Genomic DNA, 112,335 nt, shown 5'->3' on the forward strand with positions numbered 1-112,335 from the left:
GGACGCGGCTTCTTCTTCCCCATGCTCTCCATCATGGACATCCTTCCGGGGACGAGCCCCTGATCTCGGATGTCCGTCAAACCGGATCAAGCCCACTGGTCGAAGTTGAGACCCCTCGCAGGGGCGATGAGCACTTGCCGTCAATGAGCGGGGCAAGGTCGAAGAACGTCTGTTGAGACCCCTCGCAGGGGCGATGAGCACCCGGCTCGCTCTCACTGAGATGAGTTTGGAGGTCTCCACCAGCACCGTTTGTAGGTCAGTGCTGACACCACCCGGACCAGGATGGCAGCTTAGTGTTGGTGGGAGTTGACACCACCTGGCGGGCGCGCAAGCGGAGCTCGTAGTGCAAGGTCAAGTGGCGGGAGCACCCCAATCGGGACACCCCCGAGCACGTCCGCGATCAGGCCGAACTGTGGGCGGGACACGCACGCACCGAACTGGAGTGGGCGAAGAGCCTGAGCAAACGACTGTCTGAGGGCGCCTACATCATGGCCGATGATCCGGGTTCGTGGCGAACGGTGTCCGATCACCTCAAGATGCGCTTCTAATCAACCTTGACTAGATGTTTCCTCCGCGTGTACTCTGGCCAAGTAGTCAAACTTGACTAGCCTCAACCAATCCGTTCGCAACACCGAGAGAAGGAATCGAACCCATGGGTAAGCTCGCGATCGAGACGAGAGGGTTGAGCGGAGGTGGGCGCGTGTCGGCGACGAAGCTCCTGGTGCTCGGTATCGTGCACCTCTCCGGCGGCGCGCATGGCTACCAGGTGCGGTCCGAACTGCAGAGCTGGGGTGCGGAGAGTTGGGCCAAGATCAAGCCCGGCTCGATTTATCACGCGCTGAAGAAGGCGGCGGCTGATGGCCTCCTCACCGAACACGCCGAGCCGGGCAACTCCGGGCCGGAGCGCGTTCTGTACCGCGCGACAGCTCGGGGACGTGACGAGATGGTCGAACTGGTCCGCGACGGTCTGCGGCGCACCCACGACCCGGACATGCTCAACGCGTCCATCGCCATGTTGCCCATGCTGACCAGGACAGATGCCATCGCGCAGGTTAACGAGCGGGTCGCGCGCCTGGAAGCGGAGCTCGTAGAGCAGGCCAAGTGGCGGGAGCACCCCAATAGGGACGCCCCCGAGCACGTCCGCGATCAGGCCGAACTGTGGGCGGGACACGCACGCACCGAACTGGAGTGGGCGAAGAGCCTGAGCAAACGACTGTCTGAGGGCGCCTACATCATGGCCGATGATCCGGGTTCGTGGCGAACGGTGTCCGATCACCTCAAGATGCGCTTCTAATCAACCTTGACTAGATGTTTCCTCCGCGTGCACTCTGGCCAAGTAGTCAAACTTGACTAGCCTTAACCAATCCGTTCGCAACACCGAGAGAAGGAATCGAACCCATGGGAAAGTTCGCGATCGAGACGAGAGGGTTGAAGAAGAGCTTCGGCACGACCCACGCGGTCGCCGGTGTGGACCTGGCCGTGAGTGCCGGGGGCGTGTACGGCGTGCTCGGTCCGAACGGGGCGGGCAAGACCACCACGATCCGCATGCTGGCCACGCTCCTGCGCCCCGACGCCGGAGAGGCGCAAGTGCTCGGCTACGACGTCGTGCGTGACGCCCAGGCGGTGCGGAGCAGGGTGGGCCTCACCGGGCAGTTCGCGTCGGTCGACGAAGACCTCACCGGGGTGGAGAACCTGTTGCTGCTCGCCAGGCTGCTCGGCTACTCACGCCGCCGAGGCAGGGAGCGGGCGACCAACCTGCTCGACGCGTTCGGTCTTGCCGAGGCGGCCGGCCGGCAGGTGAAGAAGTACTCCGGCGGGATGCGCCGGCGCATCGACATCGCGGCGAGCCTGGTCGTCCCCCCGGAACTGATCTTCCTCGACGAGCCGACCACCGGGCTCGACCCGCGCAGCAGGAACCAGGTGTGGGAGATCGTCAGGGGCATGGTCGCCGAGGGCACCACCGTGCTGCTCACCACGCAGTACCTCGACGAAGCCGACCAGCTGGCCGACCGCATCGCCGTGATCGACCACGGAAAGGTCATCGCCGAGGGTTCGAGCGGCGAGCTCAAGGCATCGGTCGGTGCCGGCTCGCTGCATGTACGCCTACGTGCGCCCGAGCAGCGGGCCGAGGCCGAACGGGTCCTCGCCGGCGTCCTCGACGTGCCGATCGAGCTCTCCGCCGACCCGGTCGCGCTGTCCGCGGGGATCTCCGACCCCGAGCGGGTCGCCCGCGCCCTGGCCGAGCTGTCCCGCAGCGGCATCGACGTCACCGAGTTCGCGCTCGGTCAGCCGAGCCTGGACGAGGTGTTCCTCACCCTGACCGGACACGCCGCCGAGGAGACACCCGAGGAGGATGCCGCATGACCGCCACGACCGCGGAGCAGGCGTCGGCGCCGGTCACCGAGGACGCGCTGCGCAGTGTGCTGTTGGCCGGCGAGCGGCCGTCTCGGCCTGGCCCGGTGCTCACCTCGTTGACATTCGGCTGGCGCGCTCTGCTGAAGATCAAACACGTCCCGGAGCAGCTCGTCGACGTGACCATGTTCCCGATCATGTTCACGCTGATGTTCACCTACCTGTTCGGTGGCGCGCTCGCCGGGTCGACGCAGGAGTACCTGCAGTTCCTGCTGCCCGGCATCCTGGTGCAGGCGAACGTCATGATCACCATGAACACTGGCATAACGCTGAACACCGACATCCAGAAGGGGGTGTTCGACAGGTTCAGGTCACTTCCGGTGTGGCGACCGTCGCCGCTGGTCGGCGCCCTGCTCGGCGATGTGATGCGCTACTCGATCGGGTCGGCGATCGTGATCACGCTCGGATTGGTCCTAGGGTTCCGGCCGGAGGGTGGCGCCGTCGGGGTGGTGCTCTCGGTGGTGCTGTTGCTGGTGTTCTCGTTCTGCCTGTCGTGGCTGTGGACGATGCTCAGCCTGATCCTGCGCACGCCGAACTCGGTGGCTGGGGTCAGCATGATGCTGATGTTCCCGCTGACGTTCGTGAGCAACATCTTCGTGGACCCGAAGACGATGCCCGGGTGGTTGCAGGCGGTCGTCGAGGTCAACCCGATCACCCACCTGGCGACCGTGGTACGCGGCCTGATGCACGGCTCGGTGCCAGCCGGGGAAATCGGCTGGGTGCTCGTCTCGTCCGTACTTCTCGTCGCGGTCTTCGGTCCCATCACCATGGTCCTCTACCGCAACAAGAAGTAGATGCCGCTACCGCGAGCACTTGGTCGAAATCAACTCCGACAACCCGGCCAACTCGGCCAACGCCATCACCGGTACCAGGCCCGGACACGACAAGGAGAGCCGAATGAGCACCATCCCCAAGAACAACTCGGAAACCGTTGCGCACACGCCCGGGCGGGCGAGCAGCATCGGGGTCTGGATTCTGCAAGTCGTGCTGGCGGCGATAATCGCCGGCGGCGGAATCTCGAAGCTCGCCGGCGACCCGGTCATGGTGGACATGTTCGCCGACATCGGGGCTGGCCAGTGGCTCCGGTACCTGGTCGGAGCGCTGGAGGTCGCGGGAGGGGTTGGACTTCTGATCCCGGCTCTGGCGGGCCTGGCCAGTCTCGGGTTGGCGGCATTGCTGACCGGTGCTGTCATCACCGATCAGTTCGTGCTCGAGCAGAGCCCTTGGCTGCCGCTCGCCTTTCTCGTCGTGGCGGCCGTGATCGCAAGGGCGCGGTGGTCGCGCACCGAGGCCGTCGTCGGCACGCTGCTCAGGCGCTGAGACAAACCTCTCGAACGGAGATGTGAGATGAACGAGATGGCCTTTCGCGTGACATCAAACGATGGCACCACCATCGCTTACGACAGGGAAGGAAGCGGTCCGGCCGTCATTCTGGTGGGCGGAGCACTCGACGACGGGGTGGAGAACGCTCCCTTGGCGCCAGCTCTCGCCGAGCACTTCACGGTCTACAACTATGCCCGTCGGGGACGCGGCGCGAGCGGCTTCACCGAGCCGTACGCCGTGGAAAGGGAGATCGAGGACCTGGATGCGTTGATCGCGGAGGCGGGCGGCTCAGCACACCTGTTCGGAGCGTCCTCAGGCGGCGCGCTGGCGCTGGAAGCCGCCGCGGCCGGGTCAGCCATCGACACGATCGCCGTCTGGGAGGTGCCCTACGCGGTCGGGGACGACATACGCCCGCGATTCGAGGAGTACATCGCAGACACCCGACGCGCCTTCGACGCCGGGCGAGACGAGGAGGTTCTCGAACTGTTCATGCGCATGACCGGCGCCTCCGACGACAACATCGCGGCCAGGAAAGCGGCAGGCAAGCAGACGGCGCATTGGGCGCATTCGGTCGCCCTCGCGCCCACGCTGGTCCACGACAGCGTCTTCCTCAATCGCTACCAATTGCCGGCCGATCGACTGGCAACGGTCACCCAACCGGTCCTTGTCACCACCGGAGGGCCGATCACGGTCCCTTATATGGCAGGCCTGCCCTCGGACTTCTTCGACCGCGCAGCCGACGAGCTTGCAGACCTACTACCCCACGCTCAACGGGAGACCCTCGAGGGGCCGGATCACGTCGTCGACCCACAGACCGTCGGCCCGCTGTTGCTACGGTTCTTCAGCACCGAACACTGAGGGGCCCGCGAGGTGTTGCGGGAATACCGATTAGGCACCGCGCAAGCAGATCTTCGTCGCGCCAGGGACACGGGGCGGACAGGTAGTGTCGAGGTTGATGTCGTCGGCGGCATCACAGGCCTAATCCTGGGCGTGCTCGTCACCAACGTCTTCGTCACCACGCAAGGCCGGGCCGTCGTACTGACCTGGGCCTCAGTGGGACTCGACCTGGCCTACTCGCTGCTCATCGGCTCCGTCGTCGGTCGTACCCCGCACTCCGGGCCGACTCAGCCTCAGTACCGCCCACCGAAGCCCTGCGCAGCACATGACCAGGCACCTCGGTAGGGCCAGTCATTCCGGGCTCTGGTCGCATGCGGTCACCGTTCCCAGGCGGTGGCCCGGTGCCGAAAGTCGTGCCCACGGCGTGCTCACGTCAGGAGTGCCACCGATGACGCAGCCGCGTTCCCGGGTCGACCTGTACGCGGCGATCCGACGGGATGCCCGATCTGGGATGTCCAACCGCGCGCTGCAGCGCAAGCACGGCGTCGGCTTCCGAACCGTGACAGCGGCGCTGGAATCTGCATGGCCGAAGGAGAGAAAGCAACCGCCCAAACGCGGCTCACGGCTTGACGCGTACCGAGTGGTGATCGACGACTGGCTGCGCTCGGACCTCGACGCGCCGCGGAAGCAGCGACACACGGCGAAGCGGATCTTCGATCGACTGCTTGACGAACATGACGGGGGCCGGGGTGGTGTCGTACTGGATGGTCCGCGAGTACGTCGCCACCCGACGCCGTGAGATTCGCGTCGAGGTCGGACGGGAACCTGCCAACGCGTTCATCCCGCAAGAGCACCTCCCGGGCCGCGAGGCCGAGGTTGACTTCGGCGACGTCGCCATCCGCCTGCGCGGCGAGCTCGTAACCTGCGCGCTGTTCAGCCTTCGGCTCTCCTACTCGGGCAAGGCCGTGCACAGGGTCAGTGCCTCGGCTGGGCAGGAAGCCTTCTTCGAAGGGTCACGTCCACGCCTTCAACGTGCTCGGCGGGGTGCCGACCGGGAAGATCCGCTACGACAACCTCAAGGCCGCCGTCGCGAGCGTGATCGGGTTCTCCCGCCAGCGGGTCGAGGCCGACAGGTGGACCGCCGTCCGTTCCCACTACGGCATCGAAGCCTTCTACTGCCAGCCCGGAATCCAAGGTGCGCACGAGAAGGGCGGCGTCGAGGGGCAGATCGGCTGGTTCCGACGCAACCACCTCGTCCCCATCCCAGAAGTCGACTCCCTCGCCGAGCTCAACGCTATGGTCGACGCCTGGGACGAAGCCGACGACGCCCGGCGGATCGGGTCCCGCGCCCGCACGGTCGGGGAACACTTCGCCACCGAGCAGCCACTCCTCGCGCCCCTTCCGACCGAGCCGTTCGAGACCGGCCGCTGGTTCACCCCGCGCGTGGACCGGTACGCCCAGGTCACGGTCCGGATGAACAAGTACTCCGTGCCCGCGCGCATGGTCGGCCGTCAAGCCCGGGTGCTCCTGAACGCCAGCGACCTGGTCGTGTTCGACGGCAGGACCGAGATCGCCCGCCACGAACGGCTCATGACCAAGGGCTCGACCCGGGTCGACCTGGACCACTATCTCGAGGTCCTCCTCCGCAAACCGGGCGCGCTACCCGGTGCGAAAGCGCTGGAGCAGGCCAGGGCATCCGGGCGGTTCACGCCCGTTCACGACGCCTGGTGGGCCGCGGCCTGCAAGGCCCACGGTGACGCTGACGGCACCCGTGCCCTCATTGAGGTCCTGATGATGCACCGGCACCTTCCACACGACCACGTCGTCGCCGGACTCGCGACGGCGCTGCGTGCAGGCGCGCTCACCGCGGACGCTGTCGCGTTGGAAGCGCGCAAGTACAACGACACAGCAGATGGCGGAGCCGACGACACGACAGCGGACCACCAGTCCCTGATGAGCGGCGACAGGGCACGCGGAGAAGGCGAGATCCCTGCCGTGCGATCGCTGACCGAGCGCCGGCTCCGCGCCCACATCCCGGCCGACACTCGGCCGCTGCCGAGCGTGGAGAAGTACGACCAGCTGTTGGCCAGCCGACGTGACACCCCGAACGAAGGAGCCGCACCGTGACCACCAAGCGCCGTGGAATGACCGAAGAAGCAGCCGACGCCGCGATCGACCAAGCGTGCCGGATGCTGCGAATGCCCACCATCCGCAACTCCTTCACCGACTACGCCGACCGGGCAGGGCGTGAGCAGATGTCTTACCGCGGGTTCCTCGCCGAACTATTGCTTGCCGAGTGCGACGATCGCGCCCGACGCCGGTCCGAACGCCGGATCAAGGCCGCCAAGTTCCCCCGCGAGAAGTCCCTGCGGGCCTTCGACTTCGACGCCAACCCCAACATCGATCCCGCCGTGATCCACACCCTCGCCAAGTGCGAATGGGTCCAGAAGGGACAGCCGCTGTGTCTGATCGGGGACTCCGGCACCGGCAAGTCCCATCTGCTGATCGCACTCGGCACCGAGGCCGCCATGGCCGGCTACCGGGTCAAGTACACCCTGGCGACCCAGCTTGCCAACGAGCTCGTCGAGGCCGCCGACGAGATGACGCTGGCGAAAACCATCGCCCGCTACGGCCGCGTCGACCTGCTCTGCATCGACGAACTCGGCTACATGCAACTCGACCGCCGCGGCGCGGAACTCCTCTTCCAGGTCCTCACCGAGCGTGAGGAGAAGGCCTCGGTCGCGATCGCGTCCAATGAGTCCTTCGGCGGCTGGACCAAGACCTTCACCGACCCCCGGCTATGCGCAGCCATCGTCGACCGACTCACCTTCGGCGGCACCATCCTCGAGACCGGCACCGACTCCTACCGTCTGGCCCAAGCCACAAAGCAGCGGACAACCTGACACCCGTCGGGCGCGGAAGCGGTGTCGACGCAAACCAACATCCGCGGCACCGACACGTGCCCGGCGGTGTCAGAACTCGCCAACAAGCGGTGTCGGACGAAACCTCCGCAGCCACACTGAGGACGCCCACGGCCCCGTTGAGACCCCTCGCAGGGGCGATGAGCACCGCTCCGGACACGCCATGGTCCGGCGAGCACTACATGACGTTGAGACCCCTCGCAGGGGCGATGAGCACGCAGGGTTACGAGCTGTACCGGTGGACTGATCGCGTTGAGACCCCTCGCAGGGGCGATGAGGACGCCGAGCTGGTGGACGTCCCCCTCGCGGGCTACACATTGAGACCCCTCGCAGGGGCGATGAGGACCCCAAGGTAAAGCCGCAGCTCAAACTGCGCAAGAGAGGCAGCTACTGGGGTCGGTTTGCAGCAAGCCTCCGGTCGTGCAGGGAACGCGGGAGGTTCGCTGCAAAACCAAGATCACATACAGTGGTCGGCCCTCCGGATGGCTTGCCTTGAAGGCCACAGAACATCTCTTCGCGCCCTGTCGCCATCGTACGAGCACAACCCAACACCGTCGAAGGCCCGGAGAACTTACTTGAACACGGTGCCATACGGTCGCGAGGTCTGGCGCGACGGTCAAATGACGGTCAAATGATCAATAGGCCAGATCCACGATCTTGGGATCTAGCCTCTGAGCTGGTGAAACTCTGTGGGGCTACCAGGACTTGAACCTGGGACCTCTTCCTTATCAGCACGATCACCGGGGCCGTTGTACGTCCCTTGCCTCGCTCAGGACTGTGATCGGCGGCTGAGATCATCCGAAGATGTTCGGTGGTGTTGCCGTCAACGTTGCCGTCATAGTTCCAACGGCGGCAAGCGGCGCAACTCACGATAGATGCGTCTGGCCTCGGTCAAGCTTAGAGAGCCATTGGGACCGCCGCGCACTACGTCCGCATCATGGTCGTCTTGGCCATCATCTTCCCAGTCGCACTCTTCACAGAACCCAAAGTAGCCACGCATACGCAAGGTCGGGTGAAAGCAGCATGGGCACGTGTACTCGCCTTGCGGCAGAGAGAACAGAGCCTCGCGTCCGCCAGCCTCCACCAATGCCAAGATCCAGTCTCTCCTCTTCCTGATCTCATCGAGAGTGGGGTGATCGGCGGCAGTCATTGGCCCATTATGGCCCCCGCAAACCGATCTTCCCGTCTGCCTCGTCCACCTGCACAGGCAGCGGGCCAAGGGCCTGGGGTCAAGGTGGAGCGCCCTACTGGACGAACGACCTTGGCCCCAGGCCCTTGGTCTGCTGGGCTCTGCCTGGACGTGGCAGGCGGGAAGATCGGGCACCCTCGCCACCGACTACCAGATGGCTGGTCATCGCGATCATCCCGGAGCCGAGTCCCCGCCGGAGGCATGTCCTGACCTGTCCCGGCTCCGGTGCCTACTTCGGGTGGCTATCTGCGTGTGTGATCGGCTTGGCCGACTGTGATCCCGTCAGCCCGCGCGGCTCCCCGCGCGAGACCGGCCCCCAGGCCGCATGCTCGCGCGGGGAGAGGGCCGCGCGGGCGTGCGGCGGCGCAGCCGCCGCCTTGATCTCTATAAGAACAATTCAGCAAGGTCATTCGAGTTGTGCGCTGCCCTCGCAGAGATGAACCCCGTCATGGTGGCGGATAGCTGGCACGGGGTTGTGCTGCATGGCGTCCAGGACGCGAACGCCGAATGCCTCGTTGGCCAACGAGCGCACTTCGTCGGCGGTGGCCCAACGGAAAGCGCGGGTCTCGCTGGTCTCGGAGAGTTGCCCACCGATGACCTTGCAGCGGAAGACGAGGGCGATGATGTGCCGGGTCATGTTCTTGTAGACGCCAGTGAGGGTGACGGGCTCGACGTCCAGGCCGGTCTCTTCCCGGATCTCTCGGAGGAGACCGGTGGTGATGTCCTCGCCGCGTTCGAGGATGCCGCCCGGCGCCTCCCAATGGCCATTGTCCCTGCGCTGGGTCAACAGCGCGCGTCCCTGATCGTCGATGATGACACCTGCCACGCTGACGGAGTGCGTGTTCGGGTGATCCATCGATTCCCTCCGGCGTTCCTGGTCGCTATCCTCAGCCCACATAGTCGTATGTACGAGTTGAGGAGTGGTCGTGGCCGAGCTGCCGTTGCCGGACCTGGACCCGATCAGCGACCGTGCAGTGTTCCGCCAGATCGCCGATCACATCCGTGACGCGATCGAGCGGGGGACACTCGCTGAAGGCGAGCGCCTGCCCTCGGAAGCTCAACTCATCCAACACTACGGGGTTGCGCGGATGACCATTCGCAACGCTCTCCAGGTGCTCCAAGGTGAGGGCTTGACGGTCGCGGAGCATGGGCGCGGTGTGTTCGTACGTGCGCGTCCACCGGTACGCCGGTTGGGCTCTGATCGCTTCGCTCGGCGCCATCGCGAGCAGGGGCGGGCCGCCTTCATCGCCGAGACGGAAGGGGCCGGCGCCAAACCGTCCGTCGACTCGATCAAGATCGAGGAAGGGCAGGCTTCCGCCTCCGTGGCCGAGCGGTTGGGGATCTCCAGGACGGACCTCGTGATCTCTCGTTCTCGGCGCTATCTGATCAACGGTCAGCCGGTCGAAACGGCTGTCTCCTACATCCCGGCCGACATCGCGCGAGGTACGCAGATCGCGGAGCCGAACAGTGGACCGGGCGGAATCTACGCTCGGCTGGAGGAACTGGGACACCGGTTGGATCACTTCGTGGAGGACGTCAAAGCGAGGATGCCGCTCCGCGATGAGGCACGGGCGTTGAAGCTGGCTCCTGGAGTCCCGGTCTTTCAGTTGATCCGCACGGCGTACACCGTGGAGGGTCGGGCGGTGGAGGTATGCGACACGGTGATGTCGAGCGATGCCTATGTGCTCTCGTACGAGCTTCCTGCTAGGTAAGGCTTGACGACTCCTCTAGACGAGTTGACAATGCTGTACAGCTACTCCTCTAGGCGAGTAGAGGTGTCGCTTCACGGGCAGCTTCGGCCGACCAGAGGTGGAACCCATGACCGATCACAGCGCATGCGATTCATGCGACGGGCGCGGCTGGAAGTACGTCAGTCCTCGGCGCGGTTTAGTCGCGTCGTCGGCGGATGATCAGCCTGCCGGTGTGAGAACGCGCGGAGATTGCTTGCGCTGTGATGGCACGGGCGAGGGCGGCGAGTCGACGTGAGCGGGCGGTCGCCTGGGGAGTTGACGGGGATGCCGTTGTGGCACATCCAGTACGCCCGCTTGGTGCCGTTGGCATGGAATCTGCACACTGTCGGACTGGCGGTCGCTCTCCAGCTGCCGGCCAAGGACGAGCCGGTGTTGGTGATCGCTCGGGCGTCGGGGCTACTAAAGGTGCGAGTTGCCGCGTGCGGCGCGGGCTGGGTGTTCACCTGGGGACGCGGGCTGGATCATTGCGTGGATACCGATGCCCTGGAGCGCGCGACACAGATTTTGGCGGGGCTGGCGGCGTGATGGGGTGCTATACGGAGCTGCCGGTGCACCCGCTCGCCGCGTCGGTCGCACGTAGCCATGTACGAAACGCTCTGACCAAATGGGGGCATCACGGCTTGAGCGAGAACGCTGAGCTGCTGGTCAGCGAACTGAGCTCCAACGCGATCAAGGCTATGAGCGGCGCAGCCGAGTCGGGTCCTTTCTGGGTCGGGGTCTATGAAACGTGCTTGCCGGACTGCCTGGTGGTGGTCGAGGTGTGGGACTCGCTTCGCACTCCCCCGAAGCTGTCCCGGACTGGCATTGACGAGGTGGGCGGGCGCGGACTGTGGCTGGTGGAGTGCCTAACGGCGGACTGGGGCTATCGCTGGCCGGCGACTGGGGGAAAGGTCGTCTGGGCCGCACTAGAGGCGGGAAGCGACGATGGGCGTTAGCAAGCCTGGCCCGTCGGTGACGCGTGGCTACGCGCTGGCCATCAATGGGATGAAACCGTTCTGCCTGGTGGCGATCACGCCAGAGCTGCGAGTGTCCACAGACGCGACCTCAATGTGTGGGCTGACCGTGTTGGTGTGCAATCGCTTCGGCGGGCTGTTCTTGTGGGAGCCAATGGATCCGGTGTGCCCGAACTGTCTGAAGGCGGTGCGGACTGGTCGACCGATCCGTCCGCAGGGTGCTACCTAGCACCATCCAACGATCACCTGATACCTTGACGACAAGTCGAGTTGTTAGGTGGTCGCTATGGCGTCAACAGATGAGTTTGAGCTTCCGAAGTACGCGCAGATCGTTCGGGCGATCCGCGACAAGATCGCCGATGGCACCTACCCTCCCGGCTCGCTGCTGCCGTCCGAGACTCAGCTTGTGAAGGAGTTCGGCGTGTCCCGGCCGACTGTGGTCCGGGCGCTGCAACTGCTCCAAGAGCGCAACGTGATCTCCCGCGAGCATGGCAAGGGCTCGTACGTGAAGGCCCTGCTTCCCGCTGCGGAGCAGACCGGCAAACCAGGTCGGGCGGTGCTGGATCGCGCCGAGAGCGAGGCGGGCGGCACACCGGTCGAGACTGGTTGGCAATCCGCTTCCCGCAGTGTCGCTCGACTGCTGGAACTGGACGACAACGCACCGGTGATGATGCGCCGCGTGCTGTTCCACGACGGCGAACGCCCGACCGACCTAGTGACCTTCTGGGCCTCGCACGAGATCGCCAACGGGGTAGACCTGGACCGTAAGACGGTTCTTGAGGTCGGCGTCCGGCAACACATTCAGGCGGCCAAGCGTCTGCGACTGGAGCATGTGAAAGAGCGGCTGAGCGCTCGCCACCCGTCCGCCGATGAGGCCAAGCTACTGGAGATCGGCAAGTCCGCTGCGGTGCTCGCCGTACTGGCAACGGTGTTCGATGGCTCCGGACGCCCCGTTCTGGTCCTGGAGCAGGTACTTCCCGGGACGTTGCACGAGCTAGAGGACGCCTACACCTTGTAGTCACGATGATGTGATGCAAGTCACACATCCAGTCGCCGTACTTGTATTGTCGAGTAGTCATCTGCAAGTTATTTTGGAACTACTCGATAAGACGAGTTGTCAACGATACGACTGGAGATCAAGGTATGGCATTGCAAGGCCCCATCCCGATCAGCTTCGACCAAATGTTCCCCGCTGGCTGCTACGCCGTGGGCGAGGTCGAGCCGGTACGCGACTTCGACGCCTCCACCAAGGCGCGCGAGGTCCAAGCACGCGACAAGCACACCAATGAGCCGGTCTGGCAGATCGCGGTCATGGACGCCGACCCGACCGTCAAGGCGTCCCAGAAAACCGTCTCCGTCAAGATCCTCTCCCCCGTGCAGCCGGTTCCCCCGGCTCCCATGGCGGGCCTGCCGTTCACGCCGGTCGAGTTCGACGGCATGACCGTCACCCCGTACGTCAACCAGCAGGGCCGATTGGCCTACTCGATCAAGGCACGCGAGATGCGTGCTCCCCGGACCGCAAGCAAGCACAGCTCGATCAACAAGGAGGCGGCAGTCTGATGGGTACCCGACACAAGCGCCCGACCAGCGTGATCAATCTCAACACCTCGGCCGGTGCCCGCGCCGAGAACCGTCCCTACCGGCTGCGTACCCCGGTACTCATGATGGACTTCGGCGCAACGTCGGTGCTGGTCACCACTTCCACGCCGAACCGGATCACGGCGGCCGATGTGGAGTTCGCCCGTCAGCTCGCCGAACAGTCCGCGAACTTCGCGCTGTCGGTCGAGCGGATGTTCCGGGGCCTCCCGGCGCGGCAGGCGGTGACCGGTCAATGAGCCGAGAGCCCTACACCTATGTGTCGATGTCCCTGCACGGACGCGACAGAGCCCAGCTCAACGTCTCCTTCCACACGCCCCGCATCCGGCTGGAAAACCTGGTCATCCAGGGCACCCGTCCCCTGCTGTCCATGTCCACCCCTGAGGCGGACGTGTCGATCTCGACCACGGGCGGCGGGCCGGTTACCGACCAGGACCTGGCCGTGGCGCGCGCGCTGCTCGATGCGGCTACCTGCTACCTGGCCGACTGCGAGCGTCTACACGCCATCGAGTCCTCCGACCAGGCAGCGGCCTGATCACACATAGCGGGGCCACCAGAAGCGGCAACTTCCGGTGGCCCCAGTTCTCCCAAGTTCCCAGCAACGGTTCAAGGAAGGAACCCAGTCTATGTTCCGCCGTACCTCCGGTGAGGTAACCGGAGACCTGGTCACCACGACTCCGGGTGCACCGCTGATGTTCCGCCCGACCGTCGTGCAGACTCCGGCCTTCATCACGCTCATGATCCTCGGATGGCGGTTCTCCTGCGGGCTGGTCCGCACGGTCTACCGGCATCCGGTCGCCGTTACGATCACCGTGGGCCTGGTCGCGCTGGCCATCACCTACGGCTGGCAGAACACTGCCTGGCTGCTCGGCTTCACCCTCCTAGCGCTTGGCTCGTGGGCGCTATTAGACCGTCCGTCGTTCTGCTGGTGGGTCGGCTGGCGGCTGCTGGCCTTCTGGCGACTCGCCTGGATCTACCGGCCGCACTGGTCGTTCGCCATGTCCGGCGCGGGCCTGTCCAAGCTCGCCAGAGGGCTGGAGTACCGGCCACGCCTGGTACGGGTGAAGTCCGGGCCGGTGGCCGACACGGTCACGATCAAGATGCTCAAAGGACAATCGTTCGAGGAGTGGACCAGCAAGGCCGACAACCTGGCCCATGCCTTCGGTGCGCTGGGCTGCCGTACCTCCATCGTCCGGGCTGGCCTGCTGCGACTGTCCCTGCCTCGCCGCGATCCACTACGCCACCCCATCAATGCCCTGCCCATCCCTGACACGGTAGACCTGCACGCGGTCCCGATCGGACTGTGCGAGGACGGTACGCCGTGGCGGCTGCGAGTGCACGGCACACACATCCTCGGCGCGGGTGCGACCGGTGCCGGCAAGGGCTCGATCATCTGGTCTACCGTGCGCGGGCTCCTGCCTGCCGTCAATGCGGGGCTGGTCACGCTGTTCGGGCTGGACCCCAAACTGATGGAGCTCTCCTACGGCCGCGACCTGTTCCACCGATACGCGGCCACGCCCGAAGAGTGCGCCGACCTGCTGGAAGAGGCGGTCGCGCTCATGCAGGACCGCGCCGCCCTATACGGCGGACATCAGCGCTCGCACACCGCCACGATCGAGTACCCGTTCGTGCTGGTGATCGTCGATGAAGTCGCCTTCCTGACGGCGTACCAGACCGACAAGGACCTCAAGCGGCGCATCACCGCTGCCCTGGCCACGCTCACCACCCAAGGGCGCGCGGTCGGCGTCGGCGTCATGGCGCTGCTCCAGGACCCCCGCAAGGAGGTCATGAACATCCGCAACCTGTTCCCCGACAAGATCGCGCTACGGCTGGATGAGTCGGAACAGGTGGACATGGTCCTCGGAGAGGGAGCACGCGAACGTGGCGCACTGGCCGACCTGATCTCTCCTATCCCCGACATCGGCGCGGGCGTCGCCTACGTCCGGCTGGAGACCTCCCCCGAACCGGTACGGGTCCGCGCCGCCTACGTCTCCGACTCCGACATCCGCGACATGGTCGCCTGGCTCAAGGCCGACCACGACACGCTCCCCCTACCCGAGGTGGTGTGATCATGACCGGAACCGAAGTCCTGCCCAAGCACAAGTGCCCCACCTGCAAGACCAAGGGCCGGTGCACCCTCGACCAGGCCACGCAGCAAGTCACCTGCGGCGAGTGCGGCCAGTCCTCTCTGGTCCTGATCGCCCCCGAGCCGCAGCCGGTCAAGCGAGCTCGCCGCCCCCGCGCCTCCTCCCGGAGGAAGGCCCAGTGAGCGGCATGGACCGTTCGACTCCCCGCGCGGTGCGCCTGGCTCAGCCGCTCGCGCGGGAGGTCGTTGACCAGCTCGCGATCAGCTACGGCGTGTGCATCCGGCCGGTCCCCATGATCCGGCTCGACCACGTCACCGGACAGACCGAACGCCTCGACATCCCATGCGGCGCGACCTTGGAGAGCAAGTGTCCGCCGTGCGCCAAGCGCAACCTCCAGCTCCGCAAGGCCCAGTGCCGGGAAGGCTGGCACCTCGACCACGAACCGGACATCACCCCCAACGAGCCCACCGACGAACAGCGCTACCTGATCGAACTACGCGCCCAACTCCAGGCACACCGCGACCAGGCCGAACACGACGGCCAAGACCTCGCCCCCTGGGACGATGCGATCACCCAGGTAGAGGCCGAAATGCGCGCCTCCGGCCTGCGCGGCAGCGTCCTGGGCCGCTCCTCCACAGGCCGCAAACGCTCCACCAAGCGGCGACAGGACGCGCCAGACCTGCCCAAGCGCAAGAAGGTCTCCGGCACGCTGGGCCGCTTCTACGAGTCCCCGGACGGCAAGCGGTTCCGGCCCTCGATGTTCATCACGCTCACGCTGCCGTCCTATGGCCGGATCCTCGACGGCGCACCCGTCGATCCGCACAGCTACGACTACGCGCGGGCCGCTCGCGATGCGATCCACTTCGCCAAGCTCGTTGATCGCTTCATTCAGAATCTGCGTCGTGTGGCGGGCTGGGACGTGCAGTACTTCGCCACCGTCGAACCGCAGAAACGGCTGGCCCCACACCTCCACCTGGCTATGCGCGGCACCCTGTCGCGCAAGGAGATCAAGCAGATCGCCGCCGCCACCTATGCGCAAGTGTGGTGGCCGGCCACCGACCGGATCGTCTTCGACGGCGACAACATGCCGGTCTGGGAGGACGGCGTTGGCTACCTCGATCCCCGTACCGGCGAGGTGCTGCCCACCTGGGACGAAGCGCTAGACGCCATCGGCGAGGATGACGAACCGCTGCATGTGCTGTCTTTCGGCAGTCAGGTGGACGCCAAGGGCGTGCTCGGCGGCACCGACCGCGCCGACCACTTGATCAAGCACTACCTGACCAAGTACCTCACCAAGTCGATCGCCGAGACCTGCGAGCCGAGCAACCAACGTCAACGTGACCATGCCGACCGGATGCAAGAGGCACTGCACTACGAACCGTGCTCGCCCACCTGCCCGAACTGGCTGCGCTACGGAGTACAGCCCCAGCACGCCCGACCGGGGCAGGCTCCCGGCCGATGCCGGGGCAAAGCACACAAGGCTGAACACCTCGGCTATCCCGGCCGCCGCGTCCTGGTCTCCCGCAAGTGGTCCAACAAGACCCTCACCGAACACCGCGCCGACCGCCGCGCCTGGGCCATGGAAGCGCTCAGCCTTTCGGCAACTGAGGACCAGGACCCCGGCCGCTACACCTGGCGACCCGTCCCACCTGGAGACCCGGACCTTCCGCCCCTCGGCCAACGGCTCCTCCTAGAGATCGCCAACCGCCAACGCTGGCGATCCCTGATCACACAGCACCAACAAGATCCTTCGGCAACCCGAGAGGAGGTGACGGCGGCATGAGCTTGGCTCCCCTGGAACAACGGCTGCTCAAGGTGCCTCAAGTGATGGAAGTACTCGGGCTCAGCCGATGGCAGATCTACAACCTGATCAGGTCCGGCGACCTGGAGTCGGTCAAGGTCGGCCGGAGCCGGCGCGTACCCCTGGCAGCCATTGATCAGTTCATATCCCAGCTCAGAGAGGCCGCATGATGTCCAAGAAGGGCAAGCGAGCGAACGGCGAAGGAACCATTTACCAGCGGAAAGACGGCCGATGGGAAGGCGCCGCCTTCGTCCTGGCGTCGGACGGCACAGAGAAGCGAGTCCGCAAGTATGGCAAGACACGAGAGGAGGTGCACGCCAAGCTCATTGAAGTGCTCGACCGGTCGCGTCGTGGCGTCCCGGTAGCCGATCGGCCGTGGAAGCTGGGGGAGTACCTGGACTATTGGCTGGAGCATGTGGCGCCCCTCCGACTGCGGGCTACGACATACGCCAAGTACGAGACGATGGCGCGTCTCTACCTCAAGCCGGGTCTCGGTAAGCAACGCCTCGACCGGTTACGCGTCGCGACCATCCAGACTTTCCTCAATCGCCAGATCAACGCCGGTCATTCGGTCGGGACGGTCTACGCCATGAAGGTCACGCTCAGCGCTGCCCTTACTCGGGCCATGAGAGAAGAGTTGATCTCCAGCAACCCCGCACGGCTGACCACGCTCCCCTCACCCAATCCATCCACAGTTCGGCCGTGGACTGTGGACGAAGCTCGGCGATTCCTCAAGGCGGCCAAACCTCTGCCCTACTACCTGCCCTTGCTGCTCCTCCTGGTGTACGGCCTTCGACGAGGCGAAGTGCTCGGGATCGGGTGGGAGGACGTAGACCTCGACAGGAACACGATCCGCATCGAGTGGCAGATCCAGCGGATCAAGGGCAAGCTCGTCCGGGTGCCGGTGAAGACGAACGCCGGCAAGCGCACGCTCCCGCTGATCCCCTTCGTCCGAGACGCGATCATCGAACAAGCGGGGGTGCAGGCGAATGCCAAACGCAAGGCGGGCAAGGAGTGGCAGGACTCCGGGCTTGTCTTCACCTCACGCACGGGTGGCCCCATCGAGCCGACGAACCTTGGTCGCGCGTTCGAACGGGTGATCAAGGACAACGCGCTACGCCGAATCAGACTGCACGACCTGAGGCACACCACGGGCACGATGCTCAAGGACCTGAAGGTGGCCCCCCGAGACGCCAAGGAGATCCTTGGGCACGCACGCATCTCCGTCACGATGGAGATCTACACACACGGCGACCAGGAAGCACACAGGGAGGCGATCGAAAGGATCTCAGGGAAGCTGTTCGACTGACGTTGCCGTCACCGTAGCCGTCAAAGGCCCCGTTCCTTGATCGGAATGGGGCCTTGAGCGGGTGGGGCTACCAGGACTTGAACCTGGGACCTCTTCCTTATCAGGGAAGCGCTCTAACCGTCTGAGCTATAGCCCCGCGCACACCGAACGTTATCGCATCCGCAGGACGGAGGCGAACCGGTTGTTCGGATGAGGAAAAGCTTACCGCCTCCGGCGTGCTGCTCGCGCCGTCCCCGCCCACGGGGCCGGCGCGAGCGCCACGTCTACTCGGCCTCGCTGAAGGTCACCTCGACGCCTCCGACCAGGTCAGAGGCGATGTTGTAGATGACCGCCCCCAACGTGGACAGCGCGGTGATCAGTACGACGTTCACGGCGCCGATCAGTGCCGTGTAGCCGAGGATGCGCACCGGCTCGAACCAGGAGGCGATGTTGATGGGGATGGAGCTCTGCCCCTGCTCCCCCTGGCCGAGCTGGTTGACCAGGTCGACCAGCGAGTCGAACACGCCCAGGGCCGACAGCACGCCGTACAGGACGGCCACCGCCACGAACAGCACCACGAAGCAGACCAGGGACACCACGAAGCTGAACTTCATGGCGGACCACGGCTCGACACGGCGCAGGACCAGGTGGGCCTTGCGGGGGAGCCGGGACCCCGAGGAGTTCGACGACTTCTTCTTGTTGGGCAGCTCGAGAGCGGGCGGGGCCTCGGTGGCGAGCGACGGACGGACGCGGACCGTGTCGTTGCCCTCCGGAGGCTGCGGGCCGGAACCAGGACCGGAACCCGGACCGGGGCCAGGACCAGGACCACCGGGGCCAGGGCCGGGGACGGGGCCAGGGCCGGGGGCGGACGGCGTGGGCATGGGTGACGGCGCGGGAGCCGTTGACCGCGACTCCTCCTTGGGCGGACCTGGCTTGCCCTGCGCGGGCGACGTGTCCTTGCCGTCGTCGATCGCGCCGAAGATCTCGGTTTCGTTGGGCTTCTTCGGCTGTTGTCCGTTACCCGAAGCCGCCTTTGTCCTGGCGGAGCCACCCTGGGCGCTCATGAACTACTCTCCTCCCCCGTCTTCCTCAGTTTCCACCGAAGTCTCCATCGACTCCGCGTTCCGGGCGAGGGCCACCACGCTGTCTCCTTCGGCGAGATTCATCAATCGCACTCCCATGGTCTGGCGGCCGGACTGCTTGATCTCACCGGCACTCGTCCGGATCACCCCGCCGGCGAACGTGATCGCGAAGACCTCGTCCTCTGGGTTGACCATGACGGCACCGACCAGCTTGCCACGGGAAGACACGATTTTCGCAGTAAGCACGCCCCTACCGCCACGTCCTTGAACTGGATACTGCTCCACTGGCGTCCGTTTTGCGTACCCACCCTCCGTGGCGATAAGCACATCTTGACCGTCGGCGAGTCGATTCATGGCGAGAAGTTCGTCACCGTCGAGGAACCTCATGCCGATCACACCGCTGGTCGCGCGGCCCATGGGCCGCAGCGCCTCGTCGGAAGCGGTGAACCTGATCGACTGGGCTCCCTTGGAGACCAGCAGCAGGTCGTCCTGCTCGGAGACCAGGCGGGCTCCGATGACCTCGTCGTCATCCCGTAGGTTGATCGCGATGAGGCCACCGGACCTGGGGGAGTCGTACTCGGACAGGCGGGTCTTCTTGACCAGCCCGCTGCGGGTGGCGAGCACGAGGTAGGGGGCGACGTCGTAGTCGCGTAGGTCGAGAACCTCCATAACTGTTTCGTCGGGCTGCATCGCCAAAAGGTTCGCGAGATGCATGCCACGCGCGTCACGTCCGGCGTCGGGCAGCTCGTACGCCTTGACCCGGTACACCCGGCCCTTGTTCGTGAAGAACAGCAGCCAGTGATGCGTCGTGGTGACGAAGAAGTGGTCGACGATGTCGTCCTGGCGCAGCTGGGCGCCGCGCACGCCCTTGCCGCCGCGCTTCTGCGCCCGGTAGAGGTCGGTACGCGTGCGCTTGGCGTAGCCGCCCCGGGTGATCGTGACGACGATCTCGTCCTCGGCGATGAGGTCCTCGATCGACATGTCGCCGTCGTAGGCGATGATCTCGGTCTGCCGCTCGTCGCCGTAGCGGCCGACGATCTCGGCGAGCTCCTCGTTGACGATCTCCCGCTGGCGGGCCTCGCTGGCCAGGATCGCGTTGTACTCGGCGATCTGCGTCATCAGGGAGTCGTACTCGTCCTGGATGGCCTGCCGCTCCAGGGCGGCCAGCTTGCGCAGCTGCATGTCGAGGATGGCCTGAGCCTGCACCTCGTCGATCTCCAGCAGCGCCATGAGGCCCTGCTGGGCGTGCGAGGCGGACTCCGAGGCCCGGATGAGGGCGATGACGTCGTCGAGCCGCTCAAGGGCCTTCAGGAGGCCGCGCAGGATGTGGGCGCGCTCCTCGGCCTTGCGCAGGAGGTAGCGCGTCCGGCGGACGATGACCTCGATCTGGTGCGCGACGTAGTGCCGGATGAACTGGTCGAGCCGCAGCGTGCGCGGCACGCCGTCGACCAGGGCCAGCATGTTGGCGCCGAAGGTGTCCTGGAGCTGGGTGTGCTTGTACAGGTTGTTGAGCACGACCTTGGCGACCGCGTCGCGCTTGAGCACGATCACCAGGCGCTGCCCGACCCGCGAGGAGCTCTCGTCGCGTACGTCGGCGATGCCGGTCAGCTTGCCCTCGCGCACCAGCTCGGCGATCTTGAGGGCGAGGTTGTCGGGGTTGACCTGGTACGGCAGCTCCGTGACGACGAGCGCCTGCCGCCCCTTGTCCTCCTCGACCTCGACCACGGCCCGCATGGTGATCGAGCCGCGCCCGGTGCGGTAGGCGTCCTCGATGCCCCGCCGCCCGACGATCAGCGCCTTGGTGGGGAAGTCGGGCCCCTTGACCAGCCTGATCGACGCTTCGAGCAGCTCCTCGTCGCCGGCCTCGGGGTTCTCCAGGGCCCACTTGACCGCCGAGGCGACCTCGCGCAGGTTGTGCGGCGGGATGTTGGTGGCCATGCCGACGGCGATGCCGCCCGAGCCGTTGACCAGCAGCTGCGGGAAGCGCGCCGGCAGGACGTCGGGCTCCTGCGACTTGCCGTCGTAGTTGGGGCGGAAGTCGACGGTGTCCTTGTCGATGTCGCGCAGCATCTCCATGGCGACGGGCGCGAGCTTGCACTCGGTGTAGCGCATCGCCGCCGCCGGGTCGTTGCCCGGCGAGCCGAAGTTGCCCTGCCCGTCGACCAGCGGATAGCGCAGCGACCACGGCTGCGCCAGTCGTACCAGCGCGTCGTAGATCGAGGTGTCGCCGTGGGGATGGTAGGTGCCCATCACGTCACCGACGACGCGGGCGCACTTGAAGTAGCCGCGGTCGGGACGGTAGCCACCGTCGTACATCGCGTAGAGCACTCGCCGGTGCACCGGCTTGAGACCGTCGCGGACGTCCGGCAGCGCCCTGGACACGATGACCGACATCGCGTAGTCCATGTAACTGCGCTGCATCTCGGACTGGATGTCCACAGGCTCGATGCGCTCAGCCGGGGGAGTAGTGTTCACGTCCGTCACAGGTGATGATCCCTTTTCTAACTAAACGTCGAGGAAGCGGACGTCGCGCGCGTTACGGATGATGAAGTCGCGCCGGGCTTCCACGTCCTCGCCCATGAGCACGCTGAACAGGTCGTCGGCCTGCGCCGCGTCGTCGAGCGTGACCAGGCGCAGCAGCCGGGTCTCCGGGTTCATCGTGGTCTCCCAGAGCTGGCCCGCGTTCATCTCGCCGAGACCCTTGAAGCGCTGTACGTTGTCCCGCGGCCGCGGGTCGGCCTTGCCGTTGGCGATCCCTTCGGCGATGACCGCGTCGCGCTCGGCGTCGGAGTACGCGTAGGAGGCGTCCTCACCCTTGCGGTCCCACTTGATCTTGTAGAGCGGCGGGCACGACAGGTAGACGTGACCGGCCTCGATCAGCGGCCTCATGAACCGGAACAGCAGCGTCAGCAGCAGCGTGTTGATGTGCTGGCCGTCGACGTCGGCGTCGGCCATGAGGATGACCTTGTGGTAGCGCAGCTTGGCGATGTCGAACTCGTCGTGCACACCGGTGCCCAGGGCGGTGATCAGCGCCTGGACCTCGTTGTTCTTCAGGACCTTGTCGATCCGCGCCTTCTCGACGTTGAGGATCTTGCCGCGGATGGGCAGGATCGCCTGGAAGCGCGAGTCGCGGCCACCCTTGGCCGAGCCGCCGGCCGAGTCGCCCTCGACGATGAACAGCTCGCACTTCTCCGGGTCGTTCCACTGGCAGTCGGCCAGCTTGCCCGGCAGGCCGCTGCCCGACTCGAGCAGCGACTTGCGCCTGGTCAGGTCGCGGGCCTGGCGGGCGGCCATGCGGGCGCGCGAGGCCTGCAGCGACTTGTTGATGATGTCCTTGGCCTCGCCGGGGTTGCGCTCGAACCAGTCGCGCAGGTGGTCGTTGCAGGCCTTCTGCACGAACGACTTGGCCTCGGTGTTGCCCAGCTTGGCCTTGGTCTGGCCCTCGAACTGCGGCTCGGCCAGCTTGACCGAGATGATCGCGGTCAGGCCCTCGCGGACGTCCTCGCCGGAGAGGTTGTCGTCCTTGCCCTCCTTGAGGAACTTCTGCTCGCGCGCGTAGCGGTTGACGATCGTCGTCAGCGCCGCGCGGAAGCCCTCCTCGTGGGTGCCGCCCTCCGCGGTGTTGATCATGTTGGCGAAGGTGTAGACCGACTCGGAGTAGGAGTTGTTCCACTGCATGGCGATCTCGACCGCGATGCCGTCGCCCTCCTCCTCGAAGGAGATGATCGACGCGTGCGCCGCCTCCTTCTTGGCGTTGAGGTGCTGGACGAAGTCGGTCAGACCGCCCTCGTAGCAGTAGGTGACGGTGTGCACTTCGCCGTTGATGTGGTCGGGGCGCTCGTCGGTGAGCGTGATCGTCAGGCCCTTGTTGAGGAAGGCCGTCTCCTGGAACCGGCGCGAGAACGTCTCGTAGTTCCAGGCGGTGGTCTCGAAGATGTCGGGGTCGGGCCAGAACGTGATCGTGGTGCCGGTCTCGTCGGTGCCCTCGCCCTTGGCCAGCGGCGCGAGGGGCTTGGACATCTCGTAGCGCTGGCGCCAGTAGTGGCCGTTCTGCTTGACCTCGACGTCCATGGCGGTCGACAGCGCGTTGACGACGGCCGAGCCGACGCCGTGGAGGCCGCCGGAGACCGCGTAGGACTGGCTGTCGAACTTGCCGCCCGCGTGGAGCGTGGTCAGCACGACCTCGACCGCCGAGCGGTTCTCCTTCTCCATGAAGCCTGTGGGGATGCCACGGCCGTTGTCGACCACGCGTACGCCGTTGTCGGCCAAGAGCGTGACGTCGATCCGGGAGCAGTAACCGGCGAGGGCCTCGTCCACCGAGTTGTCCACAATCTCGTAGACGAGGTGGTGCAGGCCGCGCTCCCCGGTGGAGCCGATATACATACCCGGGCGCTTGCGAACCGCCTCAAGCCCCTCGAGTACGGTGATAGAGCTAGCGTCGTAGGACAACTGCGAAATCCTCCTGCCGCGGACACGCGGCAGGGGAGGCCATCGACCTGCGAAAGCTGCCCCTACCGTGCCCGTCACCGTCGTGAGTGCCCCGATGCGCGGTCACCCAAGGGAAGTCGGCTTACCGCCGGGGTGACACGCAAGCGGACGTGTCCGGAATCCGTCTTCAGTCTACCGGGTCCGGCGGCCGAAGGTGGCAAGGAACGCGCCTGTGATGGCTCCTAGCTCGTTTTGCCCCCTGGTAAGCATCCCCCCTTCGGAAAGGGGGCTTATCGCGTCTGTGGCTTTCTGATCGCCCCTGGGGCCCAACCGGAGCAGCAAAAGTGCCTGCTGCGGAAAACCGCTGATCGAGGCTATCCGTAGGTGTCGCCCGGGCCCCGGCTTCCGGTGACCCGCAACCCTCCGGACGGCCGGGGACCGTTCTGCGGGCCTCTGACCTTGACCTTTGTGACGGTGCCGTCGCCGAGCTCCTCGTTGAGCCTGCGGACGAGGGTGCGCGCGAGCAGCCTCACCTGCGTCGCCCAAGCCGTGGAGTCGGCCGCGATCAGCACCTCGCCGTCCTCGAACGACTCGGGCTTGGTGTGGGCGGCCAGGTCAGGACCCACGATGTCGATCCAGCGCCCGAACACCCCGCCGACCGCCGCCGAGCGCTCCCAGCCGCGGTCGGCCAGGAGGTCGGCAATGGCACGTCCGAAAAGCTGTGGATCGCCGCCCTCCCTGCGCGGCCCCGCCGCCTTGCGCCTGGGTTCGCGCCGGGGGAGCTGGCCGCGCTTGGCCGCGTCGGCCTTGGCCTGGGCCAGCTTCTCCCTGGCCATCGCGGCTCCCCTGGCCGCGGGGTTGTCGTCAGCGGACACGGGTCACGCTCCCTTCTGCGACGTCGAACCGGCCTCCCACCAGCTCCGCGGGCACGTCGTCCGGCACGGCGGCGGTGATGAGCACCTGCTCGGCCGGTGCGACGATCTCGGCCAGCCGCCGCCTGCGCTGGCTGTCGAGCTCGGCGAACACGTCGTCGAGGATCAGCACGGGATCGCCGCCGTCGGCCCGCAGCAGGTCGTACGCCGCCAGCCGCAGCGCCAGCGCGAACGACCAGGACTCGCCATGACTGGCGTAGCCCCGGGCGGGCAGGTCGCCCAGGCCGAGGATCAGGTCGTCGCGGTGGGGGCCGACGAGCGTGACGCCGCGCTCGAGCTCCGCTGAGCGGACCTCCAATAGCCGCTCCCGCAGCCGTTCTTCAAGGGTTTTCCCCAAGTCTGTGGATAACGTCTGTGTATCGAAAGATCCCCGCTCACCGGCGGCTTCGTCCTCCGAGACACCCTCATCCGTATCCCCACCTGTGGACAACGTGCTGCGGTAGGCCAGCGTCGCGGGGTCGCTCCCGGGAGCGAGCGCGGAGTAGGCGCCGGCCACCAGCGGGCGCAGCGCCTCGACGAGCTCCAGCCGGGCCCGAAGGAGCTCCGCGCCGTGCCTGGCGAGGTGGGCGTCCCACACCTCCAGGGTGCTCAGCACGTCGCCCGCGCCGGCCGCGGTGAACCCGCTGTCACTCTCGGCCCGTCTGGCGCTCCTGCTGCCCCTGCGGGCCTGCGCGGCCGTACGCAGGAGCGCGCCGCGCTGCTTGAGCACCCGGTCGTAGTCGGCCCGGACGCCGGCGAACCTGGGCGTCCTGGCCACCAGGAGGTCGTCGAGGAATCGGCGCCGCTCGGCCGGGTCGCCCTTGGACAGCGACAGGTCCTCGGGGGCGAACAGCACCGTACGCAGCAGGCCGACGACGTCGCGGGCCCTGGACACGGGGGAGCGGTTGAGCCTGGCGCGGTTGGCCCGCCCCGGGTTGAGCTCCAGCTCGACCAGCGCCCGGCGGTCATCCCTGTGGACGGCGCAGCGCACGATCGCCCGCGTGGCACCCTTGCGCACCAGCGGCGCGTCGCTCGACACCCGGTGACTCGAGTGCGTCGCGACGTAGCCGAGGGCCTCGACCAGGTTGGTCTTGCCCTGGCCGTTGGGCCCCACGAACGCCGTGACGCCCGGCTCCAGGCCGAGCTCCACGGACGCGTACGACCTGAAGTCGGTCAGCGAGAGGTGGGCGACATGCACCCCACGAGGTTAGTGCGCCTCGGGGATGCCTGTGGTCACCGACGCTCGGTCTCGCGCGGCGGGATCACGTCGGCACCGGGGGAGTCGGCCCCCTTTTCGGTGCTGCCCTCCGCGGAGGTGGTCGCGTGGCCGCCGAACTGGTTGCGCAGCGCCGCGACCACCTTCATCGCCGGCGAATCGTCCTGCCGAGAGGCGAACCTGGCGTACAGCGAGGCGGTGATGACCGGCAGCGGAACCGCGTGGTCCACAGCCGCCTGCACCGTCCACCGGCCCTCCCCGGAGTCCTGTGCGTAACCTCGGAGCTGCTCGAGGTGCTCGTCGTCGTCCAGCGCCCGGACCATCAGGTCGAGCAGCCAGGAGCGGATCACGGTGCCGGTGCGCCAGCTCTTGAACGAGCCCTTGACGTCCTTGACGACGTCGGAGGCCTCGAGCAGCTCCCAGCCCTCCGCGAACGCCTGCATCATGCCGTACTCGATGCCGTTGTGGACCATCTTCGCGAAGTGCCCGGCGCCGACCTCGCCCGCGTGCACGAAGCCGTCCTCGCCCTCGGGCTTGAGCGTCTCGAAGATCGGCATGAGCCGGTCGACGTTGGCCTGATCGCCGCCGCACATGAGCGCGTAGCCGTTCTCGAGGCCCCAGACGCCGCCGCTCACGCCGCAGTCGACGAAGCCGATGCCCTTCTCGGCCAGCTCGGCGGCGTGCTTCTGGTCGTCCACATAGTGGGAGTTTCCGCCGTCGACGACGATGTCACCGGGATCGAGCAGCTCGCCGAGATCGTCGATCGTCGCCTGGGTGGGCTTGCCGGCGGGCACCATGACCCAGATCGCCCGCGGCTTCTGCAGGCGCTCGACCAGCTCCTTAAGGCTGCCCACGTCGCTGATCGCGGGATCGCGGTCGTAGCCGACGACGTCGTGACCTCCGCGACGCAGGCGTTCGGCCATGTTGCCGCCCATTTTGCCCAGTCCGACCATGCCGATCTGCATGTTGTCCTACCCCCTTGTCAGACTTCCATCATCCCCGATGACAGGATCAGCCTGACAGGCGGATGGGCATGATCAGGTAACGGTAGTCCGTAGCGGCTCCGTCATCCACAGGCTTGCCACCGGTGAGGATAGCGGGCTTCGTCGACGTGGTCATCTGAAGTCGCGCAACATCCGAGTCGATGGCCCCCAGTCCTTCGAGCAGGAACTGGTGGTTGAAGGCGATGTTCATCTCCTCGCCCTCGTAATCCACAGGCAGGGCCTCGACGGCCTGCGCCTCGTCGCCGCTGCCCGCCTCGAGCACGACCTCGCCGCTCTTGAACGCCAGCCGCACCGGGGTGTTGCGCTCGGCGACCAGGGCGACGCGCTTGACCGCCTCCACGAACGGCCCTGTGGACAAGTCCGCGCGGGCGGAGAACTCCGTGGGCAGCAGCGACCGGTACTTGGGGAACTCGGGGTCGAGCAGCCGCGTGGTGGTCCGCCGTCCGGCGCTGGAGAAGCCGATCATGCCTTCGCCGGTGCCGCCGGCGGAGCTGAGCGCGATCTCCACCTCCGCGCCGGTCGTGCCGAGCGCCTTGGCCGTGTCGGCGAGGGTCTTGCCGGGGATCATGGCGATGGCGGCGAAGTCGGGCTGGCCCGGCTGCCACTTCAGCTCGCGTACGGCGAGCCGGTAGCGGTCGGTCGCGGCGAGGGTCACGGTGTCGCCCTCGATCTCCATCCGCACGCCGGTGAGCATCGGCAGGGTGTCGTCCCGGCCGGCGGCGACGGCGACCTGGCCGACGGCGGAGGCGAACACGTCGCTGCCCACCCGGCCGGCGGCCGGCGGCATGGCCGGGAGGGACGGGTAGTCCTCCACAGGCATGGTCAGCAGTGTGAATCGAGCGCTGCCGCAGGTGACGACCGCCTTGGCGCCGTCCACCACGAAGTCCACAGGCTGTGCAGGAAGTGCGCGGGTGATCTCGGCGAGCAGCTTGCCCGAGACCAGCACGACGCCGGCCTCACCGGTCTGGAGTTCGAGCGTCACCTCGGCGGAGACCTCGTAGTCGAAGCCGGACAGCTTCAGCTGCTGCCCTTCGGTGACCTCCAGACGCATGCCGGCGAGCACGGGCACCGACGGGCGCGCCGGGAGGCTGCGTGCCGTCCATGCCACCGCCTCAGCGAGAACGTCTCGCTCGATTCGGAACATCACGGTGATCGGCCTCCTGGGTTCGTCGTTGATTCAAGTGTTCACTCTCCCGCACCTGAGCTCCGGGAGAACCCCTCTATGGGTCTTGAGTTTCTTTGTTAGAGAGATAAGAGGTCATCACACTAGGGGCTGTGGAAACTGTGGACAACCGGCGTTCTAGCTGCTCAGCAGCCCTGTTTTCATCCACTGGGGATGTGGGTGACGCCTGGGGAGAACTCGCGCGCCTGGGGATGACGAGTCTGTGCACACAGGCTGTCCCCAGATCTTGGTGCCTTCATCCACGGGTTATCCACGAGGTTTCCACAAGTTGTCCACGGGGTAAAAGGGACGCGGCTGGAGTCCCAGATCGCCTGTTCACAGGCCGTCCACACGTTATCCACGAGTAGTCCCCAGGTTCTCCCCAGGGTGTCCCCAACCTTGTCCCCAGGCCCTGTGGGGGATTTTTTCGGGCATTGTGTGGCGAAGAGCCGGCGCGTTTCGGCGTTTCCGCAGATCCACAGTGTTTTCCACAGGCTGTGCATGAAGTTCAGGCTCCGCGGGATGTCCGCTTGATACGCAAAGTCAGCTCGTTGACCTGGTTGTACATCGACCGGCGCTCGGCGATGAGCGAACGGATCTTCCGCTCGGCGTGCATGACCGTGGTGTGGTCGCGGCCGAACTGCTGGCCGATTTTGGGCAGCGACAGCTCGGTCAGCTCGCGGGCCAGATACATGGCGATCTGCCGGGCGTTGACGAGCGCCCGGCTGCGTGAGGTGCCGCACAGGTCGTCGATGCTGATGCCGAAGTAGTTGGCGGTCTCGGTCATGATCGCCGCGATGGTGATCTCGGTGTCGGACTCCGAGGTGATCAGATCCTTGAGCACCACCTCGGCGAGCTGCAGATCCACACCCTGCCGGTTGAGGCTGGCGAACGCGGTGACCCTGATCAGGGCGCCCTCGAGCTCGCGGATGTTGGTGGAGATGCGGCTGGCGATGTACTCCAGCACCTCGGGCGGCGCGGCCAGGCCCTCCTGGATGGCCTTCTTCCTGAGGATCGCGATCCGGGTCTCCAGCTCGGGCGGCTGGACGTCCGTGATCAGGCCCCACTCGAACCGGTTGCGCAGCCGGTCCTCCAGCGTGGTCAGCTGCTTCGGCGCGCGGTCGCTGGAGATGACGATCTGCTTGTTGGCGTTGTGGAGGGTGTTGAAGGTGTGGAAGAACTCCTCCTGGGTCTGCTCCTTGCCCTCCAGGAACTGGATGTCGTCCACAAGCAGGATGTCGATCGCGCGATAGCGGCCGCGGAAGCCGTCGGCCTTGTGGTCGCGGATGCTGTTGATGAAGTCGTTGGTGAACTCCTCGGAGCTCACGTACCTGACCCGCGCGCCGTCGTACAGGCTCTGTGCATAGTGCCCGATCGCGTGCAGCAGGTGCGTCTTCCCCAGCCCCGAGTCTCCGTAGATGAAGAGCGGGTTGTACGCCTTCGCGGGGGATTCGGCGACCGCCACGGCCGCCGCGTGGGCGAACCGGTTGCTGGCCCCGATGACGAATGTCTCGAATGTGTACTTCTGATTGAGCCTGGCCGGTTCGCTGGGCTTGTTGCTCTTCGCTTCCCACCGGTTCGGAGCCGGCTCCGGCTCCTTTTCCACAGGCGGTGTGTACGGCTGCGCCTGTTCAAAAGAGAAGCCCGGCTGTGGATATTCGGTGGATATCTGGGGCGGCTCAGGCTGTGGAGAATAGAACTGCGGAGGCTCCGAAGCCTGCTGGTGCTGCGATGGCGCGGGCTGTGCGTAGAGCGGCTGGTTCTCCACATTCTGGGGATAACTCTGAGTCACAGGCTGTTGATGAGGGTCGACCGACAGCTGCTCCGGCGCCGTGGTGTCGATCATCACGGCCACCCGCATGGTCCGGCCGAGCTCCTGTGACAGCGCGTGCGCCACGAGCGGGCGCAGCTTGTTGCCCTCGATGAGGTCCTTGATGAAGTCGTTGGGGACGCCGAGCACGATCGTGTCGTTCGCCAGCGCGATCGGGCGCACCATCCCAAGCCACGTACGCTGCTGGATCGGCACGTTCTCGTTGAGGAAGTTGCTCAGGGCCCTCGCCCATACCGTGCCGAGGTCGACACCGTTCATGGTGCGGCTCCCCCTCCTTCCTCTCGCGGCCCCCCGCGATCGTTTATCCACATGCCCGGCCGCCCGCGGCGATCGGCGGCCCGTTCGTCCACAACGTGGCGGCCGGGCTTCGTGCCCAGGCCCTCCACAGGAGATCCACAGGTTGTGCACAGCCCTTTAGCAGGTTCGAAAGGGCCGACAGTATCTATGTGCACAGCTGTGTTCAAGGCATTGTCCACAGCCTAGTGGCACCTGGGTGCACATACTGTGGACGCCGGGGCGGCGGTGGAAAAGTCGCCTGTGGAAAGGTGGATAACCCGTCCAGTTTGACCTGAGGGGCACTTCCCCCGTAACGTACGACGGTCGGCTTGTCACGCGACGGCTATTTCGCGTGCCCTCGCTTCCCTGGCAGGCCATCCATGTGTGTACAGCGTCCTTGTGGCGCACCTTCAAGCCTGGAGCCCACCCGTGAGCAAGCGTACTTTCCAGCCGAACAACCGTCGCCGCGCGAAGACCCACGGCTTCCGGCTGCGGATGCGCACCCGGGCCGGTCGCGCCATCCTCGCTGCTCGCCGCCGCAAGGGCCGCGAGAAGCTGTCGGCCTGATCGTTCCGCGCGTATATGGCCCGTCGGTGCGTCATGCCGGCGGGCGTTAGGCGTATACGGTGCTGTCCCGTCACTCCCGCATGCGGCGCGGGGAAGAGTTCGAGGCGGCGGTCAGGCGCGGGAAGCGCGCTGGTCGTCCGACTCTGGTGGTGCATTTCGCCACTTCGGGGGAAGAGTCCCCTCGAGTGGGTTTCGTGGTGAGCAAGGCCGTAGGCGGCGCCGTGGCCCGGAACAAGGTCAAGCGACGGCTCCGACACCTGATGCGGGACCGTCTCGACCGGCTGCCGCGAGGTAGCCTGCTGGTGGTACGCGCCAATCCACCGGCCGCGTCCGCGCGATTCGAGCTTCTGGCCGCCGAGCTCGACTCCGCACTGGAACGTTTGCTCAGGCGGCGCGAGTCCTCGACGGGTGGACAAAAATGACGGAGCAGCCGCAAGGGGTGACGCCGAGCCTCGCCGCTCGGGCGCTGATCATCCCGATCCGGTTCTACCGGGCGTTCATCAGCCCGATGCTGGGTCCACGCTGCCGTTTCTACCCGTCCTGCAGTGCGTATGGACTCGAGGCGATCGCCACGCACGGAGCGTTGCGCGGCATTTGGCTGACTGTCCGGCGCATCGGGCGGTGCCACCCATTCCATCCCGGAGGTATAGACCCGGTGCCCCCACGCCCGGTCCGGTCCCACGAAACGCAAGGGAGATAGCTCGGTGGAGCTGTCCTGGCTCAACTGGCTGTACACAGCCGTCGCCCAAGTCATTACCTGGATCCACCAGGCATACAGCACGGTGCTCGACCCGAACAGCGGCTTGACCTGGGCGCTCACCATCATCACGCTGACCATCTGCATGCGGATCCTGATCTTCCCGCTGTTCCTCAAGCAGATGCGCTCGTCGCGAAAGATGCAGGAGCTGGCGCCGAAGGTCCAGGAGCTCCGCAAGCGCTACAAGAACGACAAGCAGCGCATGAACCAGGAGGTCATGGCGCTGTACCAGGGTGCGGGCGCCAACCCCCTCGGCGGCTGTCTCCCTGTCGTGGCCCAATTCCCGATCTTCATCTCGATGTTCACCGTGCTGCGGGCGATCGCGGCGGACCAGCCGAAGTTCGGGATGACGCAGGAGCTGGTCGACAGCGCCAAGCATGCCCTCATCCTGGGCGCCCCGCTTCCTGCCACGTTCTTCGAGGCCGCCCAGGTCAGCGAGAAGATCATCATCGGCTGCTTCGTCGCGATCAGCTCGCTCACCACCTTCCTCACCGTCCGGCAGAGCGTCACCCGCTCGATGGCCCAGATGCCGGACAACCCCATGGCGCAGCAGCAGAAGATCCTGATGTACATCTCGCCGCTGTTCGCCTTCTTCAGCCTGAACTTCCCCCTGGGCCTGATCCTCTACTGGGTCACCACCAACCTCTGGACCCTGGGCCAGCAGCACTGGTTCTACAGCCGGCACCCGATGCCGCAGTTCGACGCCAAGGGCAACGCGGTCCCCATCGAGGCCAAGCCCGGCCTGTTCGGCAAGCTTCGCAAGACCACGCCCGAAGAGCAGGCGCCTCCGCCCCCGCCGGAGCCTAAGATCGTCAGGCAGCAGCCAAGCCGCCAGTCCCGCAGCAAGCGCACCGGCAGCAAGAAGTCTTGAACATGAAGGAGAGGCCGGCCATGACCGAGGCCGAGCAGGAGAAGGCTCCTGATCTCAACGCGCTGGAGCAGGAAGGCGAGATCGCTGCCGACTACGTCGAGGGCCTTCTCGACATCGCCGACATCGACGGCGACATCGACATGGACGTCGAGGGCGACCGCGCCATGGTCTCCGTCGTGGGGCTCAAGGGCAACGAGCTCGTCGGTCCCGGGGGAGAGGTCCTGGAGGCGCTCCAGGAGCTGACCCGCCTCGCCGTGCACCGGCAGACCGGTGAGCGCTCGCGCCTGATGCTCGACGTCGGGGGCTACCGCGAGCGGCGCAGGGCCGAGCTGACCAAGCTCGGCACCGAGGTCGCCAACGAGGTCAAGGACGGCGGCGAGCCCAGGTCGCTGCACGCGATGACGCCCTTCGAGCGCAAGATCGTGCACGACGCGGTGGCGGCCGCCGGGCTCCGCAGTGAGTCCGAGGGCGAGGAGCCACACCGCTACGTGGTGGTCCTGCCCGCCTGAGGGGTGTTACGCCATCCGATCCGGCCGTCTGCCCGCACGCACGCGTGGTGGACGGCCGTTTCGCATTTAGGCTCTTTTATCTCTGTACGTATGTCGTAGCGCGCATTTATGCGCGCATGCCCCTTGTTAACGCTCCCCATCCGGACCGGGTCACACGGACGGCGGCGTGCTGAAAGGTCGCCTTCAGACCGGCCCGCTAGTCTTCCACTGTGATCTCACCTTTAGCCTTGGGTAGAGACCACCCGGCTTCCCACCGAACAAGGGCCACCAGCCCCAGAAAGGGCCACCGACCAGTGAGCGATGAGCTTCCGGCGCCGCCGGACATAGCGCGGGACGTCTTCGCCGGGGAGGCTTGGGAACGCGCGAACGCGTTCGCCCAGCTGCTGGCGGGGCCCGGCGTGGTCCGCGGGCTGCTGGGTCCACGTGAGGTGCCCAGGATCTGGGATCGCCATCTGCTCAACTGCGCGGTCGTGGCCGAGGCCGTGCCTCCGGACGTGCACCTGGTGGACATCGGCTCCGGCGCCGGGCTGCCCGGGCTCGTGCTGGCTATCGTCCGGCAGGACATCACGGTCACGCTCCTGGAGCCGCTGCTTCGCCGTACCGTCTTCTTGGAGGAGTGCGTCGAGGCGCTCAAGCTCGACAACGTCGAGGTGCTGCGCAGCCGGGCGGAGGAGCTGGCGGGCAAGCGCGAGTTCGACGTCGCCAGCGCTCGTGCCGTCGCGCCGCTCGATCGCCTGCTGAAATGGGCCATGCCGCTGCTCCACGAGGGTGGCGAGCTGATCGCCATGAAGGGGGAGCGCGCCGCCGAGGAGCTCGCCGAGGCGGAGTCCCAATTGCGGGCCATCGGGGCACGAACGGCCGAGCTTGTGACCGTCGGGCACGGTAAGGTCGAGCCGCCTGCAACACTGGTTCGGGTGGTAGCGGGTCGCACGCCGGAGCGAGCCAGGCGTCGACGAAGGAGGTGACGGTCGTGCCAGTCGCGTCAAGCGGTCTTGGTTGGCCGGACAGCCGTCCGTCCGAGAGTCCAAGCGGGGTTGGCTGGCCCGAAATGGGCGTGTCGCGACAGTCAACTCCTGGCACCGGCACACCACTGGTTGAAAGGATGGACATCGTGACCCAGACCCCCCTGAATCCCGGTGATTCGCCGTTGGTACGAGAGGCACTCAGCTCAGTGGTTTCACGTGAAACATCCGCAACCCCGACGGCCGCTCAGACTCCCGACGGCGGGGACGGCACGTGGCCGCGTCCATCCAAGACCAGGGTGATCGCGGTGGCCAACCAGAAGGGCGGAGTGGGCAAGACCACCACATCGGTGAACATCGCCGCCGCCCTTTCTATGCATGGGCAGCGCGTCCTCGTGGTGGACCTCGACCCTCAGGGCAACGCCTCCACAGCCTTGGCCACCGAGCACCGCGGCGACGTGCCGGACGTCTATCAGGTCCTCGTTGACGACCTCCCGATGGCGGACATCGTCAAGCAGGTCCCCGACATGCCGAACCTCTACTGCGCCCCGGCCACCATCGACCTGGCCGGCGCGGAGATCGAATTGGTCTCGCTGGTGGCCCGTGAGGCCCGCCTGCGGCGCGCGCTGGCGGCGTACGAGGCGATCGACCTCGACTACATCGTGATCGACTGCCCGCCCTCTCTGGGCCTGCTGACGGTGAACGCGTTGGTGGCGGCCGAGGAGGTCATGATCCCGATCCAGTGCGAGTACTACGCCCTGGAGGGCCTCGGACAGCTCCTCAGGAACGTCGACCTGATCCGCGCACACCTCAACCCGACGCTGAAGCTCTCGACCATCGTCCTGACGATGTACGACGGGCGGACCCGGCTGGCCTCTCAGGTGGCGGACGAGGTCCGGTCACACTTCGGCGACACGGTGCTCAACACGGTCATCCCCCGCAGCGTCCGCCTGTCGGAGGCGCCCAGCTATGGGCAGTCGGTGATGACGTACGACCCGGGCTCCAGCGGCGCGATGGCCTACATGGACGCCGCCCGCGAGATCGCCCACCGCGCCCCCGTCGCCTAACCCCACCCCAGCACCACAACTCCCGCGCCCCGCCCACCCGGCCGGCCGCCAAGCCCTCACCCACCCACGCCCACACCCAGGCCCCTCCACCCCCATCTTCCCGCCACAGCACCCACAACCCCGCCATACGCAGCCATCCCGCCTACCGCGGCCTTGCCCGCGACCCAGCCCACCGGCCCGCCCTACCTCCTCTTGCCTCGACACGAGCAGCAGTGAGCCAGGGCATACGAGCATGCCTCCCCACGGATCGCACAACCGCCGTAGAGGCCCGACCCCCTGCCCCAGGCACATCGAGACGACAGCACGCGCAAACGACAAGCTGCCGTCATTGGGGCCGGCGCGAGCCCAGCATCACGGCGTCTCGGTGGCGCAACCAGACAGGGGACACTGACTCTTGAGTGCGAGCGGCACAGCGAGACGGCGATGCGACGTGCGGTAAAGGCGGGCCTGCCGGGACAAATGGTGGCGAATGCTGGGTGACTGCAGGGAGGGTGGACGAGAGTCTGCAGAGCGGCCCGGAACGAGCACCACGATCGAGGCGTCCGGGCCGATGCGTCGCTGGACGGCCAGACGAGCTGGACAGTCGGTTGGGCGCGGCAACCAGGCAGTCATGCAGCCGGCTGGCCAGCCGGGCAACAGGATGGGCACAACGGGCAGGGGTGCCAGGCAACCTAGTCAGCCGCGCCAGCCAGGCCAGCCGCTCCGGCCGAGCCGGCAGGGCCGATAGAGCCGACAGGACTGCCAGGCCAACCGGACCTGGCAGGGCGGACAGGGCCGGCAGGGCCGACAGGGCCGACAGGGCTGGCAGGGCCGACAGGACAGCCAAGCAAGCCGGACCAGCGGGGGCAAAGCAGCCGGATAGGTGCGGTAGCAGAGCAATCAGGTATGCCCCGCAGCAGGGCAGCCGGACGGGGCAGAGCGAAGGGACCGACTCACCAGCAGGATCGTGAGACGCTGGCCACCGCGGCTCGCGACCGGGGGCACAGTCGCCGCCGTTGCGGGTCGGACGCGTCGGCAGGATCGTGAGGCGTCGGCACCGTGGCATACGAGCGAGGCACAGCGAGTGCGGTTGCGGGCTGGCTAGGCGGAGTGAGATTCGAACGTCCTACAACGGCATCCCCCGCCTTGCCACATGGGCGTCTCGCGGCTCCGCCTTCCCAATGGACGCGGGCAGCCGACCACCAGCGCAGGGGTCGCCTCGGGTACCAGCGCGGGCGCGATCACGCGGTGGCGCCTCACCCGCCAGCACCGCGTCGGCGTCGACGCGCGCCGTGCGGTGGCTTATGGCGCCCCGAGCAACGCGGCCGTCAAGCCGCGGCGTCTAAGCGCAGCGTCGGATGAACGAAAGCTCTTCAGGCACCGCTGGCGTCGAGCGTGACGTCTAAGCGCACTGTCCGATGGACGTTGGCACCCGCGATCCCGCCGTTCTGCCGCCGCCTCGGCATCCCGGGTTATGGCGATGGGGGAGGCTGAAGAACCCTCACGCCGAGCGGAGCTGCCCCCCTGGGCCGACGCCGCGCTGTGCCAAGGCGGCGAAGCGTGGGACGGCGAGGCGTCGGGACGGGGCAGTGGCGAGGCGGTGGGGCAGGAAGGCGGGACGGCGCGGCGGCAAAGCCGTGGGACAGCGGGATGGCGGGATGGCAGGGTAGCGAAGCGGTGGGACGGTGAGGCGGTGGGGCAGGAAGGCGGGACGGCGCGGCGGCGAAGCCGTGGGACAGCGGGATGGCGGGATGGCAGGGCAGCGAAGCGGTGGGATGGTGAGGCGGTGGGATGGTGAGGCGGCGGGATGGTGAGGCGGCGGGATGGTGAGGCGGCGGGATGGTGAGGCGGCGAAGCGGTGGGACAGCGGGACGGCAGGACAGCCGGGTGGCCAGGTGGCGAGGCAGCGAGGCGTGGAACAGGGGGTTGGGACGGCGAGGCGGCGAGGCGGCGAGGCGGCGAGAGGCGGCGGGACGGGGGAGTGATGAGGCGGGGAGGCGAGGTGATGCGATCGCAGGGATGCGGAGTAGCGAGATGGAGGAGAAAGGTGGTGAGGGCGTCGGGGAGGGCACCGCGGGGGAAGTGCGTTCAGGCGCGGCATGGAGACCCTTGACCGCGGCACCGGATCGTGTGGTGGCGGTGGCGATTGTCTCGAGCGTGAGATGGGCTCAAGTCAGTCGTTCGGTTGGTTTGTGATCGTGTCGGTGTAAATAGAACCGGGTGGTGTGTGGCGAGGGGGCGCCCCGTCGCGCGCACGACGGTAACCTCTCCTGGAGTGACCGGAATCGGCCGGGTGGATGAGGAGACGCAGTGAGTCAGCAGCGGCGGGGATTGGGCAAGGGGCTCGGGGCACTCATCCCGACCGGTCCCATCGTTGACGGAACGGGAACGGTGCCTGCCCCGTCGAATGGTTCAACGGCGGACACCGGCCCGAGGCCGATCGCTGGCGCGTACTTCAAGGAGGTCGCGCTGGACGCGATCGTCCCGAACCCGCGGCAGCCGCGTGAGATCTTCGACGGGGAACGCCTCGAGGAGTTGGCGGCATCCATCCGCGAGGTCGGTCTCCTGCAGCCGATCGTGGTCAGATCAGTCGGCGGTGGCCAGTACGAGCTGATCATGGGGGAGCGGCGCTGGCGGGCGTGTCAGCAGGTCGGCTTGGACCCGGTTCCGGCGATCGTCCGCAACACTCAGGACGATGATCTCCTTCGGGACGCCCTCATCGAGAACCTTCAGCGTGAGCAGCTGAACGCCCTTGAAGAAGCTGCGGCCTATCAGCAACTCCTCGACGACTTCCAGGCGACGCACGATCAGTTGGCGCAGAAGGTCGGCCGTTCCCGCTCCCACATCACCAACACCCTCCGCTTGCTGAACCTCCCGCCTGAGGTTCAGCAGAAGGTGGCCGCAGGGGTCATCAGCGCCGGTCACGCTCGAGCCCTCCTCGGCCTCGGCAGCGCTGACGAGCAGATCGAACTGGCCAAGCGAATCGTGGCGGAGCTCCTCTCGGTCCGGGCGGTTGAGGAGATCGTCGCGATGGGGAGCGCCAAGGCGGCCACAAAGCCCGCGCGTGAGCGCCAGGCACCCAAGCCCACCGCTCCCGGTCTCACCCACCTCGCCGACCGCCTCTCGGACCACTTCGAGACCAAGGTGAAGGTGGATTTGGGCCGCCGCAAGGGACGCATCGTCGTTGAGTTCGCCACGATCGACGACCTTGAGCGGATCATCGGCACCATGGCGCCGGAAGCTGTCCGCGCGATGCGGGAGTCCGAAGACTGACGCTGTTTCACGTGAAACCGTCATTGCCAGCCGCTCGCTCCCGGCCGCTGCCGTCCTCGCGTACGAGTGATGCGGCGGTGACGGCTGGCGAACGGTTGAGGCGCCTGGTTTGGATAGCTGTTTCACGTGAGACCGCAGCGGACGGTTCGCCGGGGCCGCTGTTTCACGTGAAACCGTCGCTGCCTACCGATCGACCCCCCGCCCCTAGCGGCCTCGCGATGGACGTCGCGGCGGTGCCGGCGGACGAGCGATTGATCTGCCCGGTCCGGATTCGCCGTTTCACGTGAAACCGTCATTGTCAGCTGCTCACTCCCGGCCGCTGCCGTCCTCGCGTACGGGCGATGCGGCGGTGACGGCCGACGAAGCGTTGAGGCGCCCGGTTGGGATTGCTGATTCACGTGAGACCGCAGCGGACGGTTCGCCAAGGCCGCTGTTTCACGTGAAACCGATGCCAAGTCCCGCTTCGGACGGCCGGTGTTTCACGTGAAACGAGGTGCTTGGTTGGTCGGGAGCTCAGGTTGGCAGATCGTCGTACGGGCGGCGGTTCTTCGGGGTGGGCGGTTCTTGGGGGGCGTTTCACGTGAAACATGGAGCCGTGTCGCGCTGCTCAGAGGGGCGACGTGTTTCACGTGAAACAGCGGGCGGCGTGGGCGCTAGGCTACGCGGCGGCGGCCTTGTGGAGGTCGTCGAGGAAGTCGTCCACGTTCTCCGGCGTCGTGTCGAAGGCGGTCATCCAGCGGACGATGCCGGCGCGCTCGTCCCAGTAGTGGAACAGGTAGCGTCCTCTGAGGGTCTCCGCGACGGCGGGTGGGAGGACGGCGAAGACGGCGTTGGACTGGACCGGGTGCGCCAAGGAAACGCCGGGCACATCGGCGAGTCCGTCCGCCAGCCGGGCGGCCATCTTGTTGGCGTGAGAAGCGTTCTCGCGCCATAGGTCGTCCGTCAGAAGCGCCGAAAGCTGAGCTGAGATGAAGCGCATCTTCGAGGCGAGTTGCAGTGACTGGCGGCGGAGGAACGGGACAGCGGGCGCGAGCGAGGAGTCGAGGACGACGACCGCCTCGGCCGCCAGAGCGCCGTTCTTGGTGCCGCCGAAGCTGAAGACGTCCACTCCGGCGTCCGTCGTGATGGCCTTCAGATCGCAGTCGAGGAAGGCGGCGGCGTTCGCGAGTCTGGCACCGTCCATGTGGAGCCGTAGACCCGACTCGTGTGCCGCCTCCGCCACGGCGGCGATCTCGGCGGGGGAGTAGCAGGTGCCGAGCTCTGTGACTTGGGAGATGGAGACCACCGTGGGTTGGGACTCGTGGGGGTTGCCGATCCCGCCCAGGCGGGACTTGATGTCTTCCGGGCGGAGCTTGCCGTCCTTGGTGGGGATCGTCATCAGCTTGACGCCGAGCAGGCGTTCCGAGGCTCCTGCTTCATGCGTGGCAATGTGGGCGCTGTCAGCGCAGAGGATCGCGTCGTAGCGGCCGAGCATGAGGGCCAGCCCGACCATGTTGGCGCCCGCGCCGTTGAGCACCGCGAAGCCCTCGGCGCCCGCGCCGAACACTTCCTTGGCCTTGTCCTCGAACGCCGAGGTCCAGTTGTCGTCGCCGTACGCGGGCGCGTCTCCGTGGTTGGCTGAGGCGATGGCTTCGAGGATGGTCGGGTGGACGCCGGCGTGGTTGTCGCTGGCGAAGCTCTTGGGGTACATCGAATCGATCAGCACACGGTAAGGCTACTTATCTGCCCTCAGCCCGGCGTCCGGGCATCTGCCGATCGATCCCGTGCCACGAGGCTGTGGATCCGGTGGGGGCTATCTCTTCCGCACGTTCTGTGGATGGGCTGGTGATGAACGGGAGGCGTGCGACCTAGATGCGGCAGGATGCCGGCACGAACGCTTGTGCTCTTCCTCTGCGTGGTGGCTGGCGTCCGTGGTGGCTCAGCGCGGGAAGGCGAAGGCAAAGGTGGCGGCGGAGAAGCGCTCTAGGCGGCCAGGGGGCGGGGTCGCCCTGCCCAAGCGACCGTGGCGCTCTACTCCAGCAAGCGTCGCGCCGCTGCGGCCTCTGCCGGGAGGAAACCAGCTCTGAGTCGTGTGCTGTCTCAAGGACTCAGCCACTCCGCCGGAAGCGGCCCCGAACCGACTGTGCTCTCGGATGCTCACCTCTGAGTCGGCGGTAGTGCCGCTCGTTCGTCTTCTGGGGTGGTCGTGTTGGCGGGCGCTGGCCTCTGGGTTGGCTGCGCCGTCGGATGGCTGTCTTTGAGTCGGCGGTGGTGCTGACCGTTTGCGCTGGGGGGTGGTCATGCTGGCGGTCGCTCGCCTCTGGGTTGGCTGCGCTGTCGGATGTCTGTCTCTGCGTCGGCGGCGGTGCTAGCCGTTCGCGCTCGGGGTTGGTCGCGGTGGCGGTTGCCCTCCCCCGGGCTGACCGTGCTGGCGGTCGCTTGCCTCTGGGTTGGCCGTGCCGTCGGATGTCTGTCTCTGCGTCCGCTGTGGTGCTGACCGTTCGCCTCGGTGGTGGGTTGCCTTGCTGCCGGACGTCTACCTGTGTGCCGGCTGTGGTGCCGAGCGTTCGGTGCGGGATGGTTGCAGTGGTGGTTGCCCACGTCCGGGTTGGCCGTGGTGTTGGATGTCCGCCTGTGTGTCGGCTGTGGTGTTGACCGTTCGCTCTGGGTGGCGTGCTGTTGGGTGCTTGAGACTAGGTTGGCCGTGCCGCGGGGCGTTCGTCGCTGAGTCGGCTCTGGTGCCGGTCGTTCGCTTCGGGGTGGTCGTGCTGGCGGTTGCTCGGCCTCGGGTTGGCTTGCCGTTGCGTGCTCGCTTCCGGGCCGATCTTCGACGTCGGCTTCCGGGAGGGCTGTTGCTGGCGGGTGCACGGATTCGAGCCGTTTTTTGAGTTGGCCGCGCTCGGGCGAATGGGAGCGGGCTATCCGTGAGGTGAAGTCACGGGTGGGAGGGCGCGCCTGGGAATCACGGGGCAGGCGCGCGCTGACTGGTTGGCCGTAGAGGAGGTGGGAGGGAGTGGTGGTCAGGCGTGGGCGCGGGTGGCGGCGTTTTGGAGGAGGGTGCGGCAGAGGTCGCCCAGGTCCTGGCCGGCGGCTTCGGCGGCCATCGGGAGGAGTGAGGTCTCCGTCATTCCTGGGGCCACGTTGACCTCCAGGAAGTGCGGGATGCCGTCGGCGTCGACGATCAGGTCCGTACGGGAGATGTCCCGGAGGCCGAGAGCCGTGTGGGCGGTTACCGCCGTCTCGGCGCACGCCGCGGCCGCCTGGGCGGAGAGACGGGCAGGGGCGAAGAACTCGGTGTGTCCGGCCGTGTAGCGCGCCGCGTAGTCGTAGACGCCCTCGTCCGGGACGATCTCCACGGCCGGCAGAGCCTCCGGGCCTTTGCCGAGGTCCACGACGGAGACCGCCACCTCCACGCCATCCACGTACTGCTCGATCAGCGCCGTGTCGCCATACGCGAAGCAGCCGACCATGGCGGCGGGGAGTTCTTCTGCCGTGCGGACGATCGAGGCGCCCAGCGCCGAGCCGCCTCGGGCGGGCTTGACGAAGAGAGGCAGGCCGAGGCGCTCGATGATGCGCCCCAGCACCACCGTGGCGCCGAGGTCGTGGAACGTCTCCTTCGGCAGCGTGACGGACTGCGGCGTCCGCAGGCCGACCGAGCGTACGACAGCCTTGGCCGTGGGCTTGTCGAAGGCCACTCGGCACGCGTCCGGGTCGGCGCCCACGTACGGGACGTTGAGAAGCTCGAGGACGGAACGGATCGCGCCGTCCTCGCCCGCGCCACCATGGAGGGTCACGAAGACCGCGTCCGGCGGGTCCGCGAGGATGGAGGGCACGAGGGACGCGTCGGTGTCGCGGGCCTCCACGTCGACGCCCGCCGCACGCAGCACCTCGCTGACTCGGCGACCGGAGCGCAGGGACACCTCTCGCTCATAGGAGAGACCTCCGGCCAGCACGAGCACGTGGCCCAGATCGCTCATCACATCTCCTCCGCTGATCGCACGCGCCGCTGTCCAACCGTACCGCCAAGCCGTAGTGAACTGGGCGGTGGCGGGGCTTGGAGAAGGCCTACGGTCAGGGGGTCCCGGTCAGGGGTTACCTGGCTTATGGGGCAGGGCGATGGTGGTGCCTGGAAGGGGCAAGTGGCGATGGTGTGCGCCAGGGTGGTGGCGGGCGGACTTTGGGATGGCGCGGGTGAGGGGAGGGCTGGAGACGGTGATTAGGAAGGGAGCGGCGCTAAGGCTGCGGCGGTGTCCGTGAGAGTGCGAGGCCACGGTGGTGGCTGTTCGCGAGCGGGATGAGGCGCACCGGGGGTGGTGTGCGGCCAGGTGTGAGGCCAGGCGGGTGAGCGGGTGGCGGTGCGCGGGTAGGTGTGAGGCCAGGCGGGTGGCGGATCTCAGGTGGGCGTGAGACCGGGCAGGGGGAGGGCCGACCGGCGAGGGGGAAGGCCAAAAGGCGTTGGTGGTGGTCTGTTGCGGCGCTCGTGGTCGAAGGGAGGTGTGCCCGGAAGCCTGATGGGGTGCAGCAAGGGGTGGATGGGCCACAGGTCCAGCGCGGTGGTGCCGCTCGCCGCGGCCCAGGCCAGGCCAGGCCTTGGGGTGACTGGGCGGACAAGGGCGGCTGGCCCGGGGAGCAGGTCAAGCAGGGGTGGCTGCCCCGGGAGTAGGTGGAGCAAGGAGTGGCGGGCCCGGGGGAGTAGGTGGAGCAAGGGGTGGCTGGCCCGGAGGAGCAAGTGGAGCAGGGGTGGCCAGGCTTGAAGAGGGGTGGGTGGAGCGGGGGCTGGCTGGTCCTGAAGAGGGTGATCGGTGCAGAGAGGTGGCCGAGTCCGGAGGGTGGGCTCGGTGGGGCCGGCGGAGCGGTGAGGCGGTGCCGGCCCCCTTGGAGACAGCGGTTAGGCCAGGTCGGGGCCGGGGGTGTCGACGCCCTGGTGGTCGCGGGCCGAGCTGGTGCCGAACGTGTCCCTCAGCTGCATCTCCTGGTCGATCACGCCGGCCAGCCGCCGCACTCCCTCCCGGATCCGGTCCGGCTCGGGGAAGCAGTACGAGAGCCGCATATGCCGCGCCCCGCTCCCGTCCGAGAAGAACCCGGTCCCCGGTACAAATGCCACCCGCTCGGCCACCGCCCGCGGCAGGATGGCCTTCGAGTCGAGCCCTTCGGGAAGGGTCGCCCACACGAAGAAGCCGCCCGCGGGTCGCGTCCAGGTGACCTCGGGCGGCATCAGGGATTCGAGCGCGTCCAGGAGCGCGTCTCGGCGCTCTCGGTAGAGCTCCCTGAACGTCTTGATCTGCTCCCGCCAGGGCTGCGTGGCGAGGTACTGGCCCACGGCGAGCTGGGTGAACGAGGAGTGCGACAGCACGGCCGACTCCATGGCCAGCACGAGTTTGTCGCGGATGGCGTGCGGGGCCAGCGCCCAGCCGACGCGGAAGCCGGGGGCGAGCGTCTTGGAGAACGACCCCAGGTAGACCACGCCGTCCGGGTTGTCGGCGCGCAGGGCGCGCATGGGCTCCCCGTCGAAGCCGAGCAGTCCGTACGGATTGTCCTCGATGATCAGCACCCCGGCCCGCTGGCAGATGTCGAGCACCTGCTGCCGCCGGGCGATGTTCAGGGTGACGCCGCCCGGGTTGTGGAAGGTCGGGATCGTGTACAGGAACTTGATGGGCGCCCCGGCCGTCTCCAGCGCGTAGATGGTCTGGGCGAGGGATTCGGGCACGATGCCCTGATCGTCCATGGCGATATGAACGACCTTGGCCTGATAGGCGGCGAACGTACCCAGCGCCCCCACGTACGAGGGCCCCTCGGCGAGCACCACGTCGCCCGGGTCGATGAAGATCCGGGTGATCAGGTCGAGGGCCTGTTGCGAACCGACGGTGACGACCACGTCGTCCGCCCCGGCGTTGATCCCCTCCAGCCGCATGACCTCGCAGATCTGCTCACGCAGGTGCGGGTCACCCTGACCGGAACCGTACTGGAGCGCGACGGGGCCGCGCTTGGTGACGAGGTCGGAGACCAGCTCGCCGACCATGTCGAGGGGAAGAGCCGTGACGTACGGCATGCCGCCCGCGAGCGAGACCACCTCGGGCCTCGACGCGACGGCGAAAAGAGCTCGGATCTCGGAGGCGACCATCCCGGTAGCTCGCGCGGCGTACCGATCGACGTAAGCGTCGATGCGCGACCCTTGGGTCGCGGGTGCCTGACCGTGATCCAGCTCTCCTGTCACGGCCCACCTCCTAGGTGTCATATCGGACTGAAATACCAGATTACGCTAACCGGACATGTCGCCCGTGACGGGCTCGACCGTCGTGGCGTCCGCTGGCGGTATCTTCACTGGGCTACGATGCCACCTGTGGACGCGGTTTTCGCGCGCTTTTCCGGGTCAACGACAGGGGGCCGTAGTTGTCGCGTCGGCTGGTCAACATAACCCTGGACAATCTTGAAGATCTGCCCCATCGCTGCCGGCGGTGCGTGTTCTGGGAGCTTGACCCCATGAGCGGGGAGCGGGCGGTTCGGTCGGGGGATCCTGGGCTGGAGAAGGAGGCGTGGCTCTCCGGCACGCTGCTCGAGTGGGGCAGTTGCGGGAAAATCGCCTATGTCGACGGGGTGCCTGCCGGGTTCGTGCTCTACAGCCCACCGCTCTACAGCCCCCGCTCCGTGGCCTTCCCCACCTCGCCGGTCAGCGCCGACGCCGTGCTGCTGATGACCGCGCACATCATTCCGGAGTTCTCGGGTGGCGGGCTGGGTCGGATGCTGATCCAGGGCGTGGCCAAAGACCTGACCAGGCGTGGCGTGAAAGCCATTGAAGCTTTTGGCGACCTCAAGTGGGAAGAGCCTAGTTGCGTAGTTCCGGCGGAATACTTCCTTTCTGTTGGTTTTAAGACGGTTCGTCCGCATTTGCGTTTTCCGCGGCTCCGGCTGGAGCTCAAGACCGCCGTCTCGTGGCGTGAGGACGTCGAGGTGGCTTTGGAGCGACTCCTGGGCTCCATGAGTCCGGAACGGGCGCTACGTCCCGTCTGACGACCGCACAGGCCCGTACAAGCGGCTGCACAGGGCGGTACAAGCGGGGCCGTACAAGCCGCCGTACAAGCAGGGAGAACGCGAAAGCCCCCCGCCAGAGGCGGGGGGCCGGGCGCGCGCCGCGGGAGGGCGGGCTAGATGATGCCGTCGAGCTCGCGCAGCAGCATGGCCTTCGGCTTGGCGCCGATGATCTGCTTCACGACCTCGCCGTTCTGGTAGACGTTCATCGTGGGGATCTGGAGCACACCGTACTGGCGCGGAACGTCGGGGTTCTCGTCAATGTTGAGCTTGACGATCTCCAGCTTGTCGCCGTGCTCCTTGGCGATCTCCTCCAGGATGGGGGCGACCTGACGGCACGGCCCGCACCACTCTGCCCAGAAATCGACCAGAACGGCCTTGTCACTCTTGAGGACGTCGGCTTCGAAAGAGGCGTCGGTGACAGCCTTCACGGTGCGCTCCTTACTCACTTCTCGTTGTTCGCCAGCCAGCGCTCGGAGTCGAGCGAGGCCGAGCAGCCGGTGCCGGCAGCGGTGATGGCCTGACGGTAGGTGTGGTCGACAACGTCTCCCGCGGCGAACACACCGTCGATGTTGGTCTCCGTGGACGGCGAGGCAACCTTGACGTAGCCGTCCTCGTCGAGGTCGATCTGCCCCTTGACCAGATCGGTGCGCGGGTCGTGGCCGATCGCGATGAACAACGCGTCGGTGGCCAGCTCGCATTCCTCGCCGGTCTTGACGTTACGCAGCCGCACGGCCTCGACGCGGGTGTCGCCGAGCACGTCGACGACCTCGGAGTCCCAGACGAAACGGATCTTGTCGTTCGCGAGCGCCCGCTCCTGCATGATCTTGCTGGCGCGCAGCTCGTCACGGCGGTGCACCACCGTCACCATGCGGCCGAACCTGGTGAGGAACGTGGCCTCCTCCATCGCCGTGTCGCCGCCGCCGACGACCACGATGTCCTTGTTGCGGAAGAAGAAGCCGTCACACGTCGCACACCAGGACACGCCATGCCCGGACAGGCGCTTCTCGTTCTCCAGACCGAGCTCGCGGTAGCCGGAGCCCATCGCCAGGATGACCGACTTGGCGTAGTAGGTGTCGGTGTGGGTCTTGACGACCTTGGGGTTCGCCTCCAGGTCCACCTCGACCACGTCGTCGGTGACCAGCTCGGCGCCGAACCGCTCGGCCTGCTTGCGCAGGTTGTCCATGAGGTCGGGGCCCATGATGCCGTCGGGGAAACCCGGGAAGTTCTCCACATCGGTGGTGTTCATGAGGGCGCCGCCGGCTGTCACGGAGCCCTCGAAGACCAGCGGCTTGAGCTCGGCGCGCGCGGAGTAGACGGCCGCGGTGTAGCCAGCTGGGCCGGATCCAATAATGATCACGTTACGAACGTCGCTCAACGCTCCCACGCCTTCCTCGTCTGCTGTTGCACGGGCGTCAACAGATCCTAGGCCGCCCTGATTCCCTGCCCTACACACAACGCTCGCACAAAGCGAAAGAGCCCGCCGAGGCGGGCTCTGACGTGTATGTCCTTTACCAGCGGCCCAGTGTGGGCTTACGCAGGTTCTTGCAGTTGAACGGGTCGACGATGTCGATGCGCAGCCTCTGGCTGGCCTTGTCCTTCCACGAGGCCACGACGAGGGCCTCCTGGCCGTTGTACTGGCCCTGGTCGACCGCGTACGCCGGCAGCTTGGAGCGGCTCGAGACCCGCTTCACGCACTTGTCGACCTTGCCGTCGTCGTCGGAGCCGCCACCCACCATGCGCTGGAAGCCGAACATGCCTTCGAGCGGCTGGCGCAGGTCCTGGTCGCTGTAGTTGTGGCCGCTGTCGGTCAGCCCGTAGGACCTGGCCATCGTGGGGACCTTGGCCGGGGTCGAGGGGACAACGGAGGTCTCGGTCACGCCGCCGGCCATCACGTCGACGCCGCTGCTTCTGCCGCCGCCGCTCGCGAGCAGGCCGGTGGAGGCCACCGCCGTGCCCACCACGGCGACCGCCGCCGCGGCCGCGATCGCGGGCATCGCCCACCGGCGTCTGCGAGAGGGCTTGGCCGGGACGATCGTGCCGTCGTCGGAGACGACGCCCAGCCGCACCGGCTCGGGAGCCGCCTCAGCGGCCACCTCGACCGGTCGTTCCCACGGGGCGTCCCGCATGAGCTCGTCCCAGTCGGGCGCCTCCACGAGGCCGACACCTCCCCGCCGGAACTCCGCCTCGGCGGCCAAAGCCTTGTCGATGCGCAGTGCGACGCCCATCGGCATGGCCGGTGTGGGGGTCGCCGCGAGCACCTCGCGAACCGCCGCCAGGTCTGCCAGTAGCTCCCCGCATGGGTCACAGACCGCGAGATGCTCGCGGACCCGGCGCGCCGTGTCGACATCTAGGAGACCCTCGGCCAACTCGGCCAGGATTTCCAGATCGTAGTGCGTATCACCCGTCACGAAGTTCTGCTCCCTTCGCGGATGAGACGCGATTGAGGTCCGATCGGTTCCGCAGATGGGAAAGAATTGGGGCAAGTTTCGCGCGCCCTCGGGCGCACCGGCTCTTGACCGTGCCGCTCGGCACTTGGAGCACCTGAGCTGCGTCTTCGACCGAATAACCCATCATGTCGACGAGGACGAGAGCCGCCCGCTGGTCGCTGGGCAGGAGTTTCAATGCGGCCGAAACCTCCATGGAGACTTCGCGTTCGACGGTCTGGTCGGGCAAGGGGGTCTCGCGCTCAGCGGCCTCGATCAGCTCGTCGTCGGCGACGGGCCTGACCGATTTACGGCGCATCCTGTCGAGGCAGGCGTTGACCACGATCCGGTGGAGCCAGGTCGTGACGGCTGCCTCGCCGCGAAACGTGGAGGCCTTGCGATATGCGGAGACGAAGGCGTCCTGCACGGCGTCGGCGGCCTCGTCGGGGTCACCGAGCGTACGCAGGGCGACCGCCCACATGCGGTCGCGGTGCCGTTTGACGATTTCGCTGAAGGCGTGAGGGTCCCCGTTGATGTGCGCGGTCAGCAGCTCGGCGTCTGTGATCGCCGGCCGCTCCGCTGCTGAGGGTGTCTCGGGTGGGGAGTTCACAAGAGAGATTCCTGGTTATGCCGATCCGGGAGAGTGCACCACTACCTCATAGATGGTGCCATGAAACTCGCCGCCATCCATCGGAACCCGGGTAAACCAGATCAAAACGTACTGTCCAGTTGCCGGTTGATCAGGGGTAAGAGTGGTTTTACCTGCGGCGTTCTTCGCGGTCGCCACCGTCTTCAGCGCGGACAGATCGGGCGAGTCGCCCACCTTGAGCTCGACGGACGCGCCCGAAGCATCGGACAGCGTAGCGACCACGTCGCTGATCTGCATGGACTTGCCCATGTCGAGCAGCAGGCCGACGCCCTTCTTGAGATTGCCCAGGTCGGCGCTGTCGTAGCGCTCCGTCTTCCACAGGGTGCCGGGCTTGCCGTCGATGGACAGGTCGGCCAGGTCGGGCTTCTCGTTGTTGTCGCCGAGCGGGTCGAAGCCCTGGGCCTTCTTCGGCTTGACGGTCTGGGCCTCGGCCGAGGCGGACGTGGAGGTGCTGGGGCTGGAGCCCGACGCCTCGGGCTTGGTCGGGCTGCCCAGGCTGCGGCCGATCGTCCAGGCGCCGACGCCGACGGCCGCGATGACGAGCAGCACGACCAGCGTCATCAGCACGCGGTTGAGCGTGCTGCCGCCGCCCGAGGGACGGCGCGGCGGCGGGGGCGGGCTCTGCGGGACGGTGAGCTGCTGCCGGTGGACGAGGTCCAGGCCCTCGGTGTGGGAGGCGGAGGCCACCGCGGGGGTCGAGGGGTAGGAGATCGGGATCGGCATGGGCCTGGCCACGCCGGACAGCGCCTCGGCCACGTCGGACGGGCTGGCCAGCGCGCCCGTGCCCCTGCGGGACTCGGGCAGGCACGCGCGCACGGTCACCGTGTCGAGGTAGCTCGGCACGCCGGCGGTGACCTGCCGGGGCGTGCAGAAGTGGCCGTCGGTCATGGGGGCCGCGGGCAGGCCGCCCTCTTCCTCGTCGCCCGGCCAGTGACCGGTCAGCCCGGCGTACAGCAGCCGGCCCAGCCCCTCGGCGTCGTCGAGCGCCGGCTGGTCGGTGGTGAGCCCGTACAGGGTCGCGTCCACGGCCACGCCGAGCACCTTGACCGTGTTGCCCGTCGTCCACACCAAGTGGGAGGGACGCAGGCACAGGTGGTAGAGCTGGGCCTCGTGGGCGTGCGCGAGCGCCTCGGCGGCCTCGGCCACCAGCCCCGCCGCGCGCTCGGGCTCCAGCGGGCCGGAGGCGAGCAGGTCGGTCAGCGACTCGCCGGTGACCCACTCGCTGACGACGTAGGCGGCCTTGTCGTCCTCCGCGGCGTCGAAAACCTGCGTCAGGCGCGGGTCGGTCAGCCTGCTCGCGGCGCGGGCGGCCGTGACCACCTCGTGGACGCGGGGGAAGTCGGGCGCGAAGGTGTGGACGGCCACGGGACGCGCGAGGATCTCATCGATTGCTTTCCAGAGCGTGGCTCCGTCGGACTCGCTGACGCGGTCCTCGAGCCGGAAGCGCTCGGCCAGACGGGTGCCGGGTTCGACGGCCGACGTGCTCACAGGTTCACTCCGCTTGGCCGATCGGGCGTGTTCATGACTCGACTCACCTGCGTGGTGGTGTCCCACGAAGGCACGCTATGCCGGGTGGATCCGCCCACGCCCCTCCTGCTTCCATTCGCGCGTGTCGGGCTCCATGTTAGTGCCGAGTGGATTCGGCCCGCGTTCTTTACCGGCCTACCCGCCCAGCGACCATCCCAACGATGGAATTGACCTCGGGGATGCGCATTCTGTGCGCGACGCCTAGATAGAGCAGCAACCCGAGGCCCCCGCCGACCGCGAGAACGATCAGCGAATTGACGAACCCTAGCCCGGCGAACACCCCCGTGACTACCCAAACCGCCGCGAGCGCCACCACAGCGGTGGGCAGAGCCGCCAGATACATCCTGGTCAACGCCATGCCGATGCTCCAGCCACCCAGCCCTCTGACACGGCGGCTGGCCAGCAACCACGCCCCGACCGCGCCCAGCGCGTACGCGATGGCGTACGCGAGCGCCAGCCCCATCACCACGTACCGGGCCGGCAGCAACGCGTTGAACACCAGCATGAGCGCCGCGTTGGCCGCCGTGGTGGCCGCGCCGATGAACACCGGCGTACGGGTGTCGCCGAAGCTGTAGAAGACCCGCAGCAACAGCTGGAACAGCGCGAACGGCACCAGCGCGAGCCCGTAGACCTGCAGCACGTTGCCGATGTAGACGGCGTCCGCGACGCTGTTGGCGCCGTGGCCGTAGATGGGCACGGTGATCGCCGGCCCGAGCACCATGAGCAGCAGCGACACCGGCACCATCAGCGAGCAGATCAGCCGCACGCTCGACCCGAACTCGCTCCGCACGTCGTGGAAGCGCCCCTCGCCGACGGCCCGGCTCATCCTGGGCAGCATCGCGGTGATCACCGAGACGCCGATGACGCCGTACGGGAGCTGGAAGAGCTGGAACGCCAGCGTGTACGGGCTGATGCCGTGCCCCTCGACCACGTTGCCCGCCGCGCTGGCCAGGTTGGTGGTCAGCATGAAGCCGAGCTGGGTGACGATCACGTAGCCGATCGTCCAGACGCCTGCCCTGCCCATCTCGCCCAGCCGCGCGTTGCGCACGTCGAAGCGGGGCACGAAGACGAACCCGACCCGCTTGAGCGCCACGATCAGGATGACCGCCTGGGCCACGATGCCGGCCGTGGTGCCCAGCCCGAGCAGCGCCATGTCACCGGTGCTGATCTGCTCGATGTTGTCGCGCTCGCCGCCGACCATGGCGTATGCCAGGAACACGCAGATGACGACCAGGTTGTTGACCACCGGCGCCCACATGGGCGCGCCGTAGCGGTCGCGGGTGTTGAGGATGGCGCCCGCCACCGCGCCCACGCCGAAGAAGGCGAGCTGCGGCAGGATGAAGCGGGCCAGCGTGACCGCGACCTCGAACTTGGGGCTGCCCGGGGCCCAGTCGGTGTAGAGGTCGATCAGCAGCGGCGCGCCGAACACCGCCACCACCGCGACCACGATCAGCGCCACCGCGGAGATCGTCAGCAGCCGCTGCTCGTACGCCCGGCCGCCGTCGGCGTCGTGCTGCTGGGCCCGGACGATCATCGGCACCACGACGCTGCTCAGCACGCCGAGCAGCAGCAGGTCGAGGATGCTGTACGGGATCGCGTACGCCGCGTTGTAGGAGTCGCCCAGCGCCCTCGTGCCGATGGCGTAGGCCAGCACCATGGTCCGCACGAACCCCGTGACCCTGGACACCATCGTGCCCGCGGCCATGATGGCGCTGGCCCGAAGCATGCGACTCATACGATCTCATTCTCCCGGGTCTTGGCCGCGTGCGCGAGCTTCCGCTCCGACCTGCGCCGCAACACTCGCATCACCACGGCGGCGAGCATCACGGTCAGGGCGGCGCCCACGATCACCGAGGCGATCCCGGTGTAGCCGGTAATGCGGATGGTCAGCCGCTGCGGTTTGCCGTACGGCTGGTTGTCGGAGGTCTTGAGCTGCACGGTCACCGTCGCGTCGCCGCTCGTGCCGGCCGCGGCGTTCATCGGCACCTGGACCGTGCCGCTCTGCCGCGGGCCGATCTTCATCGGCCCCGTCTGGTCGAAGTTGACCTGCAACAGCTCGCGGTTGTTGGACGTGACGTCGATGTAGAGGGCGATCGGAACGCCCAGCTCGTTCTTGACGCTGATCGGGACCGCGCCGTTGCTGCCCGCCAGCGTGCGCGTCCAGCTGGGGCCCGCTCCGGTGATCTGGATCCTGTCGGTCTGGTCCGTCACCGCCTCGCGGACCAGCTTGGTCACCGCGCGGCCCGCGCGGGTGCTGTTGCGCCAGGCTGAGGAGGTCAGCCGGAGGACCGCCGCGTCGAAGCTCGACGGCGTCTTCGTTTCCGTGATCAGGGAAGTGAGCTGCGCATTCGACGCGATGCCCTTGACCGGGTCGAGGTACTTCGCGGTCAGCTCTTCCTTGCGGTCCTGGTCGCTGTAGGTCAGCCCGGCGCGCGGGACCGACAGCTTGCTCGGCTTGATCGACTCCAGCGGGGTCAGCCGCAGCCACGGCAGCTTGTCCGCGGTCCTCATCAGCGCGTTGACGAGCGTGGGGTTGGGGTCCCACCGGCGCGACGGGGCGATGACGAGGGACCTGGGCGAGGTCTGGCCGGCCTCCGCGGCGATCATGGCGGTCTCGGCGATGAACCGCTGCGTGCTGAGCAGCACGGACGTGGGCGCCGCGGGCTCGAACAGCTTGCTCAGCTCGGCGTCCGCGACCAGCGCGGTGACGGGCCCGTTCACCGAGTCGAGCGTGGCGGCGGCGTCGGGCGTGAACGGCACGGGCGGCTGCGGCGGCAGGTTGGTGGAGTTGAGCAGGACCGTGTCGACCCGTTCCTTGCCGGCCGGGAGGCTGACCGAGAGCAGGTCGAGCGCGTCGGCGTCGAGCATGCCCGCGGGCGGCCAGTTGATGTTGGTCTTGACCTCGCGCTGGAGCAGTGCGGCGGCCTTCTGCCTGCCCAGCTCGATCGCCCGGCCGGTCTGCGTGTCCAGCCCCTGGTGCGCGAGCGCGGCCACGTCGGGATCGGCGTACGGGACCGCGACCACGGGAGAGTCGGCCAGCGCGGTGCGCATGGTCGTCAGCCAGTTGGCGGCCTCGGGGTTGGCGGGCTTCTCCTGCGTCTCGTCCTTGACCTTGACCAGGTACTTGTTCTTCATCGCGTCGAGGTCGTCGAGCAGCGAGGGCTCCATGAGCCAGGTGACGGGCTTGGGCGCGGCCTGCGCGATGCGCGCCAGGTCGGCCAGGCGGCCCTTGCCGGTGATCGACTGGCTCAGCTTGTCGTTCACGAACAGCGGCATGCGGGTCTTCGGGTCGACGTCGGTCCCGCGGTGCGGCTGGTCGATGACGGGCAGGGCGATGGCCAGCTTGTTGCGCGGCAGCTTCGGCACCGTGGGCGGCGCGTAGGTCAGGTACGTGCGCTGCGTCATGACCTGCAGGCCGTTCTGGACCACCTCCACGGCCACCGGGTAGACCCCGAACGAGCCGTAGCTGAGCTGTATGGGCGTCGCGGTGAACTCCCATCGCGCCTGGGCGCCGGCGGCCAGCGCCGGGATGTCCATGAACGAGTTCTGCGAGGCGCGGAACGGCAGCGTCGCGGGGTTCTGGTCGGCCTGGTAGGCGGCCATGGTGACGCGGTCGGGGAGCTTCTGCGGCGTGTAGCGCAGGCGTACGCGCAGGCCGCTCTGCGGCACGCCGCTGTCGTTGCGGAGCGTGCCGGTGAACTTGATCACATCGGTCTGCGAGGTCGGCACCTGAGGCGAGATCGACGCGATCGACACGGCCAGGGTCTGCCTGCTCGCCTTCGCGGACTTCGTGGCAGCCGCGCCGGGCGCGGTCGCCACCACGATGAGGGCGAGCAGCGCGGCGAGCAGCGTGGCCTTACGGATCACGCGAATGCCCGAGCTGGAGGACGACGACACACGCCCGCAATGGTACGGGCTCAGTGCCGCCGCGCGACCGCCTCACGTGTTCCTTTCGCCCTGAGGTCGACCATCTTGCCTGGCAGGAGTGCGATCAGGTCGAGTGCGCGCAGGGTCAGGGCGGTATGCCGTTCGCCGGTCGCGGTGTAGACCGGCCCGCCGTCGGCCAGGAAGTCGGCCGGCAGCCGGTCGTCGATGAACTTGGGCAGCGGCTCGGGCAGGAGCAGCGGGCACACCAGCCCGCTCGCGTAGTCGGTGGCCGCGTTGACCACGTGGACCGGAGCCGGCCGCACCCGGCGCACGCCCAGCACTCCGCCGACGGCTCCCACCGGTGGCGGCGCCGACACGGGGGTGGTGACCGCGATGACGACCTCGCGGCCGACCCTCGTGGCGACCTCGAGCACTGTGACCATCAGGCACCTGCTCGGTGCAGCGGAGACCGCCTCGGGCAGATCTTCCGCGCATGTCATGGGACGCGGAAGGCGTACGATCTCATGATGGACCTGGTGGGCGAGGAGCCAGCGGTGGATCGCGAGGGCGTCCTTCATATAGTCCTCCTTGCCTCGTTCCCTGGCCCCCGACGGTCCTTGGACCGACGGTAACCCGGACCTGGTGTGGCTCGGGGGATATGTTCCGGAATGCTCCCAGAAGGACCTACCCGCTTGTCCGACTCAACTCTGACTGACAGCCAACGGCGGGCCATGACGGACCTGTTCCGCAAGATCGCCCCGGTGGCCGACGAGCTCGGCCGCCTGTTCGCCGCGCAGGGCCATGAGTTGGCCCTCGTCGGCGGCCCCGTACGCGATCTGCTGCTCGGCCGCATCGGCAACGACCTCGACCTGACCACCGACGCCCGCCCCGAGCGGGTGCTGGAGCTCGTCAGGGACTGGGCCGACTCCGTGTGGACCATCGGCATCGACTTCGGCACGGTGGGCCTGCGCAAGGGCGGCTGGCTGATCGAGATCACGACGTACCGGAGCGAGTCGTACGACCCGAAGTCGCGCAAGCCCGAGGTCATGTACGGCGAGACGCTCGACGAGGACCTCGAACGGCGCGACTTCGCGGTCAACGCGATGGCGGTGCGGCTGCCGGGCCACGAGTTCGTCGACCCGTACGGCGGGCTCGACGACCTGAAGGCCAAGGTGCTGCGCACGCCGGGCACCCCCGAGCGGTCCTTCGGCGACGACCCGCTGCGCATGCTGCGGGCCGCCAGGTTCGCCTCGCAGCTCGGGTTCGCGGTGGACGAGGGCGCCGTGGCGGCGATGACCGAGATGGCCGGGCGCATCGAGATCGTCTCGGCCGAGCGCATCCGCGAGGAGCTCGACAAGCTCGTCTGCGGCGCCAACCCGCGCGAGGGCCTGCGGCTGCTGGTCGAGACCGGGCTGGCCGCGCACGTGCTGCCCGAGCTGCCCAAGCTGCGGCTGGAGATCGACGAGCACCACCGGCACAAGGACGTCTACGAGCACACGCTGACCGTGCTCGACCAGGCCATCGCGCAGGAGGAGGACGGCAAGCCCGACCGGATCCTGCGCTGGGCGGCGCTCCTGCACGACATCGGCAAGCCGAAGACGCGCCGCCACGAGACGGGCGGGCGGGTGTCGTTCCACCACCACGAGGTGGTCGGCGCGCAGATGACCAAGAAGCGCATGACGGAGCTGAAGTTCCCCAAGGACGTGGTGTCGGACGTGGCGCGGCTGGTCGAGCTGCACCTGCGCTTCCACGGCTACGGCACGGGGGAGTGGACCGACAGCGCCGTACGCCGCTACGTGCGCGACGCCGGCCACTTGCTGGACCGGCTCCACAAGCTGACCAGGGCCGACTGCACCACGCGCAACAAGCGCAAGGCCACGGCGCTGTCGCGGACCTACGACCAGCTCGAGGAGCGCATCGCCAGGCTCGCCGACGAGGAGGAGCTGGCCAAGATGCGGCCCGAGCTCGACGGCAACGAGATCCAGCGGGTCCTCGGCATCGGGCCGGGGCCGGTGGTGGGGCAGGCGTACAAGTTCCTGCTGGAGATCAGGCTCGACAAGGGCGTGATCGGCAAGGAGGCGGCTACCGAGGCGTTGTTGGAGTGGGCGAGGTCGAACGACGCGGGCGTGTGATCATCCGGTACGCCAGCGCGGCCAGGGGATAGCCGACGGCGGCGATCACGACGGCCGTGTAGGACTTGCCGTCGGCGGGCAGGATGGCCGCCGACAGGGCCGCGGCGAGGACGTACATGCCGTTGAAGAGCATGTCGTAGATCGAGAACGCCCGGCCCAGGTAGATGTCCTCGACGTCGCGCTGGACCGTGGTGTCGGCGCAGATCTTGACGCTCTGCCCGGCCACGCCCAGCACGAACCCCGCCACCGGCAGCCCCCACTCCTGGAACGGCAGCACCAGCGCCGCCGTCAGCAGCCCGGCCGTGGTCAGCGCGATCGGCACCCAGCGCTCGATCGTGAACCGCTCGGTGGCGTACGGGGTGATGACCACGGCGATGGCGTAGCCGACGCCGGAGGTCGCCACGACCAGGCTGACGCCGCTCAGCGCGGCGTCGGCGTCGCCGTTGTAGAAGTAGTAGCGGTAGAGGATGATGCCGAGCGCGGTGGCTATGCCGTAGAAGAAGCGGTGGGCGGCCATCGCGCCTATGGTGGAGGCCGCGACGCGGTGCCTGACCAGGTGCCTGGCGCCGTCCGTGAGGCCGCCGACCACGTTGCGCAGGGCCTCGCGCGCCTGCGGCCGGCTCGGGTCGGACTCCGGGCCGAGCAGCCCGCGGTCCATCGTCCGCGCGACCAGCGCGCTCAGGCCGAACACCACGCCCGAGACGACCAGGAGCAGCGCCACGCCGTAGTCTTCGGCGCCGAACACCTTGCGCAGCAGATAACCGAGCCCCACGCCCACGAATGTGACCACGGTGCCCGACGTGGGGACGACCGCGTTGGCGGCCATCAGCCGGTCGGCCGGCACCACGTGCGGCAGCGAGGCGCCGAGCGCGGCCAGGAAGAACCTGTTGACGCCCAGCACGGCCAGCGCCGCCCCGTAGAAGACCGTGTCCGGCACGTCGGCGGCGACCAGCGCCGCCGCGACCACCAGCAGCGCGCCGCGCACGATCGGCGCGACCACCAGGATCTGCCGTCGTGACCAGCGGTCGATGAACACGCCCACGAAGGGCCCGAGCACGCTGTACGGCAGCAGCAGCACCGCCAGCCCGGCGGCCACCGCGAGCGCCGTCGTCTTGGTTTCGGGGCTGAAGAAGGCGAACCCGGCCACCCCGAACTGGAAGATCCCGTCGGAGAACTGGGAGATCAGCCGGGTGGCGAACAACCGCCGGAAATCTTCGCCTCGCAGGACCACGCGTAGGTCGGCCACAAATGACACGCGGCCAGCCTAGCCCTCCCCCCATCGCCTAGGATGCGCGAGAGTCATGCTGCGGCAGGTGGGCCGTGGGTTCCGAACGGTCACGGTGTCTCGTACGCTTCATAGCGTGACGACTGAGGAACACGTTGTGCTGGTCGACCGCGACGGCCACGCACTCGGGACAGCGCCCAAGCTGGCGGTGCACGGTCGCGAGACACCCCTTCACCTGGCGTTCTCCAGCTATGTCTTCGATCACGAGAGCCGGGTGCTGCTGACCAGGAGAGCGGACAGCAAGCTCACGTGGCCGGGGATCTGGACCAACAGCTGCTGCGGCCACCCGCTGCCGGGCGAGCCCCTGGAGCGGGCCGTCGAGCGGCGGCTCTCCTACGAGCTGGGGCTCACGGTGGACCGCGTCGACCTCATGCTGCCGGCCTTCTCCTACCGCGCCGTCATGGCCAACGGGATCGTCGAGCACGAGCTCTGCCCGGTCTACCGCGTCACCGTGACCTCGCCCGCCGTCCCCAACCCCGCCGAGGTGGGGGAGACGATGTGGATGCCGTGGAAGGAGTTCGCGGAGGGGGTGCGCAACGGGCTGCTGGCCGTCTCGCCCTGGTGCCAGGAGCAGGTGCCGCTGCTGGCCGACCTCGGCGCCGACCCGCTGACCTGGCACCCCGCCTCGCCCGCCGAGCTGCCCCCGGCCGCCCGCCCGTAAACAGTGCGGCGCCGCACCCGTGGAGACGGGTGCGGCGCCGACAGGGGGTCAGCGCTCGACCTCACCCCGGATGAACTTCTCGACGTAGTCCCTGGCCTCGTCGTCCGAGAACTGCTTCGGCGGCGACTTCATGAAGTACGAGGACGCCGACAGGATCGGGCCCCCGATCCCGCGGTCAAGGGCGATCTTGGCGGCCCGTACCGCGTCGATGATGATCCCCGCCGAGTTCGGCGAGTCCCAGACCTCCAGCTTGTACTCGAGGTTGAGCGGCGTGTCGCCGAACGAGCGGCCCTCGAGCCGCACGAACGCCAGCTTCCGGTCGTCCAGCCACGGCACGTGGTCCGACGGCCCGATGTGCACGTCGGCCTTGCCCATCTCGTGCGGGATCTGCGAGGTGACCGCCTGCGTCTTCGAGATCTTCTTGGACTGGAGCCGCTTGCGCTCCAGCATGTTCATGAAGTCCATGTTGCCGCCGACGTTGAGCTGGTACGTGCGCAGCAGCTCCACCCCGCGGTCCTCGAACAGCTTGGCCATCACGCGGTGCGTGATGGTGGCGCCGACCTGCGACTTGATGTCGTCGCCGACGATCGGCACCCCGGCCTTGGTGAACTTCTCCGCCCACACCGGGTCGGAGGCGATGAAGACCGGCAGCGCGTTCACGAACGCCACGCCGGCGTCGATGGCGCACTGGGCGTAGAAGCGGTCAGCGTCCTCCGAGCCCACCGGCAGGTAGGAGACCAGGACGTCGACCTGGTTGTCACGGAGCACCTGGACGACATCGACGGGCGCCTCGTCGGACTCCTCGATGATCTCCCGGTAGTACTCACCCAGACCGTCGAAGGTATGGCCGCGCTGGACGGTCACCCCCGTGGGCGGCACGTCGCAGATCTTGATCGTGTTGTTCTCGCTGGCGACGATCGCCTCCGCCAGATCACGGCCGACCTTCTTGGCGTCGACGTCGAACGCGGCGACGAACTCGACGTCACCGACGTGATAATCGCCGAACTTCACGTGCATGAGGCCCGGGACCCGAGTGTCCGGGTCGGCGTCCCTGTAGTAGTGGACGCCCTGGACCAGCGATGACGCGCAGTTTCCGACACCGACAATGGCCACGCGAACCGAACCCATCGCATTCGCTCCCTTACTCATCAGTTGACGTGGTATCTCTTGCGGGCCCCTCTTCCGACGAGGCCCGACGCTCTGTCGCGATCAGCTCGTTGAGCCAGCGCACCTCGCGCTCGACCGACTCGAGCCCATGCCGCTGCAGCTCGAGCGTGTAACTGTCGAGGCGCTCCCTGGTGCGCGCCAGAGCCGTGCGCACCGCGTCGAGCCGCTCCTCCAGCCGGCTACGGCGGCCTTCGAGAATGCGCAGCCGTACTTCCGCCTCGGTGTGGCGGAAGAACGCGAAGTGCACGCCGAAACTCTCGTCCTCCCAAGCGGAGGGGCCGGCCTGCGTCAGCATGTCCTGTAGCCGTTCCTTGCCCTCGGCTGTCAGCTTGTAAACGATCTTCGATCTGCCGCCGACGATCGTGGTGGGAGCGGGTTGCTCCTCCACGATGAGGCCCTGAGCCAGGAGTGATCGCAGACAGGGGTACAGCGATCCGTAGGAGAACGCACGGAACATCCCCAGCAGGGCGTTGAGCCGTTTGCGCAGCTCATAGCCGTGTAGTGGCGTCTCGTGCAGCGACCCGAGCACGGCCAGTTCCAAGACCCTGCCCTGTCCGCCGCCCATCGGAACCCGCCCCCTCTCGCGTCGATGTATCGAGCCGATACATCCCCAGGATACGTCGGGTCGCTATATGGCGGCAATCTGTGAATCTGCCAAGTCGTTGGGATGCAGCCGCAAAACGCCGTAGTCTGGCGCTCATGTGGTCACAGCGAAGGGTGGTGGATTACGGCCTTGCGAAACGGGCGGTGGTCCGCTCCCTGCGCATGGGGCGCACCTCGCGGGGCGACGTGTGTGACGCACAGCCCTACCTCCTTCGCGCGGCGCGCCACCTGGGCGAGCCGACCGAACGTCTCTGCCCGGTATGCGAAAGGGAGAACGTCACCAATGTGACCTACGTCTACGGCGATGCGCTCGGTAGGCATGCCGGACAGGCAAAGGTCACATCGGAACTCGTCGCAATGGCTCATGATTACGATGAGTTCCGCGTGTACGTTGTCGAGGTCTGCCAAGGTTGTTCCTGGAACCACCTGACGGTTTCATACGTCCTCGGAAACGGACCGCCTGACCTCGTCAGCCAACTGTGAAGACCGAGGGCGGCGAGAAACCTCACGCCCACCGCCGTTTATGTTTCCGACGACGATGCGAGGACGTGTGAGTAACAGCATGAATGAGGGGACGGCCCGGCCAGGAAGGCGCCGTCGTTCCAGCTCATCCCGTTCTGTGCCCCAGGGTTCTCCTCCGCAAACCGGTGAGTCGGGCTGGGGTGCTCCGGCGCAGCCGCAGCGTCGTCCGGAAGCCGCTTACGAGCAGACCGGCGCCATGGCCGCGCAGCCGTACGACGAGCCTCCCAGGCGCGGTGACGGGCCTCCGACGCGTGGCGACGGACCGCCCACGCGCGGTGACGGCCCTCCCATGCGTGGCGACGGACCGGCTACGCGCGGTGACCAGCCGGGGCCGCGCACGCGCGCCCGGCAGGAGGCGCGGGGGATGAGCAACCAGGAGACGATCGTCAGCGACGCGCCGCGGCGCTCGCGCAGGAAGGGCGACGGCGGGCCGCCCGGGCCTCCCGGGCCGCCGACCAAGAAGGGCGGCGGCGACGGCAAGGGCGGCTGGCGCAGGTTCGTGCCCAGCTGGAAGATCGTCGTGGCCGGGTTCGTGGTGCTCGCGGCCGGCCTCTTCGGCATGGTCATGGTCGCGTACGCCAACACGCCGGTGCCGACCGCCGACCAGGCCAAGTCCGACGCGCTCGCGCAGCAGAGCACCATCTACTACCGGGACGGCAAGACCGAGATCGCCAAGCTCGGTACGAAGCGCGAGATCCTCGATGACATCTCCAAGATGTCCCCGAGCGTCCGGGACGCCGCGGTGGCCATCGAGAACAAGACGTTCTACGAGGACTCCGGCGTCTCCATCTCCGGCATGTTCCGCTCGCTGTACATGACCGCGACCGGGCAGCAGCTCCAGGGCGCCTCGACGATCACCCAGCAGATGGCCCGTAACTACTACGACGGCCTCAGCCAGGAAGTGTCCATCAAGCGCAAGGTCATGGAGATCTTCGTCGCGGTCAAGCTCGACGAGGAGCTGTCCAAGGACGACATCCTGAAGACCTACCTGAACACCGTCAACTTCGGCAAGGCCTATGGTGTCCAGGCCGCCGCGCAGGCGTACTTCGACGAGAAGGCCACCGCCGCCAAGCTGACGCCCGAGCAGGGCGCCTACCTCGCCGCGCGCATCCAGCAGCCCAACTGGGCGCCCGATGCTCCCGAGCTCAAGGCCCGCTGGAAGACCGTCATCCAGTACATGGCCGAGCAGTGGCCGGACAAATACGGCAACCTGCCGCAGACCGCGAAGTTCCCCCAGCTCCGCAAGGACAGCGACAGCAACGAGCTCGGCGGCCTGCGGGGTTACATGGTGACGCAGGTCCTCCAGGAGCTGAAGGAGCGGCGCGGCCTCACCCCCGACGCGGTCAGGAGCGGCGGCTACCACATCATCTCCACGTTCGACAAGAAGCTCATGAAGGCCGCCGATGTCGCGGTGAAGAGCACGACGGACGGCATGACCAAGGAGTTCCACGCGGGCCTGGCCGCGGTGGACCCGAAGAACGGCCGCGTCCTTGCGTTCAACGGCGGAAGCAACTACGTCACCGACCCGTTCAACGAGCCCTTCGACGCCAAGAAGCAGGCCGCGTCCGCGTTCAAGCCGTACGTGCTGGCGGCCTGGCTGCAGGCCGGCTACTCGCTGAAGAGTTTCGTGCCGGGCAACGTGACGGTGCCGAAGGTGCTGCCGGGCCAGGCGCGGGGCGGCTTCAAGAACAGCCACAACGTCGGCCAGGCCGTCGACGTGATCAAGGCCACCGCCCAGTCGGTCAACACGGCGTACGTGTCGATGGCGTACGCGCTCCCCGGCAAGATCGACGACGTGAAGAACCTCGTCGAGGCGGCCGGGTTCAACCAGCAGCGCATGGAAGACGACGTCGACAAGCACCACTACCAGTTCGCCATCGGCAGCGCCCTGGTGACGCCGATCGAGCAGGCCGCCGGCTACTCCATCTTCGCCAACGCCGGCAAGTACACCAAGTACCACGTGGTGCAGGAAGTCAGGCTGGGCAAGCAGGTCGTCTACGGTGAGCAGCTCGCCTCCAAGCGGGTCATCGACCCGGGTGTCGCCGCCGACGCCACCGTCGCCATGGAGGAGGTGCTGCGGAGCGGCACCGCGCGGGGCAAGGGGCTGGGCAACCGGCCGGCCGCCGGCAAGACCGGCACGAACAACGACGAGAACGGCGCCTGGTTCGTTGGCTACACGCCGCAGATCTCCGCCGCGGTCGGCTTCTACCGCGAGGTGTGCAAGACGAAGACCGGCAAAACCGTCACTCCCAATGCGAACCGCACGTGCCCGGTGACGCCCAACAACAAGAAGAGCACGAAGTACAACGACCAGAATCCCTGGAGCAGGCCGTACGAGGTGGGCCTGGGCTTCGAGGGTGCTGACGCGCCCACGCTCACGTGGCAGAGGTTCATGCTGGCGGCTCACGAGAACCTGCCGGTCGAGCAGTTCCCGCAGAAGGCCGATGTGGGGTTGGCCGAGAACATCGTGCCGAGCCCCGAGCCCAAGCCGACGAAGACCCCCGACAACCCGTTCGACACCGGGGACAACCCCTTCGACGACCAGGGCAACCAGGACTGCCTCGTCAACCCGTGTGACGACAACGCCACCCCCGACGACGACGTCACCATCGAAGACCCGGGCAACAACGGCAACAACGGCAACCACGGAAACAACGGAAACAACGGCGACGGCGGCATCCCGCAGACCGCCGACGGCGACGGGGTCGGTGGCGGCCGGGCGCCCGAACCGAGGCCCTCGGGATGGTCGCCGATGTCCAGACCCGAGGACCGGTGACGAGCACGGAGGTACGCGTCCCCTTCGTGGCGCGTGCCGTTCCGTACCTTCCCCTGGGGCTGTTCGCGGCCCTGGGGGCGACCCTCGCGTACGTCGTGCGCCTGCCCTGCCGCACCGGCGGCTGGAACGACCAGGTCACGACGTACACGAACTTCTGCTACACCGACATCTACCCCCTGTACTTCGACAGGGCACTGTCGACCCAGGACCCCTACTTCGCCGCCGTGCCGTTCGACAAGCAGGTCGAGTACCCGGTCGTGCTGGGCGAGGTCATGCAGGTGATCAGCTGGTTCGCCAGGGCGGTCGGAGCCGACGTGGGCGCGCAGGCCGTCAGGTTCTACGACCTGACGGTCATCCTGCTTGGCATCTGCCTGGTCGTCGGCGTCCTGCTGATGGCCGCGGTGGCCGGGCCCACGCGGCGGTGGGACGCGCTCTGGTACGCCATCTCGCCCGCCGTCGTGCTGGCCGCGTACATCAACTGGGACCTGGTCGCGGGCGCGCTGTCGATGGGCATGCTGCTGGCCTGGGCGCGGCAACGGCAGGTGCTGGCCGGGGTGCTGCTGGGGCTGGCCATCGCGACCAAGTTCTATCCCCTGATGTTCTTGGGCGCGCTGTTCCTGCTCACGTTGCGCACCGCGCGATGGCGGCCGTTCCTGATCACCCTGGGCTCCACGGCCGGCGCGTGGATCGTGGTCAACGCGCCGTTCATGATCTTCGCGTGGGAGGGATGGCGCAGGTTCTACGTCTTCTCCCAGGAACGCGGGGTCGACTGGGGCTCGCCGTGGCTGTTCTTCCAGAACAAGGGGATCCCCATCCTGGGGGACGGCGACGTCAGCAAGCTGGGCATGGCGTCCCTGGCCATCCTGTGCCTGGGCATCGCCGTGCTCGCGCTGGCCGCGCCGCGGCGGCCCAGGCTGGCGCAGATCTGCTTCCTGGCGCTGGCCGCGTTCATGATGACGAACAAGGTGTGGTCGCCGCAGTTCGTGCTCTGGCTCGTGCCGTTCGCCGTGCTGGCCAGGCCCAACTGGAAGCCGCTGGTGTTGTGGCAGCTCGCCGAGATCTGGTACTTCGTCGCCATCTGGCTCTACCTGGTCGCGCAGGCGCCCTTCAGCAGGAACGACCTGGGCATCGGTGACGACACGTACTTCACCGCCGTCTGGGGGCGGGTCATCACGATCGGGATCATGATGGCGTTCGTGGTGCGGGACATCCTCCGTCCCGACAAGGACGTGGTACGTCAGGGCGACGTCGACGACCAGGGTGGCGGCGTCTTCGACGACGCTCCTGACCGGTTCACGCTGACTCCAGCCGTTCGATGATCACCCGCTCGGCCGGCCGGGACGCGTTACTGCTCTGGTTCGGCTCGCGGGCGGGGCTGCTGGTGATGACGCTGCTGGGGACGGCCCTCGGCGCGTACGCCGACAAGTGGCGCAAGTGGGATGCCGGGCTGTTCATCACCATCGCCCAGTACGGCTACGACGGCGAGCCCGGCAAGCCTGTGGACGACGGGCTGCCCGCGTTCTTCCCCGGCTTTCCGATGCTGCTGCGGGTGGTCCACCTCGTCGTGCCGGACTGGGCGGCGGCCGGGCTGCTCGTCTCGCTCGCCGCCGGGGCGGTGGCCATGGTGGCGCTGGCCCGGCTGGCCGAGCTGGAAGGCGCCTCCGGCTGGATGGCGGTGCTGGCGCTGCTGCTCTACCCGATGGCGGTGTTCCTGGCGGCGGGCTACAGCGAGTCCCTCTTCCTGGCCTTCGCGATCCCGGCCTGGCTGGCCGCCAGGCAGGGGCAATGGTCCTTGGCGGCGTCCCTCGCCGCGGGCGCCTCGTGTGTGCGGATCACGGGGCTGTTTCTCGCGGTCGCGCTCGTCGTGGAGTTCTTCGCCCGGCGCGAGCCGGTCCGGCAGCGCATCCGGCAGGCGGGGTGGCTGGTCGTGCCGTTCGTGCCGCTGGCGACGTACTCGTACTACCACTACCGCAGGTCGGGCGACTGGCTGGCGTGGAAGCACGCGCAGGAGGCCGGGTGGGGGCGGGACTTCGCCTGGCCGTGGGAGGCGTGGAAGACGACCTGGCGCTCGGCCATGGGCTCCGACGACTTCGCGGTGGCGTTCCGGATGGAGATCACCGGGGCGGTCGTGGCGTTGGCGGCGCTGATCTGGCTGCTCGCGCTGCGCCGGTGGAGCGAGCTGGTCTACACGGGGCTGCAGGCGGCGGCGCTGATGACCTCGGCGTACTACCTGTCGATCCCGCGCTCGCTGCTGCTGTGGTTCCCCCTGTGGATCCTGGTCGCGAAGGTCGCGACCAGGAGGCCGTGGGTGATGGTCGTGTACGCCCTGATCTTCGGGCCGCTCATGCTGCTCAACGCGGAACGTTTCCTGAGCGGCGCGTGGGCGGGTTAATTTCTCTACCCACTTCTTCGTCTTGGTAATCCAGGGAAGTTATCCACAGGCTGTGTGTATTTCCTAGAGGTTCTTGCGCAGGAACGCGATGTCGTCCGCCTGGCCGTCGGCGGGCGTCTCCACCACGATCGGCGCGTCGGCCGCGCGGCAGACCGCCAGGATCAGCTCGGGGTCGATCTTCCCCTTGCCCAGGTTGGCGTGGCGGTCGGCGCCGGAGTCGAAGTCGTCGCGCGAGTCGTTGCAGTGGACGAGGTCGATCCGGCCGGTGATGGCCTTGACCCGCTCGACCAGGTCGACCAGCTCCTCGCCGCCGGCGTGGGCGTGGCAGGTGTCGAGGCAGAAGCCCACGTCGAACCCGTCGAGCGCCTCCCACAGCCGGGCGATGCGCTCCAGCTTGCGCGCCATCGCGTTGCCGCCGCCCGCGGTGTTCTCGATCAGCACGGGGATGGGGCACTCCATGCGCTCGAACACCTTGCGCCAGTTGTCGAAGCCGGCCTGTGGATCGTCGCTCTTGTTGACGTGGCCGCCGTGCACGATCAGGCCCTTGGCGCCGAGCCCGGCGGCGGCCTTGAGGTGCTGTTCCAGCAGCTTGCGGCTGGGGATCCTGATGCGGTTGTTCGTGGTGGCGACGTTGACCAGGTAGGGGGCGTGGATATAGATGTCGACGCCCTCGACCGGTTTGGCGGGCAGCACCGGCTTGTCGTAACCCTGCGGGTCGCCGAGGAAGAACTGCACCACCTCGGCCCCCACCGCCTCGGCGTGGGCGGCGGGATCGTCCTGATCGACATGAGCTCCGATGCGCACCATGGTTCCCGAGCTTACGCCGGAGAGCAGGGCGGCAGCCGGGGGACCGATCGGTTTGCCGGACGCGCGCTCGGGAAGTCGCCATGCGCCCCCAAAGCGAGGAGAAACGATATGGCACGCTGGCGCTTGCGAGCGCTGATCTTATTGGTTTACGTCGTGATCGGGATCTACGTGGGCTGGGTCTACCACTACATCACCCCCGGACTGCTCAGGGACCTCGCGGAAGCGCTGCTCGCGGTGTTCCTCTGGTTCCTGGTCCTGCTCGGTATAGACCTGCACATCGGCGGGTGAGCGGCATGCCGGAACGGCCCCACGCCGGGGCCGTTCCTCAGGACCTCGATGACGTTCAGTGGGGGAGAAAGCCCCCGTGGGCGATGCCCAGCGCGGCTCCCACGAACGATCCCACGATGCCGACGATGTTGAGCGCACGCTGCGGCGTGGTCGCCGAGACGTACTGGGAATACAACCCGACCCCGAAGCCCAGCGTGCCGACCCACGAGGAGATCGGATGCGCGGAGACCCAGAATGTGGAGACGAAGGCAACGAGACCGCAAACGAGCGCTCCCACCGCCAGGGCGTTCTCCACCGGATGCGCATGCCCGTCGCTGTTGAGTGTGAGCCTGAACCGCTCCCTCTCGGAGGGCTGAAGGACATGTGGCACGGCCACCACCCCCTAGGTTTCCTAAAGGCCTTCCCACCTTCCCGCGGCTGGTAACCTGGGCAAGCTGCGTTGTGATGGTCGAACCATCGCCCCGGGGCGCCGAAAGGGGCGCCCGGGCACAGACGTCAGCGTCCTCCTGTCACGGCAGAGTGTCGTGACCGCAAGAGTCCAGAGGAGGTTGGAGTTCGCATGCGTCGTTACGAAGTAATGGTCATCCTGGACCCTTCGCTCGATGAGCGCACTGTCGCGCCGTCCCTCGACCAGTTCCTCTCCGTGGTCCGCAACGACGGCGGCACCGTGGAGAAGGTCGACGTCTGGGGCCGTCGCCGTCTCGCCTACGACATCGACAAGAAGTCGGAAGGCATCTACGCCGTCATCGACCTGTCCGCGGAGCCCGCGACGGTCAAGGAGCTCGACCGGCAGATGAACCTCAACGAGGGCATCCTGCGCACCAAGGTCCTGCGTCCGGACGTGCACTAACCCCCGGTTTTTGTCGGGGAAGCCCCGTACTCTGAGCCGTAACCCAAGCGAAGGCGTGCAGGAAGGCGAGCGCTAGCCATGGCAGCAGGCGACACCGTAATCACCATCGTCGGCAACCTCGTCGACGACCCGGAGCTGCGCTTCACCCCGACGGGGCAAGCGGTGGCTCGATTCCGCATCGCGTCCACTCCGCGGTTCATGGATCGTCAGACCAACGAGTGGAAAGATGGCGAAAGCCTCTTCCTGACCTGCAACGTGTGGCGGCAGGCGGCGGAGAACGCCGCCGAGAGCCTGCAGCGCGGGATGCGGGTCATCGTGCAGGGGCGGCTCAAGCAGCGGTCCTACGAGACCAAGGAAGGCGAGAAGCGCACCGTTTACGAGGTCGAGGTCGACGAGGTCGGCCCGTCCCTGCGTAACGCGACCGCCAAGGTCAACCGCACCTCCCGCCAGGGTGGTGGTGGCGGCGGCGGGGGCGGCTTCGGCGGCCCGGCCGACGACCCGTGGGCCTCCGCCTCGCCCGCCCCGCCCCAGGGCGGCGGCGGTTACGGCGGCGGCGGTGGCGGCGGCTTCGGAGGCGGCGGCGGCCAGCAGGGCGGCGGCGGCTTCGGAGGCGGCGGCGGCGACTTCAGCGACGAACCGCCTTTCTAAAACCTGTCCACAAGCCCGAGTCCATTCCCGCCCGTGAAGGCGGGGCTCTGAAAGGAGCACCACGATGGCTAAGCCGGCACTGCGCAAGCCGAAGAAGAAGGTTTGCCTGTTCTGCCACGACAAGATCTCCTACGTCGACTACAAGGACACGGCGCTGCTGCGGAAGTTCATCTCCGACCGCGGCAAGATCCGTGCGCGCCGGGTGACGGGCAACTGCACCCAGCACCAGCGCGACGTGGCGACCGCGATCAAGAACGCGCGTGAGGTGGCCCTGCTGCCTTACACGAGCACCGCGCGCTAAGGAGGCCTGTCGATATGAAGCTCATCCTCACCAACGAGGTCTCCGGCCTCGGCACCCCTGGCGACGTCGTCGAGGTCAAGGACGGCTACGGCCGTAACTACCTCATCCCGCGCGGCTACGCCATGCGCTGGACGCGGGGCGCCGAGAAGCAGATCGAGACGATCAGGAAGGCTCGCGACGCTCGCGAGATCCGCGACCTCGGCACCGCCAAGGAGGTCGCCGGTCAGATCGGCGCGCTGCGCGTCCGCCTGACCACGCGCGCCGGCGAGTCCGGCCGCCTGTTCGGCTCGATCACGACGGGCGACATCGCCGACGCCGTCAAGGCCGCCGGTGGCCCGATCGTCGACCGCCGCCGCATCGAGATCGTCAACCCGATCAAGAGCGTCGGCTCGCACCGCGTCACCATCAAGCTCCACCCCGAGGTTTCGGCCTCTGTGGACGTCGAGGTCGTCGCGGGCTGAGTCCTGCTGTGAAAGCCCCCTCCGCCCGGAGGGGGCTTTCACGTTTCCTGCCCCCGTGAGCGCCTTCCCGGAAACGCCCGCTGATCCCCGGCTGAAAAACCCCATCCTGTACGGCTGCGCACGGTCAGGCCACCCGCCGTACTCCGGCTCAGCGCCTTCCAGGAAACGCCCGCTGACCCTTCACCGGCGGGCCGCCGTTACGCGAGCCCATCTTGGCCAACTCCGTGGTCAGGGGCACCGCCGGGCGTAATTTCCTATTTCGTCAGCGTAGAATGCGTTCGTTCTTTCGCATGTTCCCCCTGGAGGCTTGGCCATGGCCCGTCCCCTTATGCTGCTCGCGCTGGCCGTGGCGCTCGTCGGCTGCGCGCCGGTCGACAACACGTCGAGCTCGGCGAGCCCGATCGCATCAACGTCCACCGCGTGCACCAAGGACCAGCTCAAGCTGGTCAACGCGGGCAAGCTGACCATCGGCACCGACAAGCCCGCCTTCGAGCCCTGGTTCAAGGACGACGACCCGAGCAACGGGCAGGGCTTCGAGAGCGCGGTGGCCTTCGCCGTGGCGGGGGAGCTCGGCTTCGACCGCACCGAGGTGCAGTGGAGCACGATCAAGTTCGACTCGGCGTTCGCCCCTGGCGTCAAGCAGTTCGACTTCGACGTCAACCAGGTGTCCATCACGCCCGACCGGGCCAAGGCGGTCGACTTCAGCAAGGGCTACTACACCGTCAAGCAGGCCATCGTGGCGATCGACGGGAGCAAGTTCGCCGGGGCGAAGAGCCTGGCCGAGCTGCAGAGCGCGAAGATCGGCGTACAGGTGGGCACGACCTCGCTCGACGCGGTCAAGAACGTCATCAAGCCCGCCGACGAGCCCAACGTCTACAACGAGCAGATCGACGCCGTCAACGCGCTGAAGAACAAGCAGGTGGACGCGCTGGTCGTGGACCTGCCGACGGCGTTCTACGTGACGGCCGCGCAGGTCGAGAAGTCCAAGATCGTGGGGCAGTTCAGCTCGACGGGTGGCACGCCCGAGGAGTTCGGGCTGGTCATGGAGAAGGGCAGCGCGCTCAAGCCGTGCGTCGACAAGGCCGTTGAGGCGCTGAAGTCGAAGGGCGAGCTCGCCAAGATCGAGCAGGCGTGGCTCGGCTCGGCGGCGGGCGCGCCAGAGCTGCGATGAGCGAGTTCGACGAACCCGGCAAGAGCGCGGCGGTCGCGTGGGTCAAGTCGGAGCGGCAGGTCGAGCGGGAGCGGGTGCGCCGGTCGCACGCCCGCCGCTCGGCCTCGATCGCGACGGTTTCGACGATCGTCTTCATCGTGCTGGTCGTCTCGATCGTCACGAACTCACCCGGCTGGCCCCGGGTGCAGGAGACGTTCTTCAATCCCGACGAGTTCGTCAAGGCGCTGCCCGACGTGCTGAAGGGCTTCCTGCTCAACATCAAGATCTTCCTGATCGCCGAGCCGCTGATCCTGGTCGTCGGGCTGCTGGTGGCGCTGGCCAGGGGGATCAGGAAGCCCGCGTTCTTCCCGATCCGGGCGCTGGCCACGCTCTACACCGACGTCTTCCGCGGCGTGCCGACGATCCTGGTGATCTACCTGATCGGGTTCGGGCTGCCCGCGCTGCGGCTGCAGGGCATCCCGACCGACCTGGTGACGCTGGCCATCATCGCGCTGACGCTCTCGTACGGCGCGTACGTGGCCGAGGTGTTCCGCTCGGGCATCGACTCCATCCACCCGAGCCAGGTCGCGGCGGCCCGCTCGCTGGGACTGAGCCACATCAAGACCATGCGGTTCGTGGTGCTGCCGCAGGCCACCCGCAGGGTCGTGCCGCCGCTCCTGAACGACTTCGTCTCGCTGCAGAAGGACACCGCGCTCGTGGCGACCATCGGGCCGCTGGAGGCGCTCAGGCAGGCGCAGATCCACGTGGCCAGCACGTTCAACTACACGCCCTACCTGGTGGCGGCGCTGCTGTTCATCCTGCTCACCATCCCCCTGGCCAGGTTCACCGATCACCTGGCGGCACGTACGCGTAGGAGGCGTGGCGCATGAGCCTTCTAACTATTGACGGGGTGTGGAAGAACTTCCGCGGCCACAGCGTGCTGCGCGGCATCGACCTCGAGGTGCGCCCGCACGAGGTGGTGAGCCTCATCGGGGCCTCCGGCTCGGGCAAGTCCACGCTCCTGCGCTGCGTCAACCTGCTGGAGACCGTGGACGACGGCGTGATCCTCCTCGACGGTGAGGACATCACCGACCCGCGCGTGAACGTGGACGACGTGCGCAAGAGGCTCGGCATCGTGTTCCAGGCGTTCAACCTGTTCCCGCACATGACCGTGCTGGACAACGTCACGCTCGCGCCGCGCCAGGTGCACAAGGTGGCCAAGGGGGAGGCCGAGGAGCAGGCGCACGGCCTGCTGGCCAGGTTCGGGCTGGCGGACAAGGCGCGGGCGTACCCTGACCAGCTCTCGGGCGGGCAGCAGCAGCGGGTGGCCATCATCAGGGCGCTGGCCACGCAGCCCAGGCTGATGCTGCTGGACGAGGTCACCTCGGCGCTCGACCCCGAGCTGGTGCTGGAGGTGCTGGGGGTCATCAAGGAGCTCAAGGAGTCGGGCATGACGATGATCCTCACGACTCACGAGATGAGCTTTTGTCGCGATATTTCGGACACGGTGTGCTTCCTTGACGGCGGCGTGCTCCTGGAGAAGGGGCCCGCCGAGCAGATCTTCACCGAGCCGGAGAACCCCCGCACCAGGGAGTTCCTGCGCAGCGTCCTGGAGTCGGGCCGGCTCTAGCGGCGGTGGTGTCCGCATACTGACCCGATCGGGGTGCGGTGCCGGGCCGCCTACCCGCTCTGCGGTGCCGGAGTAGGGCCGGCTCTAGCGGCGGTGGCGGCCGCGGGCCGGCTCGATCGGGGTGTGCGGGCGGGCCAGCAGGCTGTGGCGGCGGCCGTACACGAGGTAGACCAGCAGGCCGAAGGCCATCCACAGGGCGAACCACGCCCAGGTGAGCAGCTGCAGGTTCACCATCAGCCAGAGCGTGGCCACCAGCGACAGCCCCGGCAGCAGCGGCGAGAGCGGCACCCTGAACCCCCGCTCCAGGTACGGCATGCGCCGCCGCATCACGATCACCCCCGCCGCCACGAACGCGAACGCGAACAGCGTCCCGATCACCACGAGCTCCTGCATCGTGAGCACCGGCACGAACTCGGCCAGCACGATCGCCACGACCCCGATCACCAGCGTCACCCGGGTCGGAGTGTGATATTTCCGGCTGACCGTGGCCAGGCCGCGGGGGATCAGCCCGTCGCGGGCCATCGAGAACAGCACCCGCGTCTGCCCCACGATCAGCACCAGGATCACCGTCGTCAGCCCGAGCACCGCGCCCACGTCGATGACGTGCACCATCCAGTTCACGCCGGCCGCCCGGAACGCCCCGGTCAGCGGCGCGTCCTCGGAGATCTTCGTGTACGGGACCATGCCCACCATGACCAGGGCCACCGCGATGTAGAGGACGGTGGCGATGATCAGGCTGCGGATCATGCCCTTGGGCACGGCGGCGGGCGCGTTCACGGTCTCCTCGGCGGAGGTGGCCACGATGTCGAACCCGATGTACGCGAACGCGATGGCCGAGGCCGCCGCGAAGATCCCGAACCAGCCGAACGCGTGGCTCTGGCCGAACAGGATCTCCAGCACGGTCGTGGGCGGCTTCTGCAGGATCTTGGACGGCACGTGGAACTCGCCGAAGTTCCGCACGTCGATGTGGGGCAGGCCCACGACGATGACCGCCCCGATGGCCAGCAGCTTCGCCGCCACCATGATCCACAGGGCCCGCAGCCCGATCCGCGCGCCGAGCGCCACCACGCCGGTGAGCAGCACCAGGATCACGAACACGAGGACGTCGCCGACGAGTTCCTGATGCGGCACGCGTACCCCGAAGTTGGAGATCGCCCCGACCGTGATCGCGGCCCACGCCCTGGCCACGACGGCGGCGGCGAACTGCAGCTCCAGGATCAGCGCCCAGCCGATGATCCACGCCCAGACCTCGCCGAAGATGACGTACGTGAAGGTGTAGGCGCTGCCCGAGGTCGGCATCGTGGACGACAGCTCGGCGTAGCACAGGCAGGCGAGCAGGCAGGCGATGCCCGCGATCATGAAGGACAGGATGACGCCGGGACCCGCCGTGGTGGCCGCCTGCCGCCCGGCGATGGAGAAGATGCCGGCGCCGATGATCACACCGAGTCCGAGCACCACCAGGTCGGCCGGGCGGTAGAGCTCGGCCAGGCTGTGGCGGGCGCCCGTGCGTAATCCGGTCGCCTCGGTGGGTGGCAGTCGCCGCAGAATCGTGGACAAGGAACACCCCGCTCAGGGAACGCGCCCACAATGTCTCACCACTCGGACAACAGCAAGCACAGGACGGTCACAGTGTTTCCGCATCTCACTGCAGGTAGCGGAGCCTGCGCCCAAAGTAAGAGCGCCTACGCTCCGGTCACCAGCCAGGCGGTGCCGGCGGCCCGGCGTACGAGGCTGACCAGGCGGGCGAACATCCACACCCCGAGCGCGCACCACAGGGCGACGACCCCGAAGCTGGAGGCGAGGAGGGCGGCGGGGAGGTACGCCAGCGTCGTCCACACCCCCGCCCACGCCAGGTAGCGCTGGTCGCCCGCGCCGATCAGCACGCCGTCGAGCACGAACACGACCCCGCACACCGGCTGGAACGCCGCCACCGGCCACATCAACGCCAGCAACAGGTCGGTGACCTGCGGGTCCGTGTCGAACAGCCCGGGCAGCAGCGGCCTGGCGGCCACGACCAGCAAGCCGAGCAGCACGCCCGACCAGCCGCCCCACTGCACCATCCGCCTGGTCGCGGCCCTGGTGGACGCGACGTCCCCGGCGCCGAGCGAGCGTCCCGTGATGGCCTGCCCGGCGATGGCGATGGCGTCCAGCGCGAACGCGAGCAGCGTCCACACCTGGGTGGCGATGGCGTACGCGGCCAGCTCGGCCTCGCCCATCCTGGTGGCGATCACGGTGGCCGCGAGCAGCACCACCCGCAGGCAGAGGGTACGGACGAGCAGCGCGAACCCGGCCGTGCCCGCCTCCTTGACCCCCGCCAGACCGGGCGTGAGCGGCGTCCCCAGCCGCCGCGCGCCCCGCGCCACGACGGCGAGGTAGACGGCCGCGCCCAGTGTCTGCGCGATCACCGTGCCCCAGGCCGACCCGGCGATGCCCCACCCCAGCCCCAGCACGAACCAGGCGTTCAGGACCGCGTTCAGCACGAACGAGCCGATGGCGACGGCCAGCGGCGTGACGGTGTCCTGCAGGCCGCGCAGCACCCCCGTCCCGGCCAGCACGACCAGCATGCCGGGCGCGCCGAGCAGGCTGATCCGCAGGTACGTCACGGCCTGCGCGCCCTGCCCCTCGCCCGCCCCGAACAGCTCCACGATGGCGGGGGCCAGCGGCCAGCACACGGCGATCAGGAGCGCGCCGATGGCCAGGGCCAGCCAGATCCCGTCCACACCGCTGCGCATGGCCCGCTCGTGGTTCCCGGCTCCCGTCTGCCGCGCCACGGAGGCCGTGGTGCCGTACGCGAGGAAGACGCACAGGTTCACCAGGGTCGCGAGGACCGTGCCCGCCACCCCCAGCGCCCCCACCGCCGTGGTGCCCAGCCCGTGGCCCACGATGGCGTAGTCGGCGAGGAGGAAGAGCGGCTCGGCCACCAGCGCGCCGAACGCCGGTACGGCTAAGCGGAGTATCTCCCGATCCCTGGGGGTAATGAGCATTTGTCCATTATGACCATTACACGGCGTGTCGGCGAAACTTTCTTTTCTCCACAGCCGGTGGATACCGTTCGCCCAGGTCAGGGGCCGTTCGGTGGATATCCGAGAGAGTTATCCACAGCAACTGTCCACAGGCCTTTCACACTCTGGGCACGGTAGTGCACAGCTTGACCACAGGGTTGTCCACAGGTCGCGTTGCCGTCGGCTCGCGACTCCGAGAAACTGTCAGACCGGTCGGCTACAAGTGGGGGTGGTGCGACCGCCTGCAAGTGTTCGAGGGGGCGCGGTGAGTATTGACGACGAGACGGGCGCAGGCCCTGGTTTCGAGCGCACCCCCCCGAACAACATCGAGGCGGAGCAGTCCGTCCTGGGCGGCATGCTGCTGTCCAAGGACGCCATCGCCGACGTCGTCGAGATCCTGCGGTCCGACGACTTCTACCGGCCCGCCCACCAGATGGTCTACGAGGTCATCACCGACCTCTACGGAAGGGGCGAGCCCGCCGACGCGGTCACCGTCTTCGACGAGCTGCAGAAGCGCGGCGAGATGGCCCGGGTGGGCGGGGCCGCCTACCTCCACACCCTCACGGCCGTCGTCCCCACCGCGGCCAACGCGGGCTACTACGCCAAGATCGTCAGGGAGCAGGCCATCCTGCGCCGCCTCATCGAGGCCGGCACCCGCATCGTCTCCTTCGGCTACGGCGGGCAGAACGAAGAGGTCGACGACCTCGTCGACCGCGCCCAGGCGGAGATCTACAAGGTCACCGAGCGCCGCACCTCGGAGGACTACGCGCCCCTGGCCGACATCATGCCCGGCGCCCTCGACGAGCTGGAGGCCATCGGCAGCCGCGGCGGCCAGATGGTCGGCGTGCCGACCGGCTTCCAGGACCTCGACCAGCTCACCAACGGCCTCCACCCGGGCCAGATGATCGTCGTGGCCGCCCGGCCTGCCATCGGTAAGGCGCTGGCGCTGGATACGCCGCTGCCGACACCGACCGGATGGACGACGATGGGCGAAGTCCAGGTCGGCGACGAGTTGATGGGCGCCGACGGACGTCCGACCCGGGTGGTGGCGGCGACCGAGGTGATGCAGGATCGGCCGTGCTACGAGGTGGAGTTCAGCGACGGCACGGTGATCATCGCCGATGCGCAGCACCAATGGCGCACGACCACACGTGCGGCCAGGGAGGCGCGGCAGGCCGGGCAATCCTTCTCTTGGTCTCCGGAGGCCATCAGCCGGGTCAGGGAGGCGTTTGAGGCCGCGCAGGCCGATCCCGACCGGCCGGTGACCCACACACAAGCCGTGGAGGCGGTGGGGGAGGAGCTCCGTCACGTCCTCCGTGCGGTAGCGAAGGACGTCGCCGCCGTCGGGAAGGTGCCGGTTGTAGCGGGAGGTCCAGAGGGTCGTGGCCGTGTTCGGCCGGCTCTGGCATATCCAGCGGCGACGCTCTTCGGTCGCCTTTACGAACGAGTCGTCATGCCGAAGAACGCGGCCACGGTGGCGCGGCACGAGGACACGGTCACCACCGAGGAGATCGCAGCCACACTACGCTGCTCCAGCGCTGACGGGCGGCCCAACCACGCGGTCGCCGTGTCTGCGCCGTTCGCTCTCGACGAGGCGGACCTGCCGTTGTCCCCGTACCTCCTCGGGGTCTGGCTTGGGGATGGCCATTCGGCATGCGCGCGCTTCAGCACCGCGGATCCGGAGATCATCGCCAACCTCGAAGCAGAGGGTTTCCGAGTCTCTCGCGCCGGTGACTCGATCAGTTACCAGATCTCGTTGCCTGACCCGGCGCCACTGCAGTCACGTTCGTGCGTCGTGTGCGGCACCGCATTCGTCCCGAAGACCTCGCAGGTCCGGACCTGCGGACGGAGTTGCGGGGGGAAAGCTCGCTCCGTGTCGGCACCGGTCGGCCTGCCGGCGTGTCCCGACTGCGGTGGCCCTTCCAGCGGTCTGCGACGGTGCCAGGCATGTCACAACGCGCATGGCAGCGTCCAGGGCATTCTGCGTGGACTCGGCGTGCTCAACGACAAGCACATCCCGGCGGACTATCTGCGTGCCTCGGAACGGCAGCGGCGTGATCTGCTCGAAGGCCTGCTCGACACCGACGGATACGTCAACCGCCACGGACAGGTCCAGTTCGCCGTGACGAACCGGCGGCTGGCGCATGACGTTCACGAACTCGTCCTGAGTCTCGGTTACAAGGCGACCATGCGCACGAAGCCCGTCAGAGGAAGGACGGAAGAGTCCTCCACCTGCTACATGATCAACTTTACGCCGTCCGATTCGGTGTTCCGGCTGCCCCGCAAGGCAGAAAGGCAGGTCCGTGACGCGCACCCGGCCACGCGCGTCCGCTACATCGTCGACGTACGTCCGACCCATTCCCGGCCGGTCCGCTGCGTGGAGGTGGACAACGCCGATCACATGTACCTGGCAGGCCGGACATGCATTCCCACGCACAACAGCACGCTAGGTCTGGATTTCGCCCGTTCTGCGGCTATCAAGCATGGGATGACCACGGTCATCTTCTCGCTGGAGATGTCGCGCAACGAGATCACCATGCGTCTGCTGTCCGCCGAGGCCCGGGTCGCCCTCCATGCCATGCGCTCGGGCATGATGGGCGACGACGACTGGACGCGCCTGGCCCGGCGGATGAGCGAGGTGGCGGAGGCGCCGCTGTTCATCGACGACTCGCCCAACATGTCGATGATGGAGATCCGGGCCAAGTGCCGGCGGCTCAAGCAGCGTAACGACCTGCGGTTCGTGGTCATCGACTACCTCCAGCTGATGAGCTCGCCGAAGAAGACCGAGAGCCGGCAGAACGAGGTCTCGGAGATCTCCCGTGCGATCAAGCTGCTGGCCAAGGAGCTGGAGGTGCCGGTCATCGCGATCTCCCAGCTCAACCGTGGCCCGGAGCAGCGCACGGACAAGCGCCCCGCGGTGAGCGACCTGCGTGAGTCCGGGTCCATCGAGCAGGACGCCGACATGGTCATCCTGCTGCACCGGGAGGACGCGTACGAGCGGGAGTCGCCGCGGGCGGGTGAGGCGGACCTGATCGTGGCCAAGCACCGTAACGGCCCCACGGCGACGGTGACGGTGGCGTTCCAGGGCCACTACAGCCGGTTCGTGGACATGGCGCAGCACTGATTCACCTGTTTGTAGGATCCGCGATGCCGTGAGCGAACGCGGCTGATCATCCAACCGCCGAAACGGCTTCTGGATTCGCCGGCATCAAGCCGCCTCATCCGTGGAATCGGGAGCCAGTCGCACGTTGCGGGACGGGGACTTCTCGTCGGGGAAGACCCACTTCCGGAGCGCCCAGAAGCGGAAGACCATGGCGATCAGCGTGCCGATGATCTGCGCGCTCATGAAGTCGGCGATCTCCTGGGTCACCAGGCTCACATCCGGGGTCTCCAGGTGGAATACGTACCGGGAGATCCATAGCGGCGCGGAGCTGAGCACCAGACCGACGCCGCTGACCAGGAAGAACAGCGCCGCCTCGTGACGGCGCTCGCGGCCGCCCCTGGTCCGGAACGACCATTCGCGGTTCAGCACGTAGGACACGATCGTCGCCACGAGCACCGCGATGATCTTCGCGGTCACCGGCTTCGGTTCCAAAATGGTCAGCTTCAGCCCGTAGAACACCGTGTTGTCCACTAAGAACGTTGTTCCACCCACCACCGCGAACTTCAGCAGTTCACGGTGCTTCAGCGCAAGTGCGTGCAGTGGTTCCGGCAATCTTGCGAGCACGGCTTTTGCTATTCGGAGCACCCTCGATCTTCTCACCGGTCCACGACCTCGTCGGCGCCGGCCACCGCGGCGGCCGCGTGCAGGGCGGGCTCGCGATCCGCTGCGCCGAGGTCTGCCTGGCGTGGCTGCCCCGGCTCGTCGTCGTCGGGCCCTGCTGCGGCGCGGCCGGGGTCGGTCACCTGCTCGTCGATCTGGCCGAGGCCACCGGCGAGCGGCGCTACCGGGATGCCGCGTACGACGTGCTGGTGCAGCTCCTGCTCCCAGAGTGACGGTCACGGGCGGAGCTCGGCGGCGTGGGCGCGGGCGAAGTCGGCGAACGACCGGGCCGGGCGGCCCATCACCTTCTCGAAGTCCGGCGTCGTGTAGTCACCCCACCCCGCCGAGTACGCCGTCAGGTACTCCCTGGTGATCGCCGCGATCCACGGGGGCAGCCCGGCGTCCACCATCGACCGTTGGACGTCGTCCGGCGCCATCGGCTGATAGGCGATCGGAGTGCCGTACATCTCGCCCAGCACGGCGGCCACGTCCCGCAGTGAGACGCTGGCCGGGCCCGTGAGAGTGTAGGTGCTGCCCTTGTGCTGTGCGGGAGCGCGCAGGACCGCGGCGGCGAAGTCGCCGATGTCGTGTACGTCGATCATGCCGAGCCGCCCCTCGCCGAGCCCGCCGTACAAGGTGTCGCCGTTGACCGAGCCGAAAAGGTTCTGCATGAAGAAGGCCGGGCGGATGACGGTCCAGTCGAGGCCCGAGGCCGCGAGCTCGACGTCCGACAGGGCGTGCAGGCGGCCGTTGCGGGTCGGCGCGTCGTGGGCCGCGCCGATGGCCGACATGCGTACGACGTGGCTCACGCCGGCCTTCCGGGCGGCCCAGACGGCGTTCATGCTCGCGTGCGGCGCCTGCGGGCCCATGGCGGTCAGCAGCCACAACGTGTCCACGCCCTGGAAGGCCCGGTCGAGCGTGGCGGGGTCGTCCAGATCGCCGACCGTGACCTCCACCCCCGACGGCGCCTTGGCCGCGTCACGCACGAGGACCCGCACGTCCCCTATGCCGGACAGGGTGCCGGACAGGGAGCGGAGGACAGCGCTGGAGACGGTGCCGTTGGCACCCGTGATCAAGATGCTCATGCCGTCGACGATATAGTAATATTCAGTGACAATCAAGATTGATGACTAAATGGAGGACATGACCGTGCGCAGGAGCCGGCGCAAGCAGGAAGAGCCCGATCTCGGCATCCTGTCCAGCAGGACTCTTTTCAGCCTGCAGCGGCAGTTGTTCGAGACGCTGGCCCGGCAGGGGCATCCCGGGCTCAGGCCCCGGCACGGGGCGGTGCTGGCGTACCTGGACGAGGAGGGCAGCAGGGCCACGGACCTGGCCGCGCAGTCGGGCCAGCACAAGCAGGTGATCGGCACGCTGGTGGACGAGCTGGTCGAGCTGGGCTACGTGGAGCGCCAGCCGGACCCGGCCGACCGGCGGGCCAAGCTGATCGTGCCCACCGAGAAGGGCCGCGATCACATGGTCAAGTCGGACGCCATCCTCGCCGCCATGGAGGCGGAGCACGCCGAGGCCGTGGGCGAGGAGGCGTACACGGAGTTCAAGAGGGTGTTCAAGCTGGTCGCCGAGCGCCAGACCGGCGGCTCAGCCCTGGCGGAGTGACATGACGAGGTAGCGGAAGGCGGGCTCGGCGTCGCCGGGCACGTCCTGGATCAGGGCGGGCCTGGTCGGCGACTCCATGTTGATACGGGCCAGCTCGCTGTCGATCCCGGTCAGCCCGTCGAGCAGGAACTGCGACTGGAAGGCGATCTGGATGTCGTCGCCGCGCAGCTCGCAGTCGACCACCTCGGCGCCGCGCCCGATGTCGCCGCCGCCCGCCTGGATGAGCACCTGCCCCTGGCTGAACGACAGCCGGATCGCGGTGTTGCGCTCGGCCACCAGGGCGACCCGCTTGATGGCGTTGACGAACGGCGCCACCGCCACGTCGGCCCTGATCGACCAGTCGGAGGTCAGCCGGGCGCGATAGTCGATGAACTGCTCGTCGAGCAGCCGCACGGTCGTGCTCCGCCCGACGCTCTCGAACCCCGCCACCCCGTCGCCCATCGCGATCGACACCTCGCCACCGCGCAGCGACTTGGCCACCTCGACCAGCACCTTCGCCGGGACCATGGCCGAGACCGCGAGGTCGGGGCCGGCCGGGCGCCAGGCGAAGTCGCGGGCGGCGATGCGGTAGCGGTCGGTGGCCGCCATGGCCACGGACTCGCCGTCGATGTCGACCCTGATGCCGGTGAGCATGGGCAGCGTGTCGTCGCGGCTGGCGGCGGGCGCGACCTGGCCGACCGCCGAGGCGAACACGCCGCCGCCGACGGCGCCGATGCTCGGCGGCATCGTGGGCATGGTCGGGAAGTCCTCGACCGGCATCGTGATCAGCCCGAACTCCGCGCTCCCGCAGGTCAGCACCGCCTCGGCGCCCTCGGTGACGATCTCCACGTCGTCGGCGGGCAGGCTCCTGCTGATCTCGGCCAGCAGCCGACCGGGGATCAGCACGCTGCCCGTCTCGGCCACGTCGGCGTCGACCGAGGCCCTGGCCGAGACGTCGTAGTCGAACGCGGACAGGACCAGCTCGTCGCTCGCCTCCAGCAGCAGCCCGGACAGGACGGGCACCACGGGCCGGGAGGGCAGGACTCGGGCAGCCCACGCCACCGCATCTGCCAGAACATCGCGGTTAACCCGGATTTTCACCTGCTACCACCCCTTCGTCGCCATGCCCTTATGAAAATAGCCGGTGCGACCGACAAGTCGGGGCAGTCTCCGGATGGCCAACCCCAGGTGGAGGGTTCCTAGCGGCTGTTGAGATAGGCGAGTACGGCCAGTACGCGGCGGTTGTCGTCGTCCGACGGCGCGAGCCCCAGCTTGGCGAAAATGGAGGCCGTGTGCTTGGCCACGGCGCTCTCGCTCAGATAGAGCCGCTGGCAGATGGCCGTGTTGGAGCGCCCTTCCGCCATGGCCTCCAGCACTTCCCGCTCGCGTGGCGTGAGCGCGGCCAGCGGCTCGTGCCTGGCGTTGCTGGCCAGCAGCTTGGCGATGACCTCGGGGTCCATGGCCGTGCCGCCCTCGGCGACCCTGCGTACGGCGTCGATGAACTGCTCGGCGTTGAAGACCCGGTCCTTGAGCAGATAGCCGATCGCGCCCGAGCCGTCGGCCAGCAGCTCGCGCGCGTAGAGCTGCTCGACGTGCTGGGACAGCACGAGAACGGGCAGCCCGGGCACCTGCTTCCTGGCCGCGAGCGCCGCCTGCAGCCCTTCGTCCGTGAACGTGGGCGGCAGCCGCACGTCCACGATCGAGACGTCGGGCCGCAGCTCCAGCAGGCCCCGCAGCAGCTCGGGCCCGCTCTCCACGGCCGCCACGACCGAGAAGCCGTGGGCCTGGAGCAGGTGCACCAGCCCGTCTCTGAGCAGGTAGAGGTCCTCGGCGACGAGTACGCGGTTCTTCATCAGCACCAGGGTTTGATCGGCGTGGCACGCGCGAGCCAGAGGTCGCGGTTGTGGTTGGAGGGTATCCAGATGGCCAGGATGTGCATGCACAGGCCCAGGGTGATCATGCCGAGGATGACCGGCCACTGCCAGGGCCCGGGCAGGTACAGGGCGAGGAACCAGCTCTTCTCCTGGATGCCGAACGTCTTCATGACGCCGGCCACGATGCCCTGAGGGAAGGTCGGGCACCAGGCCGTGGCCCAGAGGAACACGACGACGGCCGCCTTCCAGCGCGGCAGCCGGGGCAGGCTGCCCGCCCAGTGCTCGGGCAGCACCCGGGGCAGCTCCATCGCCACGGTGGTGGGGCCGCCCGGCGGGCTGTTCAGGGCGAGCAGCCCGTCGAAGGCGGCCAGCCGCCGCTCGATCCCGGACAGGCCGCTGCCCTTGGCCGGGTCGGCGCCGCCCAGGCCGTCGTCGGTGACCGTGACGCGCAGGTTGGGGCCGTCGGTGCTGAGGTCCACCGTCGCCGCTTGAGCGTCGCCGTGCCGGGCGGCGTTGGAGAGCAGCTCGCTGACCGCGAAGTACACCGCCGCCTCCACCGGCGCCTCCGGCCGGTGCGGCAGGTCGACGTCCACCGTGACCTGCAAGGGGCTGTCCATGGCCAGCGCGCGTACGGCGTCTGCCAGCCCGCGCTCGGCCAGCACCGGAGGGTGGATGCCGCGGATGACCCGGCGCAGCTCGGTCAGTGTCTCGGAGGAGGCGTCCCGGGCCTTCGACAGCAGCGCCTTGGCCGCCGCGGGATCGTCGTCGACGAGCTGCTCGACCGCGCCCAGCGTCATGCCGATCGCCACCAGCCGGGCCTGCGTGCCGTCGTGCAGGTCCCGCTCGATCCGGCGCATCTCGGCCGCCTGCGAGTCGGCGGCCAGGTTACGCGTCCGCTTGAGGTGGCTCACCTGGCTCGCCAGGCGGCTGGCGACGGTCGCGCGGAGTATCAGGTCGCTCCAGAGGGCGTAGACCCGCAGGCCACGCTCGGGGAGCGTGACGAACACCGGCAGCAGCGCCGCCTTCACCACCGGTTCGAGCGCCAGCCAGATCATGTCGCGCCAGGTCGCCGGGTCGGAGATCAGCCACTTCCACCGGTTGTTCCACGCGGGGATCCGCGGCGTCTTGTAGAGGGTCCGGTCGGAGCGGTAGAGGCCGTCCGCCTGCGGCTCCGGCGGCGGGGGCTTGGGCAGGTACGGGGACTCGATGTGGACGTCGGTCCAGCTCCGCATCAGCCGGCGGTTGAGCTCGGCCAGCCTCCTGACCAGCTGGACCTGGGGCGAATACAGGAACACCATGCCAACCCCGAACGACAGCAACAGCATGGTGAGGCTGAGCACGATCGCCGGCACCTCGACGAGGAGGAGCGCGAGCAGTGCCGCGGCCTGACCGAACCTTCGGAGCAGCATGCCTCCAGTCTGGTCCAACGGGCGCGACCGGACCATTGCACCTAGGTACACCCTTGCCCGACATCCAGCCGGATTCCCCGGCGAAGGCCGTGTCCCTAGCGTCGTCTGCATGAAGGTCATCGAAGTCAGGAATCTGCGCAAGCAGTACCCGGACCACCTGGCGGTTGCCGACGTGTCGTTCGAGGTGGCGGAGGGTGAGATCTTCGGCATCCTCGGCCCGAACGGCGCGGGCAAGACCACCACCGTCGAGTGCGTGGCCGGCCTGCGCGTGCCCGACGGCGGCACCGTACGGGTGGCCGGGCTGGACCCGCAGCTCAACAGGGGCGAGCTGCGGCACGTGCTGGGCATGCAACTGCAGAGCGCGGCGCTGCCCGAGAAGATCAAGGTATGGGAGGCCATGGACCTGTATGCCTCCTTCTACCCCGACCCCGCCGACTGGTCCGAACTGCTCGAACGGGTCGGCCTCGGCGGCAAGCGCGACACGGCGTTCAAGAAGCTGTCCGGCGGGCAGCGCCAGCGGCTCTCGGTCGCGCTGGCGCTGGTCGGCAGGCCGCGCGTGGCGGTGCTGGACGAGCTGACCACCGGGCTCGACCCGCAGGCCCGCAGGGACACCTGGGAGCTGGTCGAGCAGGTACGCGACTCCGGCGTGACGATCGTGCTGGTCACCCACTTCATGGAGGAGGCCGAGCGCCTCTGCGACCGGCTCGCGCTCATCGACGCGGGCAAGGTGGCGGCCACCGACACGCCTGCCGGGCTCATCGCACAGGTGGGCGGGGAGCAGCGGCTGAGGTTCCGGCCGTCGGCTCCCGTCGACGACGCGCTGCTCCGGGCCCTGCCCGAGGTACGTGAGGTCACGAGGAGCGGCGAACAACTCGTGGTGAGCGGTACGGGCAACCTCGCGCCGGCCGTCACGCTCGCCCTGGCCCAGCACGGGGTCGTCCCAGGAGACCTGCGGATCGAGCAGACCACGCTCGACGACGCGTTCCTCGCACTCACCGGAAGGAAGCTGTCATGAAGCTGCTCCTCGTGGAGACCAAGCTGCACCTGCGCGAATGGCCGTTCCTGCTCTTCACGGTCGGGCTGCCGGTCGCGCTCCTGCTGGTGCTGGGCCTCAGCATCCCGGACATGACCCAGCCCGGGGCTTCGGGGGAGCGGGCCGTGGACGCGCAGATGCCGAGCCTGATGACGCTGCTCTCGCTGCTGACCCTGGCCTGCAGCGTGGTGCCCGCGGTGCTGACCGGGTACCGCGAGCAAGGGGTGCTCAGGCGGATGTCCACCACGCCCGTGCACCCGGCACGGCTGCTGGGGGTGCAGCTCCTGATCAACCTGGTGGTCGGAGCGGTCACCACGGCCCTGCTGATCGTGACGGGCTCGCTGGTGTTCGGGTCGGCGGCGCCGCGGCAGTGGGTGGGATTCATCCTGGTCTTCCTGCTCGGCAGCGCCGCGTTGCAGGCCATCGGGCTGGTGATCGCCGCGCTGGCGCCCAACGCGAAGGTCGCGCCGGGGATCGGGTCCGCGGTGATGTTCCCGCTGATGTTCCTGGGGGGCATGTGGGTGCCGCGCGACCTCATGCCGGACGCGCTGCGGACGGTCAGCGACTACTCCGTCGCGGGCCCGTTCGCCCAGGCGCTCAGGGACACCTGGGCGGGCCACGCGCCGCAGACCGCGCACCTCGTGGTGGTGGGCGCCGCGCTACTGATCTTCGGCGGGCTGGCCGTACGGCTGTTCAGGTGGGAGTGAGGCTAGCGCCCGGCCCAGACCGGGCGCGCGCCGGTGACGTTGGTCATCAGGGAGTAGAGCGAGGACGAGGCCGTGATGAACATCCGGTTGCGCTTGAGCCCGCCGAACACCAGGTTGGCCGTGGGCTCCGGCAGCTTCAGCCGGCCGATCAGCGTGCCGTCCGGGTCGTAGCAGAGCAGCGCCCTGCCTGCCGCGGCCCAGACGCGGCCCGTGTCGTCGAGCCGCAGGCCGTCGAAGATGTCCTGCTCCGTCCCCTCGGCGAAGACCTTGCCGCCCGCCAGCGTGCCGTCCTCGCGCACCTCGAACACGCGCAGGTGCTTCATCCGCGTGTCGGCGACGTAGAGCCGGCTCTCGTCGAGCGAGAACGCCAGGCCGTTGGGGCGGGCGAAGTCGTCGGCCACGACGCGGACCTCGCCCGTCACCGGGTCGGCGCGGTAGACGTGACAGCCGTCGATCTCCTGCTCGGCGGCGTAGCCCTCGTAGTTGCTGAGGATCCCGTACGGCGGGTCGGTGAACCAGATCGACCCGTCGGAGCGGACCACGACGTCGTTGGGGCTGTTGAGCCGCTTGCCCTCCCAGCGGTCGGCGATGACCGTGATCGAGCCGTCGTGCTCGGTGCGGGTGACGCGGCGGTTGCCGTGTTCGCAGGAGATCAGCCGGCCCTCGCGGTCGAGGGTGTTGCCGTTCGTGTAGCCGGACGGCTGGCGGAACAGGCCGACCGCGCCCGTCATCTCGTCCCAGCGCAGCATCCGCTCGTTGGGGATGTCGCTCCAGACCAGGAACCGGCCGGCCGGGAAGTAAACAGGGCCCTCCGCCCAGCGGGTGCCGGTGTGGAGGCGTTCGACATAGTCGTCTCCGCCTACCGCGGCGAACCGCTCGTCGAGCACCTCGAACTCAGTGGGGATCGTGTCCGTCATGCCGTCCACAATATGCTGTTCGGCACCGCTGGCATATCGCCGGATACCATTCGGTTGTGGATGATATCGACAGAATGCTGATCGGCCTGCTGCAGGAGGACGCGACGCGGTCGTACGCGGTGCTGGGCAAGGCGGTGGGGCTGTCCAGCGGGGCCGCGCACGAGCGGGTGCGCAAGCTGCGCGAGCGCGGGGTGATCAGGCGTACGACGATCGAGGTGGACCAGGCGGCGCTCGGGCGTACGGTGACGGCGTACGTGCTGGTGGACGGGAGCACCTGGATGGGCGACAGCGCCGACCGGCTGGCGGCGATCCCGGAGATCGAGGAGGCGCAGGTCATCGCGGGTCCCGCGTCGGTGCTGCTCAAGGTCCGTACGGCCGGGACGGTGGAGCTGCAGGACGTGCTGCGCCGGGTGTTCGGGGTGGACGGAGTCACGGGAACGCAGACGATCGTGGTCCTCGAGACCCTGTTCGAACGAATCCTCAAGTAATCTCCAGGTATGACGAAGGTCGCCTGGAACACCAAGGAGCTCACCGTCGGCGAGCTCGCCGAACGCAGCGGGGTCGCCGTGTCCGCCCTGCACTTCTACGAGACCAAGGGCCTGATCAAGAGTCGCCGTACGGCCGGCAACCAGCGCCGGTACACCCGCGACAGCCTGCGCAGGGTCGCGTTCATCAGGCTGGCCCAGCGCATCGGCATCCCCCTGAAGACCATCAAGGACGCCCTGGCCGAGCTGCCGGACGAGCGCACGCCCAACCGGGACGACTGGGCCCGGCTGTCGGCCGCCTGGCGCGGGGAGCTGGACGACCGGATCGAGCAGCTTCAGCGGCTGCGCGACGATCTCACGGAGTGCATCGGGTGCGGCTGCCTGTCGCTCGACCGGTGCCCGGTGGCCAACCCCCACGACCGGCTCGGCGACGAGGGCCCGGGCGCGCGCCGCATCGACACCCGCCTCTGCCCCCCACCCCAGTCCTGCGCCCCCTCACCCGGCTGCGCCACCTTCACGGAAACGCCCCTCCCCACGGCCTCCTGACGCCCCACCCAAGGGACCTCTCGCGGTGGGCTCGGCCCCTGGAGGGATCCCAAGGCCGTCCTCCTCACGCAAAAGGACCCCAGCCGAAGTGCGGTGGCGCGCTTCGGCTGAGGTCCTGAGCTCTCTCAGCGGGCGGGCTTGGCCGGCGGGACGATGAGCGTCGGCCGGTGCGCGTGATGGAGCACGTGGTTGGACACACTCCCCAGCAACACCGACCGCACCCCCGCCAACCCCCGCGACCCCGTGACGATCAACGAGGCATCCACCTCATCCGCCACATCGACAATCGTCTTCCAGATCGACTCGTTGTCAGCCACCGCCCGATAGGTGACGTCCGAGAGCCCGGCCGCGATGGCCAGTTCGGCCCCCTCCCGGGCATGCTGCTCCGCCTGCGCGTGCGACTCGTCCTCGGTGCTCTGGTCGAGGGCGCCCGCGGCCAGCGGATACTTCTTGAGCTGCACGAGCAGCGGCTCCCACACCGTGACGACGACAGTGGGCTCGGCGGCGAGATGCTTGGCCGCGAACTCGATCGCGGCCCGCGAGTCGGCCGAGCCGTCGTAGGCGACAAGGATGGTCATGGCGTTCTTCCTTTCGCTTCACTCTTCCGCTAAAGCACCGAAGCGATCAGGCGCCATTCCAGAGCCGGCTGTCTCCTTTGTCACACCCCGGGGGAGGGGTCAGGACTCGGTGAGGGCGATGAGGATGTGTTCCATGCAGGCGTGACCCGCCCGCTCGGCCGCCGCCGCGTCCCCCGCCGCGATGGCGCGGGCGATGGCGTCGTGCGGGATGTAGCTCTTGTCGAGCGAGGTTCCCGCGGCCGTGATGCTGGCGCGCAGAGCCGCCGAGAAGTCCTCGTACAGGTCGATCAGCACCAGGTTGTGCGTCGCGTGCGCCACGGCCATGTGGAAGGCCAGGTCGGCCTCGACGAAGTAGTCGGGGTCGTCCAGCTCCCAGGCCCGGTCCCGCTCGGCCAGGGCCGCCTCGATGCGCTTGATGTCGTCGTCCGTGCGCCGGGTTGCGGCCAGGCGCGCGGACTCGACCTCCAGCGCACGACGTACCTCGAGGATCTCGAGCTGCTCGGCCTGCTTGAGCCGCCGCAGCATCGCGCCGGACAGCTCGCTGGTCGCGCGGACGTAAGTGCCGTCCCCCTGACGGCACTCGAGCAGCCCGGCGTGCGTGAGCGCGCGCACGGCCTCCCGAACGGTGTTGCGACCCACCCCGAGCTGCTCGGCGAGCACCGTCTCGGTCGGGATCTTGCCGTTCATCGGCCACGACCCTGAGGTGATCTGCTCCTTGAGCTGATCGATCACCTGGTCGACGAGCGAAGCCCGCTGCGCCGTACGCAGACTCACAGTCCGCCTCCTCCGGGGAAACCAATCATCCTATGAGTCAATGACTGGTAGACCCTAATTATTCCAGACTCAAAACGCCAAATCTGGAGCTCCAGGAGGATCAGCGCGAAACTGTGGCGTCGACGGTCACCCCCGCCATGGCCGAACGGACCCCAGCGGCTTCGAGGGCCTTACGATATGCGGCGGTCTGTTGTGTTCTGGACCCGGCCCTGCCGTAGAGGTCGCCCAGCTCACGCCAGCAACGCGCGGCCTGCCGATCCGAGCCGAACACCGGCCGGTCGAGCGTGTCGAGCGCCCGGTGAGCGTCGCGCAGGTGCGCGGAGGCGTCGCCCCCCTCGTCGAACGCGACGGTGGCCAGCACGAGGTGGGCCTCGGCGGGCGTGGTGCCGGCGCGGTCGTGCGACAGGCTCAGAGCCGTGTTCGCCAGCTCGCTCGCCCGCGCCGAGGCGCCGGTCCGCAGCACGACCCGCGCGTGCACGATGAGGCTCTCGCCGTGCTCGCGCGCCGTGCCGGGGAACGTGGCGAACGCCTCGGCGGCGGCCGAGATGAGGCGCTCGGCCTCGTCGGCCGGCACCGTGGTCAGCCTGGACCAGTGCATGGCGGTCCTGGCCAGCTGCAGCGACAGCCGGGCCTGGCGGCCGGCCATGATGGCGTCGTCGGCGAGGCGCACGGCCAGCGCCGAGTCCTCGCCGGCAGCGGCGGCGGCGCTCGCGTGCCACAGCGCCTGGATCTCTCCGGAACGGTCCACAACTTGAGGAACGCCGGTCAGAGCCAGCACCCGCTGGACGTATCCCAGCTCGCGGGACTCGCTCTCGCGCTCGCTGCGCGCCTCGACCAGAGCGGCTGCCAGGTCGACGGCGATCTCGCCCTGCGTGATGGACAGCCGCTCGGCCTGCTGGAGGGCGGCGGTGGCCAGGTCGCGGGCCCGCAGGCGGTCGCCCGCCCGCTGGTAGCAGCGGCTCAGTGCGATCGTGAGCGGGAGGTCGGCCAGCCGCTCGGGGTGAGCCGCGGCCTCCCTGCGCAGGCGCTCGAACGCCTCCACCGCCTGGCCGAGGCGACCCTGGGCCTCGAGCGCGCGCGCCCTGCCGAACCGGGCGTGCGCGGTCAGCATGGCGTTTTCCTCGTCGGCCGCCTTCACGATCTCCGTGAAGCGGTCGGCGGCGACGGACGGGTCGCCATGCTGCAGCTCGAGCTCGGCGTGACGCAGGCCGAGCTCCGTGTCGATGCGCTGCCGAGGTTCGATCCCGTGAAGGAGGAACTCGGTCGTGCACCCCAGCCGCTCGGCCAGCAGCCGGGCCACGACAGGAGTCGGCGTGCGCTTGCCCGACTCAATGAGCGAGACATAACTGTCAGACAGGTCGGGTCCGGCCAGTTGGGCCTGGGACATCCGCCTGTTCAGCCGCAGTCCGCGGACGCGGTCACCGATGGTTCCCTGACTCGGCATCTCATCTCTCAAGGCGGGGAAGGGTCAACAACACGCAATGATTGCATGAAGTAGCCGAATCGGGTATCCCCGAGTGAAGAATTCCCCGCGAGGAGATTAATCGTCGCTCTCGTCCTTGCTGGGAAAAAGCATCCCGCAGACCTCGAGGTACAGCGTCTCGGGGTACGGAATGTACTCCACTGTCGAGAGTGCCTGGTCCTGACCTGCTGACTCGAGGATGAACTCACCGTAACCGAGCATGCGCCCAAGCAGACTTCTTTGGAAGCTCATGTCGGTCACCTTGCCCAAAGGCATCATCGCGACCTTACGGGTGATCAAGCCCGTTGTCAGCAGCATGCGCTTCGAAGTCACCACAAAGTAATCGACCGACCACTCCGCGACTTTCCACACGAAACGCACCAGAAGCAGGAGCCACAACCACCACACGACGACGAGCGCCGTGCCACCCTGATCGCTGCCTCCGAAGAACTTGCTGAGCAAGCCCGCCACGATCAGGCCGGCGAGCACCTCGGCAACCGGCCGAAGCAAGATCGCAGGGTGCCGCCGGACCATGATGAACTGTTGTTCTTGGGGGAGAAGGTATCGGTTGACCGACGACGGGGCGGAGTCCCCGTGGGTCACAAGTCTCATGACAGGCTGTTCACAAATTGAGCCAGCGAGTCGGCCGCGTTGAACACCGTGTCGAACGCTCCTCTCACCGCGTCCGCGGCGTCAGATGGTCGCGCGAACAGGTAGTACGCGACAAATGCGATACCACCGTATGTGAGGACTTTTTTGACCTGCACCGTCGCCTCCGTGCCCTTACCCACTCCACCCGCCCTATACATTACCCACCCGGATGCCCGGGTAAAGATGCCTTCGCGGGATAGTTTTGATCTTGTCAGCCGCGTTCGCTGGCCACCAGGGCCAGGACGTGAAGGTGCTTGCGTGCGATGCGCTCTACAAGGCTTGGATGGGCGTAACCGGTGACCTCCAGCGCGCCGTAGTGCGCAGCTTCAACGCAGCGCGTTACGGTGGTCGCGGAGTGGATGCCGGCGAACTCGTCGCACAGCACAGTTTCCACCTCCGCGTACGGAGCCGGCTCCGCCTCGCTGTGATCGCTCATCGTGCTCCCCCACGCGCATGCGGAAGTTGCCTTCCTGCCTCTTCGTACCCACGAAACAACAGTATGTAACGAAGAGATGACTGCGTGTGACGGGAAAGGTGCTTTTCAGACGTCGTGGCGTCAGACCACGCCGTAGAGGCGGTCGCCCGCGTCGCCGAGGCCGGGCACGATGTAGCCGTTCTCGTTGAGCCGCTCGTCGAGCGCGGCGGTCACCACGCGGATGGGCTTGCCCGAGTTGGCGAACACCTTGTCCATGTACGCCAGGCCCTCGGGGGCGGCCAGCAGGCAGATGGCCGTGACGTCGACCGCGCCCCTGTCGAACAGGAACTGCACGGCCGCCGCCAGCGTGCCGCCGGTGGCCAGCATCGGGTCGACGACGTAGCACTGGCGCCCGGACAGGTCGTCGGGCAGCCGCGTGGCGTACGTCTCGGCCTGGAGGGTGGACTCGTTCCTGATCATGCCGAGGAACCCGACCTCGGCCGTGGGCAGCAGCCTGGTCATGCCGTCGAGCATGCCGAGCCCGGCGCGCAGGATGGGCACCACCAGGGGGTACGGCTTGGCCAGTCGCACGCCGTGGGCGGGGGCCACGGGCGTCGCAACCGTGACGTCGGTGATCCGCACGTCGCGGGTGGCCTCGTACGCGAGCAGCGTCACCAGCTCATCCGCGAGCCTGCGGAAGGTCGGCGAGTCGGTGCGGACATCGCGCAGCGTGGTGAGCTTGTGGGCCACGAGCGGATGGTCGACGACGAGGGTTTCCATAAACGGCAAGGCTATCCGCTGGGGAACGTGCATGGGGACCCCTGCCACCTGCGGTGGTCCCCCGACCACGCCCACCCCCGCCGGCCCCTCAGGCCATGGGTTTTGATCACAATTTAGTCCGAGAGGCACACGCCTCGTGCGCGGGTCTGAAACGATTGGGTGCTGGTAATACCTGTCGTGTCAGAAGTCGGGTGGGGATGGCGATGGCAGACGAAGATGACGCTCTGGACTTCGCCATCGTGGTCTATCGCGAGGACGGGTGCTGGGATGCCGAGCTCCTGCCGGTCGTGCTCACGTCCGACCTGCAGGGGTTGGTCCACGCCCTGCGGCAGCAGCCGAGCGAGAGCGGGACGATCGGACTGGTCGCCGTGGGTGACGAGTTCTTCGTAGCTTTGCGGGTCCTGGGCGAGCGGGTGGACGTGTTCCTGTCCGACATCGCGGCCTCCTGGGACTTCCCGCTGGCCCGCCAGGTTCTCGAGTACCTCGACGTGCCGGTGCCGGACGAGGAGGAGCTCGACGAGATCCTCCAGGACGAGGAGACCGTGCTCCCCGCCGGAGATCTGTCGATCTTCGCCGATCTCGGGTTGGACGAGATGGAGCTGGGCATCCTCTCCGGCGACATCGACTTGCTGCCCGAAGATGTGCTGTCCAGCATCGCCGCGCGGCTCGGCTTCTCCGAGCCGTTCGAGCGTGCCATCGAATCGGTCTTCGGCTGACCCCCTGGAGCTCGGACATGGCGTCCAACACCTTCTCTGCGGCTTTCGTCAGGACCTCGGACGGCTGGAGCGGCGCCGAGATCGATCTGAGCGCGGCCGAGATCGTCGACGACCTCGGTGACGCGGTCACGGAGACGCTGAGCCTCTCCGGCGACGAGCTGGCCCTGCTCTGCGTCGAGGTCGAGGACGAGTGGTTCGCGATCGCCCGCTACCGGGGCGAGGAGGAGCCGCGCGTGTTCCTGTCGGACGCGCACGCGATCCTGTCCGACCCGCTCGGCGAGCTGTTCGCCGAGTTCGCCGGCGTGGCGCCCGACAAGGAGGCCAACGGCCTCGGCGTGCGCCCGGCCGGCGACTACGAGCTGCTGAGCGACCTCGGGCTCAGCTCCGAGGAGCTGCTGGAGCTGAGCATGGAGGAGGGCATGCTGCCGGCCGACATCCTGTCGGTGATCGCCGAGCGGCTGGGCTTCGCCGACGAGCTCGACCGGCTGCGGTGACCCGGCTCTCGCGGTGACGTACGAGGAGGCCATGCGCATGGCGCTGGTGGAGGCCGTCACGGCGGGGTCCAGGGGAGAGATCCCCGTGGGCGCGGTGGTGCTCGACCCGCTCGGCGAGGTCCTGTCCGCGGCGGGCAACGACCGCGAGTCCTCCGCCGACCCGACGGCCCACGCCGAGGTTCTCGCGCTCCGGGAGGCCGCCGTGCGGCGCGGGCAGTGGCGGCTGACCGGCTGCACGCTCGTCGTGACCCTGGAGCCCTGCACGATGTGCGCCGGCGCCGCCGTACTGGCCCGAGTCGACCGGATCGTGTACGGCGCGGTGGACGAGAAGGGCGGGGCCGTGGGCTCGCTCTGGGACGTCGTACGCGACCGCCGGCTCAACCATCGGCCCGAGGTCGTCATGGGAGTGTTGGCGGACGAGTGCTCGTCGGTACTAAAGCGGTTCTTCGCTACTCGCCGGATCCGGTAAGCTCATGCGCGGTGGTGTCGCCTAGTGGCCGAGGGCGCACGCCTCGAAAGCGTGTGATGGGGCAACTCATCCGTGGGTTCAAATCCCACCACCACCGCCATGTGATGTCGCAAGACATCGGAAACCCTCGAACCTACGGGTTCGGGGGTTTCGTCTTGTTGGGGTTTGCCTGGGGTTGGTAGTCGCGGGTGGGATCGAGGATCAGCTCGCGCAGGAGTTCCCCGGTGATGGCGTTGACGACGCGGACGTGCAGATCGTCGACCAGCAGAATGACGTGGGTTCGGGCGTGGGTTCGCCCGATGCCGATGTGGTGCAGCCGGCCGTCCAGGCGCAGGGTGACCACTCCCGAGGGGTCGATGCGGTCGTGACGCACTCGGGTGTGGGTGTCGGCGTCGCGGCTGCCGTCGGGCAAGGCCTTGGGAGAGGCGGCGTAGACGGCTGCCGGGGTGGCGCGGTGCGGCAGAGACCGGTGCGGGCGGTGGTGGTTGTAGGCGTCGCAGAAGCGGTCGAGAAGCGCCCGCAGAGCGGCGAGGGTGATGGGCTGGTCGGGCTGGGCGCGCAGCCAGTTCTTCATGGTCTGCTGGAAGCGCTCGACCTTGCCGCAGGTGGTGGGGTGGTTGGGGGTGGAGTTCTTCTGCCGGACGTGCAGGCGGCGCAGTTCGTGTTCGAAGGCGTTGCGGCCGCCGCGGCCGCCGGCCAGGCGGGTGGTGAAGACCATGCCGTTGTCGGTCAGTGTGGAGGCTGGGACGCCGTGGGTGGCGACGGCCTGGCGGAAGGTGTCGCGCACGATCGGCCCGGTGACGCGGGCGTGCGCGGTCACCGAGAGGGCGTAGCGGGAGTGGTCGTCCAGCCAGGACAGGATCTCGGTGTCGGTGCCGTCAGCCAGTCGGTAGTGGGTGAAGTCGGCCTGCCACATCTCGTTCGGCAGCGCGGCTTGAAAGCGGATGTAGGACGAGCGGGGACGCTTCTTCGGCTCGGACACGACCAGGCCGTGCCGCGTCAGGTAACGGCTGATCGTGGCCCGCGACACCGTCCGCCCGTGATGTCGGCGCAGGTGCCAGACGATCGTGTCCGGTCCGGCGTCCAGCCCTTGCTCGGCGAGGTCCTTGCGCAGCCGGACGATCAGCTCGACGGTGTCGGCGTCGATCGCGTTCGGCGAGGTGCGCGGCCGCCTGGAACAAGGCTCGAACGCCACCTCGCCCTCGACACGGTAGCGGGCCACCAGCTTTGACACCCAGCCCTTGGACACCCCGTAGGCGCGGGCGACCTCTGCCTGGGACCGGCCCTCGACGACAACAGCGGTGATGACAACTCTGGCCTTGGACACACCGCCCACGCTGTTGATCGCGGCAGTTGCCTATGTCCCGAGACACACTCTGTTGAAGTTTCCTATGTCCTGCGACATGGGTTTCCTATGTCCTGAACCAGCACACCACCACCACCGCCACGAGGAGGGCCTCCGACCTACGGGTCGGAGGCCCTTCGTCTGTCAAGATCATGCGGACGGATTCCCGGTGGCGGTGGTCGCTCACCTTCCGACCTGGAAGGAACGCCGGAGAATGGCATCGATCGAACCGCGCAAGGGCCTGAAGGGGCGCGTGAGCTACCGCGTCGCCTGGTAGATCGACGGCAGGCGTGAGAACGGACGCGACACTGAAGCGTGCGACTCGCACGCGATCGCCAAGCGCTTCAAGAGCCTTGTCGAACCGGTCGGTGAGAACCGCCCGGCCGGCCACCCCAAGCCCGCCCCGGCGGCCGCTACCTCGCCGCCCCGGCATCTGAGCCCGGATCCGCCACCGGCATCCATGCCGGATGGGCAGCGTCCAGCGGTCGGCAACCAGGCCCGACCAGACTCTCGGTCCTTTGCCGAAGGTTGTAGCCGGATCACATCACGCACACGTTGAAGTGGATTGATGGGATGGATCCATCCTCTCGCTCGTTGCCAGTGATGTCCATACCAGGAGCATTGCAGCAAAGTTCCCCTTGGGCTAGACAGTGCCCCGGATTCGGCCTATAAATACATCCCATCTCTTCATGTCGGTGACACACGGATGCCGCCGATATGAAACATCCCCCACTTCGGGATCAGTGCGAGGAAGCGCCGATGAGACTCACAACTGTCCTGTGCTCCACCGCCTCCGCCGTGTCCGCGCTGGTGTTGCTCAGCGCCTGCAGCAGCTCCGGCACCACGGCCACGTCGAGCGACACGCCACTGGTCGGCGTGGACTACCCACGCTCCGACACCGACTTCTGGAACTCGTACATCAAGTACACGCCCGAGTACGCCAAGGAGCTCGGCCTCACGCTCAAGACCACCAACTCGCAGAATGACGTCGCCAAGCTGACCGCCAACGCGCAGACGTTCATCAGCCAGGGTGTGAAGGGCCTGGCGATGGCTCCGCAGGACACCGCCGCCATCGCCCCGACCCTCGCGCAGCTGGAGGCGAAGAAGATCTCGGTCGTCACCGTCGACACCCGCCCCGACAGCGGCAAGGTTTACATGGTCGTCCGCGCCGACAATCGTGCCTACGGCGAGAAGGCGTGCCAGTACCTGGGCACCAAGCTGGGCGGCAAGGGCAAGGTCGTCATGCTTCAAGGCGATCTTGCCTCCATCAACGGCCGTGACCGCACCGAGGCGTTCAACGACTGCATGAAGAAGAACTACCCAGGCATCACGGTGTTGGGAGAGGCCACCAACTGGGACGGCGCCGTCGCCGCGCAGAAGCTCCAGACAGACCTGACCGCCCACCCGGACATCAAGGGCGTCTACATGCAGTCCAGCTTCGCCCTGTCCGGCACGCTCCAGGTGCTCAAGCAGAAGGGCCTGTTGGTCGGTCCCGAGGACCAGAAGCACGTGTTCGTCGTCTCGAACGACGGCATCCCCGAAGAACTCAAGTCCATCGCCGAGGGCAAGATCGACGCCACCGTCTCCCAGCCGGCCGACCTCTATGCCAAGTACGCCCTGTACTACCTGAAGGCCGCATTGGACGGGAAGACGTTCAAGCCGGGCAAGACCGACCACGACAGCACCATCGTCCAGGTCCGTGACGGCCTGCTGGAGGACCAGCTCGCAGCCCCGCTCGTCACCGCCGACGGCGGCACCTACGGCGGTGTCCCCAGCCTCAAGAGCACCGACACGTCCCTGTGGGGCAACAACCTCGGCTGAGCCTCAGAGCTCGTCAGACAAGGCGGTTGAGATGAGCGACGGGGAGCGAGCAGTCACCCCCACGCCCGCCCCGGCGCACGACGGGAGAGCCCCGGCCGGCCCTCCCGTCGTCGAGGCGACGGGCATTGTCAAACGATTCGGTCCGACGGTGGCTCTGAACGGCGCCCGGATCACCATCATGCCCAACGAGACCCACGCGCTGGTCGGCCGCAACGGCGCCGGCAAGTCGACCCTGGTGTCCGTCCTCACCGGACTTGAGGCCCCGGACGAGGGAACGGTCACCTTCGGCGGCAGCCTGGCGCCCCGGCTCGCGGACCGCGACGCCTGGCGGCAGCGGGTGGCCTGTGTTTACCAGAAGTCGACGATCATCCCCACGCTGACCGTCGCCGAGAACCTCTTCCTGAACCGGCATGAGCACGGCCGGAGCGGGCTGATCAGCTGGCAGGGCGTGCGCAGGCGGGCGCGGGAACTGCTGTCGACCTGGTCGGTGGACGTGGATCCGCAAGCTCCGGCCGGCGATCTCAGCGTGGAACAGCGGCAGTTCGTCGAGATCGCCCGTGCGCTGTCCTTCGGAGCCCGGTTCATCATCCTCGACGAACCGACCGCGCAACTCGACGGCGCGGCGATCAACCGGCTCTTCGAGCGAATACGCGATCTGCAGCGCCAGGGCGTGACCTTCCTGTTCATCAGCCACCACCTCCAGGAGATCTACGAGATCTGCGACATGGTGACGGTGTTCCGAGACGCCCAGCACATCCTGACCGCGCCGGTCGCCGAACTTCCCCGCACCGAGCTCATCGCCGCCATGACCGGCGAGGCGGCGGCCGACAGGCGCGCGGAACGGGCGAGCGCCCTCGACGTCGGCGCGACGTCGGCGCTGAGCGTCCGGGGCCTCACCGGCCAGGCCTACGAGGACGTCACCTTCAAGGTGGGCGCGGGCGAGATCGTCGGCCTGGCCGGGGCCGCCGGCAGCGGTCGCATCGAGGTCGCCGAGACCGTCGTGGGGCTGCTGGCCGCCGACGGCGGCGAGGTCGAGATCGCAGGGCGGCGGCCACAGCCGGGCAGCGTGCCCGCCGCGCTCGCCGCCGGCGCCGGGTTCGTCCCGCAGGACCGGCACCACCAGGGTTTCGTACCCGACATGTCGATCGCGGACAACGCCACGCTGTCCGTGCCCAAACGGCTCAGCCGGGGAGGGTTCCTGAGCCGCGACCGCCGGGACCAGCTCGCCGAGGGCATGATCGAGAAACTGGCGATCAAGACCTCAGGCCCCGACCTGTCGGTCTCCGCGCTGTCCGGGGGCAACCAGCAGAAGGTCGTCATGGCCCGCGCCCTCGCCGACGACCCCCGGCTGCTGGTGCTGATCAACCCGACCGCAGGCGTGGACGTGCGCTCCAAGGAGTTCCTCCTCGGCAAGGTCGAGGAGACCGCGGAAGGCGGCACCGGAGTGCTCATCGCCTCCGACGAACTCGACGACCTGCGCATGTGCGACCGGGTCCTGGTGATGTTCCAGGGCCGAGTGAGCTCAGAGATCGCCCGCGGCTGGCACGACCACGACCTAGTGGCCGCGATGGAAGGAGTGGACCTCAATGCCTGAAACCGCCCTCGCGGACACGCCCGCCCCCAAGCCCACGAAGCCCGAGGCCGGGCGGAAGGGGCTGTTCGGCGGCCGGATACCCGTGGCCAGGCTGCGCGACCTCGCCCTGGTTCCCGCGATCGTCGCGATCGCGATCGTCGGCCAGATCGTCAATCCGGTCTTCCTCCAGGGCGACAACCTGATCAATGTCCTGCAGACCATGTCCGAGATCGCCCTGCTGGTCCTCGCCCAGACGATGATCCTGATCGTCAAGAAGATGGACCTGTCTCTGGAGTCCACCATGGGCCTCGCGCCCGGCGTCGCCGCCCTGCTGGTGGTGCCGACCGGCGTCGGACCCGGCCTCGGGCTCCTCCCCGGCGCCTGGTCGATTCCCATCACGCTGGCCGTGGGTGCGCTCATCGGCGTGGTCAACGCCCTGCTGATCATCCGCTTCGGTCTCAACGGCTTCATCGTCACCCTCGGCATGCTGATCGTCCTGCGTGGCGTCCTCACCGGCATCTCCGGCGGCCAGACCTTCTTCCAACTGCCAGAGTCGATGCTCTACCTGGGCACCGCCCAGTGGTTCGGGATACCCGCCTCCATCTGGATCTGCCTGATGCTGTTCGCCGTCGCGATCGTCGTCCTGGGCTGGACCAGCTTCGGCCGCTCGCTGTACGCCATCGGCGGCAACGTCGACGCGGCGAAGGCGGCCGGTATCCGCACTGACCGGGTGCTGTGGATCGTCATCGTCACCGGCAGCCTGCTGGCCGCACTCGCCGGGCTGATGCTTTCCGGGCGTCTCGCCTCCGTCGCCTCCGCGCAGGGCAACGGTTACATCTTCACCGTGTTCGCCGCCGCCGTCATCGGCGGGATCAGCCTCAACGGCGGCAAGGGCACCATGTTCGGCGCCTTCAGCGGCATCCTGCTGCTCTTCATGATCCAGAATGTGCTCACCCTCGCAGGTGTCCCCGCCCAGTGGATCGGCGCCCTCAACGGCCTGATCATCCTGGTCGCGCTGACCATCTCCCGCATCACGGGCGGCAAGGTCCAGGAGTGAACCGGGCGGCCCCACGCCGCCGTACGCCGCCCCGTCTTTGTTCCGTCGCAGGAGGTCGTGTCGCCGCCTGCCGCCACAGGAGTTGCTGCCATGTCCTCCGCTGTGTCCGCATCCGCCCGCATCACCGCGCTCGACGTCATGGACGTCCGGTTCCCGACGTCCGAGCATCTGGACGGATCGGACGCGATGAACCCCGAACCCGACTACTCGGCCGCCTACGTCATCCTGCGCACCGACGCCGGTGACGGACTGGAGGGCCACGCCCTGGCCTTCACCACGGGCCGTGGCAACGATGTCCAGGCCGCCGCCATCGCGGCCCTGGCCCCGCACGTGGTCGGATTGTCCGTCGACGAGGTCTGCGCCGACCTCGGCAAGTTCTCCCGCTCCCTCGTCCACGACCCCCAACTGCGCTGGCTGGGCCCGGAGAAGGGCGCCATCCACATGGCCACCGGCGCCGTCGTCAACGCCGCCTGGGACCTCGCGGCCAAGCGGGCCGGCAAGCCCGTCTGGCGGTTCCTCGGCGAGATGTCGCCCGAGGATCTGGTCGCCCAGATCGACTTCCGCTGGCTGAGCGACGCCCTCACTCCAGAGGAGGCGCTTGAGATCCTGCGCCGCGCCGAACCGGGCCGCCGGCAGCGCATCGCCCACCTGCTGGAGCGCGGCTACCCCGCCTACACCACCACCCCTGGCTGGCTCGGCTACTCCGACGAGAAGCTGGCCCGCCTCGCCCGCGAGGCCGTCGCCGACGGCTTCACCCAGATCAAGCTGAAGGTCGGCGCGGACCTCGAGGACGATCTACGGCGTATGCGCACTGCTCGTCAGGCGGTGGGCGAGGGCATTCGCATCGCGGTCGATGCCAACCAGAGATGGGACGTGCAGCCCGCCATCGACTGGATGCGCGCCCTGGCCCCCTATCAGCCGTACTGGATCGAGGAGCCCACCTCCCCGGACGACATCCTCGGGCATGCCGCCGTTCGCAAGGCGGTCAGCCCCATCAAGGTCGCCACCGGCGAGCACATCGCCAACCGGGTTGTCTTCAAGCAACTCCTCCAGGCGGGCGCGGTGGACATCGTGCAAATCGACTCGGCACGGGTCGGCGGCGTCAACGAGAACATCGCGATCCTGCTGCTCGCTGCCAAGTTCGGGGTGCCGGTCTGCCCACACGCGGGCGGTGTGGGCCTGTGCGAGATGGTGCAACACCTGTCGATGTTCGACTACGTCGCCGTCTCCGGCACGGTCGAGGACCGGGTCATCGAGTACGTCGACCATCTGCACGAGCACTTCGTCGACCCGGTCCGCGTTGCGGACGGCCACTACCTCGCCCCGGCCCTGCCCGGACTCAGCGCGCAGATGCACCCGGAGTCTCTCAAGGAGTACGCCTACCCCGACGGCCCGGTCTGGACCGCCCGTGTCTGACGCCCTGCGTCTGGTCGACGCCCACCATCACGTATGGAACCTCGACCACCGCCCCCAGCCCTGGCTGGACGAGGCGGGCCACGAGCCGATCCGCCGCATCTTCGGCCTCGACGACCTGCGATCGACCGCGACCCGGCTCATCGCCGGCCGCCAGCTGCGGCACATCGTCCAAAGCGAGTCCGACCCGGAATGGCTGCAACGCCCCCCGCTGGGCCGCCACCGTCGAGGTACTCCTGAGCGGCTGTTCCGCCATCGAGACCGACGCCGTGCTCGCTGACACTGCGACCACCTTCTACGGCCTGACATCCGCCGCCGACGGGAGGACCGCCCCATGCTCCTGACCGAACTGCTGCACCCGGGAATCCTCGAAGCCCTGGCCGGAGCCGGCCACGGCGCCCGCGTCCTGCTCGCCGACGGCCACTACCCCGCCAGCACCGCCACCGGCGAGCGGGCCAGGACGGTCCACCTCAACCTGGCCCCCGGCCTGCTGGACGTCACCGTCGTGCTCGACGTCCTGCTGCGGGCCCTGCCCGTCGAGTCGGCCCAGGTGATGGTGCCCCCCGAGGGTGCACCGGAGCCGCCGGCCATCACCGAGTACCGCTCGAAGCTGGCGCCCGTCCCGGTCGAGAAACTCGGCCGCTTCGAGTTCTACGACGCCGCCCGCTCACCCGACCTGGCGCTGGCGATCGTCACCGCCGACATCCGTACCTACGCGAACCTGCTGCTGACCATCGGCGTTCGCACTGAAAGGACCGTGACAACACGATGACCCTCGCCGTCCGTTACACGGCTGCCCGAACCCTGGACACGGCGCCCGTCGAACCCACCTCCCCCGGACCGGGTGAGGTCGAGCTGGCCCCCGCCTACGTCGGCATCTGCGGCACCGATCTACACATCTTCCACGGTGACATGGACGCCCGGGTCAGCACACCCGCGGTCCTGGGGCACGAGATGTCCGGCCGTGTGCTCCGTGTCGGGCCGGACGTCGAAGGCTGGCGGCCCGGCGACGCGGTCACCGTGATGCCGCTGCGCTGGGACGACAGCTGCCCCGCCTGCCGCGCGGGCAACCGGCACATCTGCCAGCACCTGGATTTCATCGGTATCGACTCCCCGGGCGCGATGCAGCAGCGCTGGATCGTGCCCGCCGCCACCCTCGTACGGCTGCCCGACTCGCTCCCCCTGGACCGCGCAGCGCTCGTCGAACCCACTGCGGTGGCGGTACACGACGTCGCCCGGGCCCGAGTGCGGGACGGCGAGCGGGTGGTCGTCGTGGGCGGCGGACCCATCGGCATCCTGATCGCGCTGGTCGCGCGCGCCACCGGTGCCGAAGTCCGCGTGGTGGAGCTGAGCGGCCACCGGCGGATCCTGGCGCAGAAGTTGGGGCTGACCGCCTGGAACCCGGCTGCCGAGGACGTGCCCGAACTGGTCCGGCAGTGGACCGGCGACGCGGGCGCGGATGTCGCATTCGAGGTCTCCGGCGCGGCAGGCGGTGTGGACACCGCGGTCCAGGTGCTGGGCGTACGCGGCCGGCTGTGCCTCGTGGCCATCCACCCCCGGCCTCGAGAGGTCGACCTGCATCGGTTCTTCTGGCGCGAACTGACCCTCATCGGCGCAAGGCTGTACGACCGTTCAGACTTCGAGAAGGCGGTCACGCTGGTTGCCGACGCCACCATCCCCGCCGAGCAGCTGATCAGCAAGGTGGTACCACTCACCCAGGCGCCCGCCGCGTTCGAAGCGCTCGAGGCGGGTGGCGACGTCATGAAGATCCTCGTGGACTGCACCGACGACGCACAGGGAGCAGCCGTATGACTGCCTTCGACCTCACGGGAAGACTTGCCGTTGTCACCGGCGCCCGGCGCGGCATCGGCCGGGCCATGGCCCGGGCGCTGGCCGAGGCGGGCGCCGACGTCATCGGCGTCAGCGCCAACCTGGAGGAGTCCGGTAGCGCCGTCGAGAAGGACGTCCTTGCCGCAGGCCGTACCTTCGAGGCGATCCGTACCGACTTCGCCGACACCGAGGCGGTCCGGGCCCTGGCCACGGACCTCGCCGGACGTGAGCGACCGGTGGACATCCTGGTCAACAATGCGGGCACCATCCGCCGCGCCCCGACGTCCGAACACGCCGACGCCGACTGGGAGCTGGTCCTCCAGGTCAACCTCAGCGCCCAGTTCACGCTGACCAGGGCGGTGGGCGCGGCGATGGTGTCCCGAGGCTACGGGAAGATCATTTTCACGGCGTCGCTGCTCAGCTTCCAGGGCGGCATCAACGTGCCCGGCTACACCGCCGCCAAGCACGGTGTCGCCGGCCTGACCAAGGCGCTGGCCAACGAGTGGGCCCCGCACGGCGTCAACGTCAACGCCATCGCGCCCGGCTACATCGCCACCGACAACACTCAGGCTCTCCAGGACGATCCGGCGCGCAGCCGGGCGATCCTGGACCGCATCCCGGCCGGGCGGTGGGGCACCGCCGACGATCTCGCGGGCGCCACCGTGTTCCTGGCCTCCGACGCCGCCGCCTACGTGCACGGCACCGTCCTCCCCGTCGACGGCGGATGGCTGGGCCGATGACCGTCGGCGCCGGCACCGTGCTCTCCCCCGAGCAGGTGGAGCGGGCCGTGGCGCCCACACCATGACCACCCCCGGTGACATCTCCATGGTGTCGCTCGCCGAGGTCGAGGCGCTCATGGCGGGCGTCCCGGCCGCGGTCAGACGCTGACGCGCCGGCCGGCGGCCGCCCGACTCGCACTCCCAAGGAGCACACCTTGCGACACCGGAAGATCACGAACACCTCTGTCGAGCTCAGCGAACTCGGCTTCGGGGCCTCCGTCATAGGCAATCTCCACCGCGTCACACCGGCCCTCGACGCGGCAGCCGCGGTCGAAGCGGCCTGGGACGCAGGCATCCGGTACTTCGACACAGCACCCCACTACGGCCTGGGCCTGTCCGAGTACCGCCTGGGCGCCGCGTTGCGGGACCGTCCGCGGAACGAGTACGTCATATCCTCCAAAGTGGGCCGTCTGCTGGTGCCCAACGAGCGGTCGCGCGGGGTCGACGACGAGGGTTTCGTCGTCCGGGACGACCTGTGCAGGCAATGGGACTTCAGCCGGGACGGGGTACTGCGCTCCATCGAGGCGACACTGGAGCGCACGGGCCTCGACCGCCTGGACGTCGTCTACCTGCACGACCCCGACGACCACTGGAGGCAGGCCGCCGAGGAGGCCATGCCCGTCCTGGCGGAACTACGCGGCCAAGGGGTGATCGGCGCCATCGGCGCCGGCATGAACCAGTCAGCCATGCTCGCCCGCTTCCTGCGTGACACCGCCGCCGACGTGGTGATGCTCGCCGGCCGCTACACGCTCCTCGACCAGTCGGCATTGGACGACGTCCTGCCCGCCGCTCAGGAACTGGGCAAAAGTGTGGTGGCGGTCGGTGTGTTCAATTCGGGACTGCTCTCCCTCGACCGGCCCGCCGAGGGCATGAAGTACGACTACCGGGACGCGCCGCCTGCCCTGGTCGCCCGTGCCCTGGCGATCGCCGAGGTCTGCGTGGCGCACGGCACGACTCTCCCGGCAGCGGCGATTGCCTTTCCGTACACCCATCCCCATATCATCAACGTCACCCTGGGCATGCGGAATGCTGAGCAGGTCGCGCGGAACGCGGAACTCCACCGTCGGCACATCCCCGAAGGCCTTTGGGAGGATCTTCGCGCCCAAGGATTGATCAGATCGGACGTGCCCGCCGAGAAAGGGCACCAGAGGAGTTCGCATTGTCTTTGACCGACAAGGCCATTGAGCAGATCCGTGAGCTGATCCGCACCGGAGCCCTGCCGCCGGGTTCGAAGCTTCCACCGGAACCGGACCTGGCCGCTCAACTGGGCCTGTCCCGCAACCTCGCACGGGAAGCGGTCAAGGCACTGGCCGTCGCGCGAGTCCTGGAGATCCGGCGGGGGGACGGCACGTACGTGACCAGCCTGCAGCCGAGTCTGCTCTTCGAAGGTCTCGGCGGGGCTGTGGAGCTGCTGCAGGGCGACTCGGCCGCCCTGCAGGATCTGATGGAGGTACGTCGGCTCCTCGAACCGGTCGCCACAGCACTGGCCGCAATCCGGATCTCCGACGAACAACTCGCCGAGGTGCAACAGCACTTGGACGCCATGCGTGAGGCCCGCGACGACGTCGAGCGGCTCAACGCCCACGACGCGGCCTTCCACCGTGCCGTCGTCTCAGCCACGGGCAACGACACGCTGCTCACCCTCCTGGAGGCCATCTCCGGCCGTACGTTGCGCGCCCGCATCTGGCGTGGCCTCGTTGACGCCGAGGCTGCGGGCCGCACCCTCGCCGAGCACGAGGCGATCTTCACGGCCCTGTCCACCCGTGACGCCGCTCTCAGCCAGGCCGCTGCACTGCTGCACGTCAGTAGCACCGAACGGGGATTGAGGGAATACCTGCGCACCACCGAATCCCTCCCCCGCTGAGCGCCTACGGCGCACGGCACCGGAACCTGACCGACGTGGCCATGAACCACGACGAGCGGCGCGCCCACAGCGCAGGCGGCAAGATCATGGGGGCATGGACTGTCCGGCGGGGTCCACGCCCGTCCGGAGGAATCCGGAGACGTCCGCCCCTACCAGAGTGTGAGGAGCATCACAGGCCCAGAGTCTTTCCAACATCATTTATGGAGCGCATGCGAAAAAGGAGCCGCGAATCCCGCGACTCCCTTTTTCCTTTCTCAGTTGGGCAGCTCAAGGACCCTGGCGTGCAGGATCGATCTTTGGTGCAGGGCCGCGCGCAACGCGCGGTGCAGACCGTCCTCCAGATAGAGCTCGCCCTGCCACTGCACCACGTGCGGGAAAAGGTCGCCGTAGAACGTGGAGTCGGCGGCGAGCAGCGAATGCAGGTCCAGTACGGCCTTCGTGGTGATCAACGAGTCGAGCCGGACCTGCCGTGGAGGGATCTGCGCCCACTCTCGGTTAGAGAGACCGTGGTCGGGATAAGGGCGTCCGTCGCCGACAAGCTTGAAGATCACCCCCCCGATTTTAGGAGAGAATCCGATTCCTTGCGTTGTCCGGGAGCGTCAGCGCAGGTCGCCCGGTTCGCAGGAGTCGGCTGTGCCCTTTTCGTAGCCGCGTTGGAAGGCGTTGACGCGTTGCTTCGAGCTGCCGTGTGTGAACGATTCAGGATCGATTCTGCCTTGGGTGCGTTGCTGGATTCTGTCGTCGCCGACCGCGGCGGCGGCGTCCAGGGCCTCGGAGATATCCGTCCGGGTGAACGGCTTCTCGTAGAAGCCCGTCTTGACCGCGTTGTGCGCCCAGACGCCGGCGTAGCAGTCCGCCTGGAGTTCGGTGGAGACGGAGGAGCCGCCCGTGTCGAGCGCGCCGAGCAGGTCCTGCACGTGGTGGCCGTACTCGTGGGCGATCACGTATGCCTGCGCGAACGGGCCGCCCTTGGCGCCGAACTGGGTGTGGAGCTGGTCGAAGAAGCTCAGGTCGAGGTAGACGCGCTGGTCGCCGGGGCAGTAGAAGGGGCCGACCGCCGAGCTGGCCGTGCCGCAGCTCGTACGTAAGCGACCGGAGTAGAGGATGGTCTTCGCCGCCCGATATCCCGAAATTTCCTGCTTCCAGTAGTCCTGGATGCTGTTGACCACGCCCACCACCCGGCACCGCTCCGACTGGTCGGCGTCCTTGCCCGTCCGGCACTGCCCGGACAGGTTGGACGGGGACCGCCGCTGGGCGGGCTCGGCGCCGCCGCCTCCGCCCACGTTGTTCAGCACGACGACCAGCACGAGCACGATCAGGCTGACGATGCCGCCACCGCCGATGATCATGCCGCCGGGGAAGCCGCCGCCGCCACCGCCCGAATAACCGCCGCCGGCATCCTCCACCTGCGAGGAGTCGAGCTCGACGTCGTCCCTGAAGTCCATGCTGACGTCCCTTCTGGTGGTGCCGCCCGCATGACAGCTTCCCCACAGAGCCGTATCAAATACCTCCGGAGAACGTGTCGCACCGCTTGGGGTCCCCGTTGTCGTACCCGACGCTGAACCAGCTCTCCCGCTGCCGCGACGTGCCGTGGGTGAAGGCGTCGGGGGTCACCCGGCCCTGCGTGCGGCGCTGGATGCTGTCGTCGCCGACCGCCGCGGCCGCGCTGAGCGCCTGGTCGATGTCCGTCTGGGAGAACGGCTCCCGGAAGAAGCCGGTCTTGACCGCGTTGTGCGCCCAGACTCCCGCGTAGCAGTCGGCCTGCAGTTCCAGCCGCACCGACGGGCTGCCGGCGCCGGGCCTGCTGCCGGGGCCGACCCTGTTCATGGTGCCGAGCAGGTTCTGGACGTGGTGGCCGTACTCGTGGGCGACGACGTAGGCCTGCGCGAACGGACCGCCCTCGGCACCGAAGTCGCGCTGGAGCGCGTTGAAGAACGACAGGTCCAGGTAGACCTTGCGATCGACGGGGCAGTAGAACGGGCCCACGGCGGCGTCGGCCGTGCCGCAGCCGGTGTTGACCGCGTTGGAGAACAGCACGGTCCTGGCGGGCTTGTACGTGCGCCCGCGCTCCTGGAGCGCCTGCCGCCAGTACGTCTGGATGCTGTTGACCGTGCCGACGACGCGGCAGTCCTCGGACTGCTCGGCATCGACGCCGGTCCGGCACCGCGCCGCCAGATTGCCGGTCTGGGCGGGCATGGCCGGGGCGCTCGGCTGCCGCCCGCCGCCCTGCGGCCCGCCTCCCTGGCCGCTGAACGGCGAGGGGATGATCCCGAACAGGAACAGCCCGGCCGCCGCCAGGATGAGCAGCAGGCAGCCGCCGCAGCCGCCGCGGCCGCCGATGGGCAACATGCACCCGCCCGGCATCCCGCCCCCGCCCGGCTGCGGACCCGAGGCCCGTACGTCCTCGACCTGCGACGGATCGAGTTGCGCGTCGTCGTCGAACTGCATGCCTCCCTACTCCCCAGCAACGGGTCGAATACGCAGCGCGACATACTGGGATGCGCGCGACCGGATATGTCCGCTAATCTGCCGATATGACGGCTGGCTTGATCGGAATCGCGCTGGTGTCGCTGGGCATGGTTCTCACGCCCGGGCCGAACATGGTCTATCTGATCTCACGATCGATCTCCCAGGGCCGCCGGGCCGGCCTGATCTCCCTCACCGGGGTCTTCCTCGGCTTCACGCTCTACCTGACCGCGACGTGCCTGGGGCTGACGGCGGTCTTCGCGTACGTACCGGCCGCCTACACGGCACTCAAGCTCGCCGGCGCCGGGTACCTGCTCTGGCTGGCCTGGAACGCCGTCAAGCCGGGCGGCACCTCGGCCTTCCAGCCGCGCACGCTCACCCCCGAACCCCCGCGCAAGCTGTTCGGCATGGGCCTGCTGACCTGCCTGCTCAACCCCAAGATCGCCATCCTGTACCTGTCGCTGCTCCCGCAGTTCATCGACCCTTCGATGGGCCACGTACTGCTGCAGAGCCTGGCGCTCGGCTCGGTCCAGATCGTCGTCGCCACCACGGTCAACGGCCTGATCGCCATCTCGGCCGGCGCGCTGGCCGCCTTCCTGGGCAGCCGCCCCCTCTGGCTCCGCGTCCAGCGCTACGTCACCGGCACGATCCTCGGCGCCTTCGCCATCCACATGGCCACCGACCGATCGAAGGCCCTGGTGCCCGCCTAGCGTCGGCGCGGCTGACAGCGGCGATCACCGGCTCATGAGCGAGCGCCCTCGGGGAGCGGGGCCGAGGCGGCCCGGGTTGCCGGGCGCATGGCCAGGACCAGTACGGCCATCCCGGCGAAGATGACCGCGGCGACGCCGCCCGTGACGTGCAGGCCGGCCGTGAAGGCCTCCCGCGCCGCGTGCAGCAGTTCCGCGCCTTGATCGGCGGGAAGGTGCCGGCTGGCGGCGACCGCGCCGGCCAGCGAGTCGGACGTGCCGTCCATCCGGCTGCGGTAGACCACCGCGGCCACCACGCCGAGCAGCGCGAAGCCGAGCGAGCCGCCGAAGTAGTTGCCGGTCTCCGACATCGACGCCGCCGAGCCGGCGCGCTCCGGCGGCACCGATCCGACGACCAGGCCGGTGCCCAGCGCGAACAGCGGGCCGGTCCCCAGCGCCAGCACGGTGATGCCGATCATCACCAGCGGCAGGGCGCTCGGACCGTCGACGGCGACCAGCAGCAGGCTGCCCAGCGCCGACCCCACCAGCCCGCCGGCGATCGCGGTCGTCTGCTTCACCCGCCGGGCCAGCGCCGGCGCGGCCATGGTGCCGACCGCCACGCCCAGGCCCATGGGCGCGAACAGCACCGCCGACGCGACCGGCGAGAACCCCAGCACGCTCTGCAGGTACTGGGTCACCAGCAGGCCCGTGCCGGCCATGGCGATGCCGGCGAAGACCAGCGCGACGATCACGGCCGTGAGCGGCCGGTTGCGGAGCAGCCGCAGGTCCAGCAGCGGCGTCTCCAGCCGCAGCTGCCGGCGTACGAACAGCGATCCGACGACCGCGCCGACGACGAGGGCCACCGCCGGCACGACCGGCACGCTCTCGACGGTCAGCTGCTTGAGGCCGTAGACCATCAGAAGCACCGCCACGAGAGACAGCCCGACGCTGGCCGGGTCCAGCCGGCCGGCCTGGCCGCTGCGGAACTCCGGCAGCAGGACCGGCCCGGCGAGCAGCAGCAGCGCCATCGCCGGCACGGCGACCAGGAACACCGATCCCCACCAGAAGTGCTGGAGCAGGAATCCGGCGAGCACGGGTCCGAGCGCGCCGCCGGTGAACTGGCAGGTCGCCCAGATCGCGATGGCCTGCCCGCGCTGCCGTTCGTCGCGGAACATGTTGGTGATCAAGGCAAGCGTGGACGGCGCCAGGGTCGCGCCGGCGAGGCCCAGGAGCGCCCGTGCGACGATCAGCATCAGCGGGCTGACCGCGAAGGCGGCCACGACCGACAGCACCGCGAACGCCGCCGCGCCGATCATCAGCAGCCGTCGGCGGCCGATCCGGTCGCCGAGCGTCCCCATCGTGATGACCATGCCGGCCACCATGAACCCGTAGCTGTCACTGATCCACAGCTGCTCGACGTTCGTGGCACCCAGGCCGGCGCTCAGCTGGGGAAGCGCGAGGAGCAACGCCGTCATGTCCATCGCGACGAGCAATGTCGGCAGCATGAGGACGGCCAGTCCCAGCCATGCCCGGTTGACTCTCATATCCGAAAACTCCCTGTTCTCTCGACGTTTCGCCGGTTGGTCGGAGCGGTCGAGCGTTTCTTGACATCGACACGGGGGAGACCTCGCGCGACCGCCGCCACGGTGGGGCGGCGAAAAACTCATGCGAAAGTTCTGCCGGGGGATGTCAAGACGGTGGCGGCGGCTCCGACCAACCGGTCGAAGGGCCCCGGGCCGGGGCTCGCGAACCACAAGGAGGACACGATGAAGTTCCTGATCAGCCTGCACATCAATCCGGCCGTGCTGGACGCGCTGACCGACGAGGAGAAGGCGGCGATCGGCGATGGCCACGGCAGGTTCATGGAGGCGCTGAAGGAATCCGGCGAGCTGATCACCACGCAGGCGCTGGTCGACCCGTCACAGGCCGCTGTGGTGTCCGTACGCAACGGCCAGCCGGTGGTGACCGACGGCCCTTTCCTGGAGGCGAAGGAGTACCTGGGCGGCTTCTACCTGATCGACTGCGAGAACAAGGAGCGGGCGATCGAGCTGGCGACGCAGATCCCGGACACCGCGATCCAGGGTCTGGGGGTGGAGGTGCGGCAGGTGATGTTCGCTGACGGACAATTGGAGGCATGACGACATCAGCCATCGAGGACCTGCTGCGTGAGCTCACGCCGCAGGTCCTCGGCGCGTTGGTACGCCGGCACGGCCAGTTCGAGGAGTGCGAGGACGCCGTGCAGGAGGCCGTCCTCGCCGCCACCGTGCAGTGGCCGGCCGAGGGGCTGCCGGACAACCCGCGCGGCTGGCTGGTGACCGTCGCCTCCCGGCGGCTCATCGACCAGATGCGCAGCGACCATGCGCGCCGCGAGCGCGAGTCAGCCACGGCCACCGAGGTGAAGCCCGAGGACGTGCCGGACACCGACGACACGCTCGTCCTGCTGTTCCTGTGCTGCCATCCGACCCTGACCGCGGCCTCCCAGACCGCCCTGACGCTGCGGGCGGTCGGCGGCCTGACCACCGCTGAGATCGCCCGCGCGTTCCTGGTGCCGGAGGCCACGATGGCGGCCAGGATCAGCCGGGCCAAGCAGCGCATCAAGGCCGCCGGCAGCTCGTTCGGCCTGCCGGAGGGCCCGGAGCGCGAGGAGCGGCTGCAGGTCGTCCTGCACGTGCTCTACCTGATCTTCAACGAGGGCTACACCGCCTCCTCGGGCAGCGAGTTGCACCGCTCAGACCTCGCGCACGAGGCGATCCGGCTGGCCAGGATGGTGCACGCGCAACTGCCCGAGGACGGCGAGGTGACCGGGCTGCTCGCGCTGATGCTGCTGACCGACGCTCGCCGGCAGGCACGTACGACGGCGGCCGGCGACCTGATACCGCTGGACGAGCAGGACCGTACGAAGTGGGACCGGGGGCTGATCGACGAGGGCATCGAGCTGGTCAAGGCGTCGCTGGCCGGCCCGGCGCTGGGGCCCTACCAGCTGCAGGCCGCCATCGCCGCCACGCACGCCGACGCGGCCACGGCCGAGGAGACCGACTGGCCGCAGGTGCACGCTCTCTACCTGATCCTCGAACGGATCGCGCCCAACCCGATGGTCACCCTCAACCGCGCGATCGCGCTCGCCGAGACCGAGGGCCCGTCGGCCGGGCTGGCCCTGCTGTCCACGTTGGACAGCGACGAGCGGATGGCCGGGCATCACCGGCTGCTGTCCGTACGGGCGCATCTGCTGGAGAAGACCGGCGACACGGCCGGGGCGTACGAGCACTACCGGCGCGCCGCGAAGTCCACGGCCAGCCTCGCCGAGCAGCGGTACCTGGAGTCCCGGGCCGGCCGGGTGAAACCCTAGATTTCGCATGCGCTTCAGGGCCGCCTGGCGACCAGCACCTCGCTCGCCAGCTCCTGCTCCCACCGGCCTGCCGGGTTGTCGGCGAGCAACGCCTGTCGCAGCGTCTCGACGAACGCGGGCAGACGGTCGCCCAGCCTGGCGGGCGAGCTGTAGGAGTAGGAGAGCTGGAGCCCGACCAGCCCATCCACGTCCCAGACCAGCCGCCGGCTGAACACCCGGGATTCCACCCTGCCGAAGGGCGAGGCGGCCAGCACCTCGCGGTGGTGCTCGCCGGTCGCGTGGAACGAATTGGCGGCCGTGCCGATGTCGAGGCCGAACTCCTCGCACACCCGCCTCTCGACCGGCTGCCATGGTTGCGAGTCCGGCTGCCACGGCTCTCCCCGCTGCCTCGCCGGACCGACCAGCGCCACCGTGCCGCCGGCCGGTAGCAGCTCGTCCAGCTCGGTCAGCACGGACCTACGATCCATCCAGTGGAACGACCGACCCATCACCACCTGCTCGAACGGCGGCAACCCCCGCAGAACGGTCGAGTCCCCCTGCACCCAGGTGATGTTGGCGACACCCCCGGCCAGCCGCCTCCCTTCGGCGAGCATCTCCCACGCCGGATCCACCGCGAGCACCGCCCTCACCCGCCGGGCCAGCGGGATCGCGATCGTCCCCGGACCACAGCCGAGATCCAGCACCCGGCCGTCCTCGCCGAACGTCTCCGCCAGGTGCTCCATCGCCGCCCGGCCGTAGCCCGGACGGTATCTCGCGTAGTACGGCGCAGCCCCGCCGAACAGATCCTCCACGGACGGGACCCCTGTCAGCAGTTGACGGAGGCGGTGGTCCGGGGCCGGCCTGAGGCGGGGTCCAGGGCCACGGGGAACGTCCGCCCGTCGACTACCCGGATCTCGACCGAACTCGGCCCTGTCCACCTGACCGAGTCGAAGGCGTCAGCGGGGTCGTCGTCATTGAAGCAGCCGAGATACCACTCCCTGCTGTGGAGCCCGTCGTCCTTGCGGATGCTGAGCCGCATGATCGCGTCCGGTCCGAGTCCGGCTGCCGCCTGCTGAAGCCGGACCCGGTACGGCGCCGGTCCGTCGACGAAGCCGACCTCCTCGGTAGCGGTGAGCGCGGTGGCGACCAACCCCACGAACAGCGCGGCACTCGCACCCAGCCCGGCGAGGATGATGATCGTGGTCCGTACCCACCTCCACCGCAGCCCGAGGGCGCCCAACGTCATCAACGCGCAGGCCAGCACACCGAGCGCGAACGGATGGTTCAGGTGCTCCCTCAAGAGCACCA

111 protein-coding genes, 2 tRNA genes and 1 pseudogene (1 of these 114 only partly in view) are annotated in these 112,335 nt (G+C 68.1%); 65 read left to right on the forward strand and 49 right to left on the reverse strand.

Features of this window, described 5'->3' with window-relative positions; all coding sequences use genetic code 11:
- The first annotated feature begins 652 nt into the window (after positions 1-652).
- The 7 genes and pseudogenes from ACWDX9_RS01590 to istB all read left to right on the forward strand — a co-directional run bounded on the left by ACWDX9_RS01590 (position 653) and on the right by istB (position 7,475).
- Positions 653-1,294 (forward strand): PadR family transcriptional regulator, encoded by a 642-nt coding sequence (locus tag ACWDX9_RS01590; RefSeq protein WP_449947743.1) that lies wholly within the window; start codon positions 653-655, stop codon positions 1,292-1,294.
- Between the two features lie 104 nt (positions 1,295-1,398).
- Positions 1,399-2,364 carry an ATP-binding cassette domain-containing protein gene (locus tag ACWDX9_RS01595; protein WP_449947745.1) on the forward strand — a complete coding sequence of 322 codons (966 nt, stop codon included), beginning with the start codon at positions 1,399-1,401 and terminating at the stop codon, positions 2,362-2,364.
- The gene (locus ACWDX9_RS01600; protein WP_449947747.1) at positions 2,361-3,206 is read left to right on the forward strand and encodes an ABC transporter permease; all 846 of its coding nucleotides are present in this window, start codon (positions 2,361-2,363) and stop codon (positions 3,204-3,206) included. Before ACWDX9_RS01595 ends, ACWDX9_RS01600 begins: the two co-directional genes overlap by 4 nt.
- Before the next feature lie 19 nt (positions 3,207-3,225).
- Positions 3,226-3,732, forward strand: coding sequence for a DoxX family protein (locus ACWDX9_RS01605; RefSeq protein WP_449947750.1), 507 nt, complete (start codon positions 3,226-3,228; stop codon positions 3,730-3,732).
- A 27-nt stretch (positions 3,733-3,759) separates the two neighbouring features.
- Positions 3,760-4,593: an alpha/beta fold hydrolase gene (locus ACWDX9_RS01610; RefSeq protein ID WP_366313046.1), complete on the forward strand. Its 834-nt coding sequence runs from the start codon at positions 3,760-3,762 to the stop codon at positions 4,591-4,593.
- A 427-nt stretch (positions 4,594-5,020) separates the two neighbouring features.
- A pseudogene (istA, locus tag ACWDX9_RS01615) lies at positions 5,021-6,699 on the forward strand (IS21 family transposase).
- Positions 6,696-7,475 (forward strand): IS21-like element helper ATPase IstB, encoded by a 780-nt coding sequence (gene istB / locus ACWDX9_RS01620; protein ID WP_106536463.1) that lies wholly within the window; start codon positions 6,696-6,698, stop codon positions 7,473-7,475. Before istA ends, istB begins: the two are co-directional and overlap by 4 nt.
- Before the next feature lie 853 nt (positions 7,476-8,328).
- On the opposite strand, the gene ACWDX9_RS01625 is transcribed toward istB, so the two are convergent.
- Positions 8,329-8,643, reverse strand: a complete 315-nt coding sequence (locus ACWDX9_RS01625) for a CPCC family cysteine-rich protein (RefSeq protein ID WP_449947755.1) — start codon at positions 8,641-8,643, stop codon at positions 8,329-8,331.
- 445 nt (positions 8,644-9,088) lie between these two features.
- Positions 9,089-9,538: an NUDIX hydrolase gene (locus ACWDX9_RS01630; RefSeq protein ID WP_449947758.1), complete on the reverse strand. Its 450-nt coding sequence runs from the start codon at positions 9,536-9,538 to the stop codon at positions 9,089-9,091.
- A 70-nt stretch (positions 9,539-9,608) separates the two neighbouring features.
- Between ACWDX9_RS01630 and ACWDX9_RS01635 the strand changes: the two genes are divergently transcribed.
- From ACWDX9_RS01635 to ACWDX9_RS01685, 11 genes are all read left to right on the forward strand, one after another.
- Entirely contained in the window at positions 9,609-10,394 is a 786-nt protein-coding gene (locus tag ACWDX9_RS01635; RefSeq protein ID WP_449947760.1) for a GntR family transcriptional regulator, read from the forward strand.
- A gap of 303 nt (positions 10,395-10,697) precedes the next feature.
- Positions 10,698-10,958 (forward strand): hypothetical protein, encoded by a 261-nt coding sequence (locus ACWDX9_RS01640; protein ID WP_449947763.1) that lies wholly within the window; start codon positions 10,698-10,700, stop codon positions 10,956-10,958.
- A 714-nt stretch (positions 10,959-11,672) separates the two neighbouring features.
- Positions 11,673-12,404: a GntR family transcriptional regulator gene (locus ACWDX9_RS01645; RefSeq protein ID WP_449947766.1), complete on the forward strand. Its 732-nt coding sequence runs from the start codon at positions 11,673-11,675 to the stop codon at positions 12,402-12,404.
- Positions 12,405-12,529: 125 nt separating this feature from the next.
- Complete coding sequence (locus ACWDX9_RS01650) at positions 12,530-12,946, forward strand: plasmid replication, integration and excision activator (protein ID WP_449947768.1); 417 nt, start codon at positions 12,530-12,532, stop codon at positions 12,944-12,946.
- Positions 12,946-13,221, forward strand: a complete 276-nt coding sequence (locus tag ACWDX9_RS01655) for a hypothetical protein (protein ID WP_449947771.1) — start codon at positions 12,946-12,948, stop codon at positions 13,219-13,221. The genes ACWDX9_RS01650 and ACWDX9_RS01655 overlap by 1 nt, the downstream gene beginning before the upstream one ends.
- Complete coding sequence (locus tag ACWDX9_RS01660) at positions 13,218-13,517, forward strand: hypothetical protein (RefSeq protein WP_449947774.1); 300 nt, start codon at positions 13,218-13,220, stop codon at positions 13,515-13,517. Before ACWDX9_RS01655 ends, ACWDX9_RS01660 begins: the two co-directional genes overlap by 4 nt.
- A gap of 91 nt (positions 13,518-13,608) precedes the next feature.
- A complete protein-coding gene (locus tag ACWDX9_RS01665; protein ID WP_449947777.1) occupies positions 13,609-15,051 on the forward strand; it encodes an FtsK/SpoIIIE domain-containing protein in 1,443 nt (480 codons plus the stop codon).
- 2 nt (positions 15,052-15,053) lie between these two features.
- Positions 15,054-15,251 (forward strand): hypothetical protein, encoded by a 198-nt coding sequence (locus ACWDX9_RS01670; protein WP_449947780.1) that lies wholly within the window; start codon positions 15,054-15,056, stop codon positions 15,249-15,251.
- 5 nt (positions 15,252-15,256) lie between these two features.
- Positions 15,257-16,852 carry a replication initiator gene (locus tag ACWDX9_RS01675; RefSeq protein WP_449948056.1) on the forward strand — a complete coding sequence of 532 codons (1,596 nt, stop codon included), beginning with the start codon at positions 15,257-15,259 and terminating at the stop codon, positions 16,850-16,852.
- Positions 16,849-17,040, forward strand: a complete 192-nt coding sequence (locus tag ACWDX9_RS01680; RefSeq protein ID WP_449947783.1) for a helix-turn-helix transcriptional regulator — start codon at positions 16,849-16,851, stop codon at positions 17,038-17,040. The genes ACWDX9_RS01675 and ACWDX9_RS01680 overlap by 4 nt, the downstream gene beginning before the upstream one ends.
- Positions 17,037-18,179 (forward strand): tyrosine-type recombinase/integrase, encoded by a 1,143-nt coding sequence (locus ACWDX9_RS01685; protein ID WP_449947786.1) that lies wholly within the window; start codon positions 17,037-17,039, stop codon positions 18,177-18,179. Before ACWDX9_RS01680 ends, ACWDX9_RS01685 begins: the two co-directional genes overlap by 4 nt.
- Positions 18,180-18,241: 62 nt before the next feature.
- Here the strand turns inward: ACWDX9_RS01685 and ACWDX9_RS01690 are convergent.
- The 9 genes from ACWDX9_RS01690 to dnaA form a co-directional block, all read right to left on the reverse strand.
- Positions 18,242-18,315, reverse strand: a tRNA-Ile gene (locus tag ACWDX9_RS01690).
- Between the two features lie 127 nt (positions 18,316-18,442).
- Positions 18,443-19,222, reverse strand: coding sequence for a DUF3566 domain-containing protein (locus ACWDX9_RS01695; RefSeq protein WP_449947788.1), 780 nt, complete (start codon positions 19,220-19,222; stop codon positions 18,443-18,445).
- A gap of 3 nt (positions 19,223-19,225) precedes the next feature.
- Positions 19,226-21,724: a DNA gyrase subunit A gene (gyrA, locus tag ACWDX9_RS01700; protein WP_449947791.1), complete on the reverse strand. Its 2,499-nt coding sequence runs from the start codon at positions 21,722-21,724 to the stop codon at positions 19,226-19,228.
- Between the two features lie 21 nt (positions 21,725-21,745).
- The gene (gyrB, locus tag ACWDX9_RS01705; RefSeq protein WP_449947792.1) at positions 21,746-23,689 is read right to left on the reverse strand and encodes a DNA topoisomerase (ATP-hydrolyzing) subunit B; all 1,944 of its coding nucleotides are present in this window, start codon (positions 23,687-23,689) and stop codon (positions 21,746-21,748) included.
- A gap of 353 nt (positions 23,690-24,042) precedes the next feature.
- Positions 24,043-24,543, reverse strand: coding sequence for a DUF721 domain-containing protein (locus tag ACWDX9_RS01710; protein WP_350724236.1), 501 nt, complete (start codon positions 24,541-24,543; stop codon positions 24,043-24,045).
- Positions 24,533-25,777 carry a DNA replication/repair protein RecF gene (gene recF / locus ACWDX9_RS01715; RefSeq protein ID WP_364252007.1) on the reverse strand — a complete coding sequence of 415 codons (1,245 nt, stop codon included), beginning with the start codon at positions 25,775-25,777 and terminating at the stop codon, positions 24,533-24,535. The genes ACWDX9_RS01710 and recF overlap by 11 nt, the downstream gene beginning before the upstream one ends.
- 35 nt (positions 25,778-25,812) lie before the next feature.
- Complete coding sequence (gene gnd / locus ACWDX9_RS01720) at positions 25,813-26,760, reverse strand: phosphogluconate dehydrogenase (NAD(+)-dependent, decarboxylating) (RefSeq protein WP_449947796.1); 948 nt, start codon at positions 26,758-26,760, stop codon at positions 25,813-25,815.
- A gap of 46 nt (positions 26,761-26,806) precedes the next feature.
- Positions 26,807-27,946, reverse strand: coding sequence for a DNA polymerase III subunit beta (gene dnaN, locus ACWDX9_RS01725; protein WP_355192871.1), 1,140 nt, complete (start codon positions 27,944-27,946; stop codon positions 26,807-26,809).
- Between the two features lie 523 nt (positions 27,947-28,469).
- Positions 28,470-30,050 carry a chromosomal replication initiator protein DnaA gene (gene dnaA, locus ACWDX9_RS01730; RefSeq protein WP_449947798.1) on the reverse strand — a complete coding sequence of 527 codons (1,581 nt, stop codon included), beginning with the start codon at positions 30,048-30,050 and terminating at the stop codon, positions 28,470-28,472.
- Between the two features lie 447 nt (positions 30,051-30,497).
- On the opposite strand from dnaA, the gene rpmH reads away from it, so the two are divergent.
- The 8 genes from rpmH (at position 30,498) to ACWDX9_RS01770 (ending at position 38,053) form a co-directional block, all read left to right on the forward strand.
- A complete protein-coding gene (gene rpmH, locus ACWDX9_RS01735; protein ID WP_043614899.1) occupies positions 30,498-30,635 on the forward strand; it encodes a 50S ribosomal protein L34 in 138 nt (45 codons plus the stop codon).
- 80 nt (positions 30,636-30,715) lie between these two features.
- Positions 30,716-31,057, forward strand: a complete 342-nt coding sequence (gene rnpA / locus ACWDX9_RS01740; RefSeq protein WP_449947801.1) for a ribonuclease P protein component — start codon at positions 30,716-30,718, stop codon at positions 31,055-31,057.
- Positions 31,054-31,335, forward strand: coding sequence for a membrane protein insertion efficiency factor YidD (yidD, locus tag ACWDX9_RS01745; RefSeq protein ID WP_319718238.1), 282 nt, complete (start codon positions 31,054-31,056; stop codon positions 31,333-31,335). Before rnpA ends, yidD begins: the two co-directional genes overlap by 4 nt.
- Positions 31,336-31,339: 4 nt before the next feature.
- Complete coding sequence (gene yidC / locus ACWDX9_RS01750; protein ID WP_449947803.1) at positions 31,340-32,263, forward strand: membrane protein insertase YidC; 924 nt, start codon at positions 31,340-31,342, stop codon at positions 32,261-32,263.
- 20 nt (positions 32,264-32,283) lie between these two features.
- Positions 32,284-32,772, forward strand: coding sequence for a Jag family protein (locus tag ACWDX9_RS01755; protein ID WP_192789032.1), 489 nt, complete (start codon positions 32,284-32,286; stop codon positions 32,770-32,772).
- A gap of 293 nt (positions 32,773-33,065) precedes the next feature.
- Positions 33,066-33,737 carry a 16S rRNA (guanine(527)-N(7))-methyltransferase RsmG gene (rsmG, locus tag ACWDX9_RS01760; protein WP_357746441.1) on the forward strand — a complete coding sequence of 224 codons (672 nt, stop codon included), beginning with the start codon at positions 33,066-33,068 and terminating at the stop codon, positions 33,735-33,737.
- 137 nt (positions 33,738-33,874) lie between these two features.
- Positions 33,875-34,801: a ParA family protein gene (locus tag ACWDX9_RS01765; protein ID WP_449947806.1), complete on the forward strand. Its 927-nt coding sequence runs from the start codon at positions 33,875-33,877 to the stop codon at positions 34,799-34,801.
- A gap of 2,289 nt (positions 34,802-37,090) precedes the next feature.
- The gene (locus ACWDX9_RS01770; protein ID WP_449947808.1) at positions 37,091-38,053 is read left to right on the forward strand and encodes a ParB/RepB/Spo0J family partition protein; all 963 of its coding nucleotides are present in this window, start codon (positions 37,091-37,093) and stop codon (positions 38,051-38,053) included.
- Positions 38,054-38,711: 658 nt separating this feature from the next.
- On the opposite strand, the gene ACWDX9_RS01775 is transcribed toward ACWDX9_RS01770, so the two are convergent.
- The 3 genes from ACWDX9_RS01775 to ACWDX9_RS01785 form a co-directional block, all read right to left on the reverse strand.
- Positions 38,712-39,758: a threonine aldolase family protein gene (locus ACWDX9_RS01775; RefSeq protein ID WP_449947810.1), complete on the reverse strand. Its 1,047-nt coding sequence runs from the start codon at positions 39,756-39,758 to the stop codon at positions 38,712-38,714.
- A 1,294-nt stretch (positions 39,759-41,052) separates the two neighbouring features.
- A complete protein-coding gene (locus tag ACWDX9_RS01780; RefSeq protein WP_449947812.1) occupies positions 41,053-42,009 on the reverse strand; it encodes a D-alanine--D-alanine ligase family protein in 957 nt (318 codons plus the stop codon).
- Between the two features lie 911 nt (positions 42,010-42,920).
- A complete protein-coding gene (locus ACWDX9_RS01785; RefSeq protein ID WP_397374590.1) occupies positions 42,921-44,246 on the reverse strand; it encodes a PLP-dependent aminotransferase family protein in 1,326 nt (441 codons plus the stop codon).
- A gap of 176 nt (positions 44,247-44,422) precedes the next feature.
- Between ACWDX9_RS01785 and ACWDX9_RS01790 the strand changes: the two genes are divergently transcribed.
- Positions 44,423-45,040: a GNAT family N-acetyltransferase gene (locus tag ACWDX9_RS01790; RefSeq protein ID WP_350724210.1), complete on the forward strand. Its 618-nt coding sequence runs from the start codon at positions 44,423-44,425 to the stop codon at positions 45,038-45,040.
- A 134-nt stretch (positions 45,041-45,174) separates the two neighbouring features.
- Here ACWDX9_RS01790 and trxA read toward each other — a convergent pair whose 3' ends face one another.
- From trxA to ACWDX9_RS01830, 8 genes are all read right to left on the reverse strand, one after another.
- Positions 45,175-45,489: a thioredoxin gene (gene trxA, locus ACWDX9_RS01795; RefSeq protein ID WP_350724208.1), complete on the reverse strand. Its 315-nt coding sequence runs from the start codon at positions 45,487-45,489 to the stop codon at positions 45,175-45,177.
- Positions 45,490-45,503: 14 nt separating this feature from the next.
- On the reverse strand, positions 45,504-46,436 hold the full coding sequence (trxB, locus tag ACWDX9_RS01800) for a thioredoxin-disulfide reductase (protein WP_449947814.1): 933 nt from the start codon (positions 46,434-46,436) through the stop codon (positions 45,504-45,506).
- 133 nt (positions 46,437-46,569) lie between these two features.
- Complete coding sequence (locus ACWDX9_RS01805) at positions 46,570-47,469, reverse strand: anti-sigma factor family protein (RefSeq protein ID WP_449947817.1); 900 nt, start codon at positions 47,467-47,469, stop codon at positions 46,570-46,572.
- On the reverse strand, positions 47,459-48,094 hold the full coding sequence (sigM, locus tag ACWDX9_RS01810; RefSeq protein ID WP_449947820.1) for an RNA polymerase sigma factor SigM: 636 nt from the start codon (positions 48,092-48,094) through the stop codon (positions 47,459-47,461). Before sigM ends, ACWDX9_RS01805 begins: the two co-directional genes overlap by 11 nt.
- 15 nt (positions 48,095-48,109) lie before the next feature.
- Complete coding sequence (locus tag ACWDX9_RS01815; RefSeq protein ID WP_449947823.1) at positions 48,110-49,621, reverse strand: protein kinase family protein; 1,512 nt, start codon at positions 49,619-49,621, stop codon at positions 48,110-48,112.
- A 166-nt stretch (positions 49,622-49,787) separates the two neighbouring features.
- Positions 49,788-51,395, reverse strand: coding sequence for a murein biosynthesis integral membrane protein MurJ (gene murJ / locus ACWDX9_RS01820; RefSeq protein ID WP_449947826.1), 1,608 nt, complete (start codon positions 51,393-51,395; stop codon positions 49,788-49,790).
- A complete protein-coding gene (locus ACWDX9_RS01825; protein WP_449947828.1) occupies positions 51,392-53,527 on the reverse strand; it encodes a DUF6049 family protein in 2,136 nt (711 codons plus the stop codon). The genes murJ and ACWDX9_RS01825 overlap by 4 nt, the downstream gene beginning before the upstream one ends.
- Positions 53,528-53,577: 50 nt before the next feature.
- Positions 53,578-54,105 (reverse strand): YbaK/EbsC family protein, encoded by a 528-nt coding sequence (locus ACWDX9_RS01830; protein WP_363978822.1) that lies wholly within the window; start codon positions 54,103-54,105, stop codon positions 53,578-53,580.
- A 153-nt stretch (positions 54,106-54,258) separates the two neighbouring features.
- Here ACWDX9_RS01830 and ACWDX9_RS01835 point away from each other — a divergent pair, with 153 nt between their 5' ends.
- Positions 54,259-55,659: a CCA tRNA nucleotidyltransferase gene (locus tag ACWDX9_RS01835; protein WP_449947831.1), complete on the forward strand. Its 1,401-nt coding sequence runs from the start codon at positions 54,259-54,261 to the stop codon at positions 55,657-55,659.
- Here the strand turns inward: ACWDX9_RS01835 and ACWDX9_RS01840 are convergent.
- The gene (locus ACWDX9_RS01840; protein WP_449947833.1) at positions 55,610-56,914 is read right to left on the reverse strand and encodes an MFS transporter; all 1,305 of its coding nucleotides are present in this window, start codon (positions 56,912-56,914) and stop codon (positions 55,610-55,612) included. The two genes, ACWDX9_RS01835 and ACWDX9_RS01840, sit on opposite strands and share 50 nt — an antisense overlap.
- 106 nt (positions 56,915-57,020) lie before the next feature.
- On the opposite strand from ACWDX9_RS01840, the gene idi reads away from it, so the two are divergent.
- Entirely contained in the window at positions 57,021-57,605 is a 585-nt protein-coding gene (idi, locus tag ACWDX9_RS01845; RefSeq protein ID WP_364251958.1) for an isopentenyl-diphosphate Delta-isomerase, read from the forward strand.
- Between the two features lie 48 nt (positions 57,606-57,653).
- Here the strand turns inward: idi and ACWDX9_RS01850 are convergent, their stop codons facing one another.
- Together ACWDX9_RS01850 and ACWDX9_RS01855 are read right to left on the reverse strand one after the other, a co-directional pair.
- Positions 57,654-58,733 carry an inositol-3-phosphate synthase gene (locus tag ACWDX9_RS01850; RefSeq protein ID WP_364251955.1) on the reverse strand — a complete coding sequence of 360 codons (1,080 nt, stop codon included), beginning with the start codon at positions 58,731-58,733 and terminating at the stop codon, positions 57,654-57,656.
- A 13-nt stretch (positions 58,734-58,746) separates the two neighbouring features.
- Positions 58,747-59,337, reverse strand: coding sequence for a PadR family transcriptional regulator (locus tag ACWDX9_RS01855; RefSeq protein ID WP_350724184.1), 591 nt, complete (start codon positions 59,335-59,337; stop codon positions 58,747-58,749).
- A 134-nt stretch (positions 59,338-59,471) separates the two neighbouring features.
- On the opposite strand from ACWDX9_RS01855, the gene ACWDX9_RS01860 reads away from it, so the two are divergent.
- The 4 genes from ACWDX9_RS01860 to ACWDX9_RS01875 all read left to right on the forward strand — a co-directional run bounded on the left by ACWDX9_RS01860 (position 59,472) and on the right by ACWDX9_RS01875 (position 65,065).
- Positions 59,472-59,858, forward strand: a complete 387-nt coding sequence (locus ACWDX9_RS01860; RefSeq protein WP_350724183.1) for a DUF5318 family protein — start codon at positions 59,472-59,474, stop codon at positions 59,856-59,858.
- A 403-nt stretch (positions 59,859-60,261) separates the two neighbouring features.
- The gene (locus ACWDX9_RS01865; RefSeq protein WP_449947839.1) at positions 60,262-62,673 is read left to right on the forward strand and encodes a transglycosylase domain-containing protein; all 2,412 of its coding nucleotides are present in this window, start codon (positions 60,262-60,264) and stop codon (positions 62,671-62,673) included.
- Positions 62,670-63,992 carry a glycosyltransferase family 87 protein gene (locus tag ACWDX9_RS01870; RefSeq protein WP_449947842.1) on the forward strand — a complete coding sequence of 441 codons (1,323 nt, stop codon included), beginning with the start codon at positions 62,670-62,672 and terminating at the stop codon, positions 63,990-63,992. The genes ACWDX9_RS01865 and ACWDX9_RS01870 overlap by 4 nt, the downstream gene beginning before the upstream one ends.
- Entirely contained in the window at positions 63,989-65,065 is a 1,077-nt protein-coding gene (locus ACWDX9_RS01875; RefSeq protein ID WP_449947845.1) for a mannosyltransferase family protein, read from the forward strand. Before ACWDX9_RS01870 ends, ACWDX9_RS01875 begins: the two co-directional genes overlap by 4 nt.
- Positions 65,066-65,128: 63 nt before the next feature.
- On the opposite strand, the gene ACWDX9_RS01880 is transcribed toward ACWDX9_RS01875, so the two are convergent.
- Positions 65,129-65,872 (reverse strand): deoxyribonuclease IV, encoded by a 744-nt coding sequence (locus tag ACWDX9_RS01880; RefSeq protein ID WP_355192904.1) that lies wholly within the window; start codon positions 65,870-65,872, stop codon positions 65,129-65,131.
- Positions 65,873-65,980: 108 nt separating this feature from the next.
- Here ACWDX9_RS01880 and ACWDX9_RS01885 point away from each other — a divergent pair, with 108 nt between their 5' ends.
- Complete coding sequence (locus tag ACWDX9_RS01885) at positions 65,981-66,160, forward strand: hypothetical protein (protein WP_319714256.1); 180 nt, start codon at positions 65,981-65,983, stop codon at positions 66,158-66,160.
- A gap of 55 nt (positions 66,161-66,215) precedes the next feature.
- On the opposite strand, the gene ACWDX9_RS01890 is transcribed toward ACWDX9_RS01885, so the two are convergent.
- Positions 66,216-66,530 carry a hypothetical protein gene (locus tag ACWDX9_RS01890; protein WP_449947849.1) on the reverse strand — a complete coding sequence of 105 codons (315 nt, stop codon included), beginning with the start codon at positions 66,528-66,530 and terminating at the stop codon, positions 66,216-66,218.
- A gap of 189 nt (positions 66,531-66,719) precedes the next feature.
- Here ACWDX9_RS01890 and rpsF point away from each other — a divergent pair, with 189 nt between their 5' ends.
- The 7 genes from rpsF (at position 66,720) to ACWDX9_RS01925 (ending at position 71,200) form a co-directional block, all read left to right on the forward strand.
- Positions 66,720-67,010 (forward strand): 30S ribosomal protein S6, encoded by a 291-nt coding sequence (rpsF, locus tag ACWDX9_RS01895; RefSeq protein ID WP_080044189.1) that lies wholly within the window; start codon positions 66,720-66,722, stop codon positions 67,008-67,010.
- Between the two features lie 78 nt (positions 67,011-67,088).
- On the forward strand, positions 67,089-67,658 hold the full coding sequence (locus ACWDX9_RS01900; protein ID WP_449947852.1) for a single-stranded DNA-binding protein: 570 nt from the start codon (positions 67,089-67,091) through the stop codon (positions 67,656-67,658).
- A 64-nt stretch (positions 67,659-67,722) separates the two neighbouring features.
- The gene (rpsR, locus tag ACWDX9_RS01905; RefSeq protein ID WP_020543048.1) at positions 67,723-67,959 is read left to right on the forward strand and encodes a 30S ribosomal protein S18; all 237 of its coding nucleotides are present in this window, start codon (positions 67,723-67,725) and stop codon (positions 67,957-67,959) included.
- Between the two features lie 14 nt (positions 67,960-67,973).
- The gene (rplI, locus tag ACWDX9_RS01910) at positions 67,974-68,420 is read left to right on the forward strand and encodes a 50S ribosomal protein L9 (protein WP_185069541.1); all 447 of its coding nucleotides are present in this window, start codon (positions 67,974-67,976) and stop codon (positions 68,418-68,420) included.
- Between the two features lie 313 nt (positions 68,421-68,733).
- A complete protein-coding gene (locus tag ACWDX9_RS01915) occupies positions 68,734-69,591 on the forward strand; it encodes an ABC transporter substrate-binding protein (RefSeq protein ID WP_449947855.1) in 858 nt (285 codons plus the stop codon).
- Entirely contained in the window at positions 69,588-70,460 is an 873-nt protein-coding gene (locus ACWDX9_RS01920) for an amino acid ABC transporter permease (RefSeq protein ID WP_449947858.1), read from the forward strand. The genes ACWDX9_RS01915 and ACWDX9_RS01920 overlap by 4 nt, the downstream gene beginning before the upstream one ends.
- Positions 70,457-71,200 (forward strand): amino acid ABC transporter ATP-binding protein, encoded by a 744-nt coding sequence (locus ACWDX9_RS01925; RefSeq protein WP_350724165.1) that lies wholly within the window; start codon positions 70,457-70,459, stop codon positions 71,198-71,200. Before ACWDX9_RS01920 ends, ACWDX9_RS01925 begins: the two co-directional genes overlap by 4 nt.
- 84 nt (positions 71,201-71,284) lie before the next feature.
- Here ACWDX9_RS01925 and ACWDX9_RS01930 read toward each other — a convergent pair whose 3' ends face one another.
- On the reverse strand, positions 71,285-72,757 hold the full coding sequence (locus ACWDX9_RS01930; RefSeq protein ID WP_449947860.1) for an APC family permease: 1,473 nt from the start codon (positions 72,755-72,757) through the stop codon (positions 71,285-71,287).
- Positions 72,758-72,882: 125 nt separating this feature from the next.
- Complete coding sequence (locus ACWDX9_RS01935; protein ID WP_449947862.1) at positions 72,883-74,184, reverse strand: MATE family efflux transporter; 1,302 nt, start codon at positions 74,182-74,184, stop codon at positions 72,883-72,885.
- 373 nt (positions 74,185-74,557) lie between these two features.
- Here ACWDX9_RS01935 and dnaB point away from each other — a divergent pair, with 373 nt between their 5' ends.
- The gene (gene dnaB, locus ACWDX9_RS01940) at positions 74,558-77,326 is read left to right on the forward strand and encodes a replicative DNA helicase (RefSeq protein ID WP_449948059.1); all 2,769 of its coding nucleotides are present in this window, start codon (positions 74,558-74,560) and stop codon (positions 77,324-77,326) included.
- An 84-nt stretch (positions 77,327-77,410) separates the two neighbouring features.
- Here dnaB and ACWDX9_RS01945 read toward each other — a convergent pair whose 3' ends face one another.
- Entirely contained in the window at positions 77,411-77,965 is a 555-nt protein-coding gene (locus ACWDX9_RS01945) for a GtrA family protein (protein WP_449947865.1), read from the reverse strand.
- Between ACWDX9_RS01945 and ACWDX9_RS01950 the strand changes: the two genes are divergently transcribed.
- A complete protein-coding gene (locus tag ACWDX9_RS01950; RefSeq protein ID WP_449948065.1) occupies positions 77,935-78,198 on the forward strand; it encodes a hypothetical protein in 264 nt (87 codons plus the stop codon). The two genes, ACWDX9_RS01945 and ACWDX9_RS01950, sit on opposite strands and share 31 nt — an antisense overlap.
- 3 nt (positions 78,199-78,201) lie before the next feature.
- On the opposite strand, the gene ACWDX9_RS01955 is transcribed toward ACWDX9_RS01950, so the two are convergent.
- A complete protein-coding gene (locus ACWDX9_RS01955) occupies positions 78,202-79,050 on the reverse strand; it encodes an SDR family oxidoreductase (protein ID WP_449947868.1) in 849 nt (282 codons plus the stop codon).
- A 58-nt stretch (positions 79,051-79,108) separates the two neighbouring features.
- Between ACWDX9_RS01955 and ACWDX9_RS01960 the strand changes: the two genes are divergently transcribed.
- Positions 79,109-79,579: a MarR family winged helix-turn-helix transcriptional regulator gene (locus tag ACWDX9_RS01960; protein WP_449947871.1), complete on the forward strand. Its 471-nt coding sequence runs from the start codon at positions 79,109-79,111 to the stop codon at positions 79,577-79,579.
- Here the strand turns inward: ACWDX9_RS01960 and dnaN (ACWDX9_RS01965) are convergent.
- The 3 genes from dnaN (ACWDX9_RS01965) to ACWDX9_RS01975 form a co-directional block, all read right to left on the reverse strand.
- Positions 79,562-80,659 (reverse strand): DNA polymerase III subunit beta, encoded by a 1,098-nt coding sequence (gene dnaN / locus ACWDX9_RS01965; RefSeq protein WP_449947874.1) that lies wholly within the window; start codon positions 80,657-80,659, stop codon positions 79,562-79,564. The two genes, ACWDX9_RS01960 and dnaN (ACWDX9_RS01965), sit on opposite strands and share 18 nt — an antisense overlap.
- Before the next feature lie 98 nt (positions 80,660-80,757).
- Positions 80,758-81,411, reverse strand: a complete 654-nt coding sequence (locus ACWDX9_RS01970) for a response regulator transcription factor (RefSeq protein ID WP_350724149.1) — start codon at positions 81,409-81,411, stop codon at positions 80,758-80,760.
- Positions 81,411-82,841, reverse strand: a complete 1,431-nt coding sequence (locus ACWDX9_RS01975) for a sensor histidine kinase (RefSeq protein WP_449947877.1) — start codon at positions 82,839-82,841, stop codon at positions 81,411-81,413. Before ACWDX9_RS01975 ends, ACWDX9_RS01970 begins: the two co-directional genes overlap by 1 nt.
- Before the next feature lie 109 nt (positions 82,842-82,950).
- Between ACWDX9_RS01975 and ACWDX9_RS01980 the strand changes: the two genes are divergently transcribed.
- On the forward strand, positions 82,951-83,856 hold the full coding sequence (locus ACWDX9_RS01980) for an ABC transporter ATP-binding protein (RefSeq protein WP_449947880.1): 906 nt from the start codon (positions 82,951-82,953) through the stop codon (positions 83,854-83,856).
- Complete coding sequence (locus ACWDX9_RS01985) at positions 83,853-84,581, forward strand: ABC transporter permease (RefSeq protein ID WP_449947883.1); 729 nt, start codon at positions 83,853-83,855, stop codon at positions 84,579-84,581. The genes ACWDX9_RS01980 and ACWDX9_RS01985 overlap by 4 nt, the downstream gene beginning before the upstream one ends.
- Before the next feature lie 2 nt (positions 84,582-84,583).
- On the opposite strand, the gene ACWDX9_RS01990 is transcribed toward ACWDX9_RS01985, so the two are convergent.
- Positions 84,584-85,498, reverse strand: coding sequence for an SMP-30/gluconolactonase/LRE family protein (locus ACWDX9_RS01990; RefSeq protein WP_449947886.1), 915 nt, complete (start codon positions 85,496-85,498; stop codon positions 84,584-84,586).
- A 56-nt stretch (positions 85,499-85,554) separates the two neighbouring features.
- Here ACWDX9_RS01990 and ACWDX9_RS01995 point away from each other — a divergent pair, with 56 nt between their 5' ends.
- Positions 85,555-85,986 (forward strand): Lrp/AsnC family transcriptional regulator, encoded by a 432-nt coding sequence (locus ACWDX9_RS01995; RefSeq protein ID WP_449947889.1) that lies wholly within the window; start codon positions 85,555-85,557, stop codon positions 85,984-85,986.
- Between the two features lie 9 nt (positions 85,987-85,995).
- Positions 85,996-86,529, forward strand: coding sequence for a redox-sensitive transcriptional activator SoxR (gene soxR, locus ACWDX9_RS02000; protein WP_449947892.1), 534 nt, complete (start codon positions 85,996-85,998; stop codon positions 86,527-86,529).
- A 125-nt stretch (positions 86,530-86,654) separates the two neighbouring features.
- Here soxR and ACWDX9_RS02005 read toward each other — a convergent pair whose 3' ends face one another.
- The 7 genes from ACWDX9_RS02005 to upp form a co-directional block, all read right to left on the reverse strand.
- Positions 86,655-87,107: a universal stress protein gene (locus tag ACWDX9_RS02005; protein ID WP_449947895.1), complete on the reverse strand. Its 453-nt coding sequence runs from the start codon at positions 87,105-87,107 to the stop codon at positions 86,655-86,657.
- A gap of 99 nt (positions 87,108-87,206) precedes the next feature.
- Entirely contained in the window at positions 87,207-87,881 is a 675-nt protein-coding gene (locus tag ACWDX9_RS02010; protein WP_350724133.1) for a FadR/GntR family transcriptional regulator, read from the reverse strand.
- A gap of 100 nt (positions 87,882-87,981) precedes the next feature.
- Positions 87,982-89,325, reverse strand: a complete 1,344-nt coding sequence (locus ACWDX9_RS02015) for a helix-turn-helix domain-containing protein (RefSeq protein WP_449947898.1) — start codon at positions 89,323-89,325, stop codon at positions 87,982-87,984.
- Between the two features lie 96 nt (positions 89,326-89,421).
- The gene (locus tag ACWDX9_RS02020) at positions 89,422-89,955 is read right to left on the reverse strand and encodes a PH domain-containing protein (RefSeq protein ID WP_192788987.1); all 534 of its coding nucleotides are present in this window, start codon (positions 89,953-89,955) and stop codon (positions 89,422-89,424) included.
- A complete protein-coding gene (locus tag ACWDX9_RS02025) occupies positions 89,952-90,134 on the reverse strand; it encodes a hypothetical protein (RefSeq protein WP_192794450.1) in 183 nt (60 codons plus the stop codon). Before ACWDX9_RS02025 ends, ACWDX9_RS02020 begins: the two co-directional genes overlap by 4 nt.
- Before the next feature lie 71 nt (positions 90,135-90,205).
- On the reverse strand, positions 90,206-90,430 hold the full coding sequence (locus tag ACWDX9_RS02030; RefSeq protein WP_192788986.1) for a hypothetical protein: 225 nt from the start codon (positions 90,428-90,430) through the stop codon (positions 90,206-90,208).
- Between the two features lie 120 nt (positions 90,431-90,550).
- Positions 90,551-91,189 carry a uracil phosphoribosyltransferase gene (gene upp, locus ACWDX9_RS02035; RefSeq protein WP_449947901.1) on the reverse strand — a complete coding sequence of 213 codons (639 nt, stop codon included), beginning with the start codon at positions 91,187-91,189 and terminating at the stop codon, positions 90,551-90,553.
- A gap of 203 nt (positions 91,190-91,392) precedes the next feature.
- Between upp and ACWDX9_RS02040 the strand changes: the two genes are divergently transcribed.
- The 4 genes from ACWDX9_RS02040 (at position 91,393) to ACWDX9_RS02055 (ending at position 92,968) form a co-directional block, all read left to right on the forward strand.
- Positions 91,393-91,905, forward strand: a complete 513-nt coding sequence (locus tag ACWDX9_RS02040; protein WP_449947903.1) for a tRNA adenosine deaminase-associated protein — start codon at positions 91,393-91,395, stop codon at positions 91,903-91,905.
- 17 nt (positions 91,906-91,922) lie between these two features.
- Positions 91,923-92,399 carry a tRNA adenosine deaminase-associated protein gene (locus tag ACWDX9_RS02045; RefSeq protein ID WP_449947905.1) on the forward strand — a complete coding sequence of 159 codons (477 nt, stop codon included), beginning with the start codon at positions 91,923-91,925 and terminating at the stop codon, positions 92,397-92,399.
- Positions 92,400-92,430: 31 nt separating this feature from the next.
- Positions 92,431-92,868, forward strand: coding sequence for a tRNA adenosine(34) deaminase TadA (gene tadA / locus ACWDX9_RS02050; RefSeq protein WP_449948061.1), 438 nt, complete (start codon positions 92,431-92,433; stop codon positions 92,866-92,868).
- Between the two features lie 10 nt (positions 92,869-92,878).
- A tRNA-Ser gene (locus ACWDX9_RS02055) sits at positions 92,879-92,968 on the forward strand.
- A gap of 33 nt (positions 92,969-93,001) precedes the next feature.
- Here ACWDX9_RS02055 and ACWDX9_RS02060 read toward each other — a convergent pair.
- A complete protein-coding gene (locus ACWDX9_RS02060) occupies positions 93,002-94,195 on the reverse strand; it encodes an IS481 family transposase (protein WP_449947908.1) in 1,194 nt (397 codons plus the stop codon).
- 777 nt (positions 94,196-94,972) lie between these two features.
- On the opposite strand from ACWDX9_RS02060, the gene ACWDX9_RS02065 reads away from it, so the two are divergent.
- The 10 genes from ACWDX9_RS02065 (at position 94,973) to ACWDX9_RS02110 (ending at position 104,550) form a co-directional block, all read left to right on the forward strand.
- Positions 94,973-96,034 carry a sugar ABC transporter substrate-binding protein gene (locus ACWDX9_RS02065; RefSeq protein ID WP_449947910.1) on the forward strand — a complete coding sequence of 354 codons (1,062 nt, stop codon included), beginning with the start codon at positions 94,973-94,975 and terminating at the stop codon, positions 96,032-96,034.
- 31 nt (positions 96,035-96,065) lie between these two features.
- Positions 96,066-97,628, forward strand: a complete 1,563-nt coding sequence (locus tag ACWDX9_RS02070) for a sugar ABC transporter ATP-binding protein (protein ID WP_449947913.1) — start codon at positions 96,066-96,068, stop codon at positions 97,626-97,628.
- On the forward strand, positions 97,621-98,664 hold the full coding sequence (locus tag ACWDX9_RS02075) for an ABC transporter permease (protein WP_449947916.1): 1,044 nt from the start codon (positions 97,621-97,623) through the stop codon (positions 98,662-98,664). The genes ACWDX9_RS02070 and ACWDX9_RS02075 overlap by 8 nt, the downstream gene beginning before the upstream one ends.
- Positions 98,665-98,754: 90 nt before the next feature.
- A complete protein-coding gene (locus ACWDX9_RS02080) occupies positions 98,755-100,080 on the forward strand; it encodes an L-fuconate dehydratase (RefSeq protein WP_449947917.1) in 1,326 nt (441 codons plus the stop codon).
- Complete coding sequence (locus ACWDX9_RS02085; protein ID WP_449947920.1) at positions 100,073-100,357, forward strand: hypothetical protein; 285 nt, start codon at positions 100,073-100,075, stop codon at positions 100,355-100,357. The genes ACWDX9_RS02080 and ACWDX9_RS02085 overlap by 8 nt, the downstream gene beginning before the upstream one ends.
- 54 nt (positions 100,358-100,411) lie before the next feature.
- A complete protein-coding gene (locus ACWDX9_RS02090) occupies positions 100,412-100,849 on the forward strand; it encodes an RbsD/FucU domain-containing protein (protein WP_449947923.1) in 438 nt (145 codons plus the stop codon).
- Positions 100,846-101,889, forward strand: a complete 1,044-nt coding sequence (locus ACWDX9_RS02095; protein WP_449947926.1) for a zinc-dependent alcohol dehydrogenase — start codon at positions 100,846-100,848, stop codon at positions 101,887-101,889. The genes ACWDX9_RS02090 and ACWDX9_RS02095 overlap by 4 nt, the downstream gene beginning before the upstream one ends.
- The gene (locus ACWDX9_RS02100) at positions 101,886-102,647 is read left to right on the forward strand and encodes an SDR family oxidoreductase (RefSeq protein ID WP_449947929.1); all 762 of its coding nucleotides are present in this window, start codon (positions 101,886-101,888) and stop codon (positions 102,645-102,647) included. The genes ACWDX9_RS02095 and ACWDX9_RS02100 overlap by 4 nt, the downstream gene beginning before the upstream one ends.
- Before the next feature lie 194 nt (positions 102,648-102,841).
- Positions 102,842-103,855, forward strand: coding sequence for an aldo/keto reductase (locus tag ACWDX9_RS02105; RefSeq protein ID WP_449947932.1), 1,014 nt, complete (start codon positions 102,842-102,844; stop codon positions 103,853-103,855).
- Positions 103,852-104,550 (forward strand): FadR/GntR family transcriptional regulator, encoded by a 699-nt coding sequence (locus ACWDX9_RS02110; RefSeq protein ID WP_363978925.1) that lies wholly within the window; start codon positions 103,852-103,854, stop codon positions 104,548-104,550. The genes ACWDX9_RS02105 and ACWDX9_RS02110 overlap by 4 nt, the downstream gene beginning before the upstream one ends.
- Before the next feature lie 254 nt (positions 104,551-104,804).
- Here the strand turns inward: ACWDX9_RS02110 and ACWDX9_RS02115 are convergent, their stop codons facing one another.
- The 3 genes from ACWDX9_RS02115 to ypfJ (ACWDX9_RS02125) are packed head-to-tail and all read right to left on the reverse strand — an operon-like array spanning position 104,805 to position 106,998.
- Positions 104,805-105,101 (reverse strand): type II toxin-antitoxin system VapB family antitoxin, encoded by a 297-nt coding sequence (locus tag ACWDX9_RS02115; protein ID WP_185069514.1) that lies wholly within the window; start codon positions 105,099-105,101, stop codon positions 104,805-104,807.
- 48 nt (positions 105,102-105,149) lie between these two features.
- On the reverse strand, positions 105,150-105,995 hold the full coding sequence (ypfJ, locus tag ACWDX9_RS02120; protein WP_350724105.1) for a KPN_02809 family neutral zinc metallopeptidase: 846 nt from the start codon (positions 105,993-105,995) through the stop codon (positions 105,150-105,152).
- 55 nt (positions 105,996-106,050) lie between these two features.
- A complete protein-coding gene (gene ypfJ, locus ACWDX9_RS02125; RefSeq protein WP_449947937.1) occupies positions 106,051-106,998 on the reverse strand; it encodes a KPN_02809 family neutral zinc metallopeptidase in 948 nt (315 codons plus the stop codon).
- 98 nt (positions 106,999-107,096) lie between these two features.
- Here ypfJ (ACWDX9_RS02125) and ACWDX9_RS02130 point away from each other — a divergent pair, with 98 nt between their 5' ends.
- Positions 107,097-107,726 carry a LysE family translocator gene (locus ACWDX9_RS02130; RefSeq protein ID WP_364251881.1) on the forward strand — a complete coding sequence of 210 codons (630 nt, stop codon included), beginning with the start codon at positions 107,097-107,099 and terminating at the stop codon, positions 107,724-107,726.
- Positions 107,727-107,758: 32 nt separating this feature from the next.
- Here the strand turns inward: ACWDX9_RS02130 and ACWDX9_RS02135 are convergent, their stop codons facing one another.
- Complete coding sequence (locus ACWDX9_RS02135) at positions 107,759-109,246, reverse strand: MFS transporter (protein WP_449947940.1); 1,488 nt, start codon at positions 109,244-109,246, stop codon at positions 107,759-107,761.
- A 222-nt stretch (positions 109,247-109,468) separates the two neighbouring features.
- Between ACWDX9_RS02135 and ACWDX9_RS02140 the strand changes: the two genes are divergently transcribed.
- Together ACWDX9_RS02140 and ACWDX9_RS02145 are read left to right on the forward strand one after the other, a co-directional pair.
- The gene (locus ACWDX9_RS02140) at positions 109,469-109,840 is read left to right on the forward strand and encodes a YciI family protein (RefSeq protein WP_449947942.1); all 372 of its coding nucleotides are present in this window, start codon (positions 109,469-109,471) and stop codon (positions 109,838-109,840) included.
- A complete protein-coding gene (locus ACWDX9_RS02145) occupies positions 109,837-111,048 on the forward strand; it encodes an RNA polymerase sigma factor (RefSeq protein ID WP_449947945.1) in 1,212 nt (403 codons plus the stop codon). The genes ACWDX9_RS02140 and ACWDX9_RS02145 overlap by 4 nt, the downstream gene beginning before the upstream one ends.
- 14 nt (positions 111,049-111,062) lie before the next feature.
- On the opposite strand, the gene ACWDX9_RS02150 is transcribed toward ACWDX9_RS02145, so the two are convergent.
- Together ACWDX9_RS02150 and ACWDX9_RS02155 are read right to left on the reverse strand one after the other, a co-directional pair.
- Positions 111,063-111,839, reverse strand: coding sequence for a class I SAM-dependent methyltransferase (locus tag ACWDX9_RS02150; RefSeq protein ID WP_449947948.1), 777 nt, complete (start codon positions 111,837-111,839; stop codon positions 111,063-111,065).
- Between the two features lie 14 nt (positions 111,840-111,853).
- A protein-coding gene (locus ACWDX9_RS02155; RefSeq protein WP_449947950.1) for a hypothetical protein crosses the window boundary here: on the reverse strand, positions 111,854-112,335 show its 3' portion. Its footprint extends 85 nt past the window's final position; only the last 482 of its 567 coding nucleotides appear in the window; its start codon lies beyond the right edge, outside the window; its stop codon occupies positions 111,854-111,856.

It is taken from the genome of Nonomuraea sp. NPDC003201 (genome assembly GCF_053590415.1).

What these genes read in the sequence shown, in the direction of transcription:
- ACWDX9_RS01590 (WP_449947743.1), top strand. Translation starts at nt 653, where the DNA reads ATGGGTAAGCTCGCGATCGAGACGAGAGGGTTGAGCGGAGGTGGGCGC.
- ACWDX9_RS01595 (WP_449947745.1), top strand. Translation starts at nt 1,399, where the DNA reads ATGGGAAAGTTCGCGATCGAGACGAGAGGGTTGAAGAAGAGCTTCGGC.
- ACWDX9_RS01600 (WP_449947747.1), top strand. Translation starts at nt 2,361, where the DNA reads ATGACCGCCACGACCGCGGAGCAGGCGTCGGCGCCGGTCACCGAGGAC.
- ACWDX9_RS01610 (WP_366313046.1), top strand. Translation starts at nt 3,760, where the DNA reads ATGAACGAGATGGCCTTTCGCGTGACATCAAACGATGGCACCACCATC.
- ACWDX9_RS01625 (WP_449947755.1), bottom strand. Translation starts at nt 8,643, where the DNA reads ATGACTGCCGCCGATCACCCCACTCTCGATGAGATCAGGAAGAGGAGA.
- ACWDX9_RS01630 (WP_449947758.1), bottom strand. Translation starts at nt 9,538, where the DNA reads ATGGATCACCCGAACACGCACTCCGTCAGCGTGGCAGGTGTCATCATC.
- ACWDX9_RS01640 (WP_449947763.1), top strand. Translation starts at nt 10,698, where the DNA reads ATGCCGTTGTGGCACATCCAGTACGCCCGCTTGGTGCCGTTGGCATGG.
- ACWDX9_RS01645 (WP_449947766.1), top strand. Translation starts at nt 11,673, where the DNA reads ATGGCGTCAACAGATGAGTTTGAGCTTCCGAAGTACGCGCAGATCGTT.
- ACWDX9_RS01650 (WP_449947768.1), top strand. Translation starts at nt 12,530, where the DNA reads ATGGCATTGCAAGGCCCCATCCCGATCAGCTTCGACCAAATGTTCCCC.
- ACWDX9_RS01655 (WP_449947771.1), top strand. Translation starts at nt 12,946, where the DNA reads ATGGGTACCCGACACAAGCGCCCGACCAGCGTGATCAATCTCAACACC.
- ACWDX9_RS01660 (WP_449947774.1), top strand. Translation starts at nt 13,218, where the DNA reads ATGAGCCGAGAGCCCTACACCTATGTGTCGATGTCCCTGCACGGACGC.
- ACWDX9_RS01665 (WP_449947777.1), top strand. Translation starts at nt 13,609, where the DNA reads ATGTTCCGCCGTACCTCCGGTGAGGTAACCGGAGACCTGGTCACCACG.
- ACWDX9_RS01670 (WP_449947780.1), top strand. Translation starts at nt 15,054, where the DNA reads ATGACCGGAACCGAAGTCCTGCCCAAGCACAAGTGCCCCACCTGCAAG.
- ACWDX9_RS01675 (WP_449948056.1), top strand. Translation starts at nt 15,257, where the DNA reads ATGGACCGTTCGACTCCCCGCGCGGTGCGCCTGGCTCAGCCGCTCGCG.
- ACWDX9_RS01680 (WP_449947783.1), top strand. Translation starts at nt 16,849, where the DNA reads ATGAGCTTGGCTCCCCTGGAACAACGGCTGCTCAAGGTGCCTCAAGTG.
- ACWDX9_RS01685 (WP_449947786.1), top strand. Translation starts at nt 17,037, where the DNA reads ATGATGTCCAAGAAGGGCAAGCGAGCGAACGGCGAAGGAACCATTTAC.
- ACWDX9_RS01695 (WP_449947788.1), bottom strand. Translation starts at nt 19,222, where the DNA reads ATGAGCGCCCAGGGTGGCTCCGCCAGGACAAAGGCGGCTTCGGGTAAC.
- gnd (WP_449947796.1), bottom strand. Translation starts at nt 26,760, where the DNA reads ATGCAGATCGGCATGGTCGGACTGGGCAAAATGGGCGGCAACATGGCC.
- dnaA (WP_449947798.1), bottom strand. Translation starts at nt 30,050, where the DNA reads ATGAACGGTGTCGACCTCGGCACGGTATGGGCGAGGGCCCTGAGCAAC.
- rnpA (WP_449947801.1), top strand. Translation starts at nt 30,716, where the DNA reads ATGCGGCGCGGGGAAGAGTTCGAGGCGGCGGTCAGGCGCGGGAAGCGC.
- yidD (WP_319718238.1), top strand. Translation starts at nt 31,054, where the DNA reads ATGACGGAGCAGCCGCAAGGGGTGACGCCGAGCCTCGCCGCTCGGGCG.
- ACWDX9_RS01755 (WP_192789032.1), top strand. Translation starts at nt 32,284, where the DNA reads ATGACCGAGGCCGAGCAGGAGAAGGCTCCTGATCTCAACGCGCTGGAG.
- ACWDX9_RS01765 (WP_449947806.1), top strand. Translation starts at nt 33,875, where the DNA reads ATGGACATCGTGACCCAGACCCCCCTGAATCCCGGTGATTCGCCGTTG.
- ACWDX9_RS01780 (WP_449947812.1), bottom strand. Translation starts at nt 42,009, where the DNA reads ATGAGCGATCTGGGCCACGTGCTCGTGCTGGCCGGAGGTCTCTCCTAT.
- murJ (WP_449947826.1), bottom strand. Translation starts at nt 51,395, where the DNA reads ATGAGTCGCATGCTTCGGGCCAGCGCCATCATGGCCGCGGGCACGATG.
- ACWDX9_RS01830 (WP_363978822.1), bottom strand. Translation starts at nt 54,105, where the DNA reads ATGAAGGACGCCCTCGCGATCCACCGCTGGCTCCTCGCCCACCAGGTC.
- ACWDX9_RS01835 (WP_449947831.1), top strand. Translation starts at nt 54,259, where the DNA reads ATGACGGACCTGTTCCGCAAGATCGCCCCGGTGGCCGACGAGCTCGGC.
- ACWDX9_RS01850 (WP_364251955.1), bottom strand. Translation starts at nt 58,733, where the DNA reads ATGGGTTCGGTTCGCGTGGCCATTGTCGGTGTCGGAAACTGCGCGTCA.
- ACWDX9_RS01855 (WP_350724184.1), bottom strand. Translation starts at nt 59,337, where the DNA reads ATGGGCGGCGGACAGGGCAGGGTCTTGGAACTGGCCGTGCTCGGGTCG.
- ACWDX9_RS01860 (WP_350724183.1), top strand. Translation starts at nt 59,472, where the DNA reads ATGTGGTCACAGCGAAGGGTGGTGGATTACGGCCTTGCGAAACGGGCG.
- ACWDX9_RS01865 (WP_449947839.1), top strand. Translation starts at nt 60,262, where the DNA reads ATGAGCAACCAGGAGACGATCGTCAGCGACGCGCCGCGGCGCTCGCGC.
- ACWDX9_RS01875 (WP_449947845.1), top strand. Translation starts at nt 63,989, where the DNA reads ATGATCACCCGCTCGGCCGGCCGGGACGCGTTACTGCTCTGGTTCGGC.
- ACWDX9_RS01880 (WP_355192904.1), bottom strand. Translation starts at nt 65,872, where the DNA reads ATGGTGCGCATCGGAGCTCATGTCGATCAGGACGATCCCGCCGCCCAC.
- ACWDX9_RS01885 (WP_319714256.1), top strand. Translation starts at nt 65,981, where the DNA reads ATGGCACGCTGGCGCTTGCGAGCGCTGATCTTATTGGTTTACGTCGTG.
- rpsF (WP_080044189.1), top strand. Translation starts at nt 66,720, where the DNA reads ATGCGTCGTTACGAAGTAATGGTCATCCTGGACCCTTCGCTCGATGAG.
- ACWDX9_RS01900 (WP_449947852.1), top strand. Translation starts at nt 67,089, where the DNA reads ATGGCAGCAGGCGACACCGTAATCACCATCGTCGGCAACCTCGTCGAC.
- rpsR (WP_020543048.1), top strand. Translation starts at nt 67,723, where the DNA reads ATGGCTAAGCCGGCACTGCGCAAGCCGAAGAAGAAGGTTTGCCTGTTC.
- rplI (WP_185069541.1), top strand. Translation starts at nt 67,974, where the DNA reads ATGAAGCTCATCCTCACCAACGAGGTCTCCGGCCTCGGCACCCCTGGC.
- ACWDX9_RS01915 (WP_449947855.1), top strand. Translation starts at nt 68,734, where the DNA reads ATGGCCCGTCCCCTTATGCTGCTCGCGCTGGCCGTGGCGCTCGTCGGC.
- ACWDX9_RS01920 (WP_449947858.1), top strand. Translation starts at nt 69,588, where the DNA reads ATGAGCGAGTTCGACGAACCCGGCAAGAGCGCGGCGGTCGCGTGGGTC.
- ACWDX9_RS01925 (WP_350724165.1), top strand. Translation starts at nt 70,457, where the DNA reads ATGAGCCTTCTAACTATTGACGGGGTGTGGAAGAACTTCCGCGGCCAC.
- ACWDX9_RS01935 (WP_449947862.1), bottom strand. Translation starts at nt 74,184, where the DNA reads ATGCTCATTACCCCCAGGGATCGGGAGATACTCCGCTTAGCCGTACCG.
- dnaB (WP_449948059.1), top strand. Translation starts at nt 74,558, where the DNA reads ATGCTGCTGTCCAAGGACGCCATCGCCGACGTCGTCGAGATCCTGCGG.
- ACWDX9_RS01955 (WP_449947868.1), bottom strand. Translation starts at nt 79,050, where the DNA reads ATGAGCATCTTGATCACGGGTGCCAACGGCACCGTCTCCAGCGCTGTC.
- ACWDX9_RS01960 (WP_449947871.1), top strand. Translation starts at nt 79,109, where the DNA reads ATGACCGTGCGCAGGAGCCGGCGCAAGCAGGAAGAGCCCGATCTCGGC.
- ACWDX9_RS01970 (WP_350724149.1), bottom strand. Translation starts at nt 81,411, where the DNA reads ATGAAGAACCGCGTACTCGTCGCCGAGGACCTCTACCTGCTCAGAGAC.
- ACWDX9_RS01975 (WP_449947877.1), bottom strand. Translation starts at nt 82,841, where the DNA reads ATGCTGCTCCGAAGGTTCGGTCAGGCCGCGGCACTGCTCGCGCTCCTC.
- ACWDX9_RS01980 (WP_449947880.1), top strand. Translation starts at nt 82,951, where the DNA reads ATGAAGGTCATCGAAGTCAGGAATCTGCGCAAGCAGTACCCGGACCAC.
- ACWDX9_RS01985 (WP_449947883.1), top strand. Translation starts at nt 83,853, where the DNA reads ATGAAGCTGCTCCTCGTGGAGACCAAGCTGCACCTGCGCGAATGGCCG.
- ACWDX9_RS01990 (WP_449947886.1), bottom strand. Translation starts at nt 85,498, where the DNA reads ATGACGGACACGATCCCCACTGAGTTCGAGGTGCTCGACGAGCGGTTC.
- soxR (WP_449947892.1), top strand. Translation starts at nt 85,996, where the DNA reads ATGACGAAGGTCGCCTGGAACACCAAGGAGCTCACCGTCGGCGAGCTC.
- ACWDX9_RS02005 (WP_449947895.1), bottom strand. Translation starts at nt 87,107, where the DNA reads ATGACCATCCTTGTCGCCTACGACGGCTCGGCCGACTCGCGGGCCGCG.
- ACWDX9_RS02015 (WP_449947898.1), bottom strand. Translation starts at nt 89,325, where the DNA reads ATGCCGAGTCAGGGAACCATCGGTGACCGCGTCCGCGGACTGCGGCTG.
- ACWDX9_RS02020 (WP_192788987.1), bottom strand. Translation starts at nt 89,955, where the DNA reads ATGAGACTTGTGACCCACGGGGACTCCGCCCCGTCGTCGGTCAACCGA.
- ACWDX9_RS02030 (WP_192788986.1), bottom strand. Translation starts at nt 90,430, where the DNA reads ATGAGCGATCACAGCGAGGCGGAGCCGGCTCCGTACGCGGAGGTGGAA.
- upp (WP_449947901.1), bottom strand. Translation starts at nt 91,189, where the DNA reads ATGGAAACCCTCGTCGTCGACCATCCGCTCGTGGCCCACAAGCTCACC.
- ACWDX9_RS02040 (WP_449947903.1), top strand. Translation starts at nt 91,393, where the DNA reads ATGGCAGACGAAGATGACGCTCTGGACTTCGCCATCGTGGTCTATCGC.
- ACWDX9_RS02045 (WP_449947905.1), top strand. Translation starts at nt 91,923, where the DNA reads ATGGCGTCCAACACCTTCTCTGCGGCTTTCGTCAGGACCTCGGACGGC.
- tadA (WP_449948061.1), top strand. Translation starts at nt 92,431, where the DNA reads ATGCGCATGGCGCTGGTGGAGGCCGTCACGGCGGGGTCCAGGGGAGAG.
- ACWDX9_RS02065 (WP_449947910.1), top strand. Translation starts at nt 94,973, where the DNA reads ATGAGACTCACAACTGTCCTGTGCTCCACCGCCTCCGCCGTGTCCGCG.
- ACWDX9_RS02070 (WP_449947913.1), top strand. Translation starts at nt 96,066, where the DNA reads ATGAGCGACGGGGAGCGAGCAGTCACCCCCACGCCCGCCCCGGCGCAC.
- ACWDX9_RS02075 (WP_449947916.1), top strand. Translation starts at nt 97,621, where the DNA reads ATGCCTGAAACCGCCCTCGCGGACACGCCCGCCCCCAAGCCCACGAAG.
- ACWDX9_RS02080 (WP_449947917.1), top strand. Translation starts at nt 98,755, where the DNA reads ATGTCCTCCGCTGTGTCCGCATCCGCCCGCATCACCGCGCTCGACGTC.
- ACWDX9_RS02090 (WP_449947923.1), top strand. Translation starts at nt 100,412, where the DNA reads ATGCTCCTGACCGAACTGCTGCACCCGGGAATCCTCGAAGCCCTGGCC.
- ACWDX9_RS02095 (WP_449947926.1), top strand. Translation starts at nt 100,846, where the DNA reads ATGACCCTCGCCGTCCGTTACACGGCTGCCCGAACCCTGGACACGGCG.
- ACWDX9_RS02100 (WP_449947929.1), top strand. Translation starts at nt 101,886, where the DNA reads ATGACTGCCTTCGACCTCACGGGAAGACTTGCCGTTGTCACCGGCGCC.
- ypfJ (WP_350724105.1), bottom strand. Translation starts at nt 105,995, where the DNA reads ATGGACTTCAGGGACGACGTCGAGCTCGACTCCTCGCAGGTGGAGGAT.
- ypfJ (WP_449947937.1), bottom strand. Translation starts at nt 106,998, where the DNA reads ATGCAGTTCGACGACGACGCGCAACTCGATCCGTCGCAGGTCGAGGAC.
- ACWDX9_RS02135 (WP_449947940.1), bottom strand. Translation starts at nt 109,246, where the DNA reads ATGAGAGTCAACCGGGCATGGCTGGGACTGGCCGTCCTCATGCTGCCG.
- ACWDX9_RS02140 (WP_449947942.1), top strand. Translation starts at nt 109,469, where the DNA reads ATGAAGTTCCTGATCAGCCTGCACATCAATCCGGCCGTGCTGGACGCG.
- ACWDX9_RS02145 (WP_449947945.1), top strand. Translation starts at nt 109,837, where the DNA reads ATGACGACATCAGCCATCGAGGACCTGCTGCGTGAGCTCACGCCGCAG.